This is a genomic window from Arthrobacter sp. GmRoot5-12 (genome assembly GCF_059739365.1).
The window spans coordinates 3,800,211-3,910,984 of the sequence record NZ_AP046056.1; the positions used below are offsets into that span (position 1 = coordinate 3,800,211).

The 110,774-nt window shown below is 65.0% G+C and carries 119 protein-coding genes, 2 tRNA genes and 3 pseudogenes (2 of these 124 cut by a window edge); 71 read left to right on the forward strand and 53 right to left on the reverse strand.

The annotated features are described in order from the left end of the window. The 9 genes from AC6JAM_RS17565 to mctP form a co-directional block, all read left to right on the forward strand. Positions 1–1,018 carry the 3' portion of a glutamate-5-semialdehyde dehydrogenase gene (locus tag AC6JAM_RS17565; protein ID WP_056390655.1) on the forward strand. It extends 347 nt beyond the left edge of the window, so the window shows 1,018 of its 1,365 coding nt (coding positions 348–1,365); its start codon lies off the left edge, out of view; it ends in the stop codon at positions 1,016–1,018. Positions 1,019–1,097: 79 nt separating this feature from the next. Then, positions 1,098–1,337 (forward strand): hypothetical protein, encoded by a 240-nt coding sequence (locus AC6JAM_RS17570; RefSeq protein WP_018769459.1) that lies wholly within the window; start codon positions 1,098–1,100, stop codon positions 1,335–1,337. A gap of 1 nt (position 1,338) precedes the next feature. Then, positions 1,339–2,010, forward strand: coding sequence for a nicotinate-nucleotide adenylyltransferase (gene nadD / locus AC6JAM_RS17575; protein WP_377204418.1), 672 nt, complete (start codon positions 1,339–1,341; stop codon positions 2,008–2,010). Between the two features lie 7 nt (positions 2,011–2,017). Further along, positions 2,018–3,316 (forward strand): hypothetical protein, encoded by a 1,299-nt coding sequence (locus AC6JAM_RS17580; RefSeq protein WP_134164659.1) that lies wholly within the window; start codon positions 2,018–2,020, stop codon positions 3,314–3,316. Between the two features lie 38 nt (positions 3,317–3,354). Then, entirely contained in the window at positions 3,355–3,756 is a 402-nt protein-coding gene (rsfS, locus tag AC6JAM_RS17585; protein ID WP_018769456.1) for a ribosome silencing factor, read from the forward strand. A 132-nt stretch (positions 3,757–3,888) separates the two neighbouring features. Next, positions 3,889–3,961, forward strand: a tRNA-Ala gene (locus AC6JAM_RS17590). 209 nt (positions 3,962–4,170) lie between these two features. Then, positions 4,171–4,243, forward strand: a tRNA-Ala gene (locus AC6JAM_RS17595). Positions 4,244–4,468: 225 nt separating this feature from the next. Continuing rightward, positions 4,469–4,840, forward strand: a complete 372-nt coding sequence (locus tag AC6JAM_RS17600; RefSeq protein WP_018769455.1) for a DUF3311 domain-containing protein — start codon at positions 4,469–4,471, stop codon at positions 4,838–4,840. Then, the gene (gene mctP / locus AC6JAM_RS17605; protein WP_018769454.1) at positions 4,837–6,513 is read left to right on the forward strand and encodes a monocarboxylate uptake permease MctP; all 1,677 of its coding nucleotides are present in this window, start codon (positions 4,837–4,839) and stop codon (positions 6,511–6,513) included. The genes AC6JAM_RS17600 and mctP overlap by 4 nt, the downstream gene beginning before the upstream one ends. A 99-nt stretch (positions 6,514–6,612) precedes the next feature. Here mctP and AC6JAM_RS17610 read toward each other — a convergent pair whose 3' ends face one another. Further along, a complete protein-coding gene (locus AC6JAM_RS17610) occupies positions 6,613–7,950 on the reverse strand; it encodes a class I SAM-dependent methyltransferase (protein WP_018769453.1) in 1,338 nt (445 codons plus the stop codon). A gap of 46 nt (positions 7,951–7,996) precedes the next feature. Here AC6JAM_RS17610 and AC6JAM_RS17615 point away from each other — a divergent pair, with 46 nt between their 5' ends. The 6 genes from AC6JAM_RS17615 to AC6JAM_RS17640 all read left to right on the forward strand — a co-directional run bounded on the left by AC6JAM_RS17615 (position 7,997) and on the right by AC6JAM_RS17640 (position 14,784). After that, positions 7,997–9,031: an FAD-dependent oxidoreductase gene (locus tag AC6JAM_RS17615; RefSeq protein ID WP_497935327.1), complete on the forward strand. Its 1,035-nt coding sequence runs from the start codon at positions 7,997–7,999 to the stop codon at positions 9,029–9,031. Between the two features lie 50 nt (positions 9,032–9,081). Further along, positions 9,082–10,224 (forward strand): class I SAM-dependent methyltransferase, encoded by a 1,143-nt coding sequence (locus tag AC6JAM_RS17620; RefSeq protein WP_497935329.1) that lies wholly within the window; start codon positions 9,082–9,084, stop codon positions 10,222–10,224. Positions 10,225–10,428: 204 nt separating this feature from the next. Then, positions 10,429–11,631 (forward strand): ROK family transcriptional regulator, encoded by a 1,203-nt coding sequence (locus AC6JAM_RS17625; protein ID WP_134164661.1) that lies wholly within the window; start codon positions 10,429–10,431, stop codon positions 11,629–11,631. 8 nt (positions 11,632–11,639) lie between these two features. Further along, the gene (locus AC6JAM_RS17630; RefSeq protein WP_497935334.1) at positions 11,640–12,992 is read left to right on the forward strand and encodes an extracellular solute-binding protein; all 1,353 of its coding nucleotides are present in this window, start codon (positions 11,640–11,642) and stop codon (positions 12,990–12,992) included. A gap of 2 nt (positions 12,993–12,994) precedes the next feature. Continuing rightward, positions 12,995–13,876 carry a carbohydrate ABC transporter permease gene (locus tag AC6JAM_RS17635; protein WP_134164662.1) on the forward strand — a complete coding sequence of 294 codons (882 nt, stop codon included), beginning with the start codon at positions 12,995–12,997 and terminating at the stop codon, positions 13,874–13,876. 74 nt (positions 13,877–13,950) lie between these two features. After that, positions 13,951–14,784 (forward strand): carbohydrate ABC transporter permease, encoded by an 834-nt coding sequence (locus AC6JAM_RS17640; protein ID WP_018769447.1) that lies wholly within the window; start codon positions 13,951–13,953, stop codon positions 14,782–14,784. Here the strand turns inward: AC6JAM_RS17640 and AC6JAM_RS17645 are convergent. Further along, the gene (locus AC6JAM_RS17645) at positions 14,781–15,014 is read right to left on the reverse strand and encodes a hypothetical protein (protein WP_018769446.1); all 234 of its coding nucleotides are present in this window, start codon (positions 15,012–15,014) and stop codon (positions 14,781–14,783) included. The genes AC6JAM_RS17640 and AC6JAM_RS17645 overlap by 4 nt on opposite strands. A 109-nt stretch (positions 15,015–15,123) precedes the next feature. On the opposite strand from AC6JAM_RS17645, the gene AC6JAM_RS17650 reads away from it, so the two are divergent. From AC6JAM_RS17650 to metE, 7 genes are all read left to right on the forward strand, one after another. After that, on the forward strand, positions 15,124–16,131 hold the full coding sequence (locus AC6JAM_RS17650) for an AAA family ATPase (RefSeq protein ID WP_018769445.1): 1,008 nt from the start codon (positions 15,124–15,126) through the stop codon (positions 16,129–16,131). Positions 16,132–16,137: 6 nt separating this feature from the next. Then, entirely contained in the window at positions 16,138–17,040 is a 903-nt protein-coding gene (locus AC6JAM_RS17655; protein ID WP_018769444.1) for a DUF58 domain-containing protein, read from the forward strand. Then, on the forward strand, positions 17,030–17,509 hold the full coding sequence (locus AC6JAM_RS17660; protein ID WP_497935336.1) for a hypothetical protein: 480 nt from the start codon (positions 17,030–17,032) through the stop codon (positions 17,507–17,509). Before AC6JAM_RS17655 ends, AC6JAM_RS17660 begins: the two co-directional genes overlap by 11 nt. Beyond that, on the forward strand, positions 17,509–19,464 hold the full coding sequence (locus tag AC6JAM_RS17665) for a vWA domain-containing protein (RefSeq protein ID WP_056390635.1): 1,956 nt from the start codon (positions 17,509–17,511) through the stop codon (positions 19,462–19,464). Before AC6JAM_RS17660 ends, AC6JAM_RS17665 begins: the two co-directional genes overlap by 1 nt. Next, positions 19,461–20,177, forward strand: coding sequence for a hypothetical protein (locus tag AC6JAM_RS17670; RefSeq protein ID WP_321165884.1), 717 nt, complete (start codon positions 19,461–19,463; stop codon positions 20,175–20,177). Before AC6JAM_RS17665 ends, AC6JAM_RS17670 begins: the two co-directional genes overlap by 4 nt. 331 nt (positions 20,178–20,508) lie before the next feature. Further along, a complete protein-coding gene (locus AC6JAM_RS17675) occupies positions 20,509–21,474 on the forward strand; it encodes a methylenetetrahydrofolate reductase (protein ID WP_018769440.1) in 966 nt (321 codons plus the stop codon). 107 nt (positions 21,475–21,581) lie between these two features. After that, complete coding sequence (gene metE / locus AC6JAM_RS17680) at positions 21,582–23,921, forward strand: 5-methyltetrahydropteroyltriglutamate--homocysteine S-methyltransferase (RefSeq protein WP_497935338.1); 2,340 nt, start codon at positions 21,582–21,584, stop codon at positions 23,919–23,921. Positions 23,922–23,948: 27 nt separating this feature from the next. On the opposite strand, the gene AC6JAM_RS17685 is transcribed toward metE, so the two are convergent. From AC6JAM_RS17685 to AC6JAM_RS17695, 3 genes are read right to left on the reverse strand one after another with little or no spacing between them, the layout of a single operon-like run. After that, entirely contained in the window at positions 23,949–24,665 is a 717-nt protein-coding gene (locus AC6JAM_RS17685) for a hypothetical protein (protein ID WP_018769438.1), read from the reverse strand. A gap of 48 nt (positions 24,666–24,713) precedes the next feature. Then, positions 24,714–25,220, reverse strand: a complete 507-nt coding sequence (locus AC6JAM_RS17690) for a DUF2004 domain-containing protein (RefSeq protein WP_018769437.1) — start codon at positions 25,218–25,220, stop codon at positions 24,714–24,716. Positions 25,221–25,265: 45 nt separating this feature from the next. After that, positions 25,266–26,183: a LysR family transcriptional regulator gene (locus AC6JAM_RS17695; RefSeq protein WP_026265795.1), complete on the reverse strand. Its 918-nt coding sequence runs from the start codon at positions 26,181–26,183 to the stop codon at positions 25,266–25,268. Positions 26,184–26,279: 96 nt separating this feature from the next. Between AC6JAM_RS17695 and AC6JAM_RS17700 the strand changes: the two genes are divergently transcribed. The 9 genes from AC6JAM_RS17700 to AC6JAM_RS17740 all read left to right on the forward strand — a co-directional run bounded on the left by AC6JAM_RS17700 (position 26,280) and on the right by AC6JAM_RS17740 (position 36,609). Continuing rightward, the gene (locus AC6JAM_RS17700; RefSeq protein ID WP_497935340.1) at positions 26,280–27,677 is read left to right on the forward strand and encodes an NAD(P)/FAD-dependent oxidoreductase; all 1,398 of its coding nucleotides are present in this window, start codon (positions 26,280–26,282) and stop codon (positions 27,675–27,677) included. Next, positions 27,674–28,405, forward strand: coding sequence for a DUF1365 domain-containing protein (locus tag AC6JAM_RS17705; protein WP_497935342.1), 732 nt, complete (start codon positions 27,674–27,676; stop codon positions 28,403–28,405). The genes AC6JAM_RS17700 and AC6JAM_RS17705 overlap by 4 nt, the downstream gene beginning before the upstream one ends. After that, entirely contained in the window at positions 28,402–29,778 is a 1,377-nt protein-coding gene (locus AC6JAM_RS17710; protein ID WP_018769433.1) for a class I SAM-dependent methyltransferase, read from the forward strand. Before AC6JAM_RS17705 ends, AC6JAM_RS17710 begins: the two co-directional genes overlap by 4 nt. Before the next feature lie 52 nt (positions 29,779–29,830). Then, positions 29,831–30,382 (forward strand): TspO/MBR family protein, encoded by a 552-nt coding sequence (locus AC6JAM_RS17715; protein WP_497935345.1) that lies wholly within the window; start codon positions 29,831–29,833, stop codon positions 30,380–30,382. Positions 30,383–30,748: 366 nt separating this feature from the next. Next, entirely contained in the window at positions 30,749–30,994 is a 246-nt protein-coding gene (gene nrdH, locus AC6JAM_RS17720) for a glutaredoxin-like protein NrdH (protein WP_013601222.1), read from the forward strand. Positions 30,995–31,121: 127 nt separating this feature from the next. Beyond that, positions 31,122–31,592, forward strand: a complete 471-nt coding sequence (gene nrdI, locus AC6JAM_RS17725) for a class Ib ribonucleoside-diphosphate reductase assembly flavoprotein NrdI (protein WP_488315971.1) — start codon at positions 31,122–31,124, stop codon at positions 31,590–31,592. A 20-nt stretch (positions 31,593–31,612) separates the two neighbouring features. Next, entirely contained in the window at positions 31,613–33,733 is a 2,121-nt protein-coding gene (gene nrdE / locus AC6JAM_RS17730; RefSeq protein ID WP_018769430.1) for a class 1b ribonucleoside-diphosphate reductase subunit alpha, read from the forward strand. 91 nt (positions 33,734–33,824) lie between these two features. After that, positions 33,825–34,799 (forward strand): class 1b ribonucleoside-diphosphate reductase subunit beta, encoded by a 975-nt coding sequence (nrdF, locus tag AC6JAM_RS17735; RefSeq protein ID WP_018769429.1) that lies wholly within the window; start codon positions 33,825–33,827, stop codon positions 34,797–34,799. Between the two features lie 652 nt (positions 34,800–35,451). Next, positions 35,452–36,609, forward strand: coding sequence for a hypothetical protein (locus tag AC6JAM_RS17740; protein ID WP_223991840.1), 1,158 nt, complete (start codon positions 35,452–35,454; stop codon positions 36,607–36,609). A gap of 151 nt (positions 36,610–36,760) precedes the next feature. On the opposite strand, the gene AC6JAM_RS17745 is transcribed toward AC6JAM_RS17740, so the two are convergent. Then, the gene (locus tag AC6JAM_RS17745) at positions 36,761–37,204 is read right to left on the reverse strand and encodes a hypothetical protein (RefSeq protein ID WP_497935348.1); all 444 of its coding nucleotides are present in this window, start codon (positions 37,202–37,204) and stop codon (positions 36,761–36,763) included. Between the two features lie 915 nt (positions 37,205–38,119). Here AC6JAM_RS17745 and AC6JAM_RS17750 point away from each other — a divergent pair. From AC6JAM_RS17750 to AC6JAM_RS17790, 9 genes and pseudogenes are all read left to right on the forward strand, one after another. Beyond that, positions 38,120–38,644 carry a hypothetical protein gene (locus AC6JAM_RS17750; protein ID WP_223991834.1) on the forward strand — a complete coding sequence of 175 codons (525 nt, stop codon included), beginning with the start codon at positions 38,120–38,122 and terminating at the stop codon, positions 38,642–38,644. A gap of 464 nt (positions 38,645–39,108) precedes the next feature. Further along, on the forward strand, positions 39,109–39,492 hold the full coding sequence (locus AC6JAM_RS17755; protein ID WP_223991832.1) for a DUF4259 domain-containing protein: 384 nt from the start codon (positions 39,109–39,111) through the stop codon (positions 39,490–39,492). Between the two features lie 60 nt (positions 39,493–39,552). After that, a complete protein-coding gene (locus AC6JAM_RS17760; RefSeq protein WP_223991830.1) occupies positions 39,553–40,119 on the forward strand; it encodes a hypothetical protein in 567 nt (188 codons plus the stop codon). 19 nt (positions 40,120–40,138) lie between these two features. Further along, positions 40,139–40,393, forward strand: coding sequence for a hypothetical protein (locus tag AC6JAM_RS17765; RefSeq protein ID WP_223991828.1), 255 nt, complete (start codon positions 40,139–40,141; stop codon positions 40,391–40,393). A 44-nt stretch (positions 40,394–40,437) separates the two neighbouring features. Then, positions 40,438–41,004 (forward strand): hypothetical protein, encoded by a 567-nt coding sequence (locus tag AC6JAM_RS17770; RefSeq protein WP_223991826.1) that lies wholly within the window; start codon positions 40,438–40,440, stop codon positions 41,002–41,004. A 94-nt stretch (positions 41,005–41,098) separates the two neighbouring features. After that, positions 41,099–41,826 (forward strand): annotated as a pseudogene (locus tag AC6JAM_RS17775) (PspA/IM30 family protein). A gap of 170 nt (positions 41,827–41,996) precedes the next feature. Continuing rightward, positions 41,997–42,539: a hypothetical protein gene (locus tag AC6JAM_RS17780; RefSeq protein WP_223991824.1), complete on the forward strand. Its 543-nt coding sequence runs from the start codon at positions 41,997–41,999 to the stop codon at positions 42,537–42,539. A 124-nt stretch (positions 42,540–42,663) separates the two neighbouring features. After that, positions 42,664–42,894, forward strand: a complete 231-nt coding sequence (locus AC6JAM_RS17785) for a helix-turn-helix domain-containing protein (protein ID WP_223991822.1) — start codon at positions 42,664–42,666, stop codon at positions 42,892–42,894. A gap of 228 nt (positions 42,895–43,122) precedes the next feature. Continuing rightward, positions 43,123–43,805 (forward strand): annotated as a pseudogene (locus AC6JAM_RS17790) (PspA/IM30 family protein). 35 nt (positions 43,806–43,840) lie between these two features. Here the strand turns inward: AC6JAM_RS17790 and AC6JAM_RS17795 are convergent. From AC6JAM_RS17795 to AC6JAM_RS17805, 3 genes are all read right to left on the reverse strand, one after another. Beyond that, a complete protein-coding gene (locus AC6JAM_RS17795; RefSeq protein WP_497935360.1) occupies positions 43,841–44,530 on the reverse strand; it encodes a DUF6994 family protein in 690 nt (229 codons plus the stop codon). A gap of 356 nt (positions 44,531–44,886) precedes the next feature. Beyond that, complete coding sequence (locus AC6JAM_RS17800) at positions 44,887–45,201, reverse strand: HigA family addiction module antitoxin (RefSeq protein WP_223991818.1); 315 nt, start codon at positions 45,199–45,201, stop codon at positions 44,887–44,889. Between the two features lie 290 nt (positions 45,202–45,491). Then, positions 45,492–45,632 (reverse strand): hypothetical protein, encoded by a 141-nt coding sequence (locus AC6JAM_RS17805; RefSeq protein WP_497935363.1) that lies wholly within the window; start codon positions 45,630–45,632, stop codon positions 45,492–45,494. 129 nt (positions 45,633–45,761) lie between these two features. Between AC6JAM_RS17805 and AC6JAM_RS17810 the strand changes: the two genes are divergently transcribed. The 6 genes from AC6JAM_RS17810 to AC6JAM_RS17835 all read left to right on the forward strand — a co-directional run bounded on the left by AC6JAM_RS17810 (position 45,762) and on the right by AC6JAM_RS17835 (position 48,253). After that, complete coding sequence (locus AC6JAM_RS17810; protein ID WP_346656229.1) at positions 45,762–46,013, forward strand: helix-turn-helix domain-containing protein; 252 nt, start codon at positions 45,762–45,764, stop codon at positions 46,011–46,013. 32 nt (positions 46,014–46,045) lie between these two features. Beyond that, positions 46,046–46,591, forward strand: coding sequence for a hypothetical protein (locus AC6JAM_RS17815; protein ID WP_223991808.1), 546 nt, complete (start codon positions 46,046–46,048; stop codon positions 46,589–46,591). Positions 46,592–46,655: 64 nt separating this feature from the next. Continuing rightward, the gene (locus AC6JAM_RS17820) at positions 46,656–46,967 is read left to right on the forward strand and encodes a hypothetical protein (RefSeq protein ID WP_497935371.1); all 312 of its coding nucleotides are present in this window, start codon (positions 46,656–46,658) and stop codon (positions 46,965–46,967) included. Between the two features lie 28 nt (positions 46,968–46,995). Then, entirely contained in the window at positions 46,996–47,523 is a 528-nt protein-coding gene (locus AC6JAM_RS17825) for a hypothetical protein (RefSeq protein ID WP_223991804.1), read from the forward strand. Between the two features lie 85 nt (positions 47,524–47,608). Further along, a complete protein-coding gene (locus AC6JAM_RS17830) occupies positions 47,609–47,893 on the forward strand; it encodes a hypothetical protein (protein WP_497935373.1) in 285 nt (94 codons plus the stop codon). Between the two features lie 156 nt (positions 47,894–48,049). Further along, complete coding sequence (locus tag AC6JAM_RS17835; protein WP_497935375.1) at positions 48,050–48,253, forward strand: hypothetical protein; 204 nt, start codon at positions 48,050–48,052, stop codon at positions 48,251–48,253. 41 nt (positions 48,254–48,294) lie between these two features. Here the strand turns inward: AC6JAM_RS17835 and AC6JAM_RS17840 are convergent, their stop codons facing one another. The 3 genes from AC6JAM_RS17840 to AC6JAM_RS17850 all read right to left on the reverse strand — a co-directional run bounded on the left by AC6JAM_RS17840 (position 48,295) and on the right by AC6JAM_RS17850 (position 51,247). After that, a complete protein-coding gene (locus AC6JAM_RS17840; RefSeq protein ID WP_497935377.1) occupies positions 48,295–49,470 on the reverse strand; it encodes a serine hydrolase domain-containing protein in 1,176 nt (391 codons plus the stop codon). Between the two features lie 605 nt (positions 49,471–50,075). After that, a complete protein-coding gene (locus tag AC6JAM_RS17845) occupies positions 50,076–50,780 on the reverse strand; it encodes a DUF2510 domain-containing protein (protein ID WP_223991796.1) in 705 nt (234 codons plus the stop codon). A 194-nt stretch (positions 50,781–50,974) separates the two neighbouring features. Continuing rightward, positions 50,975–51,247 (reverse strand): hypothetical protein, encoded by a 273-nt coding sequence (locus AC6JAM_RS17850; protein WP_223991787.1) that lies wholly within the window; start codon positions 51,245–51,247, stop codon positions 50,975–50,977. 319 nt (positions 51,248–51,566) lie between these two features. Between AC6JAM_RS17850 and AC6JAM_RS17855 the strand changes: the two genes are divergently transcribed. The 3 genes from AC6JAM_RS17855 to AC6JAM_RS17865 all read left to right on the forward strand — a co-directional run bounded on the left by AC6JAM_RS17855 (position 51,567) and on the right by AC6JAM_RS17865 (position 52,210). Then, positions 51,567–51,734: a DUF4259 domain-containing protein gene (locus tag AC6JAM_RS17855; protein WP_263422475.1), complete on the forward strand. Its 168-nt coding sequence runs from the start codon at positions 51,567–51,569 to the stop codon at positions 51,732–51,734. After that, positions 51,731–51,967: a DUF4259 domain-containing protein gene (locus tag AC6JAM_RS17860; protein WP_263422474.1), complete on the forward strand. Its 237-nt coding sequence runs from the start codon at positions 51,731–51,733 to the stop codon at positions 51,965–51,967. Before AC6JAM_RS17855 ends, AC6JAM_RS17860 begins: the two co-directional genes overlap by 4 nt. A 69-nt stretch (positions 51,968–52,036) precedes the next feature. Beyond that, positions 52,037–52,210, forward strand: a complete 174-nt coding sequence (locus tag AC6JAM_RS17865) for a hypothetical protein (protein WP_223991785.1) — start codon at positions 52,037–52,039, stop codon at positions 52,208–52,210. A 144-nt stretch (positions 52,211–52,354) separates the two neighbouring features. Here AC6JAM_RS17865 and AC6JAM_RS17870 read toward each other — a convergent pair whose 3' ends face one another. The 3 genes and pseudogenes from AC6JAM_RS17870 to AC6JAM_RS17880 all read right to left on the reverse strand — a co-directional run bounded on the left by AC6JAM_RS17870 (position 52,355) and on the right by AC6JAM_RS17880 (position 54,376). Next, positions 52,355–53,092 carry a serine hydrolase domain-containing protein gene (locus AC6JAM_RS17870; RefSeq protein WP_263422473.1) on the reverse strand — a complete coding sequence of 246 codons (738 nt, stop codon included), beginning with the start codon at positions 53,090–53,092 and terminating at the stop codon, positions 52,355–52,357. 109 nt (positions 53,093–53,201) lie between these two features. Next, positions 53,202–53,585: pseudogene (locus AC6JAM_RS17875) on the reverse strand (serine hydrolase); the annotation flags it as partial. 140 nt (positions 53,586–53,725) lie between these two features. Then, positions 53,726–54,376 carry a helicase associated domain-containing protein gene (locus tag AC6JAM_RS17880; RefSeq protein WP_223991783.1) on the reverse strand — a complete coding sequence of 217 codons (651 nt, stop codon included), beginning with the start codon at positions 54,374–54,376 and terminating at the stop codon, positions 53,726–53,728. 358 nt (positions 54,377–54,734) lie between these two features. On the opposite strand from AC6JAM_RS17880, the gene AC6JAM_RS17885 reads away from it, so the two are divergent. Further along, entirely contained in the window at positions 54,735–55,115 is a 381-nt protein-coding gene (locus tag AC6JAM_RS17885; RefSeq protein ID WP_223991781.1) for a DUF7793 family protein, read from the forward strand. Positions 55,116–55,253: 138 nt separating this feature from the next. Here AC6JAM_RS17885 and AC6JAM_RS17890 read toward each other — a convergent pair whose 3' ends face one another. The 3 genes from AC6JAM_RS17890 to AC6JAM_RS17900 form a co-directional block, all read right to left on the reverse strand. Continuing rightward, the gene (locus tag AC6JAM_RS17890) at positions 55,254–56,921 is read right to left on the reverse strand and encodes a phosphodiester glycosidase family protein (protein ID WP_223991779.1); all 1,668 of its coding nucleotides are present in this window, start codon (positions 56,919–56,921) and stop codon (positions 55,254–55,256) included. Positions 56,922–57,286: 365 nt separating this feature from the next. Further along, positions 57,287–57,631, reverse strand: coding sequence for a hypothetical protein (locus tag AC6JAM_RS17895; RefSeq protein ID WP_497935381.1), 345 nt, complete (start codon positions 57,629–57,631; stop codon positions 57,287–57,289). 423 nt (positions 57,632–58,054) lie between these two features. After that, positions 58,055–58,870, reverse strand: a complete 816-nt coding sequence (locus tag AC6JAM_RS17900) for a response regulator transcription factor (RefSeq protein ID WP_223991775.1) — start codon at positions 58,868–58,870, stop codon at positions 58,055–58,057. A gap of 312 nt (positions 58,871–59,182) precedes the next feature. Here AC6JAM_RS17900 and AC6JAM_RS17905 point away from each other — a divergent pair, with 312 nt between their 5' ends. Together AC6JAM_RS17905 and AC6JAM_RS17910 are read left to right on the forward strand one after the other, a co-directional pair. Further along, positions 59,183–59,650, forward strand: coding sequence for a hypothetical protein (locus AC6JAM_RS17905; RefSeq protein WP_223991773.1), 468 nt, complete (start codon positions 59,183–59,185; stop codon positions 59,648–59,650). Positions 59,651–59,823: 173 nt separating this feature from the next. Further along, complete coding sequence (locus tag AC6JAM_RS17910; protein ID WP_223991771.1) at positions 59,824–60,381, forward strand: hypothetical protein; 558 nt, start codon at positions 59,824–59,826, stop codon at positions 60,379–60,381. Between the two features lie 180 nt (positions 60,382–60,561). Here the strand turns inward: AC6JAM_RS17910 and AC6JAM_RS17915 are convergent, their stop codons facing one another. Continuing rightward, complete coding sequence (locus AC6JAM_RS17915) at positions 60,562–62,085, reverse strand: HNH endonuclease signature motif containing protein (RefSeq protein ID WP_497935387.1); 1,524 nt, start codon at positions 62,083–62,085, stop codon at positions 60,562–60,564. A gap of 366 nt (positions 62,086–62,451) precedes the next feature. Further along, positions 62,452–62,640 carry a hypothetical protein gene (locus AC6JAM_RS17920; RefSeq protein WP_223991760.1) on the reverse strand — a complete coding sequence of 63 codons (189 nt, stop codon included), beginning with the start codon at positions 62,638–62,640 and terminating at the stop codon, positions 62,452–62,454. Between the two features lie 18 nt (positions 62,641–62,658). Between AC6JAM_RS17920 and AC6JAM_RS17925 the strand changes: the two genes are divergently transcribed. Continuing rightward, positions 62,659–62,820 (forward strand): hypothetical protein, encoded by a 162-nt coding sequence (locus tag AC6JAM_RS17925; RefSeq protein WP_223991758.1) that lies wholly within the window; start codon positions 62,659–62,661, stop codon positions 62,818–62,820. A 31-nt stretch (positions 62,821–62,851) separates the two neighbouring features. Here AC6JAM_RS17925 and AC6JAM_RS17930 read toward each other — a convergent pair whose 3' ends face one another. Both AC6JAM_RS17930 and AC6JAM_RS17935 read right to left on the reverse strand, forming a co-directional pair. Beyond that, positions 62,852–63,406 (reverse strand): DUF3090 domain-containing protein, encoded by a 555-nt coding sequence (locus AC6JAM_RS17930; RefSeq protein WP_056390609.1) that lies wholly within the window; start codon positions 63,404–63,406, stop codon positions 62,852–62,854. A gap of 173 nt (positions 63,407–63,579) precedes the next feature. Continuing rightward, a complete protein-coding gene (locus tag AC6JAM_RS17935) occupies positions 63,580–64,011 on the reverse strand; it encodes a UBP-type zinc finger domain-containing protein (protein WP_488314544.1) in 432 nt (143 codons plus the stop codon). 176 nt (positions 64,012–64,187) lie between these two features. Here AC6JAM_RS17935 and AC6JAM_RS17940 point away from each other — a divergent pair, with 176 nt between their 5' ends. Then, positions 64,188–65,942, forward strand: coding sequence for an NAD(P)/FAD-dependent oxidoreductase (locus AC6JAM_RS17940; protein WP_497935389.1), 1,755 nt, complete (start codon positions 64,188–64,190; stop codon positions 65,940–65,942). Then, the gene (locus AC6JAM_RS17945) at positions 65,926–66,801 is read left to right on the forward strand and encodes a hypothetical protein (protein ID WP_497935390.1); all 876 of its coding nucleotides are present in this window, start codon (positions 65,926–65,928) and stop codon (positions 66,799–66,801) included. The genes AC6JAM_RS17940 and AC6JAM_RS17945 overlap by 17 nt, the downstream gene beginning before the upstream one ends. A 23-nt stretch (positions 66,802–66,824) precedes the next feature. Here AC6JAM_RS17945 and AC6JAM_RS17950 read toward each other — a convergent pair whose 3' ends face one another. From AC6JAM_RS17950 to AC6JAM_RS17970, 5 genes are read right to left on the reverse strand one after another with little or no spacing between them, the layout of a single operon-like run. After that, complete coding sequence (locus AC6JAM_RS17950; protein ID WP_497935980.1) at positions 66,825–67,991, reverse strand: hypothetical protein; 1,167 nt, start codon at positions 67,989–67,991, stop codon at positions 66,825–66,827. A gap of 11 nt (positions 67,992–68,002) precedes the next feature. Next, positions 68,003–69,292, reverse strand: a complete 1,290-nt coding sequence (locus tag AC6JAM_RS17955) for a glucarate dehydratase family protein (RefSeq protein ID WP_497935393.1) — start codon at positions 69,290–69,292, stop codon at positions 68,003–68,005. Between the two features lie 40 nt (positions 69,293–69,332). After that, a complete protein-coding gene (locus AC6JAM_RS17960; protein WP_018769423.1) occupies positions 69,333–70,244 on the reverse strand; it encodes a carbohydrate ABC transporter permease in 912 nt (303 codons plus the stop codon). Further along, on the reverse strand, positions 70,241–71,191 hold the full coding sequence (locus AC6JAM_RS17965) for a carbohydrate ABC transporter permease (RefSeq protein WP_056390598.1): 951 nt from the start codon (positions 71,189–71,191) through the stop codon (positions 70,241–70,243). Before AC6JAM_RS17965 ends, AC6JAM_RS17960 begins: the two co-directional genes overlap by 4 nt. After that, positions 71,188–72,519: an ABC transporter substrate-binding protein gene (locus AC6JAM_RS17970; protein WP_056390595.1), complete on the reverse strand. Its 1,332-nt coding sequence runs from the start codon at positions 72,517–72,519 to the stop codon at positions 71,188–71,190. Before AC6JAM_RS17970 ends, AC6JAM_RS17965 begins: the two co-directional genes overlap by 4 nt. A 99-nt stretch (positions 72,520–72,618) precedes the next feature. Here AC6JAM_RS17970 and AC6JAM_RS17975 point away from each other — a divergent pair, with 99 nt between their 5' ends. The 5 genes from AC6JAM_RS17975 (at position 72,619) to AC6JAM_RS17995 (ending at position 77,372) form a co-directional block, all read left to right on the forward strand. Then, on the forward strand, positions 72,619–73,452 hold the full coding sequence (locus tag AC6JAM_RS17975) for an NAD-dependent epimerase/dehydratase family protein (RefSeq protein ID WP_082581728.1): 834 nt from the start codon (positions 72,619–72,621) through the stop codon (positions 73,450–73,452). Positions 73,453–73,489: 37 nt separating this feature from the next. After that, positions 73,490–74,299, forward strand: coding sequence for an IclR family transcriptional regulator (locus AC6JAM_RS17980; protein ID WP_018769419.1), 810 nt, complete (start codon positions 73,490–73,492; stop codon positions 74,297–74,299). A 68-nt stretch (positions 74,300–74,367) separates the two neighbouring features. Then, entirely contained in the window at positions 74,368–75,300 is a 933-nt protein-coding gene (locus AC6JAM_RS17985) for an ABC transporter ATP-binding protein (protein WP_026265790.1), read from the forward strand. Between the two features lie 8 nt (positions 75,301–75,308). After that, positions 75,309–76,541 carry an ABC transporter permease gene (locus AC6JAM_RS17990; RefSeq protein WP_497935396.1) on the forward strand — a complete coding sequence of 411 codons (1,233 nt, stop codon included), beginning with the start codon at positions 75,309–75,311 and terminating at the stop codon, positions 76,539–76,541. A 93-nt stretch (positions 76,542–76,634) separates the two neighbouring features. Then, positions 76,635–77,372, forward strand: a complete 738-nt coding sequence (locus AC6JAM_RS17995) for a PspA/IM30 family protein (protein WP_497935398.1) — start codon at positions 76,635–76,637, stop codon at positions 77,370–77,372. A gap of 126 nt (positions 77,373–77,498) precedes the next feature. Here AC6JAM_RS17995 and AC6JAM_RS18000 read toward each other — a convergent pair whose 3' ends face one another. Further along, complete coding sequence (locus AC6JAM_RS18000) at positions 77,499–77,675, reverse strand: hypothetical protein (RefSeq protein ID WP_018769415.1); 177 nt, start codon at positions 77,673–77,675, stop codon at positions 77,499–77,501. A gap of 283 nt (positions 77,676–77,958) precedes the next feature. Beyond that, positions 77,959–78,132 carry a CsbD family protein gene (locus tag AC6JAM_RS18005; RefSeq protein WP_018769414.1) on the reverse strand — a complete coding sequence of 58 codons (174 nt, stop codon included), beginning with the start codon at positions 78,130–78,132 and terminating at the stop codon, positions 77,959–77,961. Between the two features lie 262 nt (positions 78,133–78,394). Here AC6JAM_RS18005 and AC6JAM_RS18010 point away from each other — a divergent pair, with 262 nt between their 5' ends. Next, entirely contained in the window at positions 78,395–78,610 is a 216-nt protein-coding gene (locus AC6JAM_RS18010) for a hypothetical protein (protein ID WP_018769413.1), read from the forward strand. Positions 78,611–78,704: 94 nt separating this feature from the next. On the opposite strand, the gene AC6JAM_RS18015 is transcribed toward AC6JAM_RS18010, so the two are convergent. The 4 genes from AC6JAM_RS18015 to AC6JAM_RS18030 form a co-directional block, all read right to left on the reverse strand. Then, the gene (locus tag AC6JAM_RS18015) at positions 78,705–79,268 is read right to left on the reverse strand and encodes a hypothetical protein (RefSeq protein WP_497935402.1); all 564 of its coding nucleotides are present in this window, start codon (positions 79,266–79,268) and stop codon (positions 78,705–78,707) included. A 155-nt stretch (positions 79,269–79,423) separates the two neighbouring features. After that, a complete protein-coding gene (locus AC6JAM_RS18020) occupies positions 79,424–80,023 on the reverse strand; it encodes a TMEM175 family protein (protein ID WP_497935404.1) in 600 nt (199 codons plus the stop codon). Positions 80,024–80,092: 69 nt separating this feature from the next. After that, entirely contained in the window at positions 80,093–80,371 is a 279-nt protein-coding gene (locus AC6JAM_RS18025) for a YciI family protein (RefSeq protein WP_134164675.1), read from the reverse strand. Between the two features lie 72 nt (positions 80,372–80,443). Beyond that, a complete protein-coding gene (locus tag AC6JAM_RS18030; RefSeq protein ID WP_497935410.1) occupies positions 80,444–80,962 on the reverse strand; it encodes a DUF2087 domain-containing protein in 519 nt (172 codons plus the stop codon). A gap of 208 nt (positions 80,963–81,170) precedes the next feature. Between AC6JAM_RS18030 and AC6JAM_RS18035 the strand changes: the two genes are divergently transcribed. Then, positions 81,171–81,323 carry a hypothetical protein gene (locus AC6JAM_RS18035; protein ID WP_186447719.1) on the forward strand — a complete coding sequence of 51 codons (153 nt, stop codon included), beginning with the start codon at positions 81,171–81,173 and terminating at the stop codon, positions 81,321–81,323. Positions 81,324–81,354: 31 nt separating this feature from the next. On the opposite strand, the gene AC6JAM_RS18040 is transcribed toward AC6JAM_RS18035, so the two are convergent. The 6 genes from AC6JAM_RS18040 to AC6JAM_RS18065 form a co-directional block, all read right to left on the reverse strand. Further along, positions 81,355–82,302 (reverse strand): alpha/beta fold hydrolase, encoded by a 948-nt coding sequence (locus AC6JAM_RS18040; RefSeq protein WP_018769407.1) that lies wholly within the window; start codon positions 82,300–82,302, stop codon positions 81,355–81,357. 28 nt (positions 82,303–82,330) lie between these two features. Beyond that, complete coding sequence (locus tag AC6JAM_RS18045) at positions 82,331–83,416, reverse strand: alpha/beta hydrolase (RefSeq protein ID WP_224083982.1); 1,086 nt, start codon at positions 83,414–83,416, stop codon at positions 82,331–82,333. A 30-nt stretch (positions 83,417–83,446) separates the two neighbouring features. After that, positions 83,447–84,316: an HNH endonuclease gene (locus tag AC6JAM_RS18050; protein WP_018769405.1), complete on the reverse strand. Its 870-nt coding sequence runs from the start codon at positions 84,314–84,316 to the stop codon at positions 83,447–83,449. A 53-nt stretch (positions 84,317–84,369) separates the two neighbouring features. Then, on the reverse strand, positions 84,370–84,561 hold the full coding sequence (locus AC6JAM_RS18055) for a hypothetical protein (protein WP_018769404.1): 192 nt from the start codon (positions 84,559–84,561) through the stop codon (positions 84,370–84,372). Further along, positions 84,558–85,082, reverse strand: coding sequence for a hypothetical protein (locus AC6JAM_RS18060; RefSeq protein WP_018769403.1), 525 nt, complete (start codon positions 85,080–85,082; stop codon positions 84,558–84,560). Before AC6JAM_RS18060 ends, AC6JAM_RS18055 begins: the two co-directional genes overlap by 4 nt. A 64-nt stretch (positions 85,083–85,146) precedes the next feature. Further along, on the reverse strand, positions 85,147–86,094 hold the full coding sequence (locus AC6JAM_RS18065; RefSeq protein ID WP_497935414.1) for a universal stress protein: 948 nt from the start codon (positions 86,092–86,094) through the stop codon (positions 85,147–85,149). A 26-nt stretch (positions 86,095–86,120) separates the two neighbouring features. Here AC6JAM_RS18065 and AC6JAM_RS18070 point away from each other — a divergent pair, with 26 nt between their 5' ends. Continuing rightward, positions 86,121–87,578 carry a DUF5129 domain-containing protein gene (locus tag AC6JAM_RS18070; RefSeq protein WP_497935416.1) on the forward strand — a complete coding sequence of 486 codons (1,458 nt, stop codon included), beginning with the start codon at positions 86,121–86,123 and terminating at the stop codon, positions 87,576–87,578. A gap of 33 nt (positions 87,579–87,611) precedes the next feature. Here AC6JAM_RS18070 and AC6JAM_RS18075 read toward each other — a convergent pair whose 3' ends face one another. After that, positions 87,612–87,884 carry a YegP family protein gene (locus AC6JAM_RS18075; protein WP_497935419.1) on the reverse strand — a complete coding sequence of 91 codons (273 nt, stop codon included), beginning with the start codon at positions 87,882–87,884 and terminating at the stop codon, positions 87,612–87,614. A 287-nt stretch (positions 87,885–88,171) separates the two neighbouring features. Here AC6JAM_RS18075 and AC6JAM_RS18080 point away from each other — a divergent pair, with 287 nt between their 5' ends. Beyond that, positions 88,172–88,558 carry a hypothetical protein gene (locus tag AC6JAM_RS18080; protein ID WP_497935421.1) on the forward strand — a complete coding sequence of 129 codons (387 nt, stop codon included), beginning with the start codon at positions 88,172–88,174 and terminating at the stop codon, positions 88,556–88,558. A 40-nt stretch (positions 88,559–88,598) separates the two neighbouring features. Here AC6JAM_RS18080 and AC6JAM_RS18085 read toward each other — a convergent pair whose 3' ends face one another. From AC6JAM_RS18085 to AC6JAM_RS18095, 3 genes are all read right to left on the reverse strand, one after another. Further along, positions 88,599–89,069, reverse strand: a complete 471-nt coding sequence (locus AC6JAM_RS18085; RefSeq protein WP_223991727.1) for a GyrI-like domain-containing protein — start codon at positions 89,067–89,069, stop codon at positions 88,599–88,601. A 64-nt stretch (positions 89,070–89,133) separates the two neighbouring features. After that, positions 89,134–89,496 carry a DUF5655 domain-containing protein gene (locus tag AC6JAM_RS18090; protein WP_018769397.1) on the reverse strand — a complete coding sequence of 121 codons (363 nt, stop codon included), beginning with the start codon at positions 89,494–89,496 and terminating at the stop codon, positions 89,134–89,136. 17 nt (positions 89,497–89,513) lie between these two features. Continuing rightward, a complete protein-coding gene (locus AC6JAM_RS18095; RefSeq protein WP_056390564.1) occupies positions 89,514–89,966 on the reverse strand; it encodes a flavodoxin family protein in 453 nt (150 codons plus the stop codon). Positions 89,967–90,149: 183 nt separating this feature from the next. Here AC6JAM_RS18095 and AC6JAM_RS18100 point away from each other — a divergent pair, with 183 nt between their 5' ends. From AC6JAM_RS18100 to ppsA, 4 genes are all read left to right on the forward strand, one after another. Continuing rightward, positions 90,150–92,081, forward strand: coding sequence for a heavy metal translocating P-type ATPase (locus AC6JAM_RS18100; RefSeq protein ID WP_497935422.1), 1,932 nt, complete (start codon positions 90,150–90,152; stop codon positions 92,079–92,081). Between the two features lie 106 nt (positions 92,082–92,187). After that, the gene (locus tag AC6JAM_RS18105) at positions 92,188–92,649 is read left to right on the forward strand and encodes a universal stress protein (RefSeq protein WP_026265787.1); all 462 of its coding nucleotides are present in this window, start codon (positions 92,188–92,190) and stop codon (positions 92,647–92,649) included. After that, positions 92,646–95,201 carry a cation-translocating P-type ATPase gene (locus tag AC6JAM_RS18110; RefSeq protein WP_497935427.1) on the forward strand — a complete coding sequence of 852 codons (2,556 nt, stop codon included), beginning with the start codon at positions 92,646–92,648 and terminating at the stop codon, positions 95,199–95,201. Before AC6JAM_RS18105 ends, AC6JAM_RS18110 begins: the two co-directional genes overlap by 4 nt. A 48-nt stretch (positions 95,202–95,249) precedes the next feature. Then, positions 95,250–97,673, forward strand: coding sequence for a phosphoenolpyruvate synthase (gene ppsA / locus AC6JAM_RS18115; protein WP_497935428.1), 2,424 nt, complete (start codon positions 95,250–95,252; stop codon positions 97,671–97,673). A 122-nt stretch (positions 97,674–97,795) separates the two neighbouring features. Here ppsA and AC6JAM_RS18120 read toward each other — a convergent pair whose 3' ends face one another. From AC6JAM_RS18120 to AC6JAM_RS18135, 4 genes are all read right to left on the reverse strand, one after another. Continuing rightward, a complete protein-coding gene (locus tag AC6JAM_RS18120) occupies positions 97,796–98,218 on the reverse strand; it encodes an Hsp20/alpha crystallin family protein (RefSeq protein WP_018769391.1) in 423 nt (140 codons plus the stop codon). Positions 98,219–98,231: 13 nt separating this feature from the next. Continuing rightward, positions 98,232–100,751, reverse strand: coding sequence for a cation-translocating P-type ATPase (locus tag AC6JAM_RS18125; RefSeq protein WP_497935430.1), 2,520 nt, complete (start codon positions 100,749–100,751; stop codon positions 98,232–98,234). A 24-nt stretch (positions 100,752–100,775) separates the two neighbouring features. Continuing rightward, entirely contained in the window at positions 100,776–101,642 is an 867-nt protein-coding gene (locus tag AC6JAM_RS18130; protein ID WP_018769389.1) for a universal stress protein, read from the reverse strand. Positions 101,643–101,786: 144 nt separating this feature from the next. Beyond that, on the reverse strand, positions 101,787–102,245 hold the full coding sequence (locus AC6JAM_RS18135) for a pyridoxamine 5'-phosphate oxidase family protein (protein WP_018769388.1): 459 nt from the start codon (positions 102,243–102,245) through the stop codon (positions 101,787–101,789). Between the two features lie 240 nt (positions 102,246–102,485). On the opposite strand from AC6JAM_RS18135, the gene AC6JAM_RS18140 reads away from it, so the two are divergent. Then, a complete protein-coding gene (locus AC6JAM_RS18140) occupies positions 102,486–104,168 on the forward strand; it encodes a GAF domain-containing sensor histidine kinase (RefSeq protein ID WP_497935432.1) in 1,683 nt (560 codons plus the stop codon). Positions 104,169–104,177: 9 nt separating this feature from the next. Here the strand turns inward: AC6JAM_RS18140 and AC6JAM_RS18145 are convergent, their stop codons facing one another. Continuing rightward, a complete protein-coding gene (locus AC6JAM_RS18145) occupies positions 104,178–104,849 on the reverse strand; it encodes a response regulator (RefSeq protein WP_051081367.1) in 672 nt (223 codons plus the stop codon). Between the two features lie 274 nt (positions 104,850–105,123). Between AC6JAM_RS18145 and AC6JAM_RS18150 the strand changes: the two genes are divergently transcribed. Then, on the forward strand, positions 105,124–105,612 hold the full coding sequence (locus AC6JAM_RS18150; RefSeq protein WP_018769385.1) for a universal stress protein: 489 nt from the start codon (positions 105,124–105,126) through the stop codon (positions 105,610–105,612). 57 nt (positions 105,613–105,669) lie between these two features. Here the strand turns inward: AC6JAM_RS18150 and AC6JAM_RS18155 are convergent, their stop codons facing one another. From AC6JAM_RS18155 to AC6JAM_RS18165, 3 genes are read right to left on the reverse strand one after another with little or no spacing between them, the layout of a single operon-like run. Further along, a complete protein-coding gene (locus AC6JAM_RS18155; RefSeq protein ID WP_268003195.1) occupies positions 105,670–106,200 on the reverse strand; it encodes a hemerythrin domain-containing protein in 531 nt (176 codons plus the stop codon). Beyond that, positions 106,197–106,514 (reverse strand): DUF3040 domain-containing protein, encoded by a 318-nt coding sequence (locus AC6JAM_RS18160; protein ID WP_018769383.1) that lies wholly within the window; start codon positions 106,512–106,514, stop codon positions 106,197–106,199. Before AC6JAM_RS18160 ends, AC6JAM_RS18155 begins: the two co-directional genes overlap by 4 nt. A gap of 38 nt (positions 106,515–106,552) precedes the next feature. Then, positions 106,553–106,810 carry an SHOCT domain-containing protein gene (locus AC6JAM_RS18165; protein WP_082581719.1) on the reverse strand — a complete coding sequence of 86 codons (258 nt, stop codon included), beginning with the start codon at positions 106,808–106,810 and terminating at the stop codon, positions 106,553–106,555. 258 nt (positions 106,811–107,068) lie between these two features. Between AC6JAM_RS18165 and AC6JAM_RS18170 the strand changes: the two genes are divergently transcribed. After that, positions 107,069–107,731 (forward strand): hypothetical protein, encoded by a 663-nt coding sequence (locus AC6JAM_RS18170; RefSeq protein WP_082581727.1) that lies wholly within the window; start codon positions 107,069–107,071, stop codon positions 107,729–107,731. Here AC6JAM_RS18170 and AC6JAM_RS18175 read toward each other — a convergent pair. Next, on the reverse strand, positions 107,728–110,544 hold the full coding sequence (locus tag AC6JAM_RS18175; protein ID WP_497935435.1) for an HAD-IC family P-type ATPase: 2,817 nt from the start codon (positions 110,542–110,544) through the stop codon (positions 107,728–107,730). The genes AC6JAM_RS18170 and AC6JAM_RS18175 overlap by 4 nt on opposite strands. Positions 110,545–110,556: 12 nt before the next feature. Then, positions 110,557–110,774 carry the end of a polysaccharide deacetylase family protein gene (locus AC6JAM_RS18180; protein WP_497935436.1) on the reverse strand. 781 nt of this gene lie beyond the right edge of the window, so the window shows 218 of its 999 coding nt (coding positions 782–999); its start codon lies off the right edge, out of view — the gene reads right to left on this strand; the stop codon is at positions 110,557–110,559.

Below are 110,774 nucleotides of genomic sequence, written 5' to 3' on the forward strand. Positions count from 1 at the left end.
GCTGGTGGCCGCCCTCGAGAACCTGGCCAACCTCCCGGATCCCGTGGGCAATGTGGTGCGCGGCCAGACCCTTCCCAACGGGCTCCGCCTCCGCCAGGTCAACGTGCCCATGGGCGTCGTGGCGGCCATCTACGAGGCACGGCCCAACGTCACCGTGGACATCGCGGGGCTGGCCCTCAAGAGCGGCAACGCCGTCATCCTGCGCGGCGGCAGCGCTGCCGAGGCCACCAACCAGGTCCTGGTCCGGGTGCTGCGCGAAGCCCTCGAATCTGTGGGCCTTCCGGCCGACGCCGTGCAGACCGTGGACCAGTACGGCCGCGCCGGTGCCAACGTCCTGATGAAGGCCCGCGGCAGGGTGGACGTGCTGATTCCCCGCGGCGGCCGCGACCTGATCCAGACCGTGGTGACCAACTCCGCCGTGCCCGTCATCGAAACGGGGGAGGGGAACGTCCACATCTTCCTCGACGAGTCCGCCGACGAAAACATGGCCGTGGAGATCCTGCTCAACGCCAAGACCCAGCGGCCCAGTGTCTGCAATACGGTCGAGACCCTGCTGGTGCATTCGCGCTCAACCGTCCTGCCCGCCGTGGCCGCCGCCCTGCGTGGCGCCGGTGTCCGCCTGCACGTGGACGGGCGCATCAGCGCCGCGCTGCCCGGGATCGAGACCCAGCCGGCCACGGATGTGGACTGGGGAACCGAGTACATGGACCTTGACCTGGCCGTGGCCATGGTGGACAGCCTCGATGAGGCCGTGCAACATATCCGCACCTGGTCCACCGGGCACACCGAAGCGATCCTCACCAACAGCCTTGCCAACGCTGAACGGTTCATCGCCGAGGTGGATTCGGCGGCGGTGATCGTGAACGCTTCCACGCGGTTTACCGACGGCGGGGAACTTGGCCTCGGTGCCGAGGTGGGCATTTCCACCCAGAAGCTGCACGCCCGCGGGCCCATGGGCCTGACCGAGCTCACCACCACCAAGTGGATCGTCCAGGGCGAAGGCCAGGTCCGCGCATAGCAACGCGGTAACATAGACCAGAACCCGGAAAGCAGCGGAAGGTTCCGCTGCCCGTAAATCCTTGAACATAGGGGAGAAAATGCTGCTCCAGCAGATTGCCACGTCCGTCGCCGCCGCAGGTGAATCAGGCCATGAGGAGCTTGCGCCGCTGTGGGCCGAACCGTGGGTCTTTGGCGTTTCCATGTTCGGCATCCTGGTGGTCCTGATGTTCATTGCCTGGTCCTACACCAACCTGGGCAACCGCCACGCCGCCACGGACGAGCACGCCGATCCGCACCGCCAGCACCCCAATAAGCACGATCGCGGGCAGGGCCACTAAGATTTCCCACAACCTGCACCGCAATGGTGCCCGGGGGCGGCTGCGGCTTGGCGTGATGGGCGGGACATTCGATCCCATCCACCACGGCCACCTTGTCGCGGCCAGCGAAGTCGCGGCGGAGTTCGACCTCGACGAGGTGGTCTTCGTCCCCACCGGGCAGCCATGGCAAAAGTCCCATAAACAGGTCAGCGAGCCCGAACACCGCTACCTGATGACCGTCATCGCCACGGCATCCAATCCGCGCTTCACCGTCAGCCGTGTCGACGTTGACCGTCCGGGTCCCACCTACACCATCGACACCCTCCGCGACCTCCGGGCCCAGCGCCCCGATGCCGACCTTTTCTTCATCACCGGCGCGGACGCCCTGGCGCAGATTTTGTCCTGGAAGGACATTGACGAGCTGTGGTCGCTGGCCCACTTCGTGGGCGTGACACGTCCCGGGCACGTCCTGGACGGGATGGGCCGCGACGACGTCAGCCTCCTGGAAGTTCCGGCCATGGCCATTTCGTCAACGGACTGCCGGGCCCGTGTGGCAGCGAACAACCCGGTCTGGTACCTGGTCCCCGACGGGGTGGTCCAATACATCGCCAAGTACGGCCTGTATTCGGACCCGCCGCCTGCAAGCGCGGATGAAATAACTTCCGAAGCACGCGAACCAGCCAGTACTGAATGAGTTCTCAATGAGTCAGGAACAGCCCCCAATCCGCAGCCGCCGGGAACTCCGGAAGGCCAGGGACGCCCAACAGGCCACCCCGCCCGCCACCGGGCAGCGCCCGCCTGCCGCGAACCGGCCGGCCGACGGCGCACCCGCACCGGCGGGACAGGATGCGACGGCCCGCTCCCGCTCCGCAGTAACAACTCCGCCGGCCCCCGCCGACACGCCTGCCGACCGGACGCCTGAAGACCAGACGCCCACCCAGCGTTCGTCCCAGATCCGGGCCCGCGACCGGGCCGCGCTTCGCACCATCAAGGAACTTGAGGAAAAGGAAGGCCAGCTTGCTGCCGGGGGACCGCCCACCCGGCGCCAGCTGCGGTTGCAGCAACTCAAAGAGCAGGCACTGACGGCCGCCAATCCGATTGTGCCACCAGCCGCTGCGCCCGCCCCCACCGCGTCGTCAGGAGCGGACACTGCTGCCCCGGCCCCTGCAGCGAACACCGGCGCGCCGGTAAAAACTGGTGCCCCGGCGAAACCAGGGCCCGCAGCCGCCGCTGAACGTCCTGCACCGGCTCCAGGAGGCGCCCCGGAGGGGATGACGGTGGAACAGGCACTGGAAGCGCGGGCGCTGATCGCCGCGCAGGCCAGGAACCAGATCGCCAAAATGGAGCACATCGCGTCTGTGGATCCGGAGGCCGTCGATCCGGAGATCCTGGCCGAACAGATCGCCCTGGCGGAGCGGGCCGCGGTCCTGAACCGCAGGGCAATGGCCCGGCAGAAGCTCGCCGAACAGGCGGGGAATCCTCCCGCCCCGGCCAGGGAAGCCGCCGCCAAAGACAAGCCCGGCCCGTCCACCGCCAACAACCTGGCGATGGTGACGCCGCTCGAGTTCGTCCAGGTGCCCGGCGTCGAACGTCCGGTGATGAAGCCGCCGGCAACCTCGCATGTCCCGGTCACCACCAGGCCCGGCACCAAAGTTCCGGGAAAACGCAAACCTGCCAACCGCCCCAAGGCGCCAGCGCCCGAATCCGCCAGCGGCAGGTCCCAGGTCATAGCCCGTGCCGAGGCAGCGGCCAAAGCCGCCAGCCGTCCCAAACGGGTATCGCTCCCGGACAACCAGACGGAGAACCCCTCAGAGGATCTCTTCGAGGATCTTCCCCGCGTCCCTGCCCGCGCCGCCCATGGCCTTGACCCCCTGGACGCCGCAACGGCCGGCCTGACAAGGGCGCGGCGGAACCGCATCCTTCAGTTCTGCATCCTCGCGTTCGGGATCCTGGCCCTCATTGCCGGCATCATCCTGATCGTCAGCGGCATGTCCCGCTGACCGCACCGGCATCAACTTTTCACCAAACAAGGAGTCCCGTGACTGCAACAGAATCGTCCATTGCAATAGCCCGTACGGCCGCCAAGGCCGCCGCCGACAAGATTGCGCAGGACATCGTCGCCATGGACGTGAGTGAACGCCTGGCCCTGGCCGACGTCTTCCTCATCGCCTCGGCACCCAGCGAACGCCAGGTCAACGCCATCGTTGACGGCATCGAGGAAGAACTTGCCAAACAGGACCTGCGGCCGGTGCGCCGCGAGGGCCGTTCCGGCGGCCGGTGGGTCCTGCTGGACTACGCCGACGTCGTCATCCACGTCCAGCATGAGGAGGACCGGGTGTTCTACGCACTGGAGCGGCTCTGGAAGGATTGCCCCGTGGTGGACCTGCAGCTCGGGGACGACGCATCCGCCAAAGCCGGCGCAATAGCCGACAGCGAGTAGGCCGCGCCCGCGCCGTGAACGTGTGCGGAGAGTGAATATTCCCGATTTGGAATTTTCGGAATTGCTGTTCTAAGATATTTGAGTTGCTTCGGGGGAGACCCCGGAGAGAGCTCCTTGGAGCAGCAACAATCCGGGGCTGTGGCGCAGCTGGTAGCGCACCTGCATGGCATGCAGGGGGTCAGGGGTTCGAGTCCCCTCAGCTCCACCGGCGGGTCCGCCGGAACCATCCTGGTTCCGGCGGACTTTTTCGTTTCCAGCCGTTCCCGCGCAGCTGACGACGGCTGAATGCCTGCAGGACTGCGCGGCGGAGGAGCGCGGTTCCGGGGCCGTTGACCGCCGATTGGCGTCCAGCGGAAAAGTGCATTACTCTGGTCAGGTTGCTCCGGCGAATTCAACCGGAAGGAACAAGAGTACGGGGCTGTGGCGCAGCTGGTAGCGCACCTGCATGGCATGCAGGGGGTCAGGGGTTCGAGTCCCCTCAGCTCCACCGATACTCGGAAAAGGGAACCATCACATTTGTGCTGGTTCCCTTTTTCGTCGTTGTTGGGGGCCTGGTCCTTTTCTCTCCGGATGGGGACCTGCAGCCGGTGGAAAAACCCTTCCCGCGCAGGTCAAAGCGGGGTACAACTGAGGTTGAGGGCACATCGTCCCGCCGCCCGGCCGCTTTCACCCAAGAGCGGGGACGCGGGACAGGCTGACGAGGAGGTCACAGATGTCCCACGCAGATGGTTCCGGCTACAACGGCGATGCTGTTCCAGAGGAATCGCGCCTGACACGCGATACCGCGATCCGGGGGCCTGCGAGGCCCGCTCCATACATCGGTGCCGGCATCATCCTGGCCGCCGCCATCCTCTTCCCCCTCATGCCGCAGCTCTACTCCTTCGATGCGCCCAGGCTGGCCGGGCTGCCGTTCTTTTACTGGTACCAGCTGCTCTGGGTGCCCATTTCGGCCATCCTGACCGGCACGGCCTATTGGCTGGTAACCAAGGAAGACCGACGACGGCGGGCTGAGGCACGTCCAGGCGGCCCGCCACGGGCAGGCACAGCCTCCGCTGATGCCGGGTTGGGAGGGGACCGGCCATGAACGGGCGCGAGATCAACTGGATTGCCTTGATCATTGTTGTGCTGCTGTTCGTCGTTGTTGCCGTCATGGGCTTCCTGGCCGCCAAATGGCGCCGCAGCGGAGAGGTGGAAGGACTGCACAGCCTGGACGAGTGGGGCCTGGGCGGCCGCGGATTCGGCACCTGGATCACTTGGTTCCTGCTGGGCGGGGACCTCTACACCGCCTACACCTTCGTGGCAGTGCCCGCAGCGATGTGGGCCACGGGCGCCGTCAGCGGCTTCTTTGCCGTGCCCTACACCATCGTCCTCTATCCGATCATCTTCATCATCATGAGCCGTTTGTGGTCGGTGTCCCACCGCCATGGCTACGTCACCTCAGCGGACTTCGTGGGCGGCCGCTACGGCAGCCGCTGGCTTTCGCTGGCCGTCGCCGTCACGGGCATCGTGGCCACCATGCCCTACATCGCGCTGCAGCTGGTAGGCATCAAGGCCGTCCTCACGGTCCTTGGCCTGGGCAGCTCAGGCAATGTGCTCCTGACCGACCTGCCGCTGATCCTGGCCTTCGTGGTCCTGGCCGCGTACACCTACACATCGGGACTCCGCGCGCCGGCGATGATTGCCGTCGTCAAGGACCTCCTGATCTACCTTGCGGTGATCGTGGCCGTCATCTACCTGCCCATCAAGTTCGGCGGCTGGGACACCATCTTCAGTTCGGCACAGGCCAAACTGGGCACGGTGAACCAGGCCACCGGAAAGCCCGCAGGGGTCTTCATTCCGGGTGCTGCCAACTACTCCGCCTACTGGTCACTGGCACTGGGTTCGGCCATGGCGCTCTTCATGTATCCCCACTCCGTGACGGCGGTGCTGGCATCCAAGGCCCGCAATACCATCCGCCGCAACGCCGCCATCCTGCCCCTGTACTCGCTGATGCTTGGTTTCCTGGCCCTGCTGGGTTTCGTGGCCATCAAGGCGGGCACCAAGCCCATCGACCTGGACGGATCGGTCAATCCGCAGTTGGTGGTACCGCAGCTGTTCCTTGACCATTTCCCGGCCTGGTTTGCGGGGGTGGCCCTGGCTGCCATCGCCATCGGGGCGCTTGTCCCCGCGGCGATCATGTCCATTGCGGCGGCAAACATGTTCACCCGAAACATCTACCGCGACTTCATCCGGCCTGACGTCGATGCCAGGACAGAGGCGAAGGTTTCCAAGATCGTCTCGCTGGTGGTGAAGGTGGGCGCGCTGGTCTTCGTGATCGCCATGGACCAGTCCGCGGCCATCAACATGCAGCTGCTGGGCGGCATTTGGATCCTGCAGACCTTCCCGGCCGTGGTGGCCGGCCTGTACACCCGGTGGTTCGACCGCTGGGCGCTGCTTGTCGGCTGGGCGGTGGGCATCATCTTCGGAACAATCTCCGCATACAACGTGGTCAATCCGGCGACCAAGGCCCATTTTGGCGGCTCTTTGGCCCCCATCCCCGGGACGGACTTCACCGTTTACATCGCGGTGTCCGCGTTCGCGCTGAACCTGATTGTCGCCGCCGTCCTGACCCTGGTGCTGCGGGCCCTGAAGGTCCGCACGGGGGAGGACCTCACCCGGCCCACGGATTACGCCGCCGACGAGACAGACCCGAAGGTGGTCCAGATCGAGAAAATCCAGCCTTTCACCCGGCCAGGCGGACCTCCGCCGGTGGCCTGAAGGAAGCCCGGGTCCTCCCCGGGATTAGGCCGCCCTCCTGCCGGGTTACGTCCCGGCAGGAGGGCGCTGTACGTGGAGTGTTGGCGGGAGTAAAACGGCTCACATCCAGGCGGTGCGCCGCAGCGGCGGTTCCTCTCCACCCGGGCGGCGCACCAGCACCTGGTTGACTCCGGTCAGCCCGGTTTCGAAGCCAATGGCGCTGCTGGCCATGTAGAGCCGCCACACCCGGGCGCGTCCCGCACCGGCCAGCTTCACCGCCTCGTCCCAGTTTTCCTCAAGCCGGCTTACCCATGCCCGGAGCGTGAGCGCGTAGTGCCGGCGGAGGGCCTCCACGTCGAGGACTTCGAACCGCGCCGTTTCCAGGGCGGCCACCATTTCGCCGAGGCTGATCATCTCCCCGTCGGGGAACACGTACCGGGGAATGAATGAGTCCGGGTCCGGGCTGGTGGGGCCGGCGTTCCAGGAGATGGCGTGGTTCAGCAGCCGCCCGCCGGGCCGGAGCAACCCGTAGAGGGCCGAGGCGTAGGCGGGGGTCTGGGCGCGCCCGACGTGTTCGGACATGCCGATGGAACTGATGGCGTCGAATGGCCCGTCGCTGACATCCCGGTAATCCTGGACCCGGATGTCCACTTTGTCCGTCAGGCCGGCGTCCGCTGCACGCTTGCGGGCCAGGGCGGCCTGTTCCCTGGAGAGCGTCACGCCCACTACGCTGACGCCGTACCTGGCGGCAGCGTGGAGGGCGAAGCTGCCCCAGCCGCAGCCCACATCCAGCACCCGCATCCCCGGTTGAAGCCCCAGCTTGCGGCAGACCAGGTCCAGCTTGGCCTCCTGAGCGGCGTCCAGCCCCGAGTCAGGGCCACTCCCGGGGGCTTCGGCGCCGCCGGCGGCCCATACCGCGCAGGAATAGACCATCGACGGTCCCAGCACCAGGGCGTAGAAGTCGTTGCCGACGTCGTAATGATGCGAGATGGCGGCCGAATCCCGGCGGCGGGAATGCATCCTGCCCTTTTTGGCAATGCGCGCCTCCTCCGGTGGCGGGGCAGGGTTGGGCCCGATGGCGCCGAGCCGGACCGCGGTGCGCAACAGCAGCCAGAGCTCGCCTGCGGTCAGCGGGCGGAACGGCCCGGGCTCGGCGAACTTGCCGGCCGAGCTCAATGCCGTGAACGCCGCGAAGATGTCCCCCGGGGTGTCGATTTCACCTGCCACGTAGGCGCGGCTCAGTCCCAGCTGTCCCGGCGACCACAGAATGCGGCGCAGAGCCTTTCGGGACCTGAACTCCAGGACGGGTGCGTCCACGGGTCCCGCTTCCGAGCCGTCCCACGCGCGCAGGCGCAACGGGATCTGCCCGGTCCCCAGCACCACCCCCAGGGCCTTTTCCAGCCGGGCAGCGTGCCCGGTGCTTCCGTTTCCTGTCCGTTCGGCTGCTCCAGTTTCCATGCGCCTACCCTAAGGCCGTGTTGGCTTCCGCGACTATCATGGGCAGGTGAGTCCTGACCCAACCGACGTGGTGGTAATCGGGGCGGGCCAAGCCGGCCTCTCGGCTGCCTACCACCTGCAGCGCCGGGGAATTGATTATGCCGTGCTGGACGCCGAGGAAGGGCCGGGCGGTGCATGGCGGCACCGCTGGAGGAGCCTGCGCATGGCCACGGTCAACGGAATCAGCGATCTGCCGGGCATCGCCAAACCGGAGGTGGATCCGGCGGAACCGAGCTCGGAATTCCTGACCCGGTACTTCGGAAGCTACGAGGCTGAGCTGGGTCTGTCCGTTCTCCGGCCCGTCAAGGTACGGGCCGTCAGGCGCGAAGATGATGACCCGGCCGGGCGCTTGCGGGTCGAAACCACACGCGGGGACTGGACGGCCAGGGCCATCATCAACGCCACCGGTACGTGGACCCGCCCGTTCTGGCCCATTTACCCGGGCCAGTCCTCGTTCCGCGGCAAACATGTGGTGGTGGTGGGTGGCGGCATTTCCGCCGTCGGGCTGCTGGAAGAAATTTCCCGCGTCACCACCACCAGCTGGTTCACCCGAAGGGAACCGGTGTGGCGCGACGCGCCGTTCGATGCCACAGCGGGCCACGAGGCCGTGGCGCTCGTGGAGGACCGTGTCCGGCAGGGACTTCCGCCGCAAAGCGTCGTGTCCGTGACGGGCCTCATCTGGACACCAGCCCTCCGCGCGGCCAGGGGAAGGGGCGCCCTCGACCGGGAGCCGATGTTCACGTCCATCGAACCGGACGGCGTCCGCCGCGCCGACGGAAGCCTCCGCAAGGCCGACGTCATCCTGTGGGCCACCGGCTTCAGGGCGGAACTGGAACACCTCGCCCCGCTTCACCTGCGCGGGCCCGGCGGCGGAATCGCCATGGACGGAACCCGGGTGGCGGCCGAGCCGCGCGTCCACCTGGTAGGTTACGGGCCGTCGTCGTCCACCATTGGCGCCAACCGTGCGGGCCGCGCGGCAGTGACCGGGATCCTGAAGCTGCCTGGAATGGCGACGGCGGCGAAAACGGTAACGTGGGGGTGATGCCCCGGGACGCGGGGCGAACGAAGGCAACAGAAGGCGGCAGGACACCGGTGGCAGCAAACACCCTGGCGGACATTTTCAACGTCCTGCGCCGGCGGCCCGATGTCGAAGCCCCCAACCTGCAGGCCTGGGATGCCACGGACCGGCTGCTGCTGGAGACCGCAGTGCAGCTGGGGCGGGCCGGCGGTACCGTGGCGGTGATCAATGACCGCTACGGGGCCCTGACGCTCGGCGCCTCGGCAGTGCTTGCCCCGGCGTCGCTGCGCGTGCACCAGGACCTGATCACAGGGGAAAGGGCACTGCGGCTCAACGCGGCCGAACTGGGGGACGGGCCCGGGGCGGAGTTTGTCCAGCTGCCCCTGGGGCACCAGCTGCTGGCGGGAGCAGACACCATCCTGCTGCAGCTCCCCAAAACCCTCGCGGAACTGGAAGAAATCGCTGCCGCCGTGGCCCTGCATGCCGCACCGGACGTCCAGCTGCTGGCAGGAGGCCGGGTGAAGCACATGTCGCTGGGCATGAACGCCGTCCTTGAACGGTACTTCGTTTCGGTGCAGCCGCAGCTCGCACGGCAAAAGTCCCGGGTCCTCCTTGCCGCGGGCCCCAAACCCTCCACCGTGGCGCCCCGCTTCCCGGTGGTGGAGCACCTTGCCGGCCTGGACCTGGACGTGGCAGCCCACGGCGCAGTCTTTGCCGGCCCCAGGCTGGACATCGGCACGCGTTTCCTCCTGGCATTCCTGCCCCGGATGAAACCGGCACGGCACGCCGTCGACCTCGGCTGCGGCACCGGAATCCTTGCCGCGATGTACGCGCGGCAGTTCCCGGCATCCGCCGTGACAGCCACCGACCAGTCCGCGGCCGCAGTGCAGTCCGCCCTTGCCACCGCCCGCGCAAACGGCCTGGCAGACCGCATCAGCGTTCTGCAGGACGATGCGCTGAGCACCTTCCCGGACGGCGCCGTGGACACCGTGCTGCTCAACCCGCCCTTCCACGTTGGTGCAGGCGTCCACGCCGGCGCCGGCCTCAAGATGATCCAGGCAGCCGGGCGGGTGCTGGCTCCCGGCGGCGAGCTGTGGACGGTCTTCAACCGGCACCTCGCCTACCTGCCGGCGTTGGAACGGTACGTGGGGCCCACCGTGGTGGAGGGGCGGAACCCCAAGTTCACCGTCACCCGAAGCACCCGCCGCCCCCTCTGACTGGAACGCGCCCGGCCACCGGGAGTCCACCGCCGGGAACCGCGGATCCTGCCGCGCCGCGCCGCCGCCCGCGCATATGGGCGGGGGACCACCCTTAACGTACGATTCAAAGCATCACCATCACGAGGTAGCCGAAGACGTTTAGGGGACACAGTGTCTGAGATCCGCCAATCCTCTCCGAGACGCGGAACCAACTTGCCCAGGATGGGGGATTTCAACCTCACCGTCATCCTTGACGCAATCCGCAGGACGTCCGGTGGCCTGAGCCGCGTTGAACTGGCCCAGATCGTGGGCCTGTCCCCGCAGACCATTTCGAACATCTCGCGCCGCCTGCTGGACCAGAACCTGATTGTCGAGGCCGGCAAGGAGGGTACCGGCCCGGGCAAGCCGCGCACCATCCTCCGCCTCAATCCCGGCGGCATGTACGCCCTGGGTGTCCACCTGGACCCCGCAGTCACCACGTTCGTGGTGCTCGACCTCGTGGGATCTGTTGTCCGGCACTCGCGGATCAAAACCCCCGGCGGAAACGATCCCTCCGCCGTGATCAGCACCATCGCTGCGGAAATCGACCAGCTCGTCGCCGATTCCGGCGTAGACCGCAGCCGCATCGCCGGCCTGGGCGTGGCTGCGCCCGGCCCCATCGACCTGGACAACGGCACGGTCGTGGATCCACCACTGCTGCCCGGCTGGGACAGGGTGGAGCTGCGCGAAGCGCTGGCCGGGGCCACCGGTTACTCGGTACTCGTTGACAAGGACGTCACCAGCGCCGCCGTGGCGGAGACATGGGCAGGCGGGCCCAGCGGCGCCGGCAGCTTCGTCTTCATGTATATGGGCACAGGCATCGGCTGCGGCATCGTCCTGAACGACGAAGTGGTCCGCGGCACGTCCGGCAACGCCGGGGAGATAGGACACATCATCGTCGATCCCGACGGCCCACCCTGCGACTGCGGCCTGCGCGGCTGCGTGAAATCCTCCTGCATCCCGCAGGTCCTGGTGGCGGAGGCGGAAGCAGCGGGCATCCTGGACGGATCCCGCGCGGGTAACAGCGGCGCCGAAGTCCAGCAAAGCTTCGCCCGGCTGTGCGCACTCGCCGACGGCGGGGACGAACGCGCCGCTGCCATCCTGGACAAATCCGCCGTCCTGGTGGCCCGGGCAGTCTCCGTTGTCACCAACACCCTCGACGTGGAACGCGTCGTTTTCGGCGGCCCCTTCTGGAGCGGACTGGCGGAGCGCTACCTGGAGCTGATTCCGCCACTCCTGGATGCCAACAGCGACGTCAGGCTGATCCACCCCATCGAGGTTGTTGGCACGGGCGTCGGGGAGGACGTGGGAGCCATCGGCGCCGCCTCGCTGGTCCTGGAACATACCCTCGCACCCCGGGCCCAACGGCTCCTGCTGGAAAGCTGAGGAACAGCATGCTTCGCCGGACATCGAAAACCGTCTCCCTGCTGGCCGCCGTGGTCCTTGCCCTCGCGGCCTGCACTCCCGGAAACCCAGCCGAGGGAAACAAGACCATCAAGGTGGCCTACCAGAAAACGGATTCGTTCAAGACCCTGGACACCATGTTCCAGGATGCGAAAAAAGAGTTCGAAGCCGCACACCAGGGCGTCACCATCGAACTGCAGCCCATCCAGGCGAACGACGACGACTACGGCACAAAGCTGGCCCTGGCCCTTCGCTCGCCTGCCACTGCTCCGGACGTCTTCTACGAAGACACCTTCAAGGTCCGCTCCGACGTGGACGCCGGGTACCTCCTGAAGCTGGACAGCCGGCTGGCCGGATGGGGTGACTGGGACAAGTTCAGCGACGGCGCCAAGGAGGCTGGGAAAGCGGACGACGGCGGCACGTACGCGGTGCCGCTGGGCACCGACACCAGGGCCATCTGGTACAACAAAAAGGTCTTTGCGGCCGCCGGCATTGGGTTGCCGTGGCGCCCGTCCAGCTGGCAGGACATCCTGGACACCGCAAGGAAGATCAAGGCATCCAACCCGGACGTGATCCCCTTCAACATGTATGCCGGCAAGGGCACAGGTGAAGGGACCGTGATGCAGGGCTTCTATGAGCTCCTCTATGGAACCGGGGCAAGCCTCTATGACACGGATTCGAAAAAGTGGGTCGTTGGGTCTGCCGGCTTCAAGGACTCGCTGACCTTCCTCAAGACCCTTTACGGCGAGAACCTCGCAGTGGCCCCGGCCGAGGCGCTGGACCCGAACATCTGGAAGAAGGTGTTCGGTGAATGGTTCCCGAAAGCAAAACTCGGGGCGACCGTGGAAGGCTCCTACGCGCCGTCGTTCTGGCAGGCCGGCGGAAGCTACGCGTGGCCGGGCTACGAACAGGACATGGGCGTGGCCCCGTTCCCGACGCAGAACGGCGGCGCCCCCGGCGCGGTCAGCATGTCCGGCGGGTGGACCCTTGCCGTCGGGGCGGAAACCAAGCAGCCCGACCTTGCCTTCAACTTCCTCACCACGGCACTCAATGCCAAGAACTCGCTGGCCTTCACGGTGGCCAGCTCACAGATCGCCGTCCGGACCGACGTGGCCGCCGACCCCGCCTACCAGTCCGCCAACCCGTTCGTGAAGGACGTGTCCGGCCTGGTGGCCGTCACCAGATTCCGGCCTGCCACCTCCGACTATCCGCGGATCTCCGCTGCCGTCCAGGAAGCCACCGAGGCCGTGATCACCGGCAGCAGGAGCCCTGAACAGGCAGCGGCCGACTATGACACAGCCGTGGCCGGCATCGTGGGCGGCGACAAGACCGTCCGGAAGTAGCGTTGGCGGCCCACCACCGGACACGGCAGCTGCTCCGCTACCTGCCCGTCCTGCCTGCCGTCCTGCTGCTGCTCGTCTTCCTGGCCGGCCCGGTACTGTGGGCCTTCCACGCCTCGCTCACCAACGCCGGACTGACCGGCCGCAACGCAAGGAACCCCCAATGGGTGGGGCTGGAGAACTACCAGCGGCTGCTGGAGGACCCCGTCTTCCCGCTCTCGCTGGCGCTGACGGTCCTGTTTGTCGCAGGCTCGGCAGTCCTGGGCCAGAATGTGCTGGGACTGGCCCTCGCCGTCCTCATGCGCCGCGCACGTCCTATGGTCTCGGCAACTGTTGGCACCGCCGTCGTGGCCGCCTGGGTCCTGCCGGAAATCGTGGCCGCGTTCGCCGCCTATGCTTTCTTCAGCCGCGACGGCACGCTTAACCAATTGCTGGGCCGCTTCGGTGCGGGGGAAACCGACTGGCTCTACACCGTGCCCATGGCCGCCGTGATCCTGGCAAACGTGTGGCGCGGGACCGCCTTTTCCATGCTGGTGTACCGGGCAGCGCTCAACGGCGTACCGGCAGAGCTGACCGAGGCCGCGCACATGGACGGGGCCGGTGCCTGGCAGCGGCTGGCGTTCATCACGCTGCCGGTGATCCGGGGCAGCATCGCCACCAACCTGATGCTGGTTACCCTGCAGACCCTGGCTGTCTTCACCCTGATTTGGGTCATGACTGCGGGCGGACCGGCCAACGGCAGCACCACGCTGCCTGTCCTGGCCTACCAGGAAGCCTTCAAATTCGGTGACATCGGCTACGGCACCGCCGTGGCGTCCGTCCTCATCCTGATCGGCGCCGTCTTTGGCGCAGCCTATCTCCGCCTCCTCAGTGAGCAGAAGCCGTGACTGCACCGAAATGGGCGGGACGGCGGCTCCCGCAGCAACAGCCCGGCCAGCCCAGCCCCAGCCGTCCACGCCGAGTGCAGCCCAGGCGCGGCCGTACCCGGGGCAACGCGTGGGCGGACGCGGTCCTGGTGTTGATTGGCGCCTGCTTCCTGCTGCCGTTGTTGTGGCTGGTGTTCGGTTCCGTGGATCCGGCCGCCGGACACGGCACCAGGGTTCCGCAGCAGCCCGGCCTGGACAATTTTGCTGCCGTCCTGACCCCCGAACTGCTGTTTCGTCCGCTGTGGAACAGCCTGCTGCTGTCCGCGGGGACCGGAACGGTTACCCTGGCGGCGGCCGTGCTTGCGGCGTACCCGCTCTCCCGCTACCAGTCCAGGTTCAACAAGCCGTTCCTGTACGGCATCCTGTTTGGCACCTGCCTTCCCGTTACCGCCATCATGGTGCCGGTCTACGGACTGTTCGTGCAGCTGCACCTGCTGGATTCCCTGCCCGCCACGGTGCTTTTCCTGGCCGCCACCAGCCTGCCGATGGCGATCTGGATGACCAGGAACTTCATGGACGCCGTGCCTCTGGCCCTGGAGGAGGCGGCCTGGGTGGACGGCGCCTCCAGGCTGGCCGCCCTGCGATCGATCGTGCTTCCGCTCATGCGCCCGGGCCTGGGTGTGGTGTTCATCTTTGTGTTCATCCAGGCTTGGGGGAACTTCTTCGTTCCGTTCGTACTCCTGCTGTCCGAGGGCCGGCAGCCGGCGGCAGTGTCGATCTTCAGCTTCTTCGGCCAGCACGGGGCAGTGGCCTACGGCCAGCTGGCCGCATTCTCGATCCTCTATTCGGTCCCGGTCCTGGCCCTCTACGTCTTCGTGGCACGCGGCTCCGGCAACTCGCTGGCCCTTGCGGGCGCAGTCAGGGGTTAGTCGATGTCCTCAAAGACCACGCCGAACGGCAGGGTGTCGTCGAGGTGGGCCTGGTGCCCGGTGGAGCCCGGGTTGTACACCACCCGGACACCGTGCAGCTTTTCCGCCGCAGACTGCATCAGGACAGGCCGGACCGTATCGATGAACATCTGGCTCTTGTCGGCGAGGTATTCCTTGTAGGTGGCTGGAAGCTCGATCATGGCAAAAGGATAGACCTGCAGACCCCGCATGGGGAGGGGTGCCCATTGCCGGGTTCCGGGCGCCGGGCTTGGATAGGATGGCGGGCGGGACACGGCCTTCCGGACCGCGCGCCCATCACCGTCTTCAGGGGGAGATCCAGTGCTTTCGACCAGCGTGCCCGCAAGAATCCAGCCTGCGGAGCTGGCCAGGGCGCAGCGGGTGGCCGCCGGCGTCGCACGCAGTTTCGATGCCAAGGTGGTGGGCCAGTCCCGGCTGCGGGAATCGCTGCTGGTGGGCCTGCTGACCGGCGGCCACATCCTGCTTGAGAGCGTACCGGGACTGGCCAAAACCACTGCGGCCCAAACGCTGGCCGAAGCCGTCAGCGCCGAATTCCGCCGGATCCAGTGCACCCCGGACCTGCTGCCCAGCGACATTGTGGGAACCCAGATCTACGACGCCGCCAAGGGAACGTTCCGCACCCAGCTGGGGCCGGTCCACGCCAACATCGTCCTGCTCGATGAAATCAACCGGTCCAGCGCCAAAACCCAAAGCGCCATGCTGGAGGCGATGCAGGAACGCCAGACGTCCATCGGCGGCCAGGACTACCGCCTCCCGTCGCCGTTCCTGGTCCTGGCAACGCAGAACCCCATCGAGCACGAGGGTACATACCAGCTGCCCGAGGCCCAGATGGACCGCTTCATGCTCAAGGACGTCCTGGACTACCCCAGTCCTGCGGAAGAGGCGCAGATCATCGCCCGGATCGACGCCGGCGTCTTCACGCCGGAACAGAAACCGGCGGCGGCCGCTTCCCTTGATGCCATCCTGGAGATCCAGGAACTGACCAGGCGCATCTACATTGACCCGGCGGTGATCAACTACATTGTGGGCCTGGTGTACGTGACACGGAACGCGGCCCAGTACATTGACGCCCGGCTCGCCGGGTTCATCGAGTTCGGCGCCAGCCCCCGTGCGAGCATCGCCTTCAGCCAGGCCGCCCGCGCCGTGGCACTGCTGAACGGCCGCGACCACGTCATTCCCGAGGACGTCAAGGCGCTGGCCCATCGGGTGCTGCGGCACCGCCTGATCCTGAACTTTGACGCGGTGGCCCAACAGGTTCCGGTGGAATCGGTAATCGACGCGGTCGTCGCCGCTGTCCAGACTCCCTGAACCCCTATGGCCGGCCTCCTCCAGCGGGTGAAATCGAAGATGGCCATCTTCGCCCACCGCAAAGCCCGCGGCATGCTCGACGGCGAATACGGTTCGGTGTTCAAGGGCCGCAGCCTGGACTTCGATGACCTGCGCGGCTATGTGCCCGGGGACGAAGTGCGCGACATTGACTGGAAGGCCACCGCGCGCCACGGCTCACCCCTGATCAGGCGCTACGCCGCCGTCCGCCGGCAGACTGTCCTCCTGGTCACCGATACCGGGCGCAACATGGCGGCGGAGGCCCGGTCAGGGGAGGCGAAGAAGGACATTGCCGTGCTCGCCCTGGGGGTCCTTGGCTACCTGGCCCACCGGCACGGGGACCTGGTGGGGCTCGTCTGCGGTGATTCAACGGCCACGCGTTCCCTGCCCGCAAAGGGCGGCGAGGCCCACCTGGAGCGGCTGCTGGGGCACGTGGACTCCCACACGAGCCTCGACGCGGCGCCCAGCCGGATCCAGGAACAGCTCGAGTACACGGCGCGCACCATCAAGGGACGCCACCTGCTGTTCGTCGTCGCGGACGAGATTGCCGCAGACGATGCCATGGCCCAACTCCTCCGCAGGCTGCGCGCCCAGCACGAGATCCTCTGGCTGACCGTCAGGGACGCAGACCTGGCACCATATCCCCTGACCGGTCAGGTTCCAAGCGCGGAGGTGGACTACTGCAGCGTGGCCGATTCCGCCCTGCTGCCATGGCAGCCTGCTGCGTCCGCCGCGGTGAAGGCCGCTTACACCAGGGCCACCGCAGAGCGCGACGCGGCGCGCAGGGCCATGCTCCGGGCCGCGGGGATTACTGAGGGGGAGGTGGCAGGCAGCGGAGACGTCATCACGGGTCTCTTCGCCCTGCTGGAGAGGCACCGGCGTGCAGGCTGATCCCGGATTCTATGGCCCGCTGCAGTACAGCCCCGCCTGGCTGTGGTGCGGCGCAGCGCTCCTGGCACTGGTTTCCGGGTGGTACGCCTACATGTTTGCCTCCACCCGCAAGGCGGAACGCTCAGCGCGGCGCAGCTCCGCGCCCGGCAGGTCCGCCCTGACCGACCTGCCGGCCCTCAAAGCCGCCTACCTTCAGCGCATCAACGAGGTGGAGGAGGCAGCGGCGGCCGGGCATCTCGAGGCACGCGGAGCGCACCAGCAGCTCAGCCTGCTGCTGCGCGGGTTCGTCCGCGATGCAACCGGAGTGGACGCCACCAGGATGACGCACCACGATTTGGCGCGCCACCCGCTCCCGGCGGCGGCCGACGTCGTCCAAGCTCTGTACCCCGCTGAATTCGGCCCCGGTCCGCTGCAGTCCGTGAGCGTGTCCGCAGCAAAAGCTTCGGCGGCGGTGCGCTCGTGGAGCTGATGTTCTGGTGGCTGCTGCCGGTTGCGGCCGCTGCCGCAGGAGCGGCGGTATGGGCTGCCTTGCGCAGCAACCGGTTGTCCAACGGACGACGGCGGCCGGTTGCCCACGCCGACAGGCTGACCGCGCTGCCCGAATACCAGGCAGCCCTTCGCCGGCACCGGCGGTGGCTGGTCCTGGCCGGTGCCGCCTGCGGCGTGCTGCTGGTTTCCACTGCGGTTGCGGCGGCCCGCCCCCTTGACGTGTCCACCCTCCGTCCGGAGCAGCACAACCGCGACATCATGCTCTGCCTGGACACCTCCGGATCGATGAGCAGTGCCGACGCGGCAGTGGCGGACGTCTTTGCCGGCCTGGCACGGGAGTTCGACGGTGAACGGATCGGCCTGACCATCTTTGACAGCACCGCCATCCAGGTCTTTCCACTGACCGACGACTACCACTACGCCCAGGAGCAGCTCCACCTCGCGAGGGACGCGTTCGACGGCAAGCAGGGCAGCTCCGGATTCTTCGACGGCACATGGAGCGGCAGGGGTTCGTCACTGATAGGCGACGGCCTGGCATCGTGCATCAACAGCTTTCCCGGCTCCGACGCTGCGGGAAGCAACGCTCCCCGGCGCTCGCGGTCGGTGGTGCTGGCCACGGACAACTTGCTCTCCGGTGAACCGATCATGACCCTGGACCAGGCGGCGCGGCTGGCCAAGGACCGATCGGTGCACGTCCACGCGCTGAACCCGGGGGACCTGGACTATGGCAGCGGGACCGGCCAGCCCGGTGCCCAGCTCCGGGCGGCAGCGGAGTCCACGGGCGGCTCGTATTACGCCCTGGACAGCCCTGCTGCCGTGGCCGGAATAGTCACCGCCGTGGAGAGAACTGAAACGGCGGCCATCCAGGGCGCGCCGCGTGCTGTGTTCTCGGAGGTACCTGACCTGCCGCTGGCTGCTGGGCTGTTGTCCGCCCTGGCCCTGTGCGCAGTCCTGTGGCGGCTGCAGCGGGGCCGCCGCGGCAGTAGGGGGTGGCTGCGGCGGGGCGCCGTGGTGCTGCTGGTCATGGCAGCCGCCCTGCGGCCCGGCCTGCCCGGCGGATCGGTCCAGGCTGCCGCCGCCGACCTCAACGTGTTCTTCGTGGTGGACACCACCACCAGCATGGTGGCCGAGGACTACGGCAACGGCAGCCCGCGGCTGGAAGGCGTCCGGAAGGACATCATGGCCATCGCCGGGCAGTTGCCCGGCGCCCGCTTTTCAGTCATCACGTTCGACACCACCGCCCACGTCCGCATGCCCCTCAGCACGGATACGCTGGCACTCGAGACCATCACGGATGTCCTGGAACCCCAGGTGACTGCGTACGCCAAAGGCAGCAGCATCACCGCGGCGAGGCAGGTGCTCGCAGAGCAATTGGCCGCCGCCAGGGACGGCCATCCGGGCCGGCCCCGGCTGGTGTATTACCTGGGCGACGGCGAACAGACCAGCGGCAGGGAACCCGGGGCAATGACATTCGACGGCGGCCTGGTGGCCGGGGGAGCGGTGCTGGGCTACGGGACGGCGGCGGGCGGCCGGATGAAGGAGAACAGCGGACAGAAGATCACCGGACAGGAGAACAAAGGACAGGACAACTCAGGGCAGGAGGACGACGGCGGCACGTATGTCCAGGACAACCGCGCCGGCACCAGCGGAGACGCACTGTCGGTCATCGACGAGGGGAGGCTGCGGACCATCGCCGGCCAGCTCGGCGTGCCCTACGTCCACCGCGCCGCCGGCGATCCCGTGGGGGACATGATGCAGCAGGCACGCCCCGGCAGGGTGGAACGTGCGGATGGAGACGGCCCGACGGCGGCCGCAGCCGAGCTGTACTGGATCTTCGCCGCCGGCGCCTTCCTGCTGGCCCTGCCGGAGGCGGTGGGCATCGTCCGGCAGCTGTGCGGGTTGCCCCGCATGCGCCGCAGCGGAGGGGACCGGTGACTGCCAGGGCCCGCAGGAAACGCCTGCTCCTCTGGTCGGCGGTGCCCGTAATGCTGCTGCTGTGCGTCGCCGCCAAACTCCTGAGCCTCAATGTTCTTGCGGACCGTGCCGCGACCGGTTTTGCGGCAGGGAATGCGCCCGCCGTGGATTCCGCAGCAGAGGGCCTTGGCCTGGCCAACCTGGTGGAACCGCACAAGGCGCCGTTCGCTGCCGGTGACGCCGCGGTGCTGGCAGGTGACTATGGGGAGGCGAAGGCCCTGTTCGAACAGGCGCTGGGACTGGTCCCGGACGGAGCCGGCGATGAATGCCTGGTCCTGGTGAACCTTGTCCTGGTGACCGAACGCCTGGGCGACCAGCGGCTCCAGGCCGGGGACCCGTCGTCGGCCGTTCCGCTTTTCAACGAAGCACTGGCAACCGCCGGGCAGGCACCGGAAGGCTGCCTGTCCCCGGACGCGGCAGCAGGAGCGGACAGGAGGTTGGCCGAAGCGCGGGAACGGCTGGAAGGAAAGCTTGGCGCCGCCGGACGGCCGGAGGACCCGGAGGATGCGCCGGGAAATGAATCCCCGCAGGACGGGTCAGCGGCTGCACAGCAAAGCCAGCTGGACCGGCTCCAGGAGAATTCACGGCAGGCCCAGCGGGAGCGGAACAGCGGGCGCGAACGGGAAGAATACCTGGACAGCGGCACTGGCACGGCGCCGGACCGCCCTTGGTAGGAACCCCGCCAGGCGAAGAAAATTCTGCCGCCGCAGGAAACAGCCCGTAAAAGTGCGTCTTAATTCGGCCCCGACTTGTCCCGGCCCCGCCCGGCCCCATAGAGTCATAGACAAGTTACCGCGGTAACGTGTCAGCGATCCTCCGTTCCGGAGGGTGTGGGTGCCCCCATGTGGGCCTGACATTTGCTCACGGACTACTTCATTCAAGGCGTAACAGTCGCGGCTGCGTCCTCGTGGAGTCCCTCCGTGTTCCCCAAACTCAAATTCATTGCCGGTTTCCTGTCCTGTTTCGTGGCAGGGAACCCCCAATGGCCCAAAGCCAAGGACGCAAATGTCACCACCAAGCCTGATTGACGCACATCCCAACCTCTCCGACACCGCTCCGGTGGCGCTTTCCTATGAGCTGTTCCCGCCGCGCTCTCCCGCGGCAGCGGAGACGCTCTGGACCACCATCCGCGAGTTGGAAGCCACTGAACCGGACTACGTGTCCGTCACGTACGGCGCCAGCGGATCCAACCGGGACACCGCCGTCGAACTCATCAACCGGCTCCTGCTGGAAACCACGCTGCGGCCGCTGGCCCACCTCACCTGCGTGGGCAACACGCCGCAGGAACTTGCCGCGATCGTCGGCGAACTGCTGGACACCGGGGTTCGGGGCATCCTCGCCCTCCGCGGAGACCTTCCCAAGGACGCCAGCGCCCCGGCCACGGGCTCGCTCCGGTACGCCCAGGACCTGATCGAACTCATCCGCCGCGTGGAGCAGCGCCGGTCGGCCCTGCTGTGCGCAGGAAAGATCGCAGTGGGCGTGGCGGCATACCCAACCCGGCATCCGGAGTCGCCCAGCGAGGAGCACGACGTCGAGGTGCTGCTTGCCAAGCAGCGGTCCGGCGCGGATTTCGCCATCACCCAGGTGTTCTTCGAGACCAGGCAGTACGCCGACCTCCTCACCCGGGCCCGCCGTGCCGGGGTGACCATCCCGATCATCCCGGGCGTCATGCCGCTGACCAGCCTCCGCCGGTTGAACCGGCTGGGCCAGCTGACGGGCGTGGAACCCGCCCCGGAACTGATGGCCCGCCTGGCCGCAGCGGACTCCGACCTCGAACGCCTCCACATTGGTGTCGACGCCACCGTTGACCTGGCCAACGCCGCCCTTGATGCGGGTGCACCCGGCATCCACATCTACACCTTCAACGAGCACCAGAGTGCCTTGGAAGTGCTGGACAAGCTGGCCCTGCCGCGGCGCAGCCGTCCCGGCACCCGCCGCGAATCGATCGCCCGCAGCCAGCTCGCCAGCTGACCGGCGCCCACCTCACCAGCTTTCCTTCACCCACGCAGCGTTCGTACACGCCGCGTTCATCCGTGCTGCGTTCATCCGCGCACGCCCTCGACATCAGGAGTAACCCCATGACTGAACAGAACACCGCCCGCACGCCGTTTCCGGCAGCTTCACTCCTCGGCTACCCGCGGATCGGCCGCCGCCGCGAACTGAAGAAGGCCGTTGAGGCCTACTGGGCCGGCAGGATCGACGCCGGCGCCCTGGACGCCGCCGCCAAGGACATCCAGCTCAGCATCGCCAAACGCCTGCAGGAACTGGGCCTCACCGAAGCCGCCGCGGTCCCGGGCACGTTCTCCTACTACGACCAGGTCCTGGACACCACCGCGCACCTTGGCGCGGTACCGGCCCGGTTCGGCAAGCTCCTCAACGCCGGGGGCCAGCTGGACATCGACGGCTACTTCACGCTGGCCCGTGGCAACAAGGAACAGCAGCCGCTGGAGATGACCAAGTGGTTCGACACCAACTACCACTACCTGGTTCCGGAGATCGGCCCGGAGACCAAGTTCACCCTTGCGTCCACCGCCAAGGTTGACGAGTTCGCCTTCGCGCTGGCCAACGGCATCGAGACCCGCCCCTACATCGTGGGCCCGGTCACCTACCTGCTGCTGTCCAAAGCTTCCGACGACGCCCCCGCCGGCTTCGCGCCGCTGTCCCGCCTCGAAGACATCCTGCCCGTCTACGTGCAGCTGCTCGAAAAGCTCGCCGAAGCAGGCGCCGGCTGGATCCAGCTCGACGAGCCCGCACTCGTTGTTGACCAGGACACCCCGGCCGTCGAAATCGAAGCAGCCGTGGCCCGCGCCTACGAGGTCCTCACCGCTGCGGCCAACCGCCCGCAGATCCTCGTCTCCACCCCATACGGTTCCCTCGACGGACAGCTTGGGACCCTCGCCGCCACCAACATCGACGCCCTGCATATCGATGTCTTCAAGGGCGCCGTCGCCTCCGCAGCGGCACTCGCCGCGCTGGGCAACAAAACCCTGGTTGCCGGCGTCGTGGACGGCCACAACATCTGGCGCAACGACCTCGCCGCTTCGGCTGCCAAGCTGGATGAACTGACGGCAGCTGCCGGCAGGGTCACCGTTTCCACGTCCACCTCCACCCAGCACGTTCCCCATGACGTCGAGGAGGAGACACAGCTCTCCCAGCAGCTCCGCAGCTGGCTGGCGTTCTCGGACCAGAAGGCCGTGGAGGTCAAAACCCTCGCGTCCTACCTGGCCGACCCCGCTTCCGCCAAGGCCGCCATTGACCAGGCAACCGCCGTGATCGCTTCCCGCGCTTCCGCAGAGGGCGTCCACCGCGCTGACGTCCGGGCCCGCACCGAGGCACTGACCGCAGCCGACTTCACCCGCTCCGACTATGCGGTCCGTGAAGCGGCGCAGGAGGAAGCACTGCACCTGCCGCCCCTGCCCACCACCACCATCGGCTCCTTCCCCCAGACCTCGGACATCAGGTCGGCGCGCGCCCGGAACAACAAGGGTGAGCTCACCGACGACCAGTACGCGCAGCTGATGAAGGACGAAATCAAGCGTGTGGTGGAGCTGCAGGAAGAGCTCGGCTACGACGTCCTGGTGCACGGCGAACCGGAGCGCAACGACATGGTCCAGTACTTCGCCGAGAACCTCGAGGGCTTCGATGTCACCGTCCACGGCTGGGTGCAGTCCTACGGTTCACGCTGCACGCGTCCGTCCATCCTCTGGGGCGACGTCACCCGCAGCGCCCCCATCACCGTTGAGTGGGCCAAGTACGCCCAGTCCCTGACCAGCAAGCCGATGAAGGGCATGCTCACCGGCCCCGTCACCATCCTGGCCTGGTCCTTCGTCCGCGACGACCAGCCCCTCGGCGAGACCGCCAACCAGGTTGGCCTGGCCCTGCGCGACGAAATCGCCGACCTGGAAGCTGCCGGCATCAAGGTCATCCAGGTGGACGAGCCCGCCCTGCGCGAACTGCTCCCGCTGCGCAGGGCGGACCAGGCGGATTACTTGAAGTGGTCTGTTGACTCCTTCCGCCTGGCCACCGCCGGCGCCGCCGACTCCACGCAGATCCACACCCATCTCTGCTACTCCGAGTTCGGCGTGATCATCGACGCGATCGACGGGCTGGACGCGGACGTCACCTCCATCGAGGCTGCGCGCTCCAGGATGGAGGTTGTCCACGACCTCGAGTCGCACGGCTTCGGCCGCGGTGTGGGCCCGGGCGTCTACGACATCCACTCGCCGCGTGTTCCGGGCGAGCAGGAAGTCACCGAGCTGCTGGCCACCGCCGTCAAGCACGTTCCGTCCCGCCAGCTGTGGGTCAACCCGGACTGCGGCCTGAAGACCCGGGGCTACGCCGAGACCGAAGAGTCCCTGCGCAACCTGGTCAAGGCCACGCAGACGGTCCGGGCCGGCCTGCTGGAGGCGGCCAAGTAAGACGGGAAACGACGCAACCGCGGCCGGTCACCCCAGGTGGCCGGCCGCCGTCGTCTGCGTCGTCCGCCACCCGCTGACGGCCAGCCACACGGCCGCCACAACAATGGCCACAATGCCCACCAGCGTGGGCAACGAATTGGCTGCCGAAAATCCGGATTCCCCGATGATCCACCCCTGCGCCGCATACGCCAGCCCGGACAGCGCCATGAGGTAGCCAACAATCCGGGAGGCGTGGCGGGCTGCGGCCACAGCAACACCAACCAGTACCAAGGCGGCACCCAGCAGGATGCTCTGGTAGCTGCGCATTCCCCATTCCAGCCAGCGGATGCCTTCAGCTGTGGCAAAACGGGGCGCCTTTTCCGGGTCCGGGGCAGCAGCCCACGCATCCACCGCCTGTTTCAGGGCCACCCCGTCAACTGCCTGCAGGGCGGCGTAGAGCACAACTGCAGCAGCGGCGGACAGAGCACCAAACCGTGCGGCCCAGGCCAACGGGCGGCGCTGGACGCCGAGCGCGGTGCCCAACGTAACAAGTCCGGCCCCCACCAGCGCCATTCCCACGAACTGGCCCAGGTGCACGGCGGTCCAGATTCCGCTGTTCGCATAGGCGGTGAAGGACGCCACGTGGTCGTTGGCGTCGTGGGACTCAGCATGCAGGATGCCGGCGAGAATCGAAACAAGCACGCCGGCGAGGAGCAGCGACGAAGCCAGCCGCCAGATGCCACGCCTGTCATCAACCACATCCATGGCCGCCCACCCTCCTTGGTGCCCGGGCGCTGTCGACCGGTCGACGGCCTAGGACTCCCAGACGATCTCGTCGTCCACCACGCCGTCCTGGTCGGCGGACGCCACCAGGACCTCGTCCGTGAAGTGCTCGCCCAGGGTGAAATCCAGGACAAAGTAGCGCTCGGGCTGGCCGGGGTAAATGCCCACATGGCCAAGTTTGAGGGCCTTGAGGAAGACCTCGTTGGTGAGCTGGCTGCGGTCCTGGACACCGAACACCTTGTGCAGGTGCTCGTCTTTGAGGGCGTTGCAGTGGAAGTGCAGATACTCCTGCGGACTGGTGCCCTCCTGCTCAAGTTCCTCAGCGATCATCTCGCGGACCTCGTCCACCAGTTCCGGCAGGAAGCGCAGCCGGTACTCGACCTTGCGGAGCGCGGCTTCATCGAAGTTGTCGTGGGCGTTGATGTTCAGGTCGAGTTCCAGCGGGTGGCCACGCAGCTCATGTTTGGCGGCAAAGAGATGATCCATGCCGTGGTTGAGCTCGATCTCCCCAAAGTGCTGGCTCGCTACCTTGTTCATATTCTCAACATAGACCCGAAGGGCAGACCATTCCAGCGTTCTGCCCTAATTCACTGCCGTGCGCATCCCGGCAAGGGTTTCGGCCAGGAGGTCAACGAAAAGCTGCACCCGTGCCGTCTTCCGGTCATTGATCAGCAGCGCAAACACGTTCCGGGCCAGCCGGATCTCCGGGACGTCCAGCACCACAACGCCTGCCGGCTTGTTCCGGAGCGCGAGTTCCGGAACCAAAGCGGCTCCCAGTCCTGCGGCGGCCATCTCCAGGCTGGCATGGAAATCGTCACTGTGCGCCACCACCCTGGGGTGCAGGTTGCAGCCGGCAAACAGACGCTCGATCACCATGGCGTCACTGGTGCCGGGATGGTGCATGATCCACGGCATCTCCGAGAGGTGGTCGGCCGCGACCTTCGCGTCGGCCCGGAAACCCCAGCCGGCAGGCAGCACCACCCGGAAATCGTCGTCGCCAATCCATTGCCTGTTGATGGTGTTGGGCCAGGCGAAGCCGGTCTGGCCCACCTGGAACACCACGGCCAGGTCCAGGTCGCCGCCGGTACGCAGCCCCTGGATGGTTTGGCCGGGTTCAGCCACGGACACCCGCAGGTCGATCCCAAGTTTCTTCCACGCCGGGTTCTTCAGGATCCGCGGCAGGACATACGTGGCCAGGCTGGGGAAGATCCCCAGCCGCAGTTCCTGGCTTTCCGTGGCCTGGGTCCTGGAGGCGGCGGCCATCAGTGCCTCGATATCCGTGAGCACCTTTGCGGCGTGCCGCGTCATGACGACGGCGGCTTCCGTAGGAATCACGGCGCGCGCCGAACGCTGGAACAGGATGGTGCCCGTTTCCCGCTCCAAAGCCGACATCTGCTGGGACACGGCGGAGGCCGTGTAGCCGAGCGTTGCCGCTGCGGCAGCAAACGATCCCAGCCGCGTGACTTCAAGGAGGGTCTTCAGGTGCACCGGGTTTAACACCAGCCCACAGTACTTCACCCATCCACAGCCGGCACGGCACCGAATAGCCAGTTGTATACGCAGCCCAGCGGCAAATGTTCAGCAGAGGAGCATGAATTGTCACCTAACCCAGCAGGAAGTCCAGGCGGGCGGCGGCGCGTCGCCGTGATCGGCAGCGGCGTGGCCGGATTGACGGCCGCCTACGTGCTGAACAGGCAGGACGACGTCACCCTGTTCGAGGCGGACTCACGGCTGGGAGGCCATGCCCACACCCACGACATGCCGCAGCCCGACGGCAGCGTCATCGGGGTGGACACCGGGTTCATCGTGCACAACGAACGGACCTATCCCACACTGCTGCGGTTGTTCGCCGAACTCGGCGTCGAGACCCAGGACTCCGAGATGAGCATGTCAATCCGCTGCGACGGCTGCGGGCTGGAATACGCGGGGGCACGGGACGGCGCCCGCGGCATCATCGCCAAACCCTCCAGCCTGCTCCGCGGCCGCTACCTGCTGATGCTGCTGGAGGTGACCCGTTTCTACCGGAAGGCGAGGGAGTTGCTCAGGACCGCGCCGCCGTCGGCCGTCAGCGGCGAGGTGCCGGTGCCGGAACTGACACTTGGCGCGTTCCTGGAACGGGAGAAGTTCAGCCCTTACTTCATCTCCCATTTCATGACCCCCGTGGTCAGTGCAGTCTGGTCCTGCGACCCCACCACCGCCCTTGCCTACCCCGTGCGGTACCTCTTCACGTTCCTGGGCCACCACGGCATGCTGGGGATCAAGGGTTCGCCGCAGTGGCGCACCGTCACCGGCGGCTCTGCCCGGTACGTGGAAAAGCTCGCCGCCACGCTGGCCGACGTCCGGCTCAACACGCCCGTCACTGCCATCCGGCGCGTGCCCGACGGCGTGGAGCTCGCAACGGCCGGCGGGCCGGAAGAGTTTGACGCCGTCGTGGTCGCCACCCATCCCGCGCAGGCTCTCCGGTTCCTGTCCGACGCCACACCGGAAGAGAAGGAAGCGCTGGGCGGGATGCCGTATTCGGTGAACCACACCGTGTTCCACCGGGACCCGGCAGTCCTGCCTGCCGCGGACAACGCCAGGGCGTCGTGGAACTACCGGCTCCCGGCGTGCGACGCGCGACCCGACAAGGTTCTGGTGAGCTACGACCTGACCCGGCTGCAGCGGCTGCATCCCGTGGACGGAAAGCCCTACCTGGTGAGCCTGGGGGAGTCGGAACTGATTGCCGGCACCACCGTGCTGGAGCGCATGGTGTACGAACATCCGCAATACACGCCGGAATCCCTCCAGGCCCAGCAGGCCATCGCCGCGCTGAGCAACAACCGGATCGCCTACGCCGGGGCCTACCTTGGCTGGGGCTTCCATGAGGACGGTGCCCTCTCCGGGGTGCGGGCGGCCGAGAAACTGGGCCGCACCTGGCCGGAGGCACGCGCGGATGAACCGGGCAACTCCTCCGGCGAGGGGGAGCGGGAACTGCTGTCAACGGAACGGGCATGACCATGGACGCCTCGATTTTCCGCACGTCCATCTCCCATGTCCGGCGCAGCCCCTTGAAGAATGCGTTCACCTACCGCAGCTACAGCTGGTTCGTGGACCTGGACCACATGCCGCGCCTGCCGTTCCTGCTCCGGCCGCTGGCAGTGTTCCGCGCCGGAGACCACCTGGGCGATCCCGGCGCAAGCATTCGGGCCAACGTGGAGCGCTACCTGCGCACCCAGGGGGTGGAGCCCGACGGCGGACCCATCCACATGCTCACCAGTGCCAGGGTTTTTGGCTACGTCTTCAACCCGCTCACCCTGTTCTGGTGCTACCGCTCCACCGGGGAACTGCAGTGCGTGGTGGCCGAAGTCCACAACACCTACGGGGAGCGGCACTGCTACCTGCTGCGAACCGATCCCTCCGGGCGGGCCTCGGTGCCGAAGGCGTTCTACGTGTCACCCTTCAACGACGTCGACGGCGAGTACCGGATGAAGCTCCCGGCCCCGGGGGACAGGCTTGCCGTATCAATCATCCTGGAGCGGGAGGGGAACCGGCCCTTCGTGGCCACCATGGACGGACGGCGCCGCCCCGCCACCGTTCCGAACATCCTGGCGGCGGCTTTCGCGGTGCCTGCCGCGCCGCTGCTGGTATCCGCCCTGATCCGGATACAGGGCATTAAACTCTGGGCAAGACACCTGCCCGTCGTTGCCAGACCACCCCACACTTCACAGGAGGCAGTTCAATGACCATGACGGACGATAACGGCACCACCGCAGGCCGTGTCGAAGGCAAAGCCGGCGGACCATCCGCCGGACACGTGCCCGCAGCCTGGGGCGCAACCGGGGTGCCGGCGTCGCCCGCCATCATCAATCCCGACCTGTGGCCAGGTGTTGCCCAACCGCCGTCGGGCATGAAAGCCGGACTGGCCGGCAGGACAGCCGGCCTGCTGTTCAGGGGTGCGGTCAAGCGGCTGCCGCTCCGCGTCGAATATCCGGACGGGTCCGTGCTCGGAACGGGCGGGCCGGAGGCCCCCGTGATGACCATGCTGCGGCCCGACGCGTTCGAGGCACGGATCGGAGACAACGGCCTGATCGGTCTGGGCGAATCCTTCATGGCCGGCGACTGGGAAGCCTCGGACCTCGCCGCGCTGCTCGAAGTCTTCGCGGCCTCCGTGGACACGCTGATCCCCATGCCGCTGCAGAAGCTGCGCTCGCTGTACCTGCCCCGGACACCCCGCCAGGAACGCAACGCCGAACAAAACACCCGCAGCAACATCTCCCGGCACTACGACCTGTCCAACGACCTGTTCTTCAACTTCCTGGACTCCACCATGAGCTACTCCTCGGCATTGTTCCCGGAGAAGGCGGGTCCGCTGTCCACCGTTGCATGGGAGTTCCTGGCCGAGGCCCAGCGGGCCAAGATCGACCGGCTGCTGGACAAGGCCGGCGTGGGCGAGGGGACGCGGCTGCTGGAAATCGGCACCGGCTGGGGCGAGCTTGCCCTGCGTGCCGCCGCCCGCGGGGCCACGGTCTACAGCGTCACGCTGTCCAGCGAGCAGCAGGCGCTGGCGCAGGAACGCATTGAGGATGCCGGATTCGCGGACCGCGTGACCGTTGCCCTGCAGGACTACCGGGCGGTGGAAGGCGAGTACGACGCCGTGGTCTCGGTGGAAATGATCGAGGCCGTGGGGTACGAGTACTGGCCCATTTACTTCCAGACCATCGACCGCGTGCTGGCACCCGGCGGAAAGGTGGCCATCCAGGCCATCACCATGCCGCACGGCCGCATGCTGGCCACCCGCAACGCCTACACCTGGGTGCACAAGTACATCTTCCCCGGCGGGTTCCTGCCGTCCGTCCGTGCCATCGAGAGCGTGACCCAGCAGCACACCACCCTTCGGGTGCGGGAGCGCATGGGGATGGGCGACCACTATGCCGCCACCCTGCGGCTGTGGGAGGAACGGTTCCTTTCACGGTCCCGGGACGTGGGGGAGCTCGGCTTCGATGCCGTCTTCCAGCGGATGTGGCTGTTCTACCTCTGCTACTCGCGCGCCGGATTCCAGTCCGGTTACCTGGATGTCCAGCAGATCGTGCTGGACCGCCGGGAGGCGCAGCTTTAGCAGTCGCAGGCGTGGAAGTCACCAGGAGCAAAGGGAGATCGGGGGTTCAGGCATGAAACTGAAGACAGTGGCATGGACGACGGCGGCGACGGCCGCCACAGCCGCCGCGGGCGGAGTGGCCACGGATCCGCAGGGCAGCTGGTACCTGCGGCTGCGCAAGCCGGACTGGCAGCCGCCGGCCATCGCCTTCCCGTTGGTGTGGACGGCCCTGTATGCAGACCTCGCGGTGACGTCCGCCGTCGCACTGGACCGGGCTGCTGAAATGGACCGGGCTGCTGAACTGGACCGGGCTGCTGCCACCCCGGCCGGCACATCCGACCCGGGTGGCAAGGGCTCCCGCCGGGAGCTCCGCACCTACCGGGGTGCATTGGCTGCCAACCTGGTCCTCAATGCATCGTGGAGCTGGTTCTTCTGGCGCTCACGCAGGCCCTGGCTTGCGGCGGCCGAGGCCGCCCTGCTCGCCGCCAGCAGCGCCGATCTGGTGCGCCGCACCTATCGGCTGAACCGTGCGGCCGGGGTATCGCTGGCTCCCTACGCGGCGTGGTGCGGCTTCGCCACGGCGTTGTCCACCGCCATCGCCAACCTCAACTCCGCCAAGCGGTAGGAAACCCCGGGCAAGCTGGACACACCTTCGCCGCAGGGAGCGGAACCCGGGTCCGTGACCACTACATGTAGTGGTCACGGACCCTTTTCATGCGGAAGGAAACAGGGCGCGACACGCCGCAGCCGTGCGACACGCGGTCCTTTAAATGTGGCTAAGTACTCCACAGGGTGTGGACCCAGCCCGCAAAAAACCCGCGATTCCGGGCATTTTTCCCGCCCCTGCCTGTGGATTAACGGTGCATTAAATGACATACTTGTAATACATCATCTTGGGGTTCCAAAGAGGCGTCTGCACTACATGTAGTATCTACATACAGCTGAACGGGGACACCGGGCCAGCAAGATTTCAACTAAGGGGACAGGGACAATGACCGTAACGGTTTACACGAAGCCTGCTTGTGTTCAGTGCAACGCCACCTACCGCGCGCTCGACAAGAAGGGCATCACCTACCAGAGCGTTGACATCTCCCAGGACGCCGAGGCACTCGAGCGACTGAAGGCACTTGGCTACATGCAGGCTCCCGTTGTGGTCACCGACCAGGACCACTGGTCCGGCTTCCGCCCCGACAAGATCGAGGAACTGGCACTTTCCGCCGTTTCCTCCGTGGCTTAGGAGTTCCGCTTCTCCTGCCGGCAACCAGCAACCAGCTGAGGTGACTCACGTGGCAGCACCAGCAGCACAGCATGACCGCGAGGCCTTACCAATTCACCAGGTTGTTCCCATCCACGCGGCTCAGCGCGTGGAGGTGTCCCCGCCGGCCGGGCCGCAGGACCAGGCTGAACCGGTCCGCACCGGCAGCCAGCTCATCTACTTTTCATCAGCATCCGAGAACACCAGCCGCTTCGTCGCGAAGCTAGGCCGTGAGGTTGCCCGGATCCCGCTCTATCCAAAGGACGCACCCCTCCTCGCTACCCGGCCATTCGTGCTGGTGGTGCCCACTTACGGTGGCACCGGGGGAGAGGGGTCCGTTCCCAAGCAGGTCATCCGATTCCTCAACAACCCGCAGAACAGGAAACTGCTCCGCGGCGTGATTGGCGCCGGAAACACAAACTTCGGGGACAACTACTGCATGGCCGGGGACATCATCGCCGCCAAATGCCACGTACCCCACCTCTATCGATTCGAACTTATGGGAACGCCGGAAGACGTTACCCGGGTCAACCAAGGATTGGACACGTTTTGGACACGACTGTCGCAGACACAGAAGTAACCAGGTCCCGGAAGCCTGAGATGCCCGCCGCGTATAAGGGGTTGGGCTATCACGAGCTGAACGCCATGTTGAACCTCTATGGTCCCAACGGCGAAATCCAGTTCGGCGCCGACCGCGAGGCCGCGCACCAGTACTTCCTGCAGCACGTGAACAACAACACGGTGTTCTTCCATGACCTGGAGGAGAAGCTCGACTACCTGGTGAAGAACCAGTACTACGAGCGCGAGACGCTGGACCAGTACACGATGAACTTCATCCGTGAGCTGTTCAACCGCGCCTACAAGAAGAAGTTCCGCTTCGAGACCTTCCTGGGTGCCTTCAAGTTCTACACCTCCTACACGCTGAAGACGTTCGACGGCAAGCGCTTCCTGGAGCGCTACGAGGACCGCGTCTGCATGGTGGCACTGCACCTGGCGCGCGGCAACGAGCAGCTGGCCCTGCAGATGGTGGATGAAATCATCGAAGGCCGTTTCCAGCCCGCCACCCCCACGTTCCTGAACGCGGGCAAGAAGCAGCGCGGCGAGCTGGTCTCCTGCTTCCTTCTCCGCATCGAAGACAACATGGAGTCGATCGGACGCTCCATCAACTCCGCCCTGCAGCTGTCCAAGCGCGGCGGCGGAGTGGCCTTCGCGCTGACCAACATCCGCGAGGTGGGCGCGCCCATCAAGCAGATCGAGAACCAGTCCTCCGGCGTCATTCCCGTGATGAAGCTCCTCGAAGACAGCTTCTCCTACGCCAACCAGCTCGGTGCCCGACAGGGTGCCGGCGCCGTGTACCTGCACGCGCACCACCCGGACATCTACCGGTTCCTGGACACCAAGCGCGAGAACGCGGACGAGAAAATCCGCATCAAGACCCTCTCCCTGGGCGTCGTCATTCCGGACATTACGTTCGAACTGGCCAAGAAGGACGAGGACATGTACCTGTTCTCGCCCTATGACGTCGAACGCGTCTATGGCATGCCGTTCTCGGACGTTTCGGTCACCGAGAAGTACTACGAGATGGTTGACGATTCCCGGATCAAGAAGACCAAGATCAAGGCACGCGAGTTCTTCCAGACCCTCGCCGAGATCCAGTTCGAATCCGGCTACCCGTACATCATGTTCGAGGACACCGTGAACCGGGCCAACCCGATCGACGGCAAGATCATCATGTCCAACCTGTGCTCGGAGATCCTCCAGGTTTCCCAGCCCACCACGTACAACGATGACCTGTCCTACGCCGACACCGGCAAGGACATCTCCTGCAACCTTGGTTCACTGAACATCGCCAAGACCATGGACTCGCCGGACTTCGGCCTGACCATCGAGACGGCCATCCGTTCCCTCTCGGCTGTCTCGGACATGTCCAACATCACCTCGGTGCCGTCCATCGCCAAGGGCAACGACCAGAGCCACGCGATTGGCCTGGGCCAAATGAACCTGCACGGCTACCTGGCGCGGGAGCGGGTCCACTACGGCTCTGAAGAGGGCCTGGACTTCACCAATATCTACTTCTACTCGGTGGTGTACCACGCCGTCCGCGCCTCCAACCTGCTGGCCATCGAAACCGGCCAGACGTTTGGCGGCTTCGAGAAGTCCAAGTACGCGTCGGGGGAGTTCTTCGACAAGTACACGGAGCAGGAATGGGTTCCGCAGACCGAGAAGGTCCGCGAGCTCTTCAAGAACGTGCACATCCCCACGCAGGAAGACTGGCGTGCGCTGAAGGCTTCGGTCATGGAGCACGGCATCTACAACCAGAACCTGCAGGCCGTGCCGCCCACGGGCTCGATCTCCTACATCAACAACTCCACCTCCTCGATCCACCCGGTGGCGTCCAAGATTGAGATCCGCAAGGAAGGCAAGCTGGGCCGCGTGTACTACCCGGCGCCGTACCTCACCAACGACAACCTGGAGTACTACCAGGATGCGTACGAGATCGGCTACGAGAAGGTCATCGACACCTACGCCGCCGCCACCCAGCACGTGGACCAGGGCCTGTCCCTGACGCTGTTCTTCAAGGACACCGCCACCACGCGCGACATCAACAAGGCCCAGATCTACGCCTGGAAGAAGGGCATCAAGACCATCTACTACATCCGTCTCCGCCAGCTCGCGCTGGAAGGGACCGAAGTTGAGGGCTGCGTCAGCTGCATGCTGTAGCTTCAACCAACGCGACAGTACGACGGCGGGCGCCCGCCCGCCGTCGTACGCTTTAACTTAGAGAAAACCCACCCAACGCATAGGGGATGACATGACCGAGAAGGTCAAGCTGCTCAGCCACGTCGAGGCCATCAACTGGAACCGCATCCAGGACGACAAGGACGTCGACGTCTGGAACCGCCTGGTCAACAACTTCTGGCTGCCGGAAAAGGTGCCGCTGTCCAACGACGTCCAGTCCTGGAACACGCTGACGCCGGCCGAGCAGCAGCTCACCATGCGCGTATTTACCGGCTTGACCCTGCTGGACACCATCCAGGGCACGGTCGGTGCGGTGTCCCTGATTCCGGATGCCCTCACTCCGCACGAGGAGGCTGTGTACACGAACATCGCCTTCATGGAGTCAGTGCACGCCAAGAGCTACTCCTCCATCTTCTCCACCCTGGCTTCCACCAAGGAGATCGACGAGGCATTCCGCTGGTCCACCGAGAACGAGAACCTTCAGAAGAAGGCGCAGATCGTCATGGACTACTACCAGGGTGACGATCCGCTGAAGCGGAAGGTGGCCTCCACGCTGCTGGAAAGCTTCCTGTTCTACTCGGGCTTCTACCTGCCCATGTACTGGTCCTCCCGCGCCAAGCTGACGAACACCGCCGACCTGATCCGCCTGATCATCCGTGACGAAGCTGTTCACGGTTACTACATCGGCTACAAGTTCCAGAAGGGCCTGGAAAAGGTCTCCGAGGAACGCCGCCAGGAGATCAAGGACTACACGTTCGAACTGCTGTTCGAGCTGTACGAAAACGAGGTCCAGTACACCCACGACCTGTACGACGGCGTGGGCCTGGCCGAGGACGTCAAGAAGTTCCTGCACTACAACGCCAACAAGGCCCTCATGAACCTGGGCTACGAGGCGATGTTCCCGGCGTCCGTCACCGACGTGAACCCGGCCATCCTGTCGGCCCTGTCCCCGAACGCTGACGAGAATCACGACTTCTTCTCGGGGTCAGGTTCGTCCTACGTGATCGGCAAGGCCGTGAACACGGAAGACGAGGACTGGGACTTCTAGGACGTTGTGAGACGTAGATCTAAGTAGAAGAACCAGTTCTTATTTGGAAGTCTTGGGACAGGTACATGGAAGTCATCCAACTAGCCTGGCATCCTGCACTACCCAACCGGGGGACTTCCGGCGTGGCGCCCATCCGACATCACGCTTATGGTCACGTAGCAGAGGGTCAATGGCCCGGATGCGTTGGGAAAAGGTGCGCGCTGCACAGCTGTATCCTTTACCACCATGCAAGCGCCGGTGTTCTTGCATCTCGCGACAAAGGGTCAAGCCAAGCTGCCCCTCTCCGCCTCCCATGGCCCCTCATCTTCGGTGTGGCTCCGTTGGTCCTGCACGGACAGCTCGTTCTGCTGCCATGTATAGCGTCTCGATGTTGATGGTCTTGTCCCTGTTGCTATATCTGCCCTACTTCAACCTTGCCTTTCACCTCGATCGGGCTAAGCGTGTGTCCATGTCCAGTGCGGGTGAACATTAACAATGCTGGGACAACATTTTGCCCAAGGGCCCCGGACCTTCATCGGACCGGGGCCTGGCGGGATCGGCTCAGGGAGCCACTGGGCAGACGTGTTCGTCTGAGTGCCGGTGGTACCCGAATTTTCGATCAAGGCTCGTCGAATCCCTTGCTCCCGGCAGACGTTCCCGCTTGGATCGCTTCATGAGGACTCCGCCGAGCAACCGGCTGACAGTTGGCTCCGTAACCATAGAGGCTGGGAAGATCCGCCGGAAGAACATGGACTCCATACTGGATCTGGGATTCCTCTGTGCACCTGCCCCGGAATCCGTTCTGCCCTCACTCGCCGATGTCAACGATGTTATTGCTGGAATCACCCTTCCCTCGGCGCCACATCAGCGGTTCCACGCCGTAGAGGTCGGTGAGGGAATCGCATTCTTCGTTTCTCCGATCTCTCCCAGCTTCGCGATTCGCCTCGCCCAGGCAACTGCCCAAGCTCTGCAGCCATTGGGGTTCACTGGAACCATCACCGCATGCGCGGACAGATCAGGTCCACGGCCACGCAAAAAGCCGCGATATGCCTACAACGCCTCCATCTGCTCAGTTGATGCCGCGATCGATCAGAGTTGGATGCCTCTGGCATTCCGGGAGGTGAAAGATAACCAGTCGTGTTGGGCTACTGAATCGTCGGCGTTCTCGACCTTGGTGGATCGGCTGACAGGGTGGGCTGCCGACAACACCAAAGGCCCGATCCTCGCCGGGCTCCACTTCACGATGATCAGGTGCGATTCAAAGCAGGCCGCCGCAGTACTCAAACAGTGTTGTGGTGACGTCGGATGGGCCAATTTGCTCGTCCCCACAAAGTACGGTGACTGGTACGTGAACTTTTCACGTGAAGGGTGGCTTCACATCGGGGTCGAGTACCAGGACGGGGCGCCGGAGGGTCTCAACGCTCTCACTACGTTGCTTCAGGAGCTGGAGCCGTTATACGACTACGCCGCCGTCACACTCAACCATTTTGGGGCCGTCACGCCCAACAGCGTGATGGTGAGGTCGCCTGTTCCAGGTCCCTCAGACTCTGAGTTCGCAGCTGATCATTCTTTCGTGAAGACCTCGGCGCCAGGGATTTTCGCCTTTCAGGTCTTAGGACCCGGCCACCCCGAGTTGAAACCGGGGGATGCTTGGCAGACTTTCCCCCTCACCGGCGGTAAGCGCATGATCATTTCTCGGGACCCGAGTGCCTGGTGGGGTCGGCGGGAAGGCTATCCCGAAAGCGGGTTTGATGCACTCAGAGAGGCCAACAAACTTCTGCTTGGCAAGTGGGCCGGTCCAGTGACCATGCCCGATGCCGGTCCACCGTGAGGCCATGAGCTGACCCGTCTTAGCTACGCGTCGGCCTGGGCGCCGCCGGTGCTGCACCCTGCCCGTGAAGCCGTTTGCCTCCGGACATAGGATGAACGCATTGCTGCCGGTGACCTCGACGATGAAGGGGGGTTGGAATCCGAGTCTCCCGCTAAGACTTAGGGGTGAAGGTGTTGGCGATGGACTTGCCCGTGCCGTCTGCCATGCCGGTGATATTACACAGGCTGCTGGCGGTGTCGTAATACATCTGGACTGAACCGGACTCCGTCCCTGAGTACCAATGGGTGACCGGAATGATCATTGATGCCAGGGTTGCATCCCGGACCTCGTACGTGACGGTTTCCCCAGGCTGGAGCACGACGTTCCCCCGACTAGGGATACCTGGCGGCGGCGCCCAATCGTATTCGCCGTAAAGTTCAATGGTGGCAATCCGCCCTTTGCTGTCCAGTCCGTACAGGTTCGGCACGTCCCGCTCGGAAATCCTGATTGCCGCGCTGCTTCCATTGTGAAGAGTGCCCCGGCCGACGATGGTCACTTCGTTGGGAAGCGTGGAGTAAGGCCACTCAAACGTGATGGAGTCCAGAGCCGCGGTCACGGACCCTGAAGGGCAGCTGTTGCGCGGCTGTGGAGCGAGTGTTGGGGGTTGGGCAGGCACCGTCTGTCCTAGTGCTGGTGCTGGTGCTTCAACATACTGGGGCGCCCCGGGGACAGAGGCAGTCGGTCGTGCTGCTGGTGTCGGGGTAGGCGTGGGAGTTGGTGAGGGTACCGCAGCAACGGTTTTGGGTGACGTTGTTTGCCGGCGCACCTCAAGGGACGCGGTGCCAGTCGCCCGCGTCAGGGAGGCTTTATCGGACGCTGATGCACGGCCCGACTCAATGACTCCTGCCATGATGGCCCCCACGGCGACCGCGATAGCCACAAACGACTCAGGGCGATCAGTGTGATCTTCAGAGTGCGGTTCATCCGCCGTTCAGCCATACCGGAAGTGTAGGCAGTTCCAGAGCCAGGCCCGAGTCCGTGCGCATTGATGACGACGTGTGGCGGCACCGATCGAGCGCGGTAATCACCAGCGGAGCAGGACGGCAGGACTCGAGACCTGTGCTTGGAAAGACTTGGGGCACTGGTTCCCCCCGGCTTAGGGCACCGGGGCACGGCTCGGCCTGGTCACTTGCTCCATTCACCCGGCTGCAATTAGTCCGAAAGCGCTGCTGCAGCCACTCAGGCCGCGTGTGGGTCCGGCAAATAGAGGCAGGCGCACCACCCTCACAAGCAACTGGAAAATGTAAGCGAAAAATTGTTGGAAAGCTTGAACGACAAGCCCTGCAGCGGTCATCGTGCCAAGATAACAGGGGCCATGTGGAGGATCGGCCGGCTGGACGTCGACGACTATATCGAAGAGGCGTACCGGCGCACCGCCGAACGGATCGCCGCCGGCGAGCTCGAGGACGAGGGCGAGTCGGACAGAGGGTAACAGGCTGCCCAGCGGGGCGAGTGCAGTTACGCTGGGCCTGTGGAACGCGTGCTGCTGGACGAGGTGATCCAGACCGATTCTGGGCAACTGGACCTTTCGTGGGGCGAGGATGGTTGCTTCGACGGTGACTTTGACCGTTCATACCAAGGCCAGGTCAACGGGTTGGTGGGTGCCGCCCTTCCCAAGGGGGTACACGTCAACCTTGCTCGCCGGTCGGGCGGGTCGCCTGTTCGGATGGTGCTTCTGGACGCTCCGGCGGGAAGCGATGACGGGCAGTGGGAGGACGTCGTCGAGGTATCCATCACGCTTCCTGAGGGACACAAAGTGGCCTTGAGTACCTGGGCTGGCGAGAACACAGGGACCATAGACATTCCGCCTGGTTCCTACCGGCTGCGTGTCAGTGCCAAGGGCCGGGATGAAGGTCACGCAGGGGAGTTCGCCGAGGGCACGGTCGATGACTACCTGCTTCAGCTTTGGACCGCACCGTGGCAGCCCGACGCCATCCTCCGGACTGGGAGTGATGATGCCAGGTACTGGCATCAAGAAGTTGGAAGCCGCCGCTAGGGCCCCGCTTTGGGAGGGTCCGCTAGCGGCCAAATTTTCGACAGGACTCGTGGCGTCCTGTTTGCTGGTTTCTGCCAGGCCGGACACCCCCCGCGCCTCCCTCAGGATGTGGCACCCCCGGAGCACCATGGAGGTATGACGGCTCCAACCGTGGAGGCGGCGATCCACAAGCTGATGGATCTCGCCTGGAATGTTGTCTACGACCTCCTCCAGGAGCGGGGGCTGCTCGAGGCCGGTTTGTTCGTCGAGGAGTACACGGTCGTCCACTCCGCAACGTGGCCGTCCTATTCGTGGACACACGGCCGGTGGACGCCATCCCCTTCCATCACGACATCCTGGGCGCTGACGACCCGGCCAGTTACTTCACGCTGCCGGGCTGATTGTGAGTGCGGCGCACATGCTGTGCCGACAAAGAAGTTCTGCCATATTGGTGCCACGTGACCAGACACCGAGAGGGGCGATTGATGGGCGTATGGGGTTACCTGCCGTTTGAGAACGACGACGCGTTGGACTGGCTGGAGGAGCTCGAAGCCGGCGGATCGGACGTCTTCCGCCAGGCGTTGGCGAAGGCCGGCGACCGGTATGTGGAGGCGCCGGACGGGGCCGCTGCCCTCGCCGCCGCCGAGGTCACGGCCGCCAGCCAGGGAAACCCGCTGGGGGACCTGCCGGAGAACGTCACCGACTGGGTGACCGCCCACGGGCTTGAGATCACCGCCGAGGACGTGGAGATGGCCGTGGAGGTGGTCGACCGGGTTCGCACTCAGCGATGGCTCGAGGAGACAATTGACTCCCAGGAGCTTTCCTCCATCGCCGGCACCTTCCGCCGGAAAGAGCTGGCAGCGAAGTGATGTGGAGTATCTGCGGAGTCTGCCCTGTTCAGGCCGGAGGTGCTGTGCAAGACTTCCGGCATGGACGACCCGCGAAGCCGTATTCTGCCGCTCCTCCGCCAAGGTGAACACCTTTTATGGATTGGGCAACCGGACCCCAAGGTCCGATTTACCGGTGCGGACGCCTTCCTGGTGCCGTTCAGCATCCTCTGGGGCGGCTTCGCGATCTTCTGGGAGTTCATGGCTGTCACCACCGCCAAGCAACAGCCCTTCTTCGCACTTTGGGGCATCCCCTTCGTCCTGGTCGGCCTCTACTTCATCTTTGGCCGGTTCATCGTCAAGAAGCGGCGGAAGCTCCGCACGGCCTACGGGCTCACTGACCGCCGCGCGATTGTCTGCGTGGGGGATAGATCCGTTTCAGAGTCGCCCGTGAGTGGCATGCCAACCAAGGTTGACCGGTCCAAGGACGGACGGCATGTCAGTATTACCTTCGGGCCTCAGGGAGGACTCTTCGGGATGGGGATGGGAATGTATCAGAACACGGGGATGGACTTCTTCAGTGCCGGGCTCGGGCAAGCGGTGGCCTTTTACGACGTTGCGGACACCGACGGGCTGCTCAATGCCTTGGACCAGGCCCGAGTCGGCTAAGGCCAGGCGCCGGGCGGGGATGGGCACCTGGATCCTGCTCGTTCTCGCCTCGATACTCCTGATCGGCTACGGCATATGGCGCGCCGGCTGGCACATCCGGCTTCCTTCTCCGGCAGAACAGCGAGAGGTCTGGACCGGCAGTCTCTTCATCTACGCCGGCTGCGCGCTGTCGCTCGGGGCTGCCGTCTGGTCCGGCGCACGTCATCTGGGCGCGCGGCCGCCGGCAGCGGGGATAACGCCAGGCGAGGAGAGCCAGCCTGGGCAATCAGCCTGAAGCGGTGCTCCGTCATGATCACTGGTTGGCGTAGGCTCAAGGGCATGTCACGTCTTGGGGGAGTACGACATTGGCGGTACACGGCAGCTCTGGCAGCAGCAGTCCTAGGTGGCGGAGGACTCGCCGGCTGCGAATACCACGACGGATCCAACGAGCCGGCCGGCGACGCGACTGCCACTGTCAATGCTCAGCCACCGACGGTTTCTCATGAAAAGCCAACTCATGTTGTAGAGCTTGAGCAGGGCAACCGGGCAAAGCTGAACGAGGTGCTGGGCGTCCCGACTTCGGACACCTATATGGCCGTGACCGAGATGATCAGTGGCGGAATGAATTCCTTCGTCGTGAACGGTCGGGTTCCCGCTGACGGAAGCTACGACATCACAATGGCCTGCATTGGCACTTCGCAAGCCAGGATGGTCTTGGACCAGCGCAAGCCTGGAGGATCCTCACTCAACCACTCCTTCGATTTCACATGCGGCACGCCCGCTGTCCAGACTGTTGACCTGAAGTCTGGCGGGATAACGGTCGATGTCATCAACGGAGAAGTCGATGAGTCGGAGTGGGGAACGGGGGCATTCGCCTCGGTACGCATCACTGCAGCTATGCACTGAATCAGTAGCCGGCGGCGGGGCTGCACGTTGTGTCTGGCTCCAGACGCTGCCGCACACATGAAGCCTGAGACCCGTTCCTGATAGAAAGACCACTGTGAAGCAGAGTATTTTCGCCCGCGTCGCCCAGCTCGCCAAGGCCAACCTGAACGCCCTCCTGGACTCCGCCGAAGACCGCAGAAGATGCTGGACCAGATGGTCCGGGACTACTCGGAGAACATCCATGAGGCCGAGGCCGCCGTCGCCACCACGATCGGCAACCTCCGCATGGCCGAAGAGGACCACCACCGCGCCATCAACGAAGCCACGGACTGGAGCCGCAAGGCCATCGCCGCGTCCCACAAGGCCGACGAGTTCCGGGCCGCCGGGAACAGTGTGGACGCCGACAAGTTCGATGCCCTCGCTAAGGTCGCCATTGGCCGGCAGATGACCGCCAAATCCACCGCCAAGGCCCAGGAGCCGTCTCTGGCCGCGGAGAACGAGGTCGTCGACAAGCTCAAGGGCGGCCTGGGCCAGATGCGGGGCAAGCTCGGTAAACTGACCGCCAAGCGCAACGAACTGGTCAGCCGCTCCCGCGTTGTCGCCGCCCAGTCCCAGGTCAACGACGCCCTCAAAGCCTTGGACACCGGCGACCCGACATCGGCCATTGGCGGGTTCGAGGAGAAGATCCGCCGCGAGGAGGCCACCGTCCGCGGCCAGCAAGAGCTTGCCGCCTCATCCCTGGACGCCCAGGTCGCCTCCTTCGAAGACCTCGGAGAGCAAACCGAAGTGAAGGCCCGGCTCGCCGCCCTCAAGACCATGGACCGCAAAGCCATTGACTACTAAGATTCATCGCCGGAGACACCGGACGCTCGCCCGGTCGGGGCATTTAGCGCTGCCAAGGCCGCAGTGCAGATGCAGCAACTCGTGCTGAGGGCTGAACCCTTGCAGCTCCTGACCGAGGGTGCCACAATGCCAAGACGGAACTGGGGTCCTTTCGATGAAGGGAGCCCGTCATGAAGCAGACGTTCCGGCCATGGGTCGTCGCAAGCCTGTGTGTGCCGCTGATCATTACTGTTGGCACCGGCTGCAGCCGCTCAGTCAAACTTGGCGCCACGGCTGTCCACGAGCTCCAGGCGGTTGGAAAAGCATCCAGTGAGGTTGCCCTGTCCGCCGAGGAAGTATCCCGGCAGTCGCGGCTCTACGGGGTCAGCGCTGATGCGATGTCCTCGGTAGCGGACAGCGTGAACACCCAGTCGGGTTGGTCCGACCCATTGACGGACATCAACAACCTCTACCGGCAAAGCAAGGACTCCAAGACAGTCCAGCTGGCTGTTAGCGTGGGTTGCGACGGCCTGACCGGGAAACTTACGAGCCAAGACACCCTCTACACCTCATTGGGTGGTGCCGTTCAGGGGCTGGGCCCAAACAAAGCCAAGAACTTCATGGATTCCACCAAGGACCTAAACGAGAAGCTGGTCAGGATCGCCAGGACTGGAAATGATCAAGCCAAGGCCGCAGCGGCGTGGCTGTGCTACAGCTACCAAAACGCTCCCTGAGAATGGGCAAGGGGCGTCGCCGCTAGTGCTGGCTGGAAACCGTTCCAGGCTCATCAAGCCTGTTCTCACAGACCGAATCTAAAACGGCCCTGGGCTCGCCTCTCGTCACACATAGGATGGCCGAGTGACTGACGAACCGAACCAGCCGCGCTTCCTGACGCCCACCCAGGTCGCAGAAGAGCTGAACGTGAAGCCGAACCAGGTCCACGCGCTGATCAAGGCGGGCAAGCTTCGGGCGTTTCAGGTGGGTGGCCGCGGTATGTGGCGCATCGGCCGGCATCGAGCTCAGCGGGTGCGGGTACATCGGAAGAGCTGCACTTCTGCGCCGATCGGCTGTAGGACGATGTACGAGTAATTCAAATAGCCCCTCTTGGCAGAATTGCGCCCATCCTGGTGGCAGCCCCGTCTTCAACACCCACGCGTGCTGGGCCCCCGCCGTCGTCGGCTGAATTCGGCGCCAACGAATGCGGCCTGTTCGAGCATTGAAGGGGGCAAGCACGGCAGGCGTCTAGAGGGCTAAAGGGCAACCCGCGACACACCCTTAGAGTATTTTGCTCGTGTCGCCCAGCTCGCCAAGGCCAACCTGAACGCCCTCCTGGACTCCGCCGAAGACCCGCAGAAGATGCTGGACCAGATGGTCCGGGACTACTCGGAGAACATTCCATGAGGCCGAGGCCGCCGTCGCCACCACGATCGGCAAACTCCGCATGGCCGAAGAGGACCACCACCGCGCCATCAACGAAGCCACGGACTGGAGCCGCAAGGCCATCGCCGCGTCCCACGCGGCCGACGAGTTCCGTGCAGCCGGAAACCTCGTGGACGCCGACAAGTTCGACGCCCTCGCCAAGGTCGCCATCGGCCGGCAGATGACCGCCGAATCCACCGCCAAAGGCCCAGGAACCGACCCTCGCAGCCCAGAACGAGGTCGTCGACAAGCTCAAGAGCGGCCTGGACCAGATGCGCGGCAAGCTCGGTGAGCTGACCGCCAAGCGCAACCAGCTGGTCAACCGGGCCCGGGTGGCCGCGACCCAGTCCCAGGTCAACGACGCGCTTCGTGCCCTGGACGCCGGAGACCCCACCTCAACCATCGGCCGGTACGAAGAAAAGATCCGCCGCGACGAGGCCACCGTCCGCGGCCAGCAGGAACTCGCAGCCTCATCCCTGGACGCCCAGTTCGCATCCCTCGAAGACCTCGGCGAGCAGACCGAAGTGGAAGCCCGGCTTGCGGCCCTGAAGTCCATGGACCGGAAAGCCATCGACTACTAGGGCGCTACCTGCATCATTTTGGACCGGTTCCGTTCTTACGGCTCCCGGTCGATCCTCGCATTCCTCGCCGTTATGAAGCCGTTTTTCTTCGCCAAATACCCAAGGTATTCTTTCCCGGTCCGAGGGACAGCAGAGTGTGTGCTGAAGTCAGTAGTGGACGGGTGGAAGAAGCATATTGTGCCGTTCTTTTTTACGAGGTCCTGCAGCAGGAAGAACTCGACATACCCGTTGAAATCCTGGAACAGGGCGAAGAAGTTCTCGTACCTGAGCAGGGGTTTCGCCAGAGGGTTAGGCCGCCCAAGATAGTGGAGCCGAATGCACTCCAGCGTCAGGTCGAAGCGATCGGCGATGCGGGGATGGCAGCCGCGTGCGCCGTTAATGGTCATCTGTTTGTTGATCTTGTTTCCTGGAAAGACGATCGTGCTCCCGGCCGTGTAGCCAAGGTACTCCGGGATGTCGCCTTCATGGACTTCGCGAATTGCCCGCGACGCCTTTCCCAGGAGCCTGGTGGTGATGGCATCGCTAGAAACATGGAAGGTTCCCAGCGAGGACCTATGCGCTAGATGGAATCTGCCTTCATATGTTAAGTCGAAGCGTCCTCCGATAGGCAGCTCCTTGCTCCACAAGAGCTGGTGGTGCCGGCGCAGCGTCGGGCTGTACTTGTCGGGATCCTTCCCGCCAGCATCGTCGTGGTAGTCGAAGGACGTATCGACGCCGGCGGTCATGCCGTTTTCCCATGGCGAGCCGCGGCAAGTTCGGCAAGGTCGCGGATGAGCCGCCGCACTTCGTGCTCTCGGCCCGTGAGTGCCGGAGCCAGTTGCACTGGCCGTGGCTTTGCCAGGGGGCCCCGTGGCGGAGAAGGGACAATCGCCGGCGAGGCTTCTGCTTCTTTTGCGGACGGGATTCTGCTCGTGCTCATACGTCCCCCAAACGTCGTCCTTGCCTGCCTTGAAATCACTGTAGGAACTCAGGAGGACGTGAGGGAAGGGGAATGCGGAATCCTCGGGAACTCTTGAGTCCACCTTGATCTTGATCGAACGTTGGTAGGGTGCGCCACGCATCAATGCATGGCATGGCCGAGTTAGGTGGCGGGCATGTGCACGGTGTAGGCCTTGGCCCTGCGTTTTATGCCTCGGAGCATCTTCTGCATTTCTTTATCACGGGAGAGCACCCACAGCTCGTACTCATTTTGAAGGTCCAGCCAGTGCTGTGCAGTCGTGCCGAGAGCTGCGGCGAACTGTGCTGCCGATGTTCGGGTGATTCGCGTCTTGCCGTTGACCACGTCGCTGACAAACTGAACGGGTCGGCCGATTACCTCGGAAAACATCGCTTGGTTCCAATGAAACTTATCGATGTACCAGGCCAATTCTTCGCCTGGCCGTTCCGGTTCTCGCATGTTGGGTCTCCTTGTGCGGTGGTTATTTCTCGGTCCCTACGGTGGGGACCAGTTGGTGTTGGTTGGAAAGACTGCGTCCTCCCTTGACCAAATGGGATGGAGGTCGAACCATTCGTCTGTCGTACCGCTCGGCCTGCACTCTTGGCTAGCTGCCAGCCATGCGTCGGTGGCGCCTTCGATTCGGGCCGAAGATCGTACATCTTCCTCAGGGGTGCGGTACTGCTTATCCGCTGGTTTCTGGCGTAGATTTCCAACGAGATCCGTTGGGCAACCAGATCGACGACTTTGGTCTACTGGTTGATGGCATCGACGTACGACTGCGGATTCACTTCTTTGGCCTGCGCGCCGCAGGAGCTGACACTCATCAGCGCAGCCACAGCCGCCAGTCCAGCGGCCACCTTCTTGTGAAGCGTGATTGCCCGCTTCCTCATACGACCTCCTACCCACACTGTAGGAAGTCATAGGAGGGTGCGGAATGCCTCCCTCTTTTTCTTGGCACGATCTTGAGCTTCCGTTCTGAGGCCGGGCATCGAGACGGCCGCCACACATAGCATTGCCGGGTGACTGACGAACCAACACTGCGCTTCATGACCCCCACCCAGGTCGCGGACGAGCTCAACGTGAAACCGAACCAGGTCCATGCCCTGATCAAGGCAGGCGAGCTTCGTGCGTTTCAGGTGGGTGGCCGCGGTATGTGGCGCATCGGCCGGCAGTACGTCGAGGACTACATCGCCGAGGCGTACCGGCGTACCGCCGAACGGATCGCCACCGGTGAGCTCGAGGACGCCGGGCCGGAAGACGAAGAGCCATAGTGGCGGACCGCGTTCGCCCTTAGACTCTGGCCATGAGGAAGTGGGCCGCTGAGCATCCAGTCCTGTCGTCCGCCCTTTTCGCCGTCTTCGCCGGCGTCGTCGTCCTAATCGTTGACATACTCCTGGGACGAAAGCTGGATACCGCTGTTGCGAATACAGTGTTCTGGATGTTGTTTTTCTGGGGCAGCAGCTACTTCGCTCAAAAGCGCACTCGGAAGACCAAGGCCAGGCTCGACGAGCACGGCCAGTCGCTCATGTTCCTGCGGTACCCGGACTCCAGGCTGGGATCTTTGAGCGGCGTCTGGCAAATGGGCGTCGCGACGCCGGCGCCGGGTCGGATCGACTTCCAGCCGGTCGTCTACGAAGACTTGGTCCCCATCGGCCGCAGCAGGGCCCTCACCGGACTCCTTGGCGCTCCATCCCCTCCGCGCAAGGCTGACCGCCACGATAACAAGCAGGCAGTGCCGTACGGCTTCCAGGTCATCAGCTTCGACTCAGACGGTGGTCCCATCGAAATCGCAGCCAGCCCTGACACGGTCCAGAAGATCCAGGAAGTCGTCGAGCCAGCCTCTCCATAGCCGCCCACCGAAAGATCAGCTCAAGCACCTTGCCCCTGCCGCCGGCCGGTGATTCAGTTCATCCATGCCAGCACCGGCGAAAGAACCCCAAGGCGGCCAACCTCCGGCCTCCAAAGAGGAAGCCCGGCGAAGGATCAACCGCCTGACGTACTGGTCACTGCCATTCGTCGGGGTCTTTGCTGTGCTGAACCTGATCCCGAACGTCCCATGGCCGTGGCGGGCCGGGATGCTGGCGGTCGAGGTCGTCTTCGTCATCGTCTACGGGACCGCGGCGGTGCGGTTATTGCTCTGGCAGCGCGACGAGTACTGGCGGGAACGGGGGAGGGACGGACCCCAAACACCCGGAACGGTTCCCGAACGACGCTTGGAACGATGACCGGCAGTAGTGGCGCTACGCTGGGGCTGTGGAACAGGTACTCCTTGACCAGGTGATCGAGACTGATTACGGCCAGTTCGATCTTTCCTGGGGTGAGGAGGGCACCTTTGACGGAGACTTTGACCGCTTCTACCGGGGACAGATCAACGGTCTAGTGGGCGCAGCCAACTGGCAAGGGGTTCATGTTAACCTTGCACGGCGCTCGGGCGGCTCGCCCGTTCGCATGGTTCTGCTGGATGCACCACCGGGAAGCGATTACGGGCAGTGGGAGGACGTCGTCGAGGTATCTATCGCGCTGCCGAACCGGCATGAGATGGTCTGGAGTGACTGGTGGGGCCACACCGGGCCCGTAGGACTTCCGCCAGGTTCCTACAGGCTGCGTGTTAGCGCCAAGGGCCGGGATGAGGGGCACCTCGGGGAGTTTGCCGAGGGCGCCGTCGACGAGTATCTCCTGCAGCTGTGGCCGGCGCCGTGGCAGCTCGATGCAATACTCAGCACCGGGAGCGAGGACGCCAGGTACTGGCATCGAGAAGTTGGCGGCCGCAGGCCGGAGTAGTTTCCCGGCCTTCTGATGTAGGCACATTAGGGACACACCTGCCCTGGTCCGCAAATCTGTCGGTGCCCGGGAGGACCATGGAATCATGACGGCTCCAACGGTGGAGGCGGCCATCCATGAACTCATGGATCTCGCCTGGAATCTTGTCTACGACCTGCTCGATCAGCGGGGGCTGCTCGGTGACGGACTGTTTGTCGAGGAGTACACCGGCATCCACTCCTGGGTCGAAGACCTCACCCGGTACACCGTGGTGCACTCCCGGACGGTCGCGGTCCTGTTCGTGGACACCCGGCCCGTTGACGCCATTGCCTTCCACCACGGCCTGCTGGGCGCCGACGATCCGAAGCGCTTCTTCAACGTTCCGGTCTAAAGCAGACCCCCAGAACCATGCGCGGTGGGGAAGCCAACCCGAACGACTCGCTATCAGTGCTGCTCAGCCGATTGGATGGCCCTCCCTGCAGGTGCTTTCGCCGGGCAAGATGTCATGGCCTTGGAGGCAGGTCACGGCAGGGGGTACAGGGGTGTCGTGGGTGGTGAAGAAGAGACTGCTCTTGCCGTGGCTGACGGCGGCGCCTTCCCGCTGGAGCCAGGAAAGCCTGTGTTCATCCGGCTTTTTCTCCGTGCCGTCAGTCCGAGTGGAGTGATGAAATGGGTTTTTGACCACGGAAACCGCGACCTTTCCAAGATGCGCCGCTCTGCAGAATTGCAGCATTCAGACGCCACCTTTTAAGCCTGGACCGGAGGGGACGGGTGGGTTAGGCAGTGCTTTTCTCAGTGACCCGGTGTGCAGATGCGGTCCAGGGCTTCGTTGAGTGAGGTTTCGATCCGGTCGTTCAGGTAGTAGCGCTTGTCCTGGGTTGAGGGGTCCTCGAGCTCGGTGGGCATTGGTGGTGTTGTAACTGTCATGGCGGCCTGGTACGCGCCGTCTCCGCTGCTGACCGCGACGGTCTGGTAGTCCAAGAACGTGCCCCGGCCCTCGTGCCGCGAGTCTTTCGAGCATCCGTCTGCATGCTCCCACACGCCGAGCCCGTATGGGTTAAAGCCGGGGCTGGTTTTCATTTCCCGCAGGGAGGACGCTGAGAGTGCCCGTCCTTGGAAGATTCCGGCCATGAGGAGGTTCAGGTCGTCCATGGTCGATACAGCGCCGGCTGCCGGGTTGCCGACCGTGAAGGTGTTGTCTGTGATGTCTACCCTCTCACCGTGCAGGGTCACGTAGCCATGCAAAAGCCCGTTCTCGTTGAGATCGACATGATCCAGGCTGGTGTTCTTCAAGCCGAGAGGGTCAAAGACCTGCTCCTGCATGATCTGGACGTAGGGCTTGTGCCGCAGCGTCTGGAGGAGGAGGCCGAGTGCGAGGTAGTTCGTGTTCGAGTACTTGAATGACCCGACATCGGTCGCGGTCCAGGGGAGGGTTCCTGCCAGTTGCAGGCCCTGCTCCATCGTGAGTGTTTGGGCCAGCCCAGAGTGGAAGTCAACATCCTTTGGCAGGGCATCGTTGACTTCGGGCATTCCGGACGTATGGCTGAGCAGCTGCCTCACGGTGATCGGCGCCTGCGGCTTGAGCGAAGACGTGAATCCAGGGATGACGTCATTGACGGGATCGTCAAGGCCGATGAGGTTGTCGTCCACGAGCTTCAGCACGGCCACGGCCGTCATCGTCTTGGTGACACTGGCGACTTGAGCACGGTCCGTTGGCTGCGCCGGGGTCTTGGTCTCAAGGTCCCGCACGCCATACGCCCTGGACCACTCGCCCTCGGGCCAGCGGATCTGAACGACGACGGCTACCGCGCCCTCGTTCAGGAACAGCTGGATCTGATTTTCGAGGGAAGCGAAGAGGTTCGGTGAGCTTGACGTCGGTGCGGGCTCATCGATGGAATAGGTACAGCCAGATACGAGGAGGACGGCTGCGAGGGCCGCCCGACTCCAGATGGTATTCGTCGTGGTCATTGCCGCATCCGCTCGGGACGAGATGACAGTTGTCGGGGCCGCCCGCGGCATCCGGCCAGACTTTCAGCGGCGACGTCGCCCCAAACCCTTTAACACCCTTTCGGGGCTGCAGAGTCGGTCGAGGGGCTCGCTGAGGGCTGACTCGGTCGGGTCACGGCCAGGACTGCAGCGTGCTTGTCTAATCAGGAACTGGACCCCATCTATTGCCCGGGCGGTCTTGGGCCGACAGGTGCCCCGACCAATTGGCGCTCGGGTCATACTTCCCGCACTTAGTACAGCGGCGGCGGAACCCGCCATCTGAGTCAGTTTCTGCGAGCCAGTGGTGCCCAATATTGAGCCTGCACAGCAAGGCCTGGATCATGACCGCTCCTTTCCAGGAATGTGTTGCCCAGCCCACTTTCCATTATGTTCCTGAAACCGCTGTATGGATCCTTGATAAGGCCATCACGAACCAGCAGAGGTTTCAGGAGGATCGTGACCTGGCCCCAGCATCCCGGGAACCGTCTTCCGCCATGACCTCCTGGGCGCCGACGACCCGAAGTGCTTCTTCACGTTGCCGGACTGAGTAGCTGAAGGATGCAGCAGCCCTCGCGCTGGAACGTTGCCTATCCCGGGAAGCTGTTGGGGTCAGGCCTGGATTCGCCCGTCCACGCCTGGCCGTCCCAGTATCCAAGCACTCCGGGTGTTGCCGTTGGATACCATCCAGCCGGCGGCAGGGCTGGCTGCTGCGGCAGCTGGACCGGGCCAGGGGTCGGAGTTGAAATGTGCGTCGCTGACGAGCCTTCGAGCGTTCCATGATCTGCTTGTCCGACTTCCTGACGACGGCCCTTGTAGTTCTCATCAGATAGCCGCTGGACTAGCTGTCTTGCTACCTGGAGGGACGTGACGTGGTGGGTCCACATCCGCCCGTCCCAGTACCGGGCACTTCCGTCGCCTTGGTTGTACCAGCCTGCCGCAGCCCCGCCGGCGTTGAGGCCTGCGATGAGGAACTCCGTGAAGCGTGCTGTGATCCGATCGGAGGCTTTTGGTGGAGGGGACACCAGATTGTGCATGTGGGTTGTCACCTGCATCTCTGCGTCCGCCTGGCTAAGCCGCCCGGCCGACACTTCCGCATCGGCCCAAGCGCGCATCCGCTGATACTCCGCGTCCAATTGCTGACGCTGGAGTTGGGCGAGTTGGACGGCAGCCAGTTGGGCCTGGACGGCGGTCTGTTGTGCGATGGTTCGTTGGACGTTCAGCTGTTGCCGTCCGGTAATGAAGCTGCCGACATTCGCCGCGGTGTTCAGCCGGTTACCCTTCATCTTGCCCATGGCACCCCCTGGAGAATCATGCCAATGACGCCCCGCACTGGCCTGCGTCTGGAGACGCACAAGGGGACTTTATCCCAAAGGGATCTTGGAAACGCTAAACATTTGACGAGATTACCCTCAAGATTTGGGAGTCTCCGGGCGGTTCACCCGAAACCCCCATGCCGCGCCCTGGTTAGCGGGTACCCCTGGGACAGTCACTTCCGCTGAATCGGCCCCTTGGGCTTGCCCTTCACCGCGACCAGGATGGCCAGCACCAGGGTGGCGAGGGCAAGCGGCAAGACCATAAGCGGCGCGCCGGGCAGCCCTGAGTTGCCGGCCACCATGAAGCCCAGGCAGCCGAGCATCATCAGGCCCGAGAAGGACGTCACCAGCCATGGCGTCACCCCGCCCTGCTTGCGCTGCTTGGCCAGGATGACGATGCCGGTCACGAGGCAGCCGATGGAGCCGACGATCAGAAAGACGTTCATCCACCCGTTGAACGGGGCGGCTTGGGCTGCTGCCAGTACCCGGACGGGGGTTAGTAGTCGGCAGGAGCCTGGGGGTTGTTTGCGGGGACTGGTGGCTGGCCGGTGTGTTCGGGATGCAATGGCTCGCCTAGCGTTGATATTCGACGGGAACACCTTGCGCAAGAACCAGCAATGACACCCCAATACGGGCAATCTTACGATGGCCCCTGGGCGTTCCATGCCCAAGAGCGCTTTCAGCTGGAATTGGGCGGGATTGTGTCGATGCCGGGGAAGGTCTGGCATGCTGGAGCCAGCCCGTGAGCGTACACCAGGAGGCGCGATGATGGGCGCGTGGGGCTGTCTTCCGTTCGAGGACGACGACGCGCTGGACTGGCTGCAGGATCTCGAAGCCGGCGGAGCGGACGTCGGGCGCCAGGCGCTGGCGAAGGCCGACAACAGGTACGTCGAGGCGCCCGATGGGGCGATTGCTATGGCCGCGCGGAAGTGACCTCTGCTAGCCAAGGCAACCCGCTGGGGGAGTTGCCGGAGAGCGTCGCCGACTGGGTGACTGCTCACGGGCTTGAGATCACCGTCGAGGACGTGGAGATGGCCGTGGAAGCGGGCGAACGGGTCGCGGGGGAGAAGTCCGAGCTGGCCGAGCTGTGGGTCGACGCCGACGAACCGGAATGGCGCGAGTCCCTCGACGACCTCACGGAGCGGCTGCGGGTCGCGTTGAGATAGCTGCCAGTACCGTCCGTGACGCACGAGGGCCATCATTAATAGTGCGAGATACGCGGACGGGAGAAGCCCATGAAGGCCCTGCTGTGCAAGCTCAATATCAGCCACAAATGGCATGTCGAACACGCCGAAGACGGCAGCATGTATAAGCGCTGTCTCCGCTGTGGAAAGGACGACGACGAGCGCCAGAGGGGAGGCGGCGAGTTCAGCGGCTGGGTAGGACCAGTCGGCGGAGGCGGGATCTAGGCCGCCGGCCTCCTGAATGGCATAGCTGTGGTCCTACGTCGGCTCGTCACCGTCCTGCGCAGCAGGTGACACCGTGTGTCGATGATTGCGTCAACGAACTGCTAGTCCCGGACCGCATCCGGCCGCTCAGGATCAGGTGCTTTGTCAGCTGGCTGGCTTGCAGAGGCGATCCAAGGCATCGTTGAGGCTCGATTCGATCTGGCCGTTCATGAAATTCCGCTTCTCCTCGCCGGCTGGGTCCTCGAGTCCGGTCGGCAGCGGTGGCACGGTCACCGTCATCGTTGCCTGGTACCGCCCATCTGCGCTGCTGACCGCTGTCGTTTGATGGCCCCAGAGCGAGCCTAAACCCTCGTGTCTCGACTCTTTCGAGCACCCGTCCGAGTGCTCCCACATGCCCAACCCGTAGGGGGCGAAGCCGGAGCTGGTCTTCATTTCCTTCAGGGACGTCGATGAGACCGCCCGGCCGGTGAAGAGGGCGGCCATAAAGAGGTTCACGTCTTCGACAGTGGACGTCGCTCCTTCAGCCGGGTTGCCCGCCCAGGCAGCGTTGTCTGTGACGTCGACCCGTTCACCCCGGATGGTGGCGTAGCCGTGCAGAAGTCCGGGCGAGGTGGGGTCGACTGGTTTCAGGCTCGTGTTCTTCAACCCGAGCGGGTCAAAGACTTCCTCCTGCATGACCTGGTTGAAAGGCTTGTGCCGCAGTTCCTGTATCAGGAGGCCGAGTGCTAGGTAGTTCGTATTTGAGTACTTGAAAGTCCCCACGCTGGCCGCGGGCCACGGGAGCGTCCCAGCCAACTGCAATCCACTCTCCATTGTGAGCTTCTGAGAGAGCGCATGTCGGAAGTCGACATCTTGTGGCCCGGCCTCGTTGACCTCGGGCATGCCGGACGTATGGCTGAGCAGTTGCCTGACGGTGATCGGCGCCGGGGGGCTTGAGTGCGGACGTGAATCCGGGTATCACGTCATTGACGGGATAGTCGAGACCGATGAGGTGGTCCTCTACGAGCTTCAGCACGGCCACGGCTGTCATCGTTTTGGTGACGCTGGCGATCTGTATCCGGTCCCTGGTCTGCGCCGGAGTCTTGGTTTCCAGATCGCGTACGCCGTAGGCCTTAGACCACTCGCCCTCGGGCCAGCGGATTTGAACAACGGCGGCCACCGCGCCCTCGTCAAGGAAGAGCTGGATCTGATTTTCGAGGGGACCGAAGGCGCTCGGTGCGCTTGATGAGGGTGCGGGCTGATCGTTGGAATAGCTACAGCCAGATACGAAGAGGACGGCTGCGAGGGCCGCCCGACTCCAGATGGTATTCGTCGTGGTCATTGCCGCATCCACTCGGAACGAGATGACAGGTTTCGGCCGCTTGCGGCACCACATCCGGCCAGACCTGCGGCGGCACCGCCGTCCCAGCAGCTCAATTTTACGGCTGGCTATTGTGGCAAGGAAGCTTCAGCCCGTTGACCGGATTTCTTCTCGAGTCTTGAGTTCCCAGCCCCGCATCGCCACACGCTAAGCGCTCAGCCTGCTGTTCGCGTCCGCCGCTGCCTTCCGTGCCGCCAGCCGGGTATGGTCTCATTCAGAAGCTTTTCCCTGACCGGGTCGAGTCTCCCGGCCCGGTGGTCGATGCGCTGGGTGTGCAGCCAGACACCCAGGGTGCGCTCCTCGTGCTCGTCGGTCTTGTTGTGCCGGGGCGAGTCGCCTCCGGCAACCAGCCATGCAGTGACCGCTGCCAGACGCTGCTGCCACCGGGCCGCGTCGGCGTCCCGCTTCGTGGGCTGTTCCCGCCAGTTCGGGATGGCCTCCAGGGCCTGGGCGTAAACAGGGGAGAGGTCCCCGTCCGCGGCCTCTTTCCGGCGCCTCTGCAGCCACGTGGCCAATGCGCGTTCCCGGGCGGTGCCGCCTCTGGCCGGCAGACGGCCCTCATTCGCATAGAGAGCCAGGATGTCGTCCAGGTTCCGTTGGCCGGGGGCCGTCAAGCGCTGGGGCTTGGAGAAGGCAGCCACGTGGGCCGTCCGGAGTTCGGTATCCTTCCGGGCGGCAACCGCCAGGTGGTACCGGACGGTCGTCTCTGCGGCGCCGACGACCGCGGCGATCTTCGGCGCCGGAATGCCGCTGCGGTACATCTGCACCCCCTCCGGGTCCGTGGCGCTGCGCCTGGTCTGTCTCATCAGCTGGTTCGCGAGCTCATTCCGGAGAGCCACCTCGGGGACGTGCGGCCCGTTTCAGCTCGGCGATCCGCAACCGCAGGAACACAATGGTAAGGACCAAGGCGTACACCGCCAGGACAGTCACGACGATCATGAAAACTGGGTACAGGATGCCCAGGATTCCGAAGGCTGGACTGAGACTAAACATCGCTACCCCCAAGTAGTCGTTGCCCCAAGGCTACGTGAGCGGAAGGCTTTGCGGGGGTTTTGTGGATAGGCGACACTGCCCAGGAAACCTCGTCCGTCTCGCATTGACGCCTTTTGGGTACTGCCATGAAAGGGGGTGGCTGGGGCTTCGGAGCTGAGGGAGGTGAACAGCGTGGAGAAGGTGGACCTCAAAGGCAAAGGAACGATGGAGCTGTGCGATGGGGTCCTTCTGCTGCGCTGGAGGCAAGGGGCCAACGTTGGCATTGACGTAGCCAAAGCCGCAATCGAAACCATCTCCACTCTGGGCGGCGGCCACAGGTTGCCCATCCTGGTCGAGGTTCACGGTGTGACCCACTCGGCGGCTGCACGGAGCGTCTTTCCTGACCCGTCCAGCGTCTCGCGCATGGCGCTGTTGGTAGCCTCTCCCGCCGATCATGTGGTCGCCAGGCTCCGCCTGCCGGTATCTCCGCCCGGATTCCCGATCAGGTACTTTACCTCTGAAGACACGGCACTGGCGTGGCTGCGTAAGTCGTCGGAAGAGACCGAAGCGTAGGGCCATTAGTCTGCTTTGCCGGGCAAGCGGACGACGCTACGTCCGCGCCGGGCCCAGATCAGGTTACGCCGAAAGGGTGCGCCCCGTTCGCTGAGCGCACCCTTTCCCCGGACGCTGCCTTGGTCCGTTTCTTCCTGCCTACGGCTTGCGGCCGGGCAAGACGAGGAGGGCGTCGCCGACTGGGCGTTCGCCGGTGGCGTCGGAGGGGGAGTTCATGACCTGGCCGCCCTGGACCATGGTGGTCGAGCCGCCGCCGTCGAGGTTCATGGCGTTGACCATGCCGAGCGATTTCGCCACGTGGGCTTCTTCGTTCAGGCTCAGGCCCAAGGACGTGGTTTGGCGGCCGTCGGCGGTGACCAGCAGGGTGCGGCCCTCGGCGTCCACTCCGGCGAAGGTGCGGGGGTTGCGCTTGTGGACCCAGCCGTAGAAGAAGCTGTTGCTGTCGTTGGTCCGGACCACGCCGTCGCGCTTGGCGGTGACGTCCATCTGCCCGTTCTGAACCAGGGTCGGGCCACCGTTGACGACGTCCGTCGACGGGGTGGTCTTCAGGGACTTGCCGTTCTCGGTGAGCAGGTCCGTGTCGACCTTCAGTTTCTTGCCCGGGACGGCCACGGCGGCAAGCTTGTCGACGTCGGCGCCGATCGCCTGCACTGTCTGCCCGCCGGCGGGCACCGCGGTGCCTCGCGCGTGGTTGACGGCGGTGACGGTCCCTTGGGCATCCAGGACGACCTCGAGCCCGGGCCCGGCCGGGGTGGTGGGGCCGAACTCGGGAGTGAAGGAGACGATCTCGTCCGGGTCGGTGCAGGTGAAGTCGTGCAGGGGCAGGTTCGTCGGGGTGTCGTCGGTGCCGCCGCAGTTGCGGATCAGCCCGGGGACCCGGTCGACGCCATCCAGCGGCAGTTCCGCCGCGCCCGGCGCGGTGACGGTGCCGTGCCAGTGCAGCCGCTGGATGGAGGTGCCGTTCTTGTCCAGGACCAGGGAGGGGCGGTCGCCCACGGGCTCGCTGAGGACCTTGCCATCGTGGACTGCGGCCCCGGCGGGATCACCCTCGGCACCTGCCGCGGGGTCCATGGTGAAGAACCCACCGTTCACGCCGGCCAGGGACCCTGCTGCTGCGGAGAGCTGGCTGGTCGTCTCACGGTCTTCGATGTTGGGGCCAAACGAGGAGGTGAGGTCGCCCTTGAATTCCTTCGGATCGATCGTGAGCACCTGGAGATTCCAGGGTCCGCGGTCGTCCTCCCTGGTGCCGGCGTCGCCGTCCCAGCCGGTGTAGATCACCGAGGATTTGTAGCCCGCGGCCTTGATTCGGTCCGCGGTGGCGGTTCCGTCGGCTTTCGAGCTGAACTGGCCCACACGGACCCGGTAGCCGAGGTCACCGCCGGCGTCGGCCAGCTGGGGTGACTGGACGTGCTCGACACGGGCGGTGACTCCGGCGGCATTGAGCTTGTCGGCCACCTTCTGGGCTTGGGCCTGGGTGGACAAGGCGGAGGCGGGGGCGTCGGGGTCCGGCGAGGTGGATGGGACCGCGACTTCGGCGGTCCAGAAGAAGTCCTGGTTCGGGGCGCCGCGGGTGATCGTGGTCCGAGTCAGGCCCGGAGCCAGCGTGGTCACGTTCCGCGTCTCAGGCAGGTCCTGCGCGCCGAGGTCCAGATGGCCGGTCTGTGACGGTGCGGCCGCCTGCTGGTCGGGTGCGGGTGCAGTTTGCGCCGCGGTGGAGGCGCCTGCGGGGGTGAGGAAGGCGAAGGGGACGGACACGGCCAGGGCGGTGATTACCGCACGGCGGTGACGATTATTGGGGCTGATCATGGTTATCGACACTAAAGTGCCAGGAAGTCATAGCACCCTCCCACACACCGCGGTTATTCATGCCTTCGATGAGTGTTCATCAACCGTTCGGGGAACTGTGTCCGGATGTTCCGTCCAGATGCCGTAACCCCCGCGCAGCATGGAGAACTCTTGGGCGTACCCGGCTGCCTTTGAGCCTCGTGCTGGGCATAGGAAAAGGTGCGCCCCGTTCGCTGAGCGCACCCCCTTCATTCCCCTCGCACCGGATCCCTATCCGATGAAAACATCATAAGCATGCTGATAGTTAGTTTGGCGAGCATTGCGTATTCGTAGCCGTATCGCCACAAATATGTAATTGGCTGGGAGGTGTCGCGTATGAGCCAGACCTAGACTATTGTCCTGTCGTTGAGCTGCAGCCGCCGTGAGCGCCGCGGGAGTCCCTGGGCCCAGAATGTGATCATGAGTCCTGCGGTTGCTGCGCCGCCGGCGAAGGTCCAAGGTGAGGACCACAAGCCTTCCGCGGTGGGAACGTTGAAGGCCACCACGACTGCGACCAGAGCCAGAAGAACCCCAACGACCGCCTGCAGTTCCCTCGTCCGGTACTCGGGGCAGGCGAGCCGGATCATGGGGATAGTCGGCAGCAGGAACAAGTAGAGGCTGAAGACCGGGTAAATGACGTTGAACGTGAGGATCGCTCCGCCCAGCGCCAGCAGACCCAGGAACGTCAGCACCTGCAGCACCCTGAGCGGGTTCTCCCCGGGTCCACCGGCTCAGCATCAGCCCCCAGGCCGGCAGGCCAAGCAGCCAGCGGCCGGCCCAAAATCCCAGGTCCAGCAGCGCCAGCGGGACGAGCAGGACATCGGGCTGCAGGAACGCCATGGACTGCCACACCGACGGGAGCTTCCCGACTGGGCCGAAAATGCACGCCCGGATCAGCAGGTGGGCGGCTATATATTCGGGCAGCAGCTGGATGACAGAGTCCCAGCGCATGTCATACGACAGGAGCGTTAGGGAGAGGACCGTGACACTGACCGCTGGGAACGCCCACGGGTGGGCAGATTGGGAGAGCCCCCGCCTTCTACTCTGGACATGAGCAGAGAGGGCCTCGGCCCTGGGCGCCACGTGCGGTGGATCCTTCTTCAGGACTTCATCAGTTATGCCTGGCGGTACACCGGCCCTGGACGGCTAGTGTATTTGGGATGGGCGAGGACGTCGGCTGGCGCCAAGAGGCCCAACTCATATGCTCGTTGGACGGCCATTAGACGATCCCCCACATCGAGCTTGCGATAGATGTGTTCCAGATGTTTTTCGGCGGTGCGGGGTGAGATACGGAGCTTCCTGGCCATGTTCTCGGCGGTCGCCCCTTGACTCAGTAGCATCATGATGGCCATCTCGCGAAGCGTCAATTCAATTGTGGCGTCTTTCGTCAAGGCAGCAGGATTGCTTGGCGCAAGCCTAAGGTGCGCCGCAAGGCCCGTCAGGACCGGTTGAAGCATTGATGCCAACTCGAACTCTTGCTCGGTGAAGTCATCGGGTCGTTGGACAAGATAGGAGTCCATGTCATCCCCGCCCAGTTGTAGCGGGATGGATAGCTCATGGTTCACATTCCAGGGCCGAGCCATGTCGTCCCACGCCTGCTTCATGCTGCGGCCGGCTATAGCCTCAGGAACCCGCCCGATCGACTGCGGCCCGGTCTGCCCTGTGAAGGCATGCCAACGCAACAGCGGCTGGTTCCTGTAATCGAAGTCCCCCGGCGGTTCGTTGGGAATGTACCTAGGAGGCCAGCAGTCGATGATGCGATTGTCCCACTTCCGTGCCACATGGTTTCGCGTCGAGCATGCACCATTGAAGGACTCGGTAATCAGCGCAAGGAGCTGCTCCTCGAACCGCGCGGCGGGCCCTGGCGGCCGCTGAAGGATTTCCCCAACCAGCTCGAGCCACATGCGGTACTGCGCATCATTACGCTCCACCTCAGAATTCTAAAGCCGCAGGCAGGCGCGTGACAGAACGAGATGCTCATTAGGGGGGACCCTCGTAGTAGATCTCCGTGTACGTAACTGTGCGTATAGGGCGCGATGAGCAAGGTAAATATTCTGGGCTTATAAGGCGGAAAGCCTCAAGAGCAGTAGCGGATCCCAAGGCAGGGTAGACGCTCCCGACACCCTCAACGCGGAGCGCGTTGCAGGATCCAGGGCCCCGCGGTCAGGGACTGTGTCCCGATTATTTGTCCCGCATAGTCCACGGGACCTACTAACTCGCAAAACACAAAAGGGGAGATTTATATGAAGCGCCAAGCAGCACCCTTCGCCCTGGCGGCCGCACTTTTAGCGGGAACAGGCACAGCAACCGCCATGCCGCCAGAGCCAATTGGCGGAACCTTTCAATGGCCGTGCCCCACCTTTACGGCAGATCTGACTGTGACCGGAAAGAGCGGCACCATCTCGCTTCCTGGTGGCAGCAAAGCTATCGCCCCGAACCAGAGGGTTACGATCGCCAATCCAGAAACAGGCGAAGCAGTCCGTTACCTCATCACGGGCGTTACCCACGTCGCAACCCAGCCCGATGACAGCTTCGCCGTAACGGCAACAGGGTTGAACGTGATTCTGGTGCCCGAAGCTAACGGCCACGACGCCGGATTGTTCCTTACTCGTGGAACGGTCAACTGGACTCTCAACCCTGATGGGTCTGAGCGGACTTTGTTCACCTCCGAAGGCGGCCAGGTAACGGACGTCTGCGAACTCCTCGAGTAGCTCGAGGAAAAATGGGGCACCGCGAGTGGCTCGAGGTGCCCCATGCTCGACTCAGCAGCGCAGCGCGAGGACCACGATAGAACCGCGGCGAACGTATGTGGGTGGCGCACGGGTTCCGGCCCTTCTTCTAAGTCCGCCATGCGGTGACCTGCTAAGTGGTTACTCTCACTCCTATGGATATTTTGTACCAGCCGAAATGGACAGGCTTCGATGCTTTGAACGAACTCGGCCAGGTCGATTGGAGCCAAGTGGAGCACTGCTATGGAAAAGGCGTTGTTCCGCTGGGCCTCGAAGGTGACGTCTCGCGATCACTGGCTGCTCTTCGAATCGATCATTCCCAGGCCATGCACGCGCTGTACTCGAACATCTGCCATCAGGGCACTGTCTATCAGGCAACAGCCCATGCGGTGCCTTACATCGCGGCTGTCGCGGCCGGAAATGTGCCGTACGTGACCCGCACACAGCTCCTGGCACTCCTGGGGGACATCTCGATCGGAGGAAGTTACGTGGCTCCGCGTGGCTCTCACACGGGCGCCCTCGGAAAAGACGCAGACGTCCTTGTCACGGAATCGATTGCCGCCTCGATAGGGCGCCTTGCAACGATCCGAACGCCCAAGCTTGTGGCGCTGATCCAGGCAATTCAGGAGCTTCTTGTCGAATCGACCGACGGGCGCCGGGCCTCAGTCGAGTCAGCCATCGACGCCGCGATTACTCCGCTAACCACACCCTAGGACCTTTGACACTCCTGCTCTAACCGTAGGTAGGTGCCCCGAGAGGACCGGCCTTTCTTGCTCTCTGCCCTACGGCTAAGTTTGGGGTATGAAGGAACAGGAGAAGGCGGGAGGGGGGTGCTCCGCTGGAGTGCCTCCGAGACTTCCTTGGTGAGGAGACTTTGGCAGTCCTCCTGAACGTCAGTTTGGAGCGCGCCTATAGAGAAAAGGCCAAGTACGTTGGCGCGGGAATTCTTCTCCCGCAGATGGCGGTTCCCGAAAATAGTCCACGGTCCCCCTCACTGCGGTGGGCATAGGAGGATATGGATGTTGCCGTTCTGTGGCCTGCTGCCCCAACGAACACGGCCAGTGAGGTGCTTCCCAGTCCTGATGTTCGCTTTTGTATCTCCGCCCTGATGGTGAAATCCAGCCGGGCGGCTCGTTATGTGATGCGGGGATCGGTGTCCAGCCGCTGGCGTGTTTGAGTCTGTGGTGCCGGGGACAAGGCTGTCCCAGGTTGCTGATCCCGGTGGTTCCGCCGTGATGCCAGGCCAGGAGGTGGTCTGCTTCGTTGTCCAGGGACTGGTTGCTGCACCCGGGGAACGGGCATCTGCCGTCGCGCATTCGTAGCCAGTTCCGCATGGCCTTCGTCAGCCGGTAGCTCGTGCGGCCGATTTCCAACGGGGCCCCGTCCCGTGGATCTATGAGCACCCGATGGAACGAATCCGTTCCATTGGTTAGGAGATTCCGGGCCATGGAGGCAGGGATGGGTCCGAACCCGTCCAGCGTGGCCGGTTCCTCTGTCAGCCCCAGCAGTGAGAAGACGGGAACGGTGATCAGGACCTCGGCCCGGGGCGTAGGGACATCGGCCATGCCGGGTCCTCCGGCCCCAGCCCCGCCGCTGCTGATGCCGTTGTCGCTTCGCAGGACTGCCGCAGCAAATACGTCTGCCCGTAACTGGGTGAGAGTTCGGTTCTCGTGGGGCCCTTGCAGGCCCCGGGCGATGGCGGTAATGCGGTTCCAGATAGCAACCGCCTGGTCCGCGGGCAGGTAGGCAGACACCCGCGCCATGCCGTCCTGCTCCGGGGTATATTCCAGGCACCTGTCCCGCGCTCCCTTAGCATGGCGTTTTTCGATGCTGTCCGGGTGGTGCCGTTCGCGCCAGGTCCTGGCCTTCCTCCGGAACCTGAAGGCGGGCATCTCGCCGGCCGGGCAGCCGCGGGCAGGATTGGCCGCGTCAGCGCCGAGGAAGTGTGCCTCAAGTGCCCGCGCTGCGTCACAGTCAAGGGTGGCGGTCTCGTCCACCATCACCCTGGCGTGTTGCCATGAGACAGTTCCCGCCTGCAATGCTGCCAGGGTGAGTGGCAAGAACGTAGCCAAAGCATGGGATTGCTCCAACAGCATGCCCGCAGCCCGATCGCCGATGGCCAGTACACAGCCCACCTCGGCCGCTATTGCCATTTCCTGCGCCTGGACGGGCATGCCAGGAGGCGCGGCAGATCGCGCGGAATCCGCATATCTGGCCGTTGCCTCCGCCTTCAACGCAGCGACCCGGGCCTCGGTTCGTGAAATTTCGGCAAGGATGTCCAGGCACCCGTCAGCGACGGCGGCCAAGGGGTCGGTGTGCTGGGGGAACCCGTTACGGGACTCACCCACCTCGGCGCGGAGCAGGGCAATCGAGGCGTCGATCGCCTCAAAAGCCTCGACCACCTCTTCGCTTCCCATGTACTTATTATCCAAAGGGGGTGTGACATTTTACGGGCTGCCGCTCTGCGCCCACGATCCTTCGTCACGACAGGAGCCGCGTGCATAGCCGCCGTGGCGGGCGCGGGGGTGTCCCGATGACAGCACGCACTCTCGAAAGGCACCACCCTGACTGACCAGAACTTTGCAGTCCCGGCCCAGCACGCAGCGCAGACACCGGCCAAGCGACCCTTTTACAAGGGAAGCACCTCGTTGTCCCCGGAAGCGTCCCGCTGCTACCGGCCTGGCGGCGGCAGCGCCTCTCCCCACATTGAGTGCGGCGTGATGGGGTTGATCAACGGCCCGGAGGTCAAAACTGCCAGTTCCTCATCTCATCTGTGAAGGCCATTATTGAATGTACGAAGAAAAGCCGTGGAGGATCAGAGAAGTGTCATGCTGCAGGCCCTTATGTGCAGGTTGAATATTCGGCACGATTGGCATGTCGAACACGCCGATGACGGTGGTGTCTACAAGCGCTGCCGGCGGTGCGGCAAGGACGATGATGAGCGCACCGTAGGAGGTGGCAACTTCAGTCATTGGGCAGGCGGTTGAAACGTGGCAGCATACGGTCAGGTCATCGCACTGACCCTGAACGGTCCCGGAATTGTCTACACCCCATGGCCGGACCTTGCTGAACTGTGGGACAACGCTGACGAACCGGAATGGCGTGAATCACTTGAAGACCTCAAGGAACGGCTGCGGACAGCTTTGCGGTAGACCCGCCAGTTACCGTCCAGGCTCCCTGGCATCAGACTTCAGGAAGAGTGCAGGTATGCCCGTCGGCGTCCATGGGATAACCGCAGAGCGGGCATGCCGGACGCCCGGCACCCACTACCTCCCGGGTCCGTTTGGCGAATGCGCGGGCGGTGCCCACCGGCATCCGCACCAGCAACATTTCGGCCACGTCAGCGGCGTTCCCAGCAAGCAATTCGACGTCTTCATCAGCACCGACTTCAATGATCGGGTAGGCCTCTATCACAACCTGCGCCGTTGTCGGGTCCCAGCCCAAACTCATGGCGCCGGCCCTGAACTGCTCCTGGACTGCCTCGAGCTGGTCATTGTCGACGAGCTCGATGGGAGTACCCGTGGGAACACTGAAGGGATTGCCGTCAAGGGCGATGAGCTCGTCGAGGATTTCGTCAATCTTTTCGGCGAGCTGGGCAGACTGCTGTTTCTCCAGTGCGATGCTCACAATTTGCCTACCTGCACGTACCTGCAGGTAGAACGTTCGCGCCCCTGGAACACCGATGGTGCCGATGACGACCCGGTCAGGCCAGGCAAACTCATGAACACGTGTGGGCATGTCAGTAGTTTAGGCACATCAGGCTTCGTGCGCCGTTTGCCCGGCGGCGCCGCCGACCCGCGCATCGCCGATGTTGGTGCCTTTCGAGGGCCACAAAAGAGGTTGCCATCCACCCAGCCTCAACGGAATTCTCGCCGGCCCCGGTGACAGCAGGGGTGATACCCGGTCCGTGGTTACCGGTGCAGGCGCTCACGCCAGTCTGCGGGTACCTTGTCTGGCGGTGCAGGTGCTGGCTGCTCAGGTGGCCTGGACTGGGGATCCGGAAGCCTTGGACCACGGAAGAACTTCTTCGTGGTGTGATCGTAGAACCATTCCTCCCCGGGTTCGAAAGACCGTACGACAGGGTGGCCGGTGGCGCGCGCGTGGGCACTGGCATGCTGCGAGGGAGATGAATCGCAGCATCCAATGTGGCCGCACTGGGCGCAGCGGCGAAGATGCAGCCACCAGCCTTGGCCGTCACCGTTGAGGCAGTCCAGGCACCCTGATCCGCTGGGCTTGGCGGCGAGGCTGATTCCAGGAGGAGGGCGGTTTTCCTCGGGGTCTTCCATTTCATCCCTCCGGTCCTGCTCAAGTTCGGGTCCCTGCTTGCCTGCCGTCGGAGCCATTCTGGCAGAATTCGGGCGCCCCCGGAATGACAGAATCGAGGTAGAACGGGGTCCCAGACAACTCCGTCCCCGGTGGCGAAGGAACGTCCGGGAGGCAAGGGAGAACCCTTGTCCCCAATGTCCTTGCGCGAGTATCGTGAGCGCCACCGAACCATAGAACCGGAAAGACGGCGGCCATGGATGACCCGGTTCCGATCATGCTGATTGCCACCACCGACGCGACCTCCCGGCGCATGCTCGGAGATGAGTTGCGCCGACGGTACGGTGCCGATTACGAGGTGGTGGCCTGCGACGGCCACGCCCACGGACGGGCGGTGCTGGAGGGGCTCCGTCGCTGGAACCGCCAGGTCGCCCTCATTCTCGGGTGCTACGGTCCGGCTGACCGCGGGGGACTTGATTTCTTGCGGCGTGCCTACGGCTTCCACCCGGCCGCCAAACGCGGTGTTGTGGTGACATGGGGTGACTTCGAAAGCGCCCCGACTGTGTTCCGGGCGGTAGGGCAGGGGTACGCCGAGTTGGTGATCATACGTCCGGAACGTTCACGCGACGAAGAATTCCATGGGGCGATAACCGACGCCCTTGATGACTGGCAGTTGGCCCAAGGGGTGAGGTTTGAGGCGGTCCGGCTGATCGGGGACATAGGCGACGAAAGGACGCATACGCTGCGCGACTCCCTGAGCCGGAACCACATCCCGGTGGGCTTCCACCCAGTTGGGTCCGAGACGGCGGAACGGACGCTGAAGAGCCTGGGCCTGCGCCATCCCGCGCTGCCGGTCCTGGTGCTGGAGTTCACTGCTTCACCAGTTGTCCTTGAGAACCCCAGTGACCTGGAGATCGCCGAAGCGATGGGGGTGACGCGGCCTCCTCCGGCGGACAAGATCTTCGATGTGGTGGTTGTGGGAGCAGGCCCCTCCGGTCTCGCGGCCGCCGTGTATGCCTCCTCCGAGGGCCTTTCGACCATGGTGGTGGAGGGGGAGGCTGTGGGAGGCCAGGCCGGCACCAGCTCGTTGATCCGCAACTACCCTGGCTTTTCACGCGGTGTGAGCGGCGCCCACCTGGCCTACCGTTCATTTCACCAGGCCTGGACCTTGGGCGCTGACTTCCTGTTCCTGCGGAAGGTGGCGGGGCTCAGCGCGGACGGCCCGCTGTACACTGTGTCGATTTCCGATGGGAGTGCGGTGCGGTGCCGCGCAGTTGTGGTGGCCACCGGTGTGGACTACCGCCGCCTCGGCATACTCCAACTGGAGGATCTGGTGGGCAGAGGCGTCTTCTACGGGGCCACAGTCTCCGAAGCGCCGTCGATGGCCGGAAAGCATGTCTGTGTCGTGGGGGGCGGCAACTCGGCCGGACAGGCGGTTCTGCACCTTGCGAGGTATGCGAAAAAGGTAACGCTGCTGGTGCGTGGACCCACCCTGTCCGCCAGCATGTCGGAATACCTCATTTCCCAACTTGAAGCCACCCGGAACGTCGCGGTCCGCTTTGGCACCGCAATCGTGGGGGCCCGGGACCAGGACGGATTCCTTGCCGCCGTCAGGGTCGCCGCATCCGGAGCAGCCGAAGCAATCGCGGGCGAGGAGATCGAAGCGGGCGGCTTGTTCGTGCTGATCGGTTCAGTGCCGCGGACCTCCTGGCTGCCCGACACCGTAGAGCGTGATCCGGCCGGTTTTCTCCTTACAGGTGCCAGGGCTGTCAGTGACGCCGGGATGGACAGGGCTCCGCTGGCGCTGGAAACCAGCATGCCCGGCATCTTCGCGATCGGTGACGTGCGGGCCGGTTCCATCAAAAGAGTGGCCACCGCAGTCGGGGACGGTGCCACCGTGGTCTCAATGCTTCACGCCTACCTGGCCGAAAACCCCCTCCCGGCCTCGCCCCCTGCCGCTGGCGGGCCGGCCGCACCCGAGGAGCAGCCCGGTGATGTCCGCTTCAACTGAGGCCATTCCACTGATTGCACCGATGCGGTGGCTGCTCTACGTCGCTGCATTCCTGGTGTTTCTTGCCGGGCTCGTGCTGTTCGTGTTTCCGCTCCGGACCGATGAATTCTTTGCATGGACGGTCAATCCGCCCATGACGGCGGTCTTCCTCGGGGCGGCATACTGGTCGAGCGCCGGCTTGGAGGTGGCGGGCGCCCGTTCGGCAGGTTGGGAGTCGGCGAGGCTGGCAGTATGGCCCGTGTTCGTCTTCACGACACTGACCTTGGAAGTCACCCTGCTGCATCTCAACCGCTTCCACCTGTCACCGGACACGGCCCCCACCGCCCAAATAGCCACCTGGGCGTGGCTGGCAATCTACGCCATCGTGCCCGTGGCAATGGCCGTCACCAGCTGGATGCAGATCCGGTCCCGGCGTCCTGCCCCCAAATCCGTAACGGCGGGACTGCCAGTGCTGCCGCCTGCGCTCCGAATGCTCATGGTGGGTATTGCCGGGGTGCTGCTCATTTACGGCCTGGCACTCCTGGCGGCACCCATTCCTGCCGCGAAGTGGTGGCCGTGGCCACTGTCCGAACTCACTGCGAGGGCGATCGGGGCGTGGCTGATCGGTCTTGGGTGGTCTGCCGCGCAGGGCCAGTCGAGCCGCTACCTCCATACCGTCCGGCCCGTGGCCCTGACCTCCGTTGTCTTCGTCATTCTGCAGGCGCTTGCCTTGCTGCGGTACGGCGGTGCCCTGGCATGGCAGAGCGCCCCCGCAATCGGCTTCGTCACCATGCTTCTTGCCATTGGAGTTGCCGGCGGATGGGCACTCGGACTTTCCCGTTCGGCGACTTCTTTCCGGGGTCCCGTTCCATCTGCGTGAGCCTGATCGGCAGCGCTGAAACCTCAGCGCAGGCTCATCAGTCCTCCCGCAACAGCGGAGAGGCGCCGGGAGGAGGCAAGCCCGAGGTGATACACGTGCAGTTCCCTGGCTCCCGCTGCACAAAGCACCTGCCACTCGCTTGCCAGCCTGCCGCCGTCGGCCGTCTTCGGCGGCAGCGCCAGGACATACGCACCCACCCGCAAACCGGCGGCCAACATGGCTTCGACCGTCACGGCGCCTTCGCTGGGCTCGCCCCAGCAAGGTACGACGGCGGTGAGGTCACCCCGGTGCCCCCAGAGCCTGCTCCTGCGGAGCGCCTCCACCGGAACGAAGGGCCCCGTGGCCCAGGGGTCCGGCGTGGCGTGCAGCGACAGCCGGGGGCGGGAGCCGGTGGCTTCGATCGCTGCCAAGCACTCATCCAGCAGCATCGCCGTGGCATCCCACCGGACCTCCAGGAGGGGAAGGAACTCCGCTGCCCCGGACGCAGAAGCCGCTGTCATCCGGGCGTCACCCGCCTGCGCGACGGCAGAGCGGACCCGGCGTTGGTGCTCGGCGGCCGGCAACCCGCGGGCCTCGTACCCAGCGGCGCATGCATCGCAGAAGCACAGCGACAACAGCGCCTGCACCCAGGTTGAGTACTCGGCTCCCTCGGTCTTCTCATGCCGGTTCTGGTGGCTGAAACCCAGCGGGCCTGCCGCTTCGAGGATCAACCCATCCGGCTGTCCCATCTCCAGGACTTGGCGCACCAGGGACGCAGCGTAGGAGCGGACCTGGGGCTGCGACGGGCACAGCGCGTACCTGTAGACCTCTTCGAAGGCATTCTGTACGCACAGGGCAGGGCTGTTTCCGCCCACCGCGCTGGAATGGGTCAGAACCGTCCACGCGTCCACGGGAAGGCCTGCCGCCTGAAGTGCCGCTGCGGCCTCGGCGAATCCGTTCTCAGTCCCGGTCCATTCCCTGGCGCTGCCGGGTATCAGCTGCCGGCCAGCGAAAGCACCGCCTGCCGGAACGTAGAGGGCTGCGGACCGGGCGTCCACCACGCGGCGGGTGGGATGCCGTGGGGTTCCGGCCCGCACCGAGTGGTACGCGGCCGCAAGCGCCACGCGGTCAACGCCGGTGTCCTTGACCCATGACACCGCCTTCGGGTCGCCCAGTACATCCCACGGATAGAGATAGCCGGTAACCTGCATCACCTGCGGACCTACCACCGGGGGAGGGCAGCCGTGAAGTCGGGGACAAAACGCTGCATGTAGCCCGTGTCATCCCGCGCCGTCATGCGGGCGTCCAGGTACTGCTGGTGGAGTTCAGCCAGTTTCTCCCGGTTCAGCTCCACGCCAAGGCCGGTGCCGGTGGGAACCGGCACGCTGCCGTCCACAAACTTCAGGGCTCCGGGCTTGACCACGTCGTTGTGCCCGTTCCAGGGATAGTGGGTATCACAGGCGTACGTCAGGGCAGGCGTTGCGGCGGCGACGTGGACCATGGCAGCAAGGCTGATGCCAAGGTGGGAATTGGAATGCATGGACAATCCTATTCCGAAGGTTTCGCAGATGGTGCCCAGTTCCCGGGTGTGGCGGAGGCCGCCCCAGTAGTGATGGTCACCGAGGATTACCTGGACGGAATCGAGTTCCACACTCTTTTTGATGTGGTCGAAGGCCACGACGCACATATTGGTGGCAAGCGGCATGGGGGCAGCAGCCGCGACCTGGCCCATTCCCTCCAGGCCCGGCGTCGGATCTTCCAGGTACTCAAGCAGCCCGCTCGTTTCGGCCGCCACCCATTTCGAGGTCTCCACCGTCCAGGCAGTGTTGGGGTCCAGCCGGAGCGGAAGGTCCGGGAACGCTTCACGCAAAGCCCGGATAGCTTCAATTTCACGGGCGGGTGGAAAGACGCCGCCCTTGAGTTTGATGGATTTGAATCCGTACTCGGTGATCATCCGGCGAGCCTGCCGGACGATGCCCTCCGGATCCAGCGCCTCGCCCCAGCCGTCGGAAATGGCCGGGCGTCCATCGTGAGCAGGGTGTTCAGCCCACTTGTAGAAGAGGTAGGCGCTGAAGGGGACCTCGTCCCGCACAGTGCCGCCGAGCAGTTCGCTCACGGTCCTGCCCGTTGCATGCCCCTGGATATCCAGGGCAGCGACTTCGAAGGCGGAGAAGACGGCAGCCCGTTCAAAGGCAGAGAGATTTGGGTCCAGCGCCTGGTTGATGAGCCGCTCCATTGTGGAGGTTTCAAAGATACTGACGCCCTTGATGGCATTGGCGCCGGCGGCGAGGTTGTCCAGGCGGCTCTGGCCGCCGGCACATTCGCCCAGGCCCAGGAGCCCGTTGGCGGTGCGGACTTCAATGACCACCCTATGGACCAGGGGCTCGTGGACGCCGACGGCGTTCAGGAGCGGCGGATCGGAAAAGGCGATCGGTGTGATGGTGATGTCGGTGATCGTCAGGTCTGCCGCGGTGGGTGCCGCGGTGGCAGGAACAATTGAGCTGATATTCATGGAAATTCTTTCGTGGAGGGTTGGGGAGGCCGGGCCTTCCCTAGCCCTTGGTTGCGCCCGAGGTGATGCCGCGGATCATGGAGCTTTGCAGGAAGAGGTACACCAGGAGGCTGGGAATCATGGCCATCAGGGCACCCGCCAGCAGCACGCCGGGTCCGACTGTGGTGTCGTTGCGAAGTACCGCCAGTGCCACGGTCAGGGTGTAGTCTCCGGGGTCATTGGCCGCGATGAGGGGGAGGAGGTACTGGTCCCAGACCATCATGAAGCCGAAAATCCCGATGACGCCCAGCGCCGGCTTGCACAGAGGCAGGATGATGGTGAAGAGCATGCGGAACTCACCCACCCCGTCAAGCCGGGCAGCCTCCTCGATTTCCGCGGGAATCTCCTTCATGAATTCGCTCATGATGAAGATGGAGAAGCCCCAGATGCCCACCGGCAGGATGACGGCAAGGACGGTTCCCCGCAAACTGATGCCCAGCAGCGGGAGGTCACCCAACACCAGGGACAGGGGGATGCCGATGATCTCCTCGGGGAGCATCATGGTCATCAGGACCAGCAGGAGGACCAGGGCCTGTCCCCGGAATTTCCTGCGGCTGAGGCTGTAGGCGGCGAACACGGAAACGGTCATTTGGAGCAGGAGCCCTCCGCCGGCCACCACCAGGGAGTTCAGCAGGTAACCCCACAGACCCTGCTGCTGTGCTGCCTGGAAGTTCTGGAGCGTGAATGTCTTGGGCAGCAGCGAAATCTCGGTCGGGCTGGAGTTCCGGTCAAAAGCGCCGGAGATGATGGCCAGGAACGGCAGGGCGAAAATGCAGAACACCAGTGCGCAGAGCAGCATCCGCAGGACCATGTTGGGTCCAAAACGGGGCGACCATCCCAGGGCCGTGTCGAACCTGGCGGAGGACGACGGCCTGGCCGTGCGGGAGTTCTTTCGGGTCAGTGTCTGGCTCATCGTGCTGCCTTCCTTTTGGCCAGGAGCTGGGTTCCAACGGTCAGGAGCAGGGTGGCCACCAGGAGCAGGACTGCCGCGGCAGAGGCCACGCCAATATCGTTCCGCTGGAATCCCAGGGAATACATGCGGGTCATCCACACCTCTGTTGAGCCGGCCGGGCCGCCTCCGGTAAGTACGTACACTTCCGTGAAGCTGCGCAGGCTGCGGATGGCTGCCAACGTCAGGACGATCACCAGTGAAGGACGAAGGGCCGGCAGCGTGATGTACCGCAGTCGCTGCCAGACCGTGGCTCCGTCCACGCCCGCAGACTCATATAGGGAGCGGTCCACCCCGGTGAGCCCGGCGAGGATGATCACCATGTTGTAGGGCGCGCCGCTCCAGATGCCGACGACGGCGATGGACCAAAGTGCCGTGTCCGTACCGTTGAGGAACTGCAGCGGGCCGAGTCCTAGCCAGCCCAGGATGCTGTTGAGGGGTCCGTCCGGTGTGGGGAAGTACAACAGGCGCCAGATTTCGCCCACCACAGCCAGCGCCGTGACGACAGGGAGGAAAATGGTGGTGCGGAGGATCCACAGTGACCGTGCCTGCCCTTCCAGGAGCAGGGCCAGAAGAAAGCCCACCACCAGTGCGCCGAGGGTCTGGGTGACGCCCAGGACCACAGTGTGTCCGAGGGCCTCCAAGAAGCGTGCATCCGTCAGCACGCCAACATAGTTGTCGAAGCCGACGAAAACGTCACCCAGGAACGGCTGCACTTTGAAAAAGCTCAGCCGAATGCCTTCGGCCATGGGGATGAATTTGAAGTAGAGGCCCAGGACGGCGGCCGGCACCAGGAACAACCAGATGGCCATGGTCTGTCTGCCGTTGCGGCGTTTGCTGCGGGGGGCCGGTGGCGCTGACTCCGGCTCCGCCGTCAAGGCACCTGCCGGTTTCGTTGGTGTTGCGGTCATGACTTGGCGTTCTGGCTTGTCAGTTCGTTGGTGATGGCCGAGTCGAGATCCTTAAGGCCGGACGCCACGTTATCCGCCGCGCAGTCCGAGAAGATCTTGTTCAGGGATTCGGCGGCTGCCTGCTTGATCGGCACGAAGTTGATGGCCGAGGGGAAGGACTTTGACGAGTTCTTCAGCGCGTCCTGGACGACGGTCCACCGGGGATCGTTGTAGACGGCGGCAGCATCGACGTCGGAATTGACGGGTACGCGGACAATCGGCTGCTTGCCGGCGGTCATGCCCGCCTTTTGCCCGTCGGCGGACACGAGGTAGTCGATAACCTGCTTTGTCTGGTCCTTTTTGCCGTTGGTGGCAGTGACATAGATGTTCTCGCCTTCGGCCAGGACTGTGTTGTCCACCGAACCCTTGGGAGTTTCGATGACTTCGTACCGGTCCTTGCCCAGCGCCGTATCAAACGAGGAGAAGTTGTAGGGGCCGGTGAGAATGATCCCGGTCTTTCCGGTCTGGAAAAAGGGTGACGCAGCGCTGGTGGCCGCCGTCAGTGCGCCCGGCTGCGTGTTGCCGGGCGTGCAGAACTGTTGCTTGATCCAGGTGACGCCTTTCTGGCTTTCACTGCTTGCGGCGGAAGCGGTGTACTTTCCGTTGCCGTTGTCCTTCAGGTAGGCGCCGCCGTCCTGCCAAAGGTACGATGAGGCCCACCAACCCAGGTATCCACGTTCGGTGGATCCCGGAACGGTCATCCCGAAAGTGTCTGCCTGGCCATTTCCGTCCGGGTCCTGTGTAGCGAATGCGGTGGCCAGCGCCGCGAGGTCTTCCTGCGTCTTGGGAACGGGGAGACCCAGCTTCTCGCGCCAGTCCTTCCTGATCATGGTCACCATCGTCTGGCGAGAGAACGGGACCCCGTAAGTAGCCCCGTCCTGGCCCACTGCCTCATTCCACAGGGAGTCGGAGATCTTGTCGCCTCCGTCCACCGCTGACTTGTCCAGTTTCTGCAGGTAGCCCTGGGAAGTGTAGTTGCCAAGAGCCGCGGAGTCGTTGATGACGATATCCGGAAGCTTCTTGGAGGCCGCCCTGGTCTGTAGTTGCTGGTCCAGGTCCGGCACCCCCTGGAAGTTGACCGGGATACCGGTCTTTGCCGTGAATTCCTTGAACAGCGCCGCGTAGGTCGTGGAGGCGTCGGTGCCGGCGCGCGCCCAGACCTCGATGGGCTGGCCGTCATCCTTGGCCGCAGGGGCGGACGACCCGCTGCCACAGCCCGTTAGCAGGGTGGCTGAGGTCACCGCCAATGCCAGAGCCGCACGGGAGCGTGCCTTGAGCTTCGAATCCACTCTGATTCTCCTTTTACATATATAAACATCTGCTATCATCTGAAACATACTTCATGAGAGTATGATTAGCATCACAGGCTGTCAACCATTGGAGGAAACTTGCCGGCAGCACAGAAAGCACAGGCGATCGCCATGACGGGTGGTGCCGGCATGATGGCCACGTTGCTGCGTCCCTACCTTGCTGATGCCGGATATGAAGTCCGGCTGCTGGACCTGGTGGAAGCCCGGAATTTGCGTCCCAACGAGGTTGCCCTGGTGGGATCCGTAACTGATCCAGATTTCATGAACACGTCCCTCAGGGCCACATCCGGGGTTGTCCACCTGGGCGGACTCCACCGGGAAATGACCTGGCAGGAAATCGTTGCCACCAACATCACCGGCACCCAGGTGACGCTGGAAGCAGCCCGCCGCAACGGCGTCGAACGCGTATTGCTGGCCAGTTCCACGCACGCCGTGGGCTTCCACGACCTTGCTGATGCCGCGGCGGATGCTGTACTTCCGCCGCGGCCCGATACGTACTACGGGGTCAGCAAAGTGGCCGCGGAAGCGCTCGGCAGCCTGTATGCGGACAAGTACGGAATGAAAGTGGTCAGTGCCCGGATAGGTACCGGCGGCCAGCGCCCGGGCAACGCCAGGACCCTTGGTTCGTGGCTTTCCCCGGCGGATTCGTTCAGGCTCGTGGAGGCGGCGCTGAACGACCTCGGTGCCCCGGGCCATCACGTGGTGTGGGCTGTCTCGGCCAACACCCGCGGCTGGGCGAACCTCCAGGCAGGACGGCGCATCGGCTACGACCCGCAGGACGACGCGGAGCTCTATGCCAATGAGGTCGATACTTCCGGGGGGAACGCTGAAACGGGACTCCTAGGCGGGTTTTGGGCCAGCGATGGTCATAGGGTAGGTATGGACAACTACCCGCACCTGGCCGCGAAATGAGCTGCCGCAGTCCGGTGCGGCGAAAGGGGGAGCGGTAATGGCACCGCTGGATGTACAGGCCGGCACGCGGGGGGACGCGCCCGGCGACGTCAAACTGGTCAAGTCCGCAGAGCGGACCATCGCCATCCTTGAGCTCCTGGCGTCCGCTCCGCAGCCGCTCACCACCGCCGAGATCTTCAAGCAGACCGGGTATCCCCGTTCCAGCCTGCACTGGCTGCTGTTGACGCTCCTGGAGCTCAACTGGATCGAGCAAACACCGGAGGGCGCCTATAGGATCGGCACGCATGCCCTGCTGTGCGGTACGGCGTACCTGGACAGGGATCCGGTGATGGAACACGTTTCGGCCATTCTGGAAAAGGTCCGCAATGCCACGACCTTCACTACCCACTACGCCCGCATCGACCGGTCCGACGTCATCTATCTTGCAACCCGGCAGGCTGTAGACCGGCGCCGGCTGTCCTCAAGGGTAGGGCGCAAGCTTCCGGCCCAAGTGACGGCCCTGGGCAAAGCCATCCTCTCCGAGTACACGGATACGGAGGTCCGGCAGCGGCTTGGCGGCGGGCCCTATCCCCAGCTGACCCCGAACAGCGTCCCTGATTTCGAGGCGCTTCAGGCCGAGCTGACTGAGTTCCGGAAGACGGGCCATGCCATTGAGTGGGAGCAAAACACGGTGGGGCTTTGCTGCGTTAGCGTGGTGGTTCCGTACCGCATCCCCGGGACGGACGCCATGAGCTGCTCCATGCCGGTGGAACTTGCCACAGACGACGTCATCTCGAAAACCGTGGAGACGCTCCACTCAGCCGCAGGTGAACTGGCCCGGACCCTTCGTGCCGCGGGGATCCGGTAGGTCCGGAGTCTGAGCCCAACCGGGCACTTGCGCGACACGAGCAGATCGGTAACCGCTAGTCTGAAACCATGACGATGGGGGACACGGCGCAGGAGCCGCTGGTGCACATTCAGGACTTCCGGATGGACTTCGGGGACACCACGGTCATCCGGGATCTGTCCTTCGACGTGCACGCGGGGGAGACGTTCGGTTTCCTGGGGTCCAATGGATCCGGGAAGACCACCACTTTGCGGGCGCTGCTGGGCATCTACCAGCCCACCGCGGGGATCCTGCACATAGGGGGCAAAGCCTTTGAGCCCCGCGACGGGGCCCGTCTCGGATACCTGCCGGAAGAGCGCGGCCTGTACAAAAAGGAACACGTCCTGGATGTCATGGTCTACTTCGGCCGGCTCAAGGGCCTGTCCAAGGCCGCGGCCCGGTCCTGGTCCGGACACTATTTGGAGCGGGTGGGTCTGGCCGACAAGGCAAAGTCCCGGTTGGACAAGCTCTCCAGCGGCCAACAGCAAAAGGTCCAGTTGGGCGTGACGATCATGAACGATCCCGAACTGCTTATTTTGGACGAGCCGACCAAGGGCTTTGACCCCGTGAACCGGCGGCTGCTGATGGACATTATCGAAGAGCACAAGCGGGCCGGCGCCACCGTCATCATGGTCACCCACCAGATGGAAGAAGTCGAACGGCTGTGTGACCGGGTAATCCTGCTCAAAGACGGAGTCTCCCACGCTTACGGGACGGTGGAAGAGGTCCAGGAAGAGTTCGGCGGCACCGTCTACCGGGTCACCCACGACGGACCGTTGCCCGCATCGGCACTGTTCGACGTCGTCGACGACGTGGACGGGGTCGCCGAACTGGCGCCGCGCCCCGGGTCCAGTGAGGCCGCGGTGCTGCGCGAGCTGGTCGAAGCCGGGGCCGTGGTCCGGTCATTCACGCCGGCCCGGATCTCCCTGGATGAGATCTTCATCAAGGTGTACGGCGAACAGCACGAACTGGCGGAAGGCTGAACAGGGCATTGGGACAGCACAACCTTGGGACCGTGATCGCGTTCGAGTTCTTCCGGACCATCAAGAAACGGGGCTTCGTCATCGCAACCCTGGCGCTGCCGGTCATTCTCATCATTATCTTCGCCCTCGTGTACGCGTCCAACGCCAGCACAAAGGACAGCGCCGCCGCCCAGAAGAGTGCGACGTTCGCTTTCACGTACACGGACGCCTCCGGAATCATCATGGCGTCTGCCGCCAAGTTGGCCGGCGGAACAACTGCCAGCGACCCCGAAGCCGCGATCGCTGCCGTGAAGGACGGCGCCTCGGAGGCATACTTCGCCTACCCTGCCGATCCGGCCAAAGAGCCAGTGAAGGTGTACGGTGCGGACAAAGGCACGTTTGAGAACGACAAGTACGAGGCCGTGGCCAAGCAGCTGCTCGCGGTCTCGGCCCAGCACCAAGTCGGCTCACCCCAGCTGACGGCGGCCCTGACCGGGACGGTAAAATTTGACTCCGAAATATTCAAGGACGGCAAGGCCGCCGCGGGCGTCGGCGGGATCATTCCACCACTGCTGTTCCTGGTCATCTTCTATTTTTCGATGATCCTTCTTTCGAACCAGATGCTGAATTCCACCTTGGAGGAGAAGGAAAACCGCGTCACTGAAATGATCCTGACCACCCTGAATCCAACCACCCTGATCACCGGCAAGATCATCTCGCTGTTCGCCGTCGGCCTGGTCCAGATCCTGGTGTTCCTGGCCCCGGTCGGATTGGCCTACCTGTTTTTCCGGAACCGCCTTGCCCTGCCCGAGGTGGACCTGTCATCCCTGGTCTTCGAACCCGGCCCCATGATCACAGGGGCCCTTCTCACGCTGGGTGGATTCGCCGTCTTTACCGGGGTCCTGGTGGCTAAAGGGGCGATCATGCCGACCGCCAAGGAAGCCGGGACCGTCTTCGGCCCGCTTGTGGCCATGATGTTTATCCCCTTCTACACATTCAGCCTGATCATCTCCAACCCGGGCGCGCTGATCGTGCAGATCTTCACCTACTTCCCGCTGACCGCTCCGGTGACCGCCCTGCTCCGCAACGGGTTCGGCACCCTGAACCCAGTTGAATCCGCCATCGTCATCGTCGAACTCTTCGTCGTCGGCCTTATTATCCTGCGGTTGGCTGTCCACCTGTTCCGGTACGGGTCCATCGAATACGGCCGGAAACTCTCCATCGCCGGAACCTTCCGCCGCCACGACCTGGCCACCAAATAGGCGGGGCGGGTGGCGGTCATAGCCTAGGGAATCTGGTCCCCTGCGGTGCCGAACACATAGGATGCGAATTCCACTACTGATAGAAAGAATCCCGTGAAGCAGAGTATTTTCGCCCGCGTGGCCCAGTTGGCCAAGGCAAACCTCAATGCCCTCCTGGACTCCGCGGAGGATCCGCAGAAAATGCTGGACCAGATGGTCCGGGATTACTCGGAGAATATCCGCGAAGCCGAGGCCGCGATCGCCCAGACCATAGGCAACCTCCGGATGCTGGAGGAGGACCACAAACGTAACGTCGCCGACGCCAACGAATGGGGCCGCAAGGCTCTGGCCGCGTCCAGGAAGGGCGACGAGTTCCGGTCCGCCGGCAACCTCGCCGATGCGCAGAAGTTCGACAACCTCGCCAAGGTTGCCCTGCAGCGGCAGATGGCCTCCGAGAAGCTCGTGAAAGACGCCGTACCCGGGCTTGCGGCCCAGAACGAAGTGGTCGACAAGCTTAAGGGCGGGCTCGACCAGATGAAGGGCAAGCTGCACGAGCTGACGGCCAAGCGCAACGAGCTGGTAGCCAGATCCCGGACGGCGGCCGCGCAGTCCCAGGTCCACGATGCCCTCAAATCCTTGGACGCCGGTGATCCGACGTCGGCCATCGGGCGGTATGAGGAGCGGATCCGACGCCAAGAGGCCACCGTTCGCGGCCAGCAGGAACTCGCAGCCTCATCCCTCGATGCCCAGTTCGCCTCCCTGGAAGACCTCGGAGAGCAGACCGAAGTGGAAGCACGTCTGGCCGCCCTCAAGTCCATCGACCGGAAGGCCATTGACTCCCAGGCTCCTTGAAGCCCCGGGATCCCGCCGGTCCACCGTCGGGGCATGGCTGACTGCTGGGCCGCGGCCGCCAGGTAATACCGGGCGGTCGCGTCAGGCCGGCGACAGGTCGCCGTCGGCAGCAATGTGCCATGCCGTTTACGTTATGGCCCCACTGCCAGCGGAGCCTTGCGTCTCCACGCTCTGGGCTGCCTGCCCGACGTCAGCCGGCAGCCGGCGTCGGGCTTTGGCCAAGGCAACGAGCAGGGTCAGGACGGTGCCCAACCAGGCAAGCCCGGCGAGAAAAACCAGCCCTATTGCCGCTAAGGGGTGCATGGCCAAAGTTTAGGACGGCGCAACTGGGAGTTGCGGAAGCAACTCCGCACCGAAGAGCCGAAAGATTGTACAAGCCACCCATGGGTCGGAGCTGGGGCGGCCTGGTTCGGGGCGGTGCGCGGCTGGCCAAGTGGAGCCGGCGGGCCGTGAAGAACAAGGCAAGCCAGGCGGCACCAAACACGTAGGGGGCGAGCACGCAGGTCAATCAGGGGTGGCTGGAGTGCACCCCGACACGACGAAGGGCGCGCCCCGTTCGCTGAGCGCGCCCTTCCCGTAAAAGGTGTCAGTGCTTGAATGCGTCCTTGACCTTTTCGCCGGCCTGCTTCACATCGCCCTTGGCCTGGTCCGCCTGGCCTTCCGCCTTCAGGCTGTCATCGCCCGTGGCGTTACCGGCAGCTTCCTTGCCTTTTCCGCCCGCTTTCTCGGCAGCGTTTTCAATCTTGTCGCCTAGTCCCATGGTGTCTCCTCCTCTGGTTGGCAGCCGTTCGCATTCGGCTTCGCTCATAATAAGCATGCTTACCAATAGGTTGGCAAGTGATGGGTATCCACAGCAGCACCGGCCGGGCAACAAGGAGGCGTTCCGGAAGCCCCGCCTGAGGTGGGGACTTTGGTCCCTGTGTTCCCGGTGAAGGGCGGGGTTTACTGGTGCGTTGGGACAGGCGAAGCCTGTCTGCAGAGCGATGTGGCTCTGCAGGACCGAGCACGGAGATGCCCCGCTAATGAACCTCAAAGACCGTTGGGACCGCCTTGACCCTGCCACGCAGAAGTGGCTGATCGACAACCCGGGGTGCCAGATGCTGCCCAGGACCATCACGGCGGTGATCTCGAAGGAAACCGGGGAGGACCTGGCCACAGGGCAGCACGGGCAGGCGCTCGTCTCCGGTGAGGATCACGACTTCATCCGCTCGAAGATAAAAGGCGCCTCCATGGCCTGACAAGGCTCTTAGCTCTCACCGGGCAGTGCTCCAGCCGAACGGATCGGCGCCCGGGGGAGGCCGGGGATGCTGACGGCGGGCAGGGGTGACAGCCTCAGCCGGTCACCCGTACTCCGGCAACAGCTCCCGTCCAGGGTGCGTCTCCCGCCGCGGGCAGGGACAGGTGTGCGGAAACGTAGCCCTGTTGAAGCGTGATGACTTGGGACGTGGACCCTGGGCAATCCACTGTGAGCTCGACGGGCCAGAGTATGACCTTGGGATTCTCCTGCCGGATGAAGACTTTGGCGTTGGCAGCACCGACGCACGCAGCAGTGACCGTGTACGTGCCCGCCGCGGGGACTTCTTCCGTCGTGCCAAAGCCCCTGCCGGGGCCGTCCAGCGGACCCTTTTGAAAAAGGAGAACCGGGCCCTGCACGACCAGGAGAAAGCTGTCCAGGTCCTGGTAGTTTCTGGCCTCCCGCTCAAGGATCAGGGGGTCAGTGGGGCGGGTAGCGGATGCCGTCATCCGGGAGGGTTCAGGTGCGGCCGTGCGGTCAGCTTCGGCTGCCGGGGCGTGTGCCGGATCGGGGTAGTCATAGGAGCACCCTGCCGTGCCGGCTGCCGTTACCAGCACACACAGGGGAAAGGCGAGCCGGCGCCGGAGGCCTTTCGTTTCCACGGTTCCATGGTGGCCACGCCCGCGGTTCAAATCAACCACGACCCTGCGGAATTCGCCTACCCGGCCCGGCCGTCTTCTCGGCAAGGCGCACCACGGAGGTATGACGGCTCCAATGGTGGAGGCGGCCATCGAATCTGGCGCCAATCTCCATCGGGCTAATCGTGGGCCCCATTCTGATGTGACCGGGTTACAAAGTGTTCGACCCTGCGGTCCGGCACCAGCCAGATAAGGGCCACGATGGTGTAAACGGCGAGCCCGAGCAGGGGCTGGACAGGGGTTAGCGCAATGCCAAGGAGATAGATCAGCGGCGACGCTTTGCCCTTCCAGTCCCGGCCGACAGCACTGGCGAGGGCCCCGTCCTTGCCCTGAGCAGCAATCAGGCGGCGCTCCAGGATGAAGTATGCGATTGCTGCGCACAGCAGGTTGATCCCGTACAGCAGCACAGGGACCTGCGCGAAGCCGGACTCATCCATCCATCGGGTTGTAAAAGGAAACAGCGACAGCCAGAACAACAGATGGAGGTTCGCCCACAGGATGGCCCCATTAACGCGGCTCGCCAAATGGACCATGTGGTGGTGGTTGTTCCAGTAGATTCCGACATACACGAAGCTCAACAGGTAGCTGAAGAGGGTGGGCAGGACGCTGGCCACACCTTCCCACGTTGGTTCCTCCGGGGTATGGAGTTCCAGCACCATGATGGTGATGATGATCGCCAGGACACCGTCGCTGAACGCTTCCAGCCGGTTCTTGTTCATTGGGCATGCTTCCTTCGGGTGACTCTGCGACTTCTTATGTGGCTGCGTGCGACACGCCATGGAGCGCCACTACCCGAGGTGTACAGCGTTCCACTCCAAGAGCCGCCATTCGGCCAGTCCCTCGGTAATAAAAGGGTCTGCAGCGACGAAACGCTCGGCCTCCCGTCGGGAAGTGAAAATGCCCATGGAACTAAGCTCCGGGTCAGCCGTTTGGAATGGACCCAGGGCCACGAGCCCCCCGCCTTCCGCGTGGAACGCCTCGTAGTAGGCCTTGTGGCGCGGGTACGTCTCCATGACACGCGAGCGGTCGATGCCTTCACGGACGGTGTAGATGACGACGCATTCCATGCGGCCGAACTTACCACCTCCTGCACCTACGGCACGGCAGGAATCCGGTGAGGAGCACCCCACTAGGCGGAACTAGACGTGGCGGGTGTAGGAGGAGCCCGAGGGGGTTCGCTGCAGCAGTCCGAAGTCAACCATGTACCTTCGCAGCAGCACCACGTCGTCCGTGTAACTGAGAAGCCGTTCGTTGACCTGCCTCTCAGTGAGTTGTTCTCCGGGCGCCATGACCTCGTCCGCGATCCGGGCAAGGAGTTCCCGCCGTTGCGCCAAGTTTGACGGGTACCTTTCGATGCGTCCAAGCCGCATGAACCGATCTGTCCCGATTTGTGGTTGACGCTTGGGCTGTTGGGCGAGAAGGTCGCGAAAAATCGTCTGGGCCGCCACCAGCCGCCCGGGCGCGTGCTGTTCCACGAGTCCGGACTCAAGCAGACTATCGATGGCCCGGTTTCGCCGCTGTTCCTTCACGTTGGGCAGTACGTCTGGCGCCGCAGCTCCAAGCACGATTTGGGCGTACGCCGTCCTGGCATCGTTGTTGCCAAGCGTCGCCAGCACCCGCCGCCAGTGCGGGCCGCTAGTTCCCCTGCCTCCGCCCACGTCCACGCTCCCCTCAACCGCTGGCCCACGCCGCTGCGTGCTGGGAGATAGTAGCGCCGATGCCCTGGTTCCAGGAAGCCCAGGCGCCGGGGACAAGCAGCTGGGGCGCAACGCCTGAAGAGGTCTCGCGTCCGCTGCCCGGCGATAACCTCGTGCCGAAACCAGCCTTCAACGCCACTAGGGAATCTCACACCGACTCCGGCAGGACGTGGACGTCATTTACGATCCCACGCTGAAGGTGGGCGTATCCGCGCGCCCCTTCGCCAGCTGGTCCGCGTTCCGACGCCGGCTCGAGATGTCCCTTGTCACGTTCCGCGTCGAGTTCAAGGACCAGCCTTCGTTGCGCCACCGGCGGGAATGAGCCCAGTGGCGGCGCAAGCACGGGCCGTCGGTTACCGCTTCCCGGCCTTGGCATAAAGAGCCAGGAGGTCGCGGCTGAATTCGTGGGGCGACGTTTCGCTGGGGCTGTGGCCACCCCTGTAGACGCCGATCCGGGCCCGGATTGACTGGGCGAAGAGGCGGTGAAGCTGGAGCGGCCACAGGTCGTGTTCGCCCACGGCCACAAACTTGGGAAGGGGCGCCTCCGCCAGTTTTTGCCGAAGATCCGGAACGTTCTGCATGAGCGTATAGATGTCCCGGACCGAGGCGCGGCGGGTGAAGCGGAACCGGTAGTTGACGAACCGCCGCCTGCCCTCCGGTACGTGCACCACCTTGCCGCTCCGGATGCCCCAGATCAGCAAGGCAGCACCCACCCGGCCGTTCACCCACGTGCTGAACCGGCCGATGCGGCTCACGCCCCTGAAACTCTGGCCTGGCTCCGGCGGACAGCTAAGCAACGTGAGGGACCTGAAGAGCTCCGGCCGCTCGCCATAGGCGAGTTGGGCAATGATTCCCGCGAAGGAATAACCCACAACATGGACTGGGGTGGCAGTGGTCTCCAGAACTGCAAGGAAGTCGTCCACGAAAAGCCGGTAGTCATAATGCTTGCGTGGCGGCACCAGGTTCTCGGGGCCCGCTGCCGCTGACTGGTACTGTCCCGCCAGATCGTAGCTCAGTGCGAAGTAACCGGCATTGGCCAGGTCGGGCATCATGAGGGAGAAGTCCTCTTTGGAACCGGTTGCTCCGGGCACCAGCACAACGCTGGGATTGCCAGGATTGCCCAGCGTCATGGCGGCGAGCCTGCCACTGGGGACATCAATGGATCGGTGGACAGCGCCCGGCGGTGGAGTGAACCAGTCAACGTCCCCCAGCTCCGCATCGAGCAAGGCGGCCGCGTCCACCAGGGCGGAGCCAAACTCCTCGGGGTCGATCCCGTACCCGTTCCGGTCCAGCTCTGCCATGGTCCCAACATAGTCCAGTGCCTTGAATTTATTCAGGGGCAGGACCGGTGGACCGTTCAGCCACACCGCGGACGAACGCGTGAAGGCGCCGGTAGACTTCCTGGGATTCGGGGTAGCGGTAATCCTGTTGCCAGGTGTGTTCGGTGTTGAGGCTGTCCCAAGGGTAGATCAGGGCATCCACTGGAACGTCGTGTTGTTGCAGGCGCTCGATGAAATTCAGGTTTGCCCGGTAGAAGTAGTCACGCTCGGACGTGGTGAGGAACACGGGCGGATGGGTCCCGTCCAGCCACTCGATCGGGGACAGGAAACCCGCGGCGCTCCTCAGCCGCGCCACGGTCCGTGGTGGAGAGGGCCGCTTACGGCCATTGCGTGCTCCCGGACCTGCCGTTGCCCGGGATGCAGGCGGCAACAGCATACGGACGAAGTTCAGGCTGAGGACAAATCCGCTGTCGAAGAAGACCGAGAAATCCACTGCGCTGCAGTGTTGGACGAGCCCTTTCAGGTGTCCCGCGGGAACTGCCGGCCGCAGGGCATAATGCGCCGCCAGTTCGGAACGCAGGCTGGCTGCGGTCAGCAGGGCAGCGATCTGTCCGCCGGCCGAGTCCCCGCCCAGGATCAGCCTCTTGGGATTCCCGCCGTACCCCTCGATGTTGGCGGCAACCCACGCCAGGGCGGCATTGGCATCCTCGAGCACATGTCCCATGGCGAACCGGGGCGCGTGCCGGTAGTTGACGTTGACCACCACCATCCCGCCCACTGCCTGGTTGGCGCAGTACTTGGTCAGGGCTGCCTTGTCACCGGATGTCCACCCGCCACCATGGAAGTAAACGTAGACGGGAAGCAGCTCCGCCGCCACAGCCTCTGTACCAGGAGAGTCAGCTGCCGGCTGCAGCGGTGTCAAAACGTCGAGGCGGTGGGCGCGGAGGGCATCACCCACGTAGTCAATGTCGTGCACATATGCCACAGCCGTGATTGGGTCGGTGTTGAACCGCGCCTGCTCCCGGGCACTGACGGCGCGCATCAGGACGCGCCATGTCCATACGGGTACGCGGCGCAACAGGGGCCGGGCGCTCCTGACCGACTGAAACACCCCGGAACGTGCAGCCAATGTCATCCCTGCAATTTTATCCCCGAATGCTGGCCCCTACGTCTTGCCGCCCCCGAGGATCCGCCGTGCGTCCTCCTGGGCCTGAAGGGCCAGGTCAGTGACCACTTCACCCCGCACATGCCCGGCGGCCGACATGATGCTCCGGAGTTCGGAAACCGTCCGCGCCGGGTTTGCCCCGTGCGCCACGGCGTGGCAGTTATGGCAAAGCGGAATGAGGTCGGCGATGGGGTCAAGCTGGTATCCGCTGCCAATCATGGCCGGCGGCACCACGTGGTGCACGGCTGTCGCTCCTGTACCGGCCTCACCGTAAGCGGACTCAAAGGAGAAGCCGCAGGCGGCGCACGACGTGCCGTGGAAGGCCAGGCAGGCCCGGCGGGCGTCGGGGTCCCGCTCAAAGCGGTTCACCTGGATATGGCTGACGCCGCCCGGCGGAAAGGTTCCGGCAACCACCTCGGTGGGATCCGGCGTCGTGGGCCCGTATTCCCTCCACAAGCGTTGCAGAACAGGCCAGGACGACGGCGGCAAGGTCACCAGGGAGGGGCCGTTCGCCTTGGCCCAGAGGTCACCGGGAAAGGCCTCCCGCAGGGTCCCGGGGCGTATTTGCTCGCCCAGCGGGAGCAGTGCGTCGAAAGCGACTGCGATGAACCAGTCGTTGGCATCGGAATCATCGCCTGCGGCGGCCTGGTAGGGCTCCGATGCCACCGACCCGTGACCGATGAGGCCGCTGCCTGCATCATTGCCGCCTTGCACCAGGAGCCACGCTTCGGTCCCCGGGAGGATGTCAGGGCAAAAGCCGACGCGCCAGCGGTCCAGGAACCTGCCGGACTGCGCCACCTGCGCGACGACGGCTCCGTAGTCCCAGCGGTGCAGCCCGTTCGTGTCGCAGCCAAGAATTACTGCCGCCACTGCCCACCAAACCCAGCCATTCGCCGTCGATCCCCAAGCCCCTGCAGCGGGATTTAGATCGGTTCCTTGGCCAGCGCCTTGGTCTTGGCGGGCGTTTCCCGCCCCAGCCGTTCATCAAGCGTGACGCGCAGCCTGGCCGCGGCAACCTGGACCCGGTGCTCGGCAGGCGTGGGTTTTTTGCCCGCGGGCTTGGTACCGGTTCGGGGAGTGTGGACAAGGCGGTGTTCAGGCGATGCTGCGCTCATGGTCCAGCCTCCTTGGCACTGTCTTCATCCGTCATTCCATTCTCGCCTAAGTTGTCCGGGCCGTCCACGACGGCACTCTCCTGCCCTGGGCCGGCGTCGGCATCGTCCCCGTTCTCGTCCCCGGACACACTCTTCCAGGCGATGTCGAACAACTCGAGTTCCTCGGTGCGGGCCAGTTCGCTCCTGGCAAGGACTTCCAGCGTCGCCAGGCCCAGCGCCTTTGTCCCTGCATCCGGGTCCAACGCCCGGTCGAGCGCCCACTGGGTGCGGCGCCACCATTCCGCCCGGCTGTCCGCTTCGGTCTTTTGCCGCAGGGCGTCGGCGTCCGCTTCGCGCTTTTGGTCCAGCGCGGTCTTGTCCGCGGCAGTGCGTTGCTTGAGCGTGCGCCAGTTGATGTAGAAGGCCAGCAGGGCTGCGATAAGAACGGCCAGGGGTCCAAGCCCGGCAAGGATGACCCACCAGTCCGCCGGGCCCGAATGGACGACGACGTCCAGCGGGCCGGGGGAGGGAACAGGGGTCACCGAACCAGCTTAGGAGGAGGTACGGCCTGTGGCCCGGCCGACACTCCTGCCGCGGCCTTCTCCATCATGCGCCGCGCCGGGAAATGAGGACCGGCCCGTGCGCGTGGTGCAGTACTGCGTGGGCGGTTGATCCGATGGTCTCCCGGAGGATGCCGCGGCCCTGGGAACCCAGCACCACTATCCGGGCTTCCGAGGCGGCTTGCAGGATGGCGTGCGGGACCGAACTGTCCGTGAGTATCCTGCCGTCAACGGAGATATTGGGCGCCAGGGTTCGTGCACGGTCCACGGCGGATTCGAGAACTTCCCGGGCGCCAGCCGCTGCTTCCTTCCCGTCCAGCCGCGTGTAGCCGGCGGGCTCGTGATGGACGTGGACCACCGTAAGGCGTGCGTGCCACCCGGAAGCAACGGCGCACGCGTCTTCCAGTGCCGAGGGGGAACCTGATGCATCGACGGCGGCGACGACGGGTCCGCCAGGATGGGTGTCCTCCCGGATCACGGCCACCGGGCAGGTGGCGGTGGCCGCCAGTTCCAGGCTAACGGATCCCACCAGGAGGCCAAGGAAGCCGCCCAGGCCACGGCTGCCGACTACGAGCATCCTCTTGCCGCCGGAAATTTCGGCCAAGAGCTGTGCGGGTAGTCCGTGGAGCAGGGTGCCGCGGATCTGAAGCCCTGGAACTTCCGCTGCAGCATGCGAGACCCCTTCTTCCAGGACGGCCTGGGCGGACTGCTCAAGGCCGCTGCCTGACACACCTGGAACCGGACCGAGGTGCCTGGTCAGCAGCTGCCACAGGGAACAATGCACCACATGAAGCGCGCAGTTGGTGGCACGGGCGTGGCGCGCCGCCCACCGGACGGCTGCCGCGGCTCCATCCGAACCGTCATAGCCGGCGACAATCGAACCCGCATCCTGCATCACCTGGCTGCGCTCCTCATCAGACCGATCCTCGCCGGCGGGACCTTCGGCCCTTTGGCGGCCCTGCCCCTTGGTTTCATCCTGATTCCAGGAATCCATCCTGATTCTAGGAAGCGGGGAGGCATATGGGCACCCTGGTGCGCCGTATTGGGGTGATCATGCTTGTCCTGGCCGCCTCCCTGCTGGGGGTTGCGGCCCCAAGTGATGCCGTGTCCCCGTCAGTCGTCATCGTGGAGGACACAGCGGGGGTGCTTGACCGGAATACGCTGGTCCCCGCCGTCGAACGGATCCAGTTTTACCAGCCCACCCGTGTTGCTGTCTTTACCTACAACGGAAAGGCTGAGGACAACCTCAATGAAGAGGTCCTGAGGTTCGCACGCTCCAGGCACCCTGAGTGGATCAGCGCCGACGGACAGAAGTGGGCCGATGGACTGTTCATTTTCGCGCTCGACCCGGTGGGCCGCCACGTGGGCACCTATATGGGGGAGGACCGGAAAGTGTCGCTCGAGCAGCGCAGCGACATCCAGGAGGCCTCAAAGGACCTGTTCCGGGACGCGCAGTGGACCGACGGTACTGTGGCCGGCATTCGCCGTGCCGCCGAACTCATCAACCAGCCCTGGTACCGGTCCGCCGCATTCCTGATCACCGCCTGGGTCACCGGGGGACTTGCGGCCCTTGGGGCAGCGGCGTGGTTGATTGTGCGCGCGGCGACCAGGGCTGCCTGCCGCAAACAAATCGAACGGGGGGACCGGAGCTACTCCAACGTCAGCATGGACCTGGACGTCACGGAACTGAACGCCGGGACCATCCCCGAATCATCCCGCTACGGCAGCAGGGTCCTGGAGAAACACCGCACCTTCCTGACCCGCTATGCCGCCGCCACGGAACTCTCCAACCAGGTGCACGCCCTGGCCAAACGGTCCCTCAGCAGGCGGAAAAACCTCAAGCTTGCCCGCCAGTTCGCGGACAGCGCCGCCGAGCTGGATGCCCTGGATGATGTCATCGCCGACAGCAACGCCCTGTTGAACCGTGCCGACACATGGCCTACCGCCTGGGACCGGCAGCTTGCCCCGTTCCGCAAGGACCTGGCCGGCCTTGAGCAACTCCTGGCCAGGCGCCACGGGCAGGGGGACTCGGCCACCGCCTCGGCGCTTCGTTCCTTCCGCGACGAAAGCCTGCGGAACATTGAACGCTGGACCTCGGAACTGGCAGATGGACGGATCACGCCGGAAGAGGCGCTGGACCGGCTCTACGAGGCGCGGTCGCGGCTCTCGGAGCTGCTGGAGAACCATGCGGAAACAGTCATTCAGGGATTCGCCAGGAATGAGCGCGAGGCACGGCTGATGCGCGAGCAGATGCAGACGGCCCACGAGGGCCTGGACCACCGCAAGCGGCGGAGCTATGAGCCGAGCATCCTGGGCACGGTGTACCCGTCGTACCAGTTTTTCTCCGTGGCTACCTTCAACTCCGGCTTCAATACGGGCGTCAGCAGCGTCAATTCCGCCAGGGGCGGCGGCAGCACCACAGGGTACGGCAGCAGCGGCGGAAGCTTCTCCGGTTCGGGCAGTTCCTCGAGCTTCTGATGACCGGGGCTTTGGCCGCCGCCGTCTTCCACCCTAGGCGGCGCCCAGGGAGCCAAGCCTGTGCGGCCCGCGCCGGAGCGCGTTCCGCGCGTGCGGGATGGTGCTGCGGGCAACGTTCGGCGGCGGTGAAGGTATGTCCCGGATCAGGCCGGTTCCCGCACATTCCCGTACCTCTTCGATGGCCGCGGCCGCCGCCCGTTTGTCCGCGAATTGTCCGGATACCGCCAGTACGTGTCCATCAGGCATTACAAGCCGGAACCGGATCTGTGAATCTTCATCGACAAACAGTTCGAACGTACCTGCCATAAGCCTTGCTCTCCTCTAGCGTCCCGCCTCCGTTGATGAGGCTGCATGCCGGCCGACACCGGGCGCGGCAAACCCGGATGCACAACCCCAGCGTGGTGCTTCCGGCCCAGACCACCATCTCAGAGGACCGCGGCGTGCTATTAGGGACCAAAGACCCTGATCGCCGGCTCCGGGGATGCTACCGATGGCAGGATGCCCCGAAGTTCAGTGCCGAAGGGCCCTGTCCCATTAAGCCGGGCCGCGGAAGACTGGCGAGTTCACGATGGTTGCGGTTCCCGGAGGACGACATGACGACAGATGCACCTCGACCTGGCCGCCCAGGCAAACCAGCTCCCGGATCCGCAGGTCCCGGTCCCGAGGAGCGGCTCCGGATAGAGCTGGAGGACGCCGCATCGCGCAAGTGGTGGGCGCGGATCCTGTACACGCTGGGCTCACAGTACGGGCGGACGCAACTGCAGTTTGTGGCCAGGACCGGGGACGGACGCCGGCTCTATGCCAGCGATACGTTTCCCGGTCCGCCGCTGAACCCGACACCTCCCGAAGAGGCGTGGGCTCCCGGCATGCAGGCCAGCCTCAGCCAGCTCCGCCGGGAGCTGGCCCGCGACGGGTGGTCCGAAACCAGCCACGGCGTGCAGCCCTGGGACCTCACCTTCAGTCGCGGCCCCGGAAGATAATGCAGGACCAGGCCCCGGGGCGGCCGAAACCCTGGCCGACTCAGTCCACCGGCCAGATGACCCTGGTCTGCCACGTGGCCGGATCCGGCTGCTGCTCCGGATCGGTCAGGTAGTACTCCCACATGGTGTCGGCAGGGGCAGCGCCCTCGGCTTCCATCCGTTCGCGGATGGCATCGTACGTGCTGCCGAGGGTGTCGTAAGGGCCCGTGTGGATGGCCTCGAACGCGTCAGTATCGGGAAGCGCGCCGCGGGCCACCTCGCCTGTTCCCTGGAAGTTCCCGGCGACGGGGAACCCGGCTTCGACGTCCACCGTGGCGCCGGGAATGCCGTGGTAAAGCGCGAACGGCGGTCCTGCCGGGCTGACGCCCTGCGTTTGCACCGCGGCCATCACCGCACCGAAGGCCCGGCTGAAGAAGCTCGTCAGAGCGTCCATGGGAACCCGTTCACGGACCACGGCGACGGGTTGTTCGGTGACATGGATCTTTCGCGGCTGCTGGCCATTTTCAGTCATGCCCCCAGCCTTGCCATCCCGCGGCCAACGTGAAAGGGCCATAGGACTCTAAAGGGCATGCCAGTCAGGCCGCAGCCTCATACGCTTCGAGCAGCCAACCGCGGACCTCGGCATCGAGTTGGGAACTGTCCGTGAGCTCCAGATGGTGCATCCAGGTTCCTTTCGCCGGGTGGACGACCTGCTTGAAGCGCGGCGAGCCCAGGTTCCGCGGCAGCGCGAGGGACAGGACCAGCGGAACCGGGGAATTCACGTAGACCCCGGGCCGCCACAGGTAGGCGTAGCCCCGGCGCCGGCGGAACGAGATTTGGCTCTTTCCGACCCGGACCTCATGGGGGCCCAGCTCCGCCGCCATCCGCTCCGCTGCCTGGTAGAGCCCAAGGGCGTCCGGAGCGCCGGCGAAGAACCGCTCTACCGTCCACGGCTGCAAAGTAACAGCGTCCCCGCCTATGCAGTACCGTTGCCCGCCCCGGCCGCAAGTCCGGCGGCCCAGGCTGCCGCCCGCTCGGCCTCACCGTCGACCAGCGGGCCCTCGCTGCCTTTGACGTAGAAAGCCATGGGTCCGCCAACGATGCTGGCACCTGCCTCCGTCAGTGCCTTCGTCATCTTCCTGGCAGCGTCGCCGTGGATGAACAGCTTCACCCTCGTATCGAAGGCTGCTGCCTTCACCCCGGCCAGTCCCCGGCGCCCAAGGTCTGCCAGCGTTTCGGTGATCCGGGCAGTCGGCTTCCAGCCGTTGATGGGGCTGCCGACGACGAGCAGGTCACCCGGGTGCAGGGCGTCGGCATCAAAACCGTCAACGTGAACAGCGGCCGCGTCCCGCCCCAGGCGCGATGCCATCGCCTCGGCGATGGTCCTGGTGTTTCCATACGCGGAGTCATAGAGGACGACGGCTTTCATGGAGGCTCCCGGTCCGGATAGGCGGCATGTTGCCCCTCAACCATGCTCCCGGGGCCGCCGGCGGGGCAGGGCCAAAGGTCATGCCGCCGGCCGGGGCCTAATGCCCTAGCCGTACTGCCGGCATCAGGATAGCTTCAGTCTTATGTGTGAGGACCGCTACCGCCCATGTTGAAAGTGTCCTGAATGAGAAAGCAGGCCGTCCCGCCTGCGGCAACCGCCGGCAACGTTGAGGTCGAGGAACGCGTCGGCTCGCCCGTGCAGAAGGTGTGGGGCTTCCTCCGGCGGTATCCCGTCGTCGCGCTGACCTGCCTGGTACTCCTTGCCGCCCTGGTGCTGCTGCAGTTTGGGCTGGAACTGCAGGTCCGCGTGCTCGCCTCGGCCTACGCTGCCATCATCGTGGTGGCGCGGGCGGCCGGCATGGTCCGGTCATTGCGGGAGGGACGCTGGGGCATCGACCTGCTGGCCCTGATGGCGGTTGCAAGCACGGTGGCCGTGGGTGAGTACCTCGCGGCCCTGGTGGTGATCCTGATGCTCACCGGCGGGGAGGCACTGGAAAACTTTGCCCAGGGACGCGCCGCGCGTGAATTGCGGTCCCTGCTGGACCGGGCTCCCCGCTTTGCCCACAGGGAAAGTGCCGACACAGTCCTGGAGGACACCCCGATAGGCGAGGTGGTGCCCGGGGACGTGCTGGTGGTCCGCCCCTCCGAGCTGGTACCTGTTGACGGCGAACTCCTGTCCGATTCAGCAAGCATGGACGAATCATCGCTGACGGGGGAGAGCCTGCCGGTGGAGCGTAGCAAGGGGGAGCTGCTGCTGAGTGGTTCGGTGAACGGCGTGGCCGCCATCCGCATGCGGGCGGCGGCCACCGCGGCTGACTCCCAGTACAGCCGGATCATCGCCCTGGTGGAGGAAGCGTCCAACAGCCGTGCGCCGGTAGTCCGGCTCGCTGACCGCTACGCGGTTCCCTTTACCCTCCTCGCCCTGGCCATGGCCGGGGCCGGCTGGTTCCTGTCAGGTGAGCCGCTCCGCTTTGCCCAGGTGCTGGTGGTGGCCACCCCGTGCCCGCTCCTGATCGCAGCGCCGGTGGCATTCCTGGCTGGAACCAGCCAGGCCGCCCACAAGGGCATCATCATCAAGAACACCAGAAGCCTGGAGCAGCTTGCCAAGGCGCAGACAGCAGTGTTCGACAAGACTGGAACACTCACCTCCGGCCGCCCGGTCCTGGACGGGATCCAGGTGGCGCCGGGCCCGGGGGAAGCCCTTGGCAGCCGGAAGATCCTGCAGCTGGCGGCCTCCGCCGAGCAGTATTCCTCCCACGTGCTGGCAGCATCCGTGATCGAAGCCGCCAAGGCAGCGAACATTGAACTGCTGCAGGTGCAGCAGGCGACCGAAAACGCCACGCACGGGGTTGAAGCTGTCTGCGACGGCCAGCAGGTGGTGGTGGGAAAAGCCGCCCTGATCCGCAGTTCGGCCAGCGGATACCGGGAAGCAGCAGTCCAGAGTGGCCAGTTGGCAGTCCACGTGGCGGTCAACGGCGAGTACGCGGGTGCACTGATCATGAAGGACCCGTTGCGCCGCAACGCCGTGGACACCCTGGCGCGCCTGCACAGGCTGGGCGTGCGGAACACCATGCTGCTGACCGGTGATGCCCACGCGACGGCTGCCCACATCGCCGAGGAAGCGGGAATGGGCCACGTCCAGGCCGAATGCCTTCCGGAGGACAAGGTCAACACGGTTGCGGCCATCCTGGAACGACCCGTCCTGATGGTGGGTGACGGCGTCAACGATGCCCCGGTCCTTGCCGCCGCCGACGTTGGGATCGCGATGGGTGCCAAGGGGGCCACCGCGGCCAGCGAGTCCGCGGACGTGGTGATCATGCTCGATGACCTGTCCAAGGTGGCCCTGGCCGTGGCCATTGGGAAGCGGACCGTGGCTGTGGCCCTGGTAAGTATCTGGACTGGGATCGGGCTCAGCCTCATCCTGATGGCCATCGCCATGACGGGTTTCATTCCCGCTGTTGCCGGTGCCCTCCTGCAGGAGGTGGTTGACCTGGCCACCATCCTGAACGGACTCAGGGCATTGCGCGGAGCGGACGAGGCACGGCAACGCGGTTGATGCCGGCTTCCTTCCGCCAGGCCTGCCCGGAGCGGGAGGTGGTGTGGCCGCCGGGCATGACTTTTGGCCCTTCCCAGCGCCGCCCGCAGCCGGGATTGTGGTGTCCATGAACGCAGAAACAGGGGCCAAACCCGTCATTGTAGGTGTGGACGGATCTGAATACTCCTCCGCAGCCCTGCGCTATGCGGGCACGCTGGCAGCCCGCCTGGGCACGCGGCTGGAAGTCATTTCATGTGTCGGAATGCCGGACTACCTGGTGATGTCCCGCCTGGAAGGGGCGGACCGGCAGTTCACCGCCAGGCTTGAGGACGCCGCCGGCCGCCTGGTCGAAGATGCCCTGGGCCGGGCCTTCTCCGGGGAACGGCCCGAAAACATCGACGTGACCATCAAGTTCGGCCCTCCGGCGAAAGTGCTGGTGGAGGAGAGCCGCCGCGCGCAGATGCTGGTTGTTGGAAGGCATGGCGAAGGCGGCCTGCTTAAGTCGTCCATGGGATCGGTGAGCAAGGCGTGCGCGGCCCACTCAACCTGCCCGGTGCTCCTGGTGGGCCAGGAGGCGGACGCTGTGTGAGGACTGCGGAGGGCCTGAGCTCCGAACGGGCAGCGCAGCTCCTGAAGCAGGCGGGCCCCAACCAGCTCCCGGCGGAGAAACCCGTCCCGCAATGGCGAAAGCTGTGGGGGGAGATGACGCACTTCTTCGCCCTCATGCTGTGGTGCGCCGCCGCGCTGGCATTCGTTGCGGACATGCCGCAGCTGGCCGTGGCGATCATCGTCGTCGTCATTGTCAACGGGGTGTTCGCCCACATCCAGCAGGAACGCGCCCAGCATGCCGCCGCCAGGCTGCGCGGCCTGCTGCCCGCCGACGTGGTGGTGCGGCGGGACGGGACGGTGCGCAAGGTCCACGCCAGCGAGCTGGTGGTTGACGACGTGGTGCTGCTCAGTGCCGGTGACCGTGTGCCTGCAGACATGGTCCTGCTGTCAGCATCGGCCTGCGAAATGGATGAATCCATGCTGACGGGCGAAAGCGAGCCAGTGCCGAAAGCCGCAGGTGACGCGGCGTGGGGCGGTACCTTCCTGGTCAACGGCTACGGAGAGGCCGCCGTGTCCGCCACGGGAGCCAGGACCAGGCTGGCCGGAATTGCCGCCCTCACCAGCGGAGCGGTTCCTCCCCCTACGCCGCTGTCCCTGGAACTGCGGCGGATTGTCCGCGTTACTGCGGGCATGGCGCTGGGTATCGCAGCGGTCTTCTTCCTGGCGTCGCTGCTGGTGGGCTTTCAGTGGCGGGATTCCTTCCTGTTCTCGATCGGCGTGGCCGTGGCCCTGGTCCCGGAAGGGCTCCTGCCCACTGTCACGCTGTCCCTGGCCATGGGTGCCCAGCGCATGGCGTCCCGCAACGGCCTGGTCCGCAACCTTGAAGCCGTGGAAACCCTGGGCTCAACCACCTTCATCTGCACCGACAAAACCGGGACCCTGACGCAGAACCGAATGAACGCCGTCGAGGTCTTCACCCTGGAAGGGGCCGTCCATGTGACGGGCCAGGGGTATGACCCGGACGCGCACATCGAGGGCCGGGGAACGGTCAGGGCGGCCCAGGCAGCGCTCGCCGCCCGCACCGCTTCACAGGGCAGGGCCGAGCTGCACGATGGACAGTGGCGTGCACAGGGTGACCCGATGGAAGCTGCCGTGGACGTGCTGGCCCGCCGGCTGACAGGCGCCGGGTCCGGGCCCGCGGCATCGCGCCGGCTGCCGTTCGATCCGGTGCGGCGCAGGGAGTCTGCCCTTGTGGGGCCCGAGCTGTTTTGCAAGGGTGCCCCCGAAACCGTGCTCCCACTGTGTGAATCCGTGCCGGGTCAGGTCAAGGAACAGGTAGAGGTGATGGCAACGCGTGGCCTGCGCGTCATTGCGGTGGCACGGCGGCGTCTCGCGGGAGCACCCGAAACCTGGCAGACCAGCCCTGCCGCAGAACTTGAAACGGACATGGAACTCCTGGGCCTGATCGGACTGCAGGATCCGCCCCGGCCGGATGTGGGAGACGTCATCCGAACGGCGCGGCAGGCGGGCCTGAAGGTCGCCATGATCACCGGCGACCACCCGGCCACGGCGGCAGCGATCGCCCGGCAGATCGGCCTTGCCGGAACGCCTGAATACGTGTTGGAAGGCGCAGACCTTCCGGAGGACGAGCAAATACTCGGCGCACTCCTGGACCGTGACGGAGTGGTGGTCAGCAGGGTCTCGCCCGAACAGAAGCTCCGCGTGGCCAAGGCGCTGCAGGCCCGTGGGCATGTGGTGGCCATGACCGGCGACGGCGTCAACGATGGCCCGGCCCTTCGCGAAGCCGACATCGGCGTGGCCATGGGGCGGAGCGGAACTGACGTGGCGCGGGAGGCCGCGGATTTGGTCCTCCTGGACGACCATTTCGCCACCATCGTGGCAGCCATCGAACAAGGAAGGGCAACCTACGCCAACATCCACCGGTTCCTCACCTACCATCTCACCGACAACGTGGCGGAGCTGACTCCCTTTGTTATCTGGGCGCTCTCCGGCGGCCACTTCCCGCTTGCCCTCGGTGTCCTTCAAATCCTTGCCCTGGACATTGGCACCGACCTGCTGCCCGCGCTGGCCCTTGGCGCGGAACCGCCCGGCCGGCGTGTTTTGGCGCGTCCGCCCGAACGCCGGCACCTGATGGACCGGCAACTGATCATCCGTGTCTTCTGCATCCTGGGTCCCACGGAGGCCGCCATGGAAATGGCCGTCTTCTCCGTTGTCCTCGCTGCCGGCGGGTGGATGCGGGGGCAGGTTCCCCAGCCCGGGCTCCTCATGGCTGCCTCCGGCGCCGCCTTTACCGCCGTGGTCCTGGGACAGCTGGCCAACGCCTTTGCCTGCCGGAGCGCCACCGTGCCGCCCTGGAAGCTGGGATGGGGTACCAACCGGCTTCTGGTATGGGCAGTTCTGGCGGAACTGGCCATCCTTGCGGTGTGCCTGTTCCTGCCCTACCTTGCCACGCTGTTGGGCCAGGCCCCGCCGCCTCCCCTGGGCTTCCTCCTGGCACTTCTCGCGGCCCCCGCTGTCCTTCTTGCAGACTGGATCCACAAAGCGGCCCGGGCGCGCCTGCGGCGGAGCTAGGACCAAAGACTCTGCCTGCCCCGGCGCCACCAAGGCCAGAATCGAGCCATGACCGCCGCTGCAGAAACGTCCCTGGCCGATGTCAGCGTCAAATGGCTTGAAGAAACCGGGATCGCGGACATCCCCTCCGTAGGGGGAAAGAACGCCTCCTTGGGGGAGTTGAGCCGTGCGCTGCAGCCGGCAGGAGTCCGGGTTCCGGAAGGGTTCGCCACCACGGCCACCGCCTACCGCGCTTTCCTTGCTGCCAACAGCCTGGAGCCCCGGATCAGGAAGCACATGGAGGACCACCGCGCCGGGGCAGCAACACTTCGGCAGGCCGGGGCGGCGATCCGCGAACTGTTCCTGCAGGCCACCTTCCCGGCGGACATCACTGCCGACATCCAGGAGCACTACCGGGCCCTCTGCCAGCGCACCGGGCAAGACCAAGTGGCCGTTGCGGTCCGCAGCAGTGCCACGGCCGAGGACCTCCCGGACGCCAGTTTCGCCGGCCAGCAGGAAACCTTCCTGAACGTGGCCGGGGAGCGCGCGGTCCTGGAGGCGTGCCGGCGCTGCTACGCCTCCCTGTTCACGGACCGTGCCATCAGCTACCGCGAAATGAAGGGTTACGACCACCTCGACGTTGCCCTGTCCGTTGGAGTGCAGCGCATGGTCCGCTCGGACCTTGGCGCATCAGGGGTGATGTTTTCGATCGACACGGAGTCCGGCTTTCCCGGCGTGGTGGTCATCAGCGCCGCCTGGGGGCTGGGGGAGACGGTGGTCCAGGGCACCATCAACCCGGACAAGTACCAGGTGTTCAAGCCGCTCCTTGCAGACCGGCGCTTCAGCCCCGTGATCGAGCGGCAAGTCGGTGCCAAGGAACGCAAAATGGTGTACAGCCGCGGTGGCGATGCCAGGACCATGATGGTGGAGACGACCGGGCGGGAGCAGAGCTCACGGGTACTGGATGACCGCGAGATTGTCCTGTTGGCCCGCTGGGCCGTCGCGGTGGAGGAACATTACGGCCGGCCCATGGATATGGAGTGGGCCAAGGACGGGGTCACCGGCGAACTCTTCATGGTGCAGGCACGGCCGGAGACCGTCCAGGCCCGCCGGAGCACATCAACTTTCCGGACCTACCACCTTGCAGGGCCCGGGAAGGTCCTGGTCACCGGCGCCGCCATCGGAGATTCGGTCGCGCGCGGCCAGGCGTGCGTGGTGCGGGATGCCAAGGACATCGAATCATTCGTGGACGGCTCCGTGCTGGTCACCCGGATGACGGACCCGGACTGGGTTCCCGTCATGAAGCGGGCCGCGGGCATCATCACGGACCACGGCGGCACAACCAGCCACGCCGCCATTGTCAGCCGCGAACTGGGCGTGCCCGCAGTGGTGGGAACGCGCAACGCCACAGAGGTCCTTCCCGACGGCGGCCAGGTCACCCTGTCCTGCGCGGAAGGCGAAGAGGGCCGCGTCTACGAAGGGCTGCTGGAGTTCTCCGTGGAGGACGTGGACATGCACGCCCTCCCGGCCACCCGCACGGACGTGATGATCAACATCGCCAGCCCGGCCGCCGCGTTCAAGTGGTGGCAGCTGCCTGCGGACGGCGTAGGCCTGGCCCGGATGGAGTTCATCATCAACAACCTGATCCGCATCCACCCCATGGCCCTGGTCCATCCGGAACGGGTGTCAGACCCCCAGGAGGCCGCGCTCATCCGGCAGCTCACCAGCGGCTACCAGGACCCGCAGGAGTACTTCATCGACGTGCTGGCCACGGGGATCGCCAAGATCGCCGCCCCCTTCCATCCCAAACCGGTGATCGTCCGGTTGAGCGACTTCAAGAGCAACGAGTACAGCCACCTGATCGGCGGCAGCGCTTTCGAACGTCCCGAGGAAAACCCCATGCTGGGGTTCCGCGGCGCCTCCCGCTACTACAGCAACGCCTACCGGGAAGGATTCGCGCTGGAGTGCAAGGCCCTCAAACGCGTCCGGGAGCAGGCCGGGTTCGGCAACGTGATTGTCATGGTCCCCTTCTGCCGCACCGTGCGGGAAGCGGACCAGGTCATCCAGGCCATGGAAGAGCACGGGCTGGTCCGCGGCGCCGAAGGGCTCCAGCTCTACATGATGTGTGAGATCCCATCCAACGTGGTCCTGGCAGAGGAATTCGCCAAGCGTTTTGACGGTTTTTCCATCGGTTCCAACGACCTCACCCAGCTGGTCCTGGGGGTGGACCGCGATTCGGAGGAACTAGCCGGGTTGTTCGATGAGCGGGATCCGGCAGTAATGTCCATGATTGCCCAGGCGATCAGCAAGGCCCATGCCGCCGGCATCAAGATCGGCATCTGTGGACAAGGGCCCAGCAACCATCCGGACCTTGCGGAGTTCCTGGTCAGCCAGGGGATCGATTCGGTGTCCCTGAACCCGGACACGTACGTGCGGACGCTTCCGGTTATTGCGGCAGCAGAGGCGCGGGCTGCCAACGAACAAGCCGTCTGACCCGCTGCCCAAGGCATACTGCGTGTCCCCGCGTACTGCCCTGGCGGCCACAGGAAAGTGCCTGGCACCCCAGGGGACAGTCTCCCCGGAAGCCAGGCACCGTCGTCGTACCGTGACTCTGCTCAGCCCCTGGTAATGGGGATCTTGGACGCCCCGGTTGCCTGCACCTGCTCCGGCATGGGAGCCCGCACTTCAAGGACCCCGTCCTTGTATGCAGCCGTTACGTCGTCTTGTTTCACCCCGGTGGGGAGGGGGATCCGCCGGACGAAGGAACCGTAGCGGAACTCGGACCGGTAGCTGTCCTTCTCCTTGTGTTCCTTCTTTTCCTGCCGTTCTCCCTTGATGGTCAGGACACCGTCCGTAACCGTCACGTCCACGTCCTTCTCCGGATCGATGCCGGGCAGCTCTGCCCGCACCACCAGCGTGTTGCCGTCCACCATCTCTTCGACCCTGATGGCGGAGGACCCCAGGTCACCCTCGAAAAGCCGTTCGATGACATCGATGGGGGAGCGGCGGTTATCAAACCATTTCATCAGGTCAGTCATTCTTGCCTCCTGCTCATGTGGAAGCCGGACCATCGCGTTGCCCGGCACTTCCACCATCCCCTTTCGATGAATCCGGCTCCAGAGGCAAAGGTCCCAGCCCCGTTCGGCCGTGACCCGCCGGTGGCCGGCGGGTCAGGCGGCCAACCAGTTCGATGGCCAGGCACCCTGCCAGGCCAACTGCAACCGAGACGGCCAGCAGTCCGGCGGGCGGCCACTCAACCCGGAAGAAGTCCTGCGTTAAGGGAACGCTGAACAACAGGACCAGCCCCGCGTACATCCCGGCAAGGATCAACACCTTGATCCGGTTGAGGGGGCGTGATGCCATCACCAGGATCCACGCGGCCACCAGACCGAGTGTCACCGTTGCCGCGGACTGGGCGGACTCAAGGCTGTGGCCGCCCCACAACTGCCCGTACGCGCTGACCGCCAGGACACACAGGGCCGTGCAGATGCCTGCCGGGACCGCGAAGGCCAGGGCACGCCTCAGGAACCCGGGGGCATAACGCTGGCCGCCGGGCTGCAGGGCAAGGAAGAACGCCGGCAGGCCGATGGTCAGTCCGTCCAGTGCGGACAGTTGCCGGGGCAGGAACGGGAAGGCCAGCAACAGGACGCCGGTCACCACGGAGATGACCGTGGCGTAGACAGTCTTGCTCAGGAAGACCAGGGAGACGCGCTCAATGTTGCTGATGGCCCGGCGCCCCTCGTCCACCACCGCCGGCAGCCGTTCAAAGCGCCCGTCCAGGAGGACCATGCGGGCCACGGCCTTGGTCGCGGGGGAGGCCGAGTCCATGGCGATCCCCAGATCCGCATCCTTAAGTGCCAGGACGTCGTTCACCCCGTCCCCGGTCATTGCCACCGTGTGCCCCCGCCGCTTCAGGGCCTGGATCAGGTCCCGTTTCTGGGATGGGGTCACACTTCCAAAGAGGCTTTGCGACTCCACCGTTTCCTCCAGCAGCAGCGGATCCCGGGGAAGCGTGCGTGCGTCATAGGCAACCCCGGTTCCAAAACCCACCCCGCGCGCAAGCGCTGCCACGGTCCGGGGATCGTCACCGGAAATGATCTTGACGGTCACCCCCTGCCGGCGGAAGTAGTCGAGGGTGGAGGCAGCATCCCGGCGGATGCTCTCCCGGAAGGTCAGCAGCATGACCGGCACCAGCCCGGACGGCAGGCCTGCCTCTGCGGGGCCCGGCGGCAGCGGCGCCGGGAGGTGCGCCAGAACCAGGGTCCGCAGGCCGGTGGAAGCGAGGGCCGCCGCCCTGGCGTGCGCATCAGCAGAGTCAGCGGACCCGAGGACCGTATCCGGCGCTCCCAGGATCCACGTCCCGGAGGCGGCGGAGCCCGGCGCGAACGTCACCGAACTCCACTTCCGGGCGGAAGAGAACGGGACGGAATCCTGCTCCTGCAGCGGAACCCGCACGGGAAAGGCCGCGCCGATGGCTGCAGCGGTGCTGCTGGCCTCAGCATTGGCACCAAACCATTCCACCGCCGGCCGCCACCCGGACGCAGGAACCGTTCCGGCCTCATGGACGGCGTCAAACACCACGGAGCCGGAGGACAGGGTGCCGGTTTTATCCAGGCAGAGGACATCCACCCGTGCCAATACCTCCACGGCGGCGAGTTCCTGGACCAGGACCTTCTGGCGGGCGAGCCGGAGGCCGCCCACGGCAAAGGCCACGCTTGTCATCAGGAGCAGGCCCAGGGGGATCATGGCCATGATCCCGGCAACAGCTCCCACGACGGCAGGTATCCACCGCCCCGATCCCATGGCTCCAGCCCATCCGCCCTGGTCCTGCATCTGCGCATTCGTGAGCAGCAGTGCGGTGGGCAGTAACAGCCAGGTGATGACAGTAAAGACTTTCTCCAGGCCCCTGCGGATCTCTGACCTGACAAGGGAGAACCGCCGTGCCTCGGCTGCCAGCCGGTAAGCGAAGGTGTCGGGTCCCACGCGGAGCACTCTGGCCCGGCCGCTGCCGGCGAGGATCAGCGAGCCGGACAGCAGCACGGCACCGCCGGCTTTGGGAACGGGTTCCGACTCGCCCGTCAGCAGGGATTCGTCCACCTCAAGCGGTGCCCCGCCAAGAAGCTCCAGGTCTGCCGTTACCTGGTCCCCGGCGTTGAGCACCACCAGGTCGTCAGGGACCAGTTCGTCCGAGGAGACGACTTCCCTGGCCCCGTTCCTGACCACCGTGTTCCGGGCGGCCTGCAGAATGGCAAGCTGGTCAAGGGAACGCTTTGCCCGGTACTCCTGGATGATCCCGATCAGCGAATTGCTGATGGCGGACAAGCCGAACAGCGCATCACGCCACTGGCCAAGGACCAGCAGGAGGATGAAGCAGCCTCCCACCACGCCGTTGAACAGGGTGAACACGTTCGCCTGGACAATCTCCCAGGCGCTCCTGCTGGTTGCCGTTGGCACGCTGTTGACACGGCCGGCGGCAGTGCGCTCCCGCACTTCTGCGGTGGAGAGTCCGTCCCGGGGATGGCTCACGTCCAGTCCCGGGACCGGTCTCCCGTTGTCCCCGGCAATTGTCATGGTGTGGCCAGGCAGCTGACCCGGTCAGTCGGCGTGCTGCTGCTTGTGCACCCGGGTGATCACGGTGGGGCACGGCGGCTGCGACAGCACTGCGTGTGCCGTGGATCCCAGGACGAACCTTTCGAAACCACCCTTTCCGCGGCTGCCCAGGACCAGCAGCCGGGCGCCGGATGCAGCACGGATCAGGGCGTCCGCCGGCTCAAGAACGGTCTCCATCCTGGTGTTGACCACGAGGTCCGGGTAGTCCTGCCGGAGGCCCGCCTCAGTTTCGGCGAGCACGATTTGTTCCTCCTCCACGACGTGGGTGGCGAAACTGCTCTGCGGCAGCCCTGCCGCAATCCAGCGGTTGGGGCCGGTGAAGGCATATAGGACGGTCAGCTCCTCGCCCAGTGCGTCAGCCTCCGCGGCCGCAAAAGCCACTGCCTGTGTTGCTTCACGCGAGCCATCCACGCCCACCACGATGCCGCGGCCTGCCTCCTGGGCGTCGCCGATGACGGCCACCGGGCACTCCGCGGTGGCGGTGGCCTGGAGGGCCCGGTCCGTCAGGGCGCCGCGCGTGTGGCCGCTGGTGCCCAGGACGAGCATGGAGGCATTCCTGGAATAGTCGCCCAGGGCTGCCCCGATGCCTCCTTCGAGCAGTTGGAGGGTTACCTGCAGTCCGGGTTCGGCTGCGGTGGCTTTTTCACCGGCCTCCTTCAACAGCGCCAGCCCCGATTCACGCAGGACTTCAAGGTAGGGAAGCACTTCGGCGGCCATCCAGCGGTCGTCCACCACATTTACGACGGCGAGGGGGCACTTGAGCCTGTTGGCCCGGGCAGCTGCCCACAACAGGGCGGCGTTGGAGGCCGAAGTATTGGTGATGCCGACGGCGATTGGCTTGGCAGTTGCCATGGGGGACCATCCTTAGGGGGTGCTGGAGAAGGGATGTGGTGCGGACGTGGAGCGGAGCCGGATGACGTTGCCCTGACCGGCGTGCCTGATCCGCGTTGGCCTGATCAGCGTTGGCCAGTCGGCGCTGGGCTAGTGGGCGCTGGGTCAGTCGGCGCTGGGCTCCCGGGCCGGCCACCAATGGGTCGGCGCCGCGATGACGAACCTCCGGCCGCTGATATCCTGCGGCGTGATCCGGATCAGGACATTTTTTTGGCCGGGTTGCCAGGGGGACAAGCCCGCCTCCATGGCGTCCTGGACTTCCTCCGCATCGGTTACAACCTTGGCGTGCCCCTTGATGATGACGCTCCAGGCGATGGTGCCGTACTGGTTCATTCCGTCCGCCTCGACGGCTACCACTTTCCGGTCGGCAAGGGAGGCGAGCTTTGTTCCCTGGCCGGTACGAATGAGCAGTGTGCCGTTGGTGGGGACAAAATTCACCGGATAGTTTTCCACTGCGTCCCCCTCGGAGAAGGCGATCCTGCAGAGGGAAGTTGAACGAAGGTATCGCCAGCAATCGTGGACGCCGAGTTCCTTGATGTCAGGTTCTGTGGCTGCGGTATTCATGGCCGTAGCCTAGGACCGGCAAACCTCCCGGGGATAGGGAAGAAGGTCCCGCGCCCGTAAAGGCACCCATCCGGGACGGTCGGAGGTAATTTTCGCCTGGGCCTCCTAGAATTGTGCCGGTAGCGTCTTCATGCCCAAGTGAAGGCGGACTTGCGGCCCGGGGCAGGCATTTCCGTTCCGGACCCCCGGACCGCGCCAAGGACCCGCAGCGTGGCAGGTTCTTGCCGCAGGAGGTGGAACGTGAGCACTGAGAAGCCCTGGCGTCCGCCGACTAGGGACACCGTTGAAGACCTGCTGAGGGACTTTTCCGCCCGGGGCGACGAACAGTTGGATACCCAGGAACGCATCAACGCCCTGCTGGCCGCGGTGGTGTCCCTCGCCGAGGATCTCAGCCTTGAGGCCGTGCTTGACCGCCTGGTCCGTTCGGCCTGCGCCCTGGTCGGCGCACGGTACGGCGCTATGGGCGTCATTGGCGAAGACCGCACCCTGAGCCACTTCATCACGGTGGGTATTGATGAAGACGGAATCCGCTCCATTGGCGACCTGCCGACGGGGCACGGCGTACTTGGCCTGCTCATCCGCGAACCAAAGCCCTTGCGGCTCCATGACCTTGGCCGGCATCCCATTGCGTCCGGCTTCCCGCCAAACCACCCGCCCATGAAGACATTCCTTGGCGTGCCCGTCCGCGTCCGTGACGAGGTGTTCGGCAACCTCTACCTGACGGAAAAGCAAGGTGGCGAGGATTTCACCTCCGACGATGAGGACCTTGCCGTTGCCCTGGCGGCGGCGGCCGGCGTCGCGATCCAGAACGCGCGCCTCTTTGAAGACAGCGGGCGCCGGCAGAAGTGGCTGGAAGCAGGCATGGAGCTCAGCAGCAGGTTGATCATGGCGTCCAGCCCCGGGGACGCGGATAACCTGGACGTCGTTGCCGACGCCGCTTTAAAGGTATCGGATGCGGCACTTGCAGTGGTGGCCGTGCCGGCGGGTGGAGGCGTGCTTCGATGCCGGTCCTGCCTTGGTGTGCAGGGTCTCCAGGCAGGCCAGGAATGGAGGGTCTCCCACTCCGTGTGGGACGTGATCGAGGGCGGCGGCTCCTTTGTGGCCAAGGACCCGCGGCAGGTCTTTGAGGCCGGAATGGCCGGGAAACTCGGATCCGTACTCGTGTGTTCCCTGGGGCATGGCAGCAGCGACAACGGCGTTCTCCTGCTGGCCCGCGCACACGCAACTGCCGCCTTCAACCAGGCGGACGCAGAGTCGGGTGCCATTTTCGGGAGCCGGATCGGGCTGGCGCTCGACCTGGCGCGCGTGAACGCACTGCGCGAACAAAACCTGCTGTTCACTGACCGGGAACGGATCGCGCGGGACCTGCACGACCTCGTCATCCAGCGCCTGTTTGCCGCAGGCCTGAGCATCCAAAGCCTGCGCCGCTACACCGTGGACCCGGTGGCGCACGAGCGCATCGCCGCCGTCACCACGGAACTCGATGAAACAATCCGCAAGCTGCGGGACACCATCTACTCGCTCCGGACGGCGGATGAGGAACGCGAACCGCTGACGGGCCGGATCCTGCGGGTGGTCCGGGAAAACTCGCGCAGCTACGCCCTGACCCCCAAGGTGGCTCTGGACGGCCCCGTGGACTCGATCCGGGAGGATGTGGCCGTCCATCTGCTGTCCGTGCTGTCGGAAGGACTCAGTAACGCGCTGCGGCATTCCGGCGCGGACGACGTGGAGGTCACGGTTGCGGTGGGCAAGGACGAGGTCCAGCTTCTCATCCGCGACAATGGCCGGGGCTTCGCCAACCCTGCCCGGGTGAGCGGCCTGGCGAACATGCGCCACCGGGCTGAGTTGTTGCAGGGAAGTTGCATCATTGAGAGCGGGCCAGGCAAGGGCACATCTGTGACATGGACCGCCCGGCTCACCTGACCTGCCGGCTCAGGCAGTGTCCGTGGAGCTCTTGGTGACGTAGACAGCGGCCTGCGTCCGGCGCTCGAAGCCCAGTTTTGCCAGGATCGATGAAACATAGTTCTTGACGGTTTTCTCGGCCAGGAACAGTTCGTCGCCGATTTGCCTGTTGGTCAGGCCCTGCCCGATCAGGGCCAGGACCTTCTTCTCCTGTGCGCTGAGGCCCTCCAGGCGGGGATCGGTGTGTGCCGTGGACAGTCCGGTAATGATCTGCTGCTCAACTCCCGGATCGAAGAGGGACTCGCCCGCAGCCGCCTTCCGGATTCCGGCCAGGAGGTCATCGCTCCTGATCTGTTTCAGGATGTATCCGGAGGCACCGGCCAGGACAGCGCCTCGAAGGGCCTGCTCGTCGTCGTAGCTGGTGAGTATCAGGCAGCGCAGGCGGGGGTCCAGGGAACGCACGTCCCGGCACACCTCGATTCCCGTGCCGTCGGGAAGCCTTCCGTCGAGGATGGCGATGTCGGGGTGCAGTGCGGGTATGCGGCGCGTGGCCTCGGCAGCCGAGCCGCTTTCGCCCACCACAAGGAACCCTTCGCCCTCCAACAGGTCCTTCAACCCCTGCCGGACAAGTTCGTGGTCATCAAGGATGAACACCCGGACCTGCCCGGGAGATCCTGCCGCCTCAGACCCAGCTTCATGCATCTGCACTGATCGCTCCCAAATCTCCAGGACCAAATCCCGCATTCGTGCGGGGGCGGCCCCCGGGGAGGGCCTGAGCCCATTGTTCCCCAGGAGGCGTCCTGCCGGAAGGGACCTAAGTCCGCCGGCGATCCGCAGGGCGGCATCCGAAGTCTGGGCCCTGTTCCTGTCATGACCTTCGGCCCTACCCCTGAAAGCGCACTTGTTCCATTCTGGGGACGACGCTTGCAGGATGCCCGCAGGAGGGAATGCGGCAACAACAGTGAATGGAGCCGGCATGACTGCCCCTGAAACGCACCCCAGGATCATCGTTGGGGTGGATGGATCAGACGCCTCCATCGCCGCGCTCCGGGTGGCCCGGGCCATGGCGGAGCCCCTGTCAGCGACGGTTGAGGCCTGGGCCTGCTGGGACGTCCCGGCCGGCTACGGGGTTTACCTCGCCGTAGGGATCGAAGGGTTCAAGTACGCGGCCCACCAGGTCCTCCAGCAGGCACTGGAAGAAGCATTCGGGGAGCTGCCGGCCTTCGTGCATGCCCGCCTGGTACGGGGTAAGCCAGGGCCGGTACTCATCGACGCGAGCCGCAACGCCTCCTTGCTGATCGTGGGCAGGCGGGGACATGGGAGCTTTGTCCTTGGCTCCGTCAGTTCGACGTGCGTGAGCCATGCCCACTGTCCCGTGCTGGTGGTGCACGCCCCGGAGGCGGACGGCGCGGGGGACACCGGCCAGGCAAGCGCCCTGACGGGGAGCCCTGACCCGGCGGCCTGATTGCAGGCGCCCTGACTGACCGACCCGGCATCCCGCCGTCGTACGTGTCATCCCGCCCTAGTGGCTGTGCTGGCCGTCCCCATGATGGTGTGCCGCGCCTTCCCCCACCAGTTCGTGAAGCCCTTCGACTGCCTGTGCGAGTGACAGGCCGGGGGATTGGATGATGAAGGGCATCAGGAGGCGGTTCTCCTTGTCCAGGTGCAGGGCGAAAATCCGTTGGATGGCCCCGGCGGCCACGGCGGCAGCAACGCCTTCGGCGGTCCTGAGCTCATCAACCAGGCCCACGATGACCTGATGCTCGGCCAGCATGCCGTCCACCAGCAGCTTCGCTTCCGGCAGGCCGTGGGGCCCGCTGTACAGCGGCCCTTCTTCTGCCAAGGCGTGCGGCACCAGCACCGTGTCGCACCAGTCCAGCAACGCAGCCTGCGTTTCCTGTCCGGCGGCAGGGTCCCGTGCCTCCACGGCCTCGGTCAGCAGTCCCACCAGCGCGTTCAGTTGCCGCAGCATGTCGGCATGGTGGGCTTCCACCGCCTGCAGCGCACGCGCCTCGGAGCCGGCTTCCGTGCCGTTACCGCTGTTGGTGTTCATTCGTTGTTGCCTTCCAGTTGGGCGACGTGCCGGTGGTTGGCCCGCAAGGACCAGCGGAGGTCTTTGATGGCCCAGTACGCTCCGCCGTTCATGACGGCGAAGCCTGCGATGCCCAGGTAGGGCGCCCGGACCACCAGGCCAAGGAGCAGGACGCCCACGCCCGCCGCGAAAAGCAGGAGTCCGCGCCTGACGCGGGTGCGAAGCGACAGTACGAAGGCATCCCTTCCGAGCAGGGCCGCGAATCCGGGGTCTTCCTCCTCCAGGCCATGGCCGATCAGTTCGAGTTCGCGTTTTTCAAATTCAGAGAGCGGCACAGCTGCACCCACTATCCATTGCCTGCGGGAACCGGAACTCAGGTACCCGGCTGGCCGCGCAGGACAGCCAGCCTGTTCCGGTATTCCGCGACGTCGATCTCGCCGCGCGCGAAACGCTCGGCCAGTACGTCTTCTGCCGTTAGTGGCGACGGGGGCCGGGGTGCACCCGGGGAGGGAGCCCGCAGGGAACGGGCCAGCAGGACAATGCCGGTGATGATTGCTCCCCAGACCACCACCATGCTGATGCTCATCAGGACATAGCCCCACAGGCCCATGCCGTCGTTCCAGCCGTACACGTCACGACCTCCGCTGAAGTGGAGGCGGACGCCAGCCGTCCGCCTTCCCTTCCAGTATTGGTTTCTGCCGGTGTCCAGGGCAGAGCCATTAGTCCTGTTCCGGGGCCGGGTACCAGGCTCCGGTCCTCGGCTGCCGGAATGTGCGGAACTTCCGCACCGGGGGCTTATGGCACTGGCGGTGGCGGCGCGGGCACGGTGAATCTGGATGAGCATCCGGTTCCGTTGCAGGAGAGTAAAGCGGAAAGGGAGGATGGCACCGTGGCCGTTGCGGACAGCACGTACGACGGCGGGACAGCCCGCCGTGCGTTCCTCACCCGTTGGGTGGGCTGGGCGACCCTGGGCGAGAGCTTGGGCTTCCTCGCCCCGGTCCTTGCGTGGTTTCTTGCGGCCACTGCCTGGCCGCGCGCGGAATTTGCACTCCTGGTACTGGCCGGCCTCGCCGAAGGAGCTGTCCTGGGATGGTTCCAGGTCCGCGTCCTGCGGAACCGGTTGCCGGGGATCTCCGCGGCCCGCTGGGTCCTGCTGACCGCGGTGGCCGCGGCATTCGCCTGGTCCGTGGGCATGCTGCCGTCCACCTTCGGGGAATGGCAGGACTGGCCGCTTCCGCTCCGGCTGACTGCGGGTGGCGCGGCGGCAATCCTGCTGCTCGGATCCATTGGCACTGCCCAGTGGTTTGAGCTGCGGCACCATGTCCGGCGGGCGTGGCCGTGGATCGCCGGCAACGCCGCGGCCTGGGCGGCGGGTCTTGCAGCATTCATGCTGGTTGCCCCGCCTTTGTGGCAGCCGGACCAGCCTGCCTGGCTGATCGCGGTGATTGGCGTGGGGGCGGCGGTCCTCATGGCGGCAGTGATGGCCGTGGTCACAGGCCTGGTGTTGCTGCGCCTTATGCCGGATGCTGCAGCCGCGGGGGATGCGCACTAGAAGCCGCGGCGCCGCAAACGCTTGTCCACGGCGACTGCCACGGATGCGAGCAGGGCCAGGCCAAGGATCCGCAGCCACGCTTCGCCGCTGATGGGGGCGGTGTGGAAGAGCCCGTTCATCAGCGGCGCATACGTGAGTGCCAGTTGGCCGGCCGCCTGCACCGCGACGCCGACCAGGAGCCAGCGGTTGCTGAACGGCCTTATCCGCCACGCCGGCCGGGTCAGCGAGCGGCAGCTGAAGAGGTAGGACACCTCCACGGCCACGAAAAGGTTCACGGCGGACGTCCGGGCCTGTGCAAGAGAGGCACCATCGGCCAATTCATGTTCGAAGAGCCACCATGCCCCGGCGACGAGGAGGGCCGAAACGAGCAGGATCCGCACGGTAAGCGCCCACGTCAGGAGGGGGCGGTCCGGCGGCCGTGGCGGCCGGGACATCAGTCCTGGTTCCTTTGGCTCAAAGGCAAGCATGAGTCCAAGGGCAACAGCGGTGGTCATATTGATCCAGAGGATCTGGGTGGGCAGGATGGGCAGCGTTGCGCCCAGCAGGATGGCCACGAGGATCACCAGCCCCTCGGCCATGTTGGTGGGCAGGGTCCAGACGATAAATTTGGTCAGGTTGTCGAAGACATTCCGGCCTTCTTCAACGGCGGCCTCAATGGTGGCAAAGTCGTCATCGGTGAGGATGATGTCCGATGCCTCCTTGGCCACCTCCGTTCCGGTGCGTCCCATCGAAATGCCGACATTCGCCTGCCGGAGGGCCGGTGCGTCGTTGACGCCATCCCCGGTCATGGCGGCCACGTGTCCGCGGGACTGCAGGGCCCCGATCAGGCGGAGTTTCTGTTCCGGCGAGACCCGGGCGAAAACCGTGGCCCGTTCCACGGCATCGGCGAACTGGTCAGGTGCGATGGCGTCCAGCTCCGCGCCTGTCAGGGCTGTTCCGCTGTCATGGTCGGTGGCCAGGCCCACCGCCGCGGCAACGGTCACGGCAGTCCGCACGTGGTCTCCGGTGATCATCTTGACCGCCACGCCGGCACGCCGGCAGGCCGCTACTGCCGCCGCGGCCGCTTCCCGGGGAGGGTCGTGCATGGCCTGGAGCCCGGTCAGGGTCATCCGGCCCCGCAATTGGATGGCGGAGAGATGCCGGCTGTCCGGGGGAAGGCGCATCATGGCCGTGGCCAGCACGCGGAGCCCGCTGTCCGCGAGCGCATGTGCGGCATTGAGCGCGGCCTGCCTGTGGAGGGGCCTGTTGGCACCGTACCTGTCCATTTCCGTGCCGCAGAGGTCAAGGACCCGTTCGGCGGCGCCTTTGACGAACGCCACGCCGGCTCCGTGCGGAAGCGTGGAAAGGTGCAGGGTGGCCATGAACTGCCGCTCCGACGTGAACGGCAGTTCCTGCTTCCGCGGGTTGGCAGCCAGGAAGCCGGATACGTCCATCCCGCCCTTCCCTGCTGCCACCAGCATTGCGGCCTCGGTAGGGTCCCCCCGTACGTGCCACCCCTGCCCCTCCCTGCGGACGGTGGCGTCGTTGCAGGCTGCACCGCCCAGGAGGGACCACTGCAGCGCAGCGTCCCCGTCCGCCGGGTGCTCCGCTGAATCCGCCACGTGCTGCCGGCCGCCGGTGTGCTGTGCTGCCGACGGGGCGATGCGTCCCTCCGGTCCGTAGCCGGAACCCGTAACGTCATACGTCCCGGAAGGGGTCCAGAGTGCCCGGACTGTCATCTGGTTCTCGGTGAAGGTGCCCGTCTTGTCCGAGCAGATCACCGTGGTGCTGCCCAGCGTTTCCACCACCGGCAGCCGGCGGACCACGGCCCGGCGGCGCGCCATGCGGCGGACGCCAATGGCAAGCGTCACGGTGACGGCGGCAGGAAGGCCTTCGGGGATGGCTCCTACGGCCAGGGCGACGGCGGCAGTAAACATTTGCCCCGGCTGCTCGCCATGTGCCAGCCCGGCAACGAAGGCCACGGCGGCGAGGGCCAGGATGGCTATGGTGAGCGTCGAGCTGAAGCGTGCCAGTTTGACCGTCAACGGCGTGGCCACCGGCCGGACCGTCCCCATGAGGCGGTGGATCTCGCCAAGTTCGGTTTCGCCGCCGATGGCGACGACGACCCCCGCACCCGTGCCGGCGGTCACCAGGGTGCCGCTGTACAGCATGTTCCTCCGGTCTGCCACCGGCGTGACCGGGGGCAGGACCACCTCGTCCTTGGGCACGGGGTCGGATTCTCCCGTCAGCGCGGATTCGTCCGCCCGTAAGGCGGACAGGCGCACCAGGCGGAGGTCAGCCGGTACCTTGTCGCCGGCCTCCAGCAGCACAAGGTCGCCGGGGACCAGGTCCTCGGAGGGAACCTGCCTCCGTTCGCCGCCGCGCATGACGGTGGCGTGGGTGCGGACAAGCGAGTGAAGGGCGTCCAGGGCCGCTTCTGCCCGGACTTCCTGGACGAATCCGATCAGCGTGTTGACCAGCACCACGGCGAGGATGACGCCGGCGTCCAGGAACGCGCCAAGGACCACGGTGACGGCGGCGGCGGCCAACAGGACGTAGACCAGCGGGTTGTTGAACTGGCGCCCCAGCTTGCGGGCGATTCCCCCTCCCCTGGACCGGGGAAGCTCGTTCGCGCCAAACTGGGCGCGCCGGCGCGCTACCTCTTCCTGGCCAAGGCCCCTGGCCGCATCCGTTTCCAGCAGCAGGACTACCTCGTGGACCGGCAGCCCGTGGTGTGCCGGATCAGGGACAGCGTCCGGTTGGCGGCCGGTGGAGGATGGTTCCGGCCGTGGGGGCTGCACGTGCCCGCGTCGGGAGGGCCGGGTCTTCGCCATGGTGCCGCGGCCTCACTGCCCCGGCAGGGCATCGAGCGTGGTGAAGCCGTATCCTGCGGCAGCGATGCGGTCAATGATCCGGGGGAGGGCGTCGGCGTCGAGGGTGGTGCCGTCGTCGGGATTGGACCCGATGTGCATGAGGACGATTTCACCGGGCTGCAGGCCGGCCTGGACGCGGTCGGCCACCGACTGCACGCTGGAACCTCCGCTGGCGCCTTTCCAGCCCAGGG

Excerpts from the sequence above, each read along its gene's own strand:
- AC6JAM_RS17715 (WP_497935345.1), top strand. The coding sequence starts at position 29,831 with ATGAAACTGAAGACAGTGGCATGGACGACGGCGGCGACGGCCGCCACA.
- AC6JAM_RS18130 (WP_018769389.1), bottom strand. The coding sequence starts at position 101,642 with ATGGCAACTGCCAAGCCAATCGCCGTCGGCATCACCAATACTTCGGCC.
- AC6JAM_RS17965 (WP_056390598.1), bottom strand. The coding sequence starts at position 71,191 with ATGACCGCAACACCAACGAAACCGGCAGGTGCCTTGACGGCGGAGCCG.
- AC6JAM_RS17915 (WP_497935387.1), bottom strand. The coding sequence starts at position 62,085 with ATGGGAAGCGAAGAGGTGGTCGAGGCTTTTGAGGCGATCGACGCCTCG.
- AC6JAM_RS18000 (WP_018769415.1), bottom strand. The coding sequence starts at position 77,675 with ATGCACCCCTTAGCGGCAATAGGGCTGGTTTTTCTCGCCGGGCTTGCC.
- AC6JAM_RS17765 (WP_223991828.1), top strand. The coding sequence starts at position 40,139 with ATGGGCACCTGGATCCTGCTCGTTCTCGCCTCGATACTCCTGATCGGC.
- AC6JAM_RS17610 (WP_018769453.1), bottom strand. The coding sequence starts at position 7,950 with ATGGAAACTGGAGCAGCCGAACGGACAGGAAACGGAAGCACCGGGCAC.
- AC6JAM_RS17905 (WP_223991773.1), top strand. The coding sequence starts at position 59,183 with ATGAAGCGCCAAGCAGCACCCTTCGCCCTGGCGGCCGCACTTTTAGCG.
- AC6JAM_RS18055 (WP_018769404.1), bottom strand. The coding sequence starts at position 84,561 with ATGAGCGCAGCATCGCCTGAACACCGCCTTGTCCACACTCCCCGAACC.
- nrdF (WP_018769429.1), top strand. The coding sequence starts at position 33,825 with ATGACCGAGAAGGTCAAGCTGCTCAGCCACGTCGAGGCCATCAACTGG.
- AC6JAM_RS18020 (WP_497935404.1), bottom strand. The coding sequence starts at position 80,023 with ATGAACAAGAACCGGCTGGAAGCGTTCAGCGACGGTGTCCTGGCGATC.
- AC6JAM_RS17740 (WP_223991840.1), top strand. The coding sequence starts at position 35,452 with ATGAGGACTCCGCCGAGCAACCGGCTGACAGTTGGCTCCGTAACCATA.
- AC6JAM_RS17760 (WP_223991830.1), top strand. The coding sequence starts at position 39,553 with ATGGACGACCCGCGAAGCCGTATTCTGCCGCTCCTCCGCCAAGGTGAA.
- AC6JAM_RS17855 (WP_263422475.1), top strand. The coding sequence starts at position 51,567 with ATGATGGGCGCGTGGGGCTGTCTTCCGTTCGAGGACGACGACGCGCTG.
- AC6JAM_RS17830 (WP_497935373.1), top strand. The coding sequence starts at position 47,609 with ATGACGGCTCCAACGGTGGAGGCGGCCATCCATGAACTCATGGATCTC.
- AC6JAM_RS17805 (WP_497935363.1), bottom strand. The coding sequence starts at position 45,632 with ATGAGGAAGCGGGCAATCACGCTTCACAAGAAGGTGGCCGCTGGACTG.
- AC6JAM_RS17950 (WP_497935980.1), bottom strand. The coding sequence starts at position 67,991 with ATGCAGGTTACCGGCTATCTCTATCCGTGGGATGTACTGGGCGACCCG.
- AC6JAM_RS18125 (WP_497935430.1), bottom strand. The coding sequence starts at position 100,751 with ATGACAATTGCCGGGGACAACGGGAGACCGGTCCCGGGACTGGACGTG.
- AC6JAM_RS18120 (WP_018769391.1), bottom strand. The coding sequence starts at position 98,218 with ATGACTGACCTGATGAAATGGTTTGATAACCGCCGCTCCCCCATCGAT.
- AC6JAM_RS17985 (WP_026265790.1), top strand. The coding sequence starts at position 74,368 with ATGACGATGGGGGACACGGCGCAGGAGCCGCTGGTGCACATTCAGGAC.
- AC6JAM_RS17960 (WP_018769423.1), bottom strand. The coding sequence starts at position 70,244 with ATGAGCCAGACACTGACCCGAAAGAACTCCCGCACGGCCAGGCCGTCG.
- AC6JAM_RS17980 (WP_018769419.1), top strand. The coding sequence starts at position 73,490 with ATGGCACCGCTGGATGTACAGGCCGGCACGCGGGGGGACGCGCCCGGC.
- AC6JAM_RS17780 (WP_223991824.1), top strand. The coding sequence starts at position 41,997 with ATGAAGCAGACGTTCCGGCCATGGGTCGTCGCAAGCCTGTGTGTGCCG.
- AC6JAM_RS17630 (WP_497935334.1), top strand. The coding sequence starts at position 11,640 with ATGCTTCGCCGGACATCGAAAACCGTCTCCCTGCTGGCCGCCGTGGTC.
- AC6JAM_RS17685 (WP_018769438.1), bottom strand. The coding sequence starts at position 24,665 with ATGGATGTGGTTGATGACAGGCGTGGCATCTGGCGGCTGGCTTCGTCG.
- AC6JAM_RS18070 (WP_497935416.1), top strand. The coding sequence starts at position 86,121 with ATGGGCACCCTGGTGCGCCGTATTGGGGTGATCATGCTTGTCCTGGCC.
- mctP (WP_018769454.1), top strand. The coding sequence starts at position 4,837 with ATGAACGGGCGCGAGATCAACTGGATTGCCTTGATCATTGTTGTGCTG.
- AC6JAM_RS18155 (WP_268003195.1), bottom strand. The coding sequence starts at position 106,200 with ATGAACACCAACAGCGGTAACGGCACGGAAGCCGGCTCCGAGGCGCGT.
- AC6JAM_RS18135 (WP_018769388.1), bottom strand. The coding sequence starts at position 102,245 with ATGAATACCGCAGCCACAGAACCTGACATCAAGGAACTCGGCGTCCAC.
- nrdH (WP_013601222.1), top strand. The coding sequence starts at position 30,749 with ATGACCGTAACGGTTTACACGAAGCCTGCTTGTGTTCAGTGCAACGCC.
- AC6JAM_RS17665 (WP_056390635.1), top strand. The coding sequence starts at position 17,509 with ATGTTCTGGTGGCTGCTGCCGGTTGCGGCCGCTGCCGCAGGAGCGGCG.
- AC6JAM_RS17800 (WP_223991818.1), bottom strand. The coding sequence starts at position 45,201 with ATGCGAGAACCGGAACGGCCAGGCGAAGAATTGGCCTGGTACATCGAT.
- AC6JAM_RS17865 (WP_223991785.1), top strand. The coding sequence starts at position 52,037 with ATGAAGGCCCTGCTGTGCAAGCTCAATATCAGCCACAAATGGCATGTC.
- AC6JAM_RS17580 (WP_134164659.1), top strand. The coding sequence starts at position 2,018 with ATGAGTCAGGAACAGCCCCCAATCCGCAGCCGCCGGGAACTCCGGAAG.
- ppsA (WP_497935428.1), top strand. The coding sequence starts at position 95,250 with ATGACCGCCGCTGCAGAAACGTCCCTGGCCGATGTCAGCGTCAAATGG.
- AC6JAM_RS18150 (WP_018769385.1), top strand. The coding sequence starts at position 105,124 with ATGACTGCCCCTGAAACGCACCCCAGGATCATCGTTGGGGTGGATGGA.
- AC6JAM_RS18040 (WP_018769407.1), bottom strand. The coding sequence starts at position 82,302 with ATGGCAGAGCTGGACCGGAACGGGTACGGGATCGACCCCGAGGAGTTT.
- AC6JAM_RS18100 (WP_497935422.1), top strand. The coding sequence starts at position 90,150 with ATGAGAAAGCAGGCCGTCCCGCCTGCGGCAACCGCCGGCAACGTTGAG.
- AC6JAM_RS18095 (WP_056390564.1), bottom strand. The coding sequence starts at position 89,966 with ATGAAAGCCGTCGTCCTCTATGACTCCGCGTATGGAAACACCAGGACC.
- AC6JAM_RS18175 (WP_497935435.1), bottom strand. The coding sequence starts at position 110,544 with ATGGCGAAGACCCGGCCCTCCCGACGCGGGCACGTGCAGCCCCCACGG.
- AC6JAM_RS17890 (WP_223991779.1), bottom strand. The coding sequence starts at position 56,921 with ATGATCAGCCCCAATAATCGTCACCGCCGTGCGGTAATCACCGCCCTG.
- AC6JAM_RS17870 (WP_263422473.1), bottom strand. The coding sequence starts at position 53,092 with ATGCCCGAGGTCAACGAGGCCGGGCCACAAGATGTCGACTTCCGACAT.
- AC6JAM_RS17795 (WP_497935360.1), bottom strand. The coding sequence starts at position 44,530 with ATGACCGCCGGCGTCGATACGTCCTTCGACTACCACGACGATGCTGGC.
- AC6JAM_RS18105 (WP_026265787.1), top strand. The coding sequence starts at position 92,188 with ATGAACGCAGAAACAGGGGCCAAACCCGTCATTGTAGGTGTGGACGGA.
- AC6JAM_RS17945 (WP_497935390.1), top strand. The coding sequence starts at position 65,926 with ATGTCCGCTTCAACTGAGGCCATTCCACTGATTGCACCGATGCGGTGG.
- AC6JAM_RS17710 (WP_018769433.1), top strand. The coding sequence starts at position 28,402 with ATGACCATGACGGACGATAACGGCACCACCGCAGGCCGTGTCGAAGGC.
- AC6JAM_RS17705 (WP_497935342.1), top strand. The coding sequence starts at position 27,674 with ATGACCATGGACGCCTCGATTTTCCGCACGTCCATCTCCCATGTCCGG.
- AC6JAM_RS17845 (WP_223991796.1), bottom strand. The coding sequence starts at position 50,780 with ATGGGCAAGATGAAGGGTAACCGGCTGAACACCGCGGCGAATGTCGGC.
- AC6JAM_RS17840 (WP_497935377.1), bottom strand. The coding sequence starts at position 49,470 with ATGACCACGACGAATACCATCTGGAGTCGGGCGGCCCTCGCAGCCGTC.
- AC6JAM_RS17755 (WP_223991832.1), top strand. The coding sequence starts at position 39,109 with ATGGGCGTATGGGGTTACCTGCCGTTTGAGAACGACGACGCGTTGGAC.
- AC6JAM_RS17910 (WP_223991771.1), top strand. The coding sequence starts at position 59,824 with ATGGATATTTTGTACCAGCCGAAATGGACAGGCTTCGATGCTTTGAAC.
- AC6JAM_RS18045 (WP_224083982.1), bottom strand. The coding sequence starts at position 83,416 with ATGACATTGGCTGCACGTTCCGGGGTGTTTCAGTCGGTCAGGAGCGCC.
- AC6JAM_RS18005 (WP_018769414.1), bottom strand. The coding sequence starts at position 78,132 with ATGGGACTAGGCGACAAGATTGAAAACGCTGCCGAGAAAGCGGGCGGA.
- AC6JAM_RS18010 (WP_018769413.1), top strand. The coding sequence starts at position 78,395 with ATGAACCTCAAAGACCGTTGGGACCGCCTTGACCCTGCCACGCAGAAG.
- AC6JAM_RS17645 (WP_018769446.1), bottom strand. The coding sequence starts at position 15,014 with ATGCGGGGTCTGCAGGTCTATCCTTTTGCCATGATCGAGCTTCCAGCC.
- AC6JAM_RS17770 (WP_223991826.1), top strand. The coding sequence starts at position 40,438 with ATGTCACGTCTTGGGGGAGTACGACATTGGCGGTACACGGCAGCTCTG.
- AC6JAM_RS18085 (WP_223991727.1), bottom strand. The coding sequence starts at position 89,069 with ATGACTGAAAATGGCCAGCAGCCGCGAAAGATCCATGTCACCGAACAA.
- AC6JAM_RS17655 (WP_018769444.1), top strand. The coding sequence starts at position 16,138 with ATGGCCGGCCTCCTCCAGCGGGTGAAATCGAAGATGGCCATCTTCGCC.
- AC6JAM_RS18065 (WP_497935414.1), bottom strand. The coding sequence starts at position 86,094 with ATGGATTCCTGGAATCAGGATGAAACCAAGGGGCAGGGCCGCCAAAGG.
- metE (WP_497935338.1), top strand. The coding sequence starts at position 21,582 with ATGACTGAACAGAACACCGCCCGCACGCCGTTTCCGGCAGCTTCACTC.
- AC6JAM_RS17920 (WP_223991760.1), bottom strand. The coding sequence starts at position 62,640 with ATGACTGAAGTTGCCACCTCCTACGGTGCGCTCATCATCGTCCTTGCC.
- AC6JAM_RS17850 (WP_223991787.1), bottom strand. The coding sequence starts at position 51,247 with ATGAACGTCTTTCTGATCGTCGGCTCCATCGGCTGCCTCGTGACCGGC.
- AC6JAM_RS17815 (WP_223991808.1), top strand. The coding sequence starts at position 46,046 with ATGAGGAAGTGGGCCGCTGAGCATCCAGTCCTGTCGTCCGCCCTTTTC.
- AC6JAM_RS17880 (WP_223991783.1), bottom strand. The coding sequence starts at position 54,376 with ATGAGACAGACCAGGCGCAGCGCCACGGACCCGGAGGGGGTGCAGATG.
- AC6JAM_RS17940 (WP_497935389.1), top strand. The coding sequence starts at position 64,188 with ATGGATGACCCGGTTCCGATCATGCTGATTGCCACCACCGACGCGACC.
- AC6JAM_RS17690 (WP_018769437.1), bottom strand. The coding sequence starts at position 25,220 with ATGAACAAGGTAGCGAGCCAGCACTTTGGGGAGATCGAGCTCAACCAC.
- AC6JAM_RS17625 (WP_134164661.1), top strand. The coding sequence starts at position 10,429 with ATGGGGGATTTCAACCTCACCGTCATCCTTGACGCAATCCGCAGGACG.
- nrdE (WP_018769430.1), top strand. The coding sequence starts at position 31,613 with ATGCCCGCCGCGTATAAGGGGTTGGGCTATCACGAGCTGAACGCCATG.
- AC6JAM_RS17600 (WP_018769455.1), top strand. The coding sequence starts at position 4,469 with ATGTCCCACGCAGATGGTTCCGGCTACAACGGCGATGCTGTTCCAGAG.
- AC6JAM_RS18075 (WP_497935419.1), bottom strand. The coding sequence starts at position 87,884 with ATGGCAGGTACGTTCGAACTGTTTGTCGATGAAGATTCACAGATCCGG.
- AC6JAM_RS18145 (WP_051081367.1), bottom strand. The coding sequence starts at position 104,849 with ATGCATGAAGCTGGGTCTGAGGCGGCAGGATCTCCCGGGCAGGTCCGG.
- AC6JAM_RS17820 (WP_497935371.1), top strand. The coding sequence starts at position 46,656 with ATGCCAGCACCGGCGAAAGAACCCCAAGGCGGCCAACCTCCGGCCTCC.
- AC6JAM_RS18080 (WP_497935421.1), top strand. The coding sequence starts at position 88,172 with ATGACGACAGATGCACCTCGACCTGGCCGCCCAGGCAAACCAGCTCCC.
- AC6JAM_RS17930 (WP_056390609.1), bottom strand. The coding sequence starts at position 63,406 with ATGCCCACACGTGTTCATGAGTTTGCCTGGCCTGACCGGGTCGTCATC.
- AC6JAM_RS17935 (WP_488314544.1), bottom strand. The coding sequence starts at position 64,011 with ATGGCTCCGACGGCAGGCAAGCAGGGACCCGAACTTGAGCAGGACCGG.
- AC6JAM_RS17955 (WP_497935393.1), bottom strand. The coding sequence starts at position 69,292 with ATGAATATCAGCTCAATTGTTCCTGCCACCGCGGCACCCACCGCGGCA.
- AC6JAM_RS17570 (WP_018769459.1), top strand. The coding sequence starts at position 1,098 with ATGCTGCTCCAGCAGATTGCCACGTCCGTCGCCGCCGCAGGTGAATCA.
- AC6JAM_RS17675 (WP_018769440.1), top strand. The coding sequence starts at position 20,509 with ATGTCACCACCAAGCCTGATTGACGCACATCCCAACCTCTCCGACACC.
- AC6JAM_RS18025 (WP_134164675.1), bottom strand. The coding sequence starts at position 80,371 with ATGGAATGCGTCGTCATCTACACCGTCCGTGAAGGCATCGACCGCTCG.